Origin of the sequence: Kribbella sp. NPDC050281, assembly GCF_040655855.1 — a bacterium.
Taxonomy (GTDB): domain Bacteria; phylum Actinomycetota; class Actinomycetes; order Propionibacteriales; family Kribbellaceae; genus Kribbella.
This window is the reverse complement of sequence record NZ_JBFAKS010000008.1, coordinates 55,395-166,216: the sequence shown is the minus strand read 5'-3', so window position 1 is coordinate 166,216 and position 110,822 is coordinate 55,395. Positions and strand designations below refer to the sequence as shown.

The window sequence follows — 110,822 nt, the reverse complement described above, 5'->3', positions numbered from 1 at the left end:
CTGTGCTGGCCGCCCACCACGGCCGGGTGGTGCCGCGCGAACAGGTCGCCCTGTACGCGTGGCAGTCCGTCTTCGAAGCCTCGTCGCGCACGATGGACGTGCACGTGGCGAGCCTGCGCGCCAAGCTCGGCCGGCCCGAGCTCGTGCAGACCATCCGCGGCGTCGGCTACCGCCTGGGTTCGGACTGACCGTTGCGCCGTCGACTGCTGCAGTCCCTCGTTCCGATGGTCGTCGCACTGGCGATCGTCGCCGTCGTACCGCTGGCCAACTACATCGCCACGAGTACGTCGCGCACCCTCTTCCTGTCCCGCAGCAACGACGCGGACTGGTTCGCCGCGATGGCCGAGGCGCCGCTGCAGTCCGGGGACATCGCCAACCTGCGCGAGATGGCGGTCCGCTACCAGGAGCTCTACAACACCCCGGTGTTCGTCGTCGACGTGGACTCACGCGTCGTGGCGACCTCGGTGTCCGGCGTCGACGTGGACGAGCCTGACCTCGAGGCCGCCCTGCACAGCACCCTGGCCGGCCGCCTGCCACCCGAGCCGCCGGCCCTGTGGCCGTGGCGGTCCGGCGAGATGGTGGTGGCCCGTCCGGTCGTCAACAACGGCAGCGTGCTCGGCGCAGCCGTCCTGCGGGTCCCGACCGGGGAGGCCCGCGACCAGGTGCAGCGCGGTCTGCTGCTGCTCCTCGGCGGACTGCTGATCAGCATCGGCGCGATCATCATCGGCATCGTCCGGCCTATCACCCGCTGGGTGCTGCGGCCGCTGGGCGACCTGGACAACGCGACCCACCAGATCACCCGCGGCGCACTGGACACCCGGGTGTCCACCGACGGACGCGCACCCGAGCTGCGCCGCCTCGGCGACAGCTTCAACTCGATGGCGCTCAGCCTGCACCAGGCCCGCCAGCGTGAGCGGGAGTTCGTCGCCGACGCCTCGCACCAGCTCCGGACGCCGCTGACCTCGGCGCGGATCCACATCGAGGGCCTGTCCCGGCTGTCGCCGACCGCGCGGTTCGCGCTCAGCGACATCGACCGGCTCGGCCGGATCGTCCAGCGGCTGTCCCGGCTGGCCGGCTCGGACCGCCCCGGAGCCGATGCCGAGGGCAACGAAGAGCCGCTGGACCTGGCCCAGTCGGTGAAGGAGCGGCTGGTCGGCTGGAAGGCCGTGTACGCCGCCGACGACATGGAACTGATCATCGGCGAGATGGTGCCGGGCGGTGTGGGCCCGGAGCTCGAGGTCGACGACATCCTCGACGTACTGCTCGACAACGCCTCCAAGTACGGCGCTCCGCCGGTCGAGGTGTCGGTGACGCGGGACGGCACCGAAGTGGTGCTGTCGGTCCGCGACCACGGGCTCGGCCTCGGTTCGCGGGACCTGAAGAAGGTCGGCGAGCGGTTCTGGCGCAGTGCGCACCACCGGGAGATGCCGGGCACCGGCCTGGGGCTGGCGATCGTCCGCTCCGAAGCGGCCCGGGTCGGCGGCCGCGTCGTCGCCCGTCCGCCGATCGGCGGCGGTCTGGTGATCGAGGTCCGCGTCCCGCTGATCGACGACTACGACGCCTGAGAGGGCGCGCAGCAGGCGCCACCTGTCCGCGCGACCTCTACGCCGGACGTACGGCGTACGCCCTGCTCAGATGTGGTTCTCGCGGTACCAGCGCTCGGCGGCCGGGTGCAGCGGGATCGGCATCGTCGCGATCGCCGAGCGCGGATCGAGTGCGCCGGCCTCCGGATGTGCCGCCATCAGATCGTTCTGGCGGCGGAACAAGGTGTTCACCGTCCACCAGGCCCACGAGTCCGACAGGTTCGGCTTGGCCACGATGTAGTTCGGGATCGCCAGCGTCGGCACCGAGCTGGCCAGCTTGTACGCCGACGGCGGGATCGCGGACACCACGTAGCCGCCGAACTCCTTGAGCGCGATCGTCTGGGCGACGTTGCCGATGTCGAGCAGGCGGAAGCCGATCGAGTTCTGCAGCTTGCCGATCGGCTCGGTCGGCACGCCGCCGCTCCAGATCAGCGCGTCGATGCCGCCCCTCGCCTTGGGGTTGTTGGCCTTGGCCTCCAGCGCCTTGACCGAGTCCTCCAGGCTGAGGAACCGCTTCGTCACCTTCACACCGGCGGTGTTGAGGATCAGGTCGGCGACGATCCTGGTGCCGGACGTCTGCTGGCCGACACTGACCACCTTGCCCTCGAGGGCCGTCAGCTCCTGGCCCTTGAACGCCATCGGCACGACCACGTGCACGTAGTTGTCGTAGGCCCGGGCCAGCGCGCTGAACTTCAGCTTCCCGGAGGCGAACACCCCGGTCGCCTCGTACGCCGCCAGCGCGGTGTCCGACGTACAGAAACCGATGTCGGCCTTCTGGCTGGACACCTTGATCAGGTTGTCGACCGAGCCGCCGGTGACCAGTGGCTGCAGCGTGACGCCGGTGACCTCGCTGATCAACTTGGACAGGTCGATCCCGAACTGGTTGTAGACGCCGCCCTTGTTGCCGGTCGCGAAGATGCCCGGCCCGTCCGGTGCCGGCTCGTCGGAGCGGCCGCGGGAACATCCGGGCACTGCCATCGCGGCGACCGCCGCGGCCCCTAGACCGAGCAGGCTACGCCGGGTCATTCCGTCGGGTCTGAGGAGGCTGTTCCTGTCAGGGGTGAACAGGCGGGGGCGATCCATGCAGGACAACCTAGACAACATCCGGCTCTCCGGGTAGTTACGTACCCTGCCCGCAACCGAACCGCTACCCGCAGGTACTGCGATGAACTGCGTCTGGACGGGTACGGGGTGGGTGTGACAGCGTTGTCAGGCAGCGGTCGCGCGGATCGCGTGAGCAGCCCATTCAGACCTGGCCGGAGGATGATTTCGTGCACGACGACCGTCAACTCATCGAGGAGCGGCTCCAGCGCGCCCTGCGGGAGCGGATCCGCCCCGCGATCTACGGCGCCTCCGTCCCGCTGGACATCGAGGTGTGGCACGCCCCCGGTGAGCCGGTGTCCCCCGCCGAGGCACTCACCCAGACCTACGAGCCGGCCGCGATCGGTCTGCCATGGGGTGCGGCCTGGGGCACCGCGTGGTTCAAGTTCAGCGGCCAGGTCCCGGCCGAGTGGGCCGGCAGCGAGATCGAGGCCGTCATCGACCTCGGCTTCAGCGGCGGCCCCGGGTTCTCCGCGGAGGGCCTGGTCCACACCACGTCCGGCGTACCGCTGAAGGGCCTGCACCCGCGGCAGACCTACGCCCCGCTGTCGATCCTCGGCCCCGACGGTACGCCGGCGCACGCGGGCGACCGGATCGAGTTCTACGTCGAGGCGGCCGCGAACCCCGAGGTCCTCGGGTCGAACGCGTTCGCACCGACCGACGTCGGCGGCAAGCCCGAGCCGGGCGGTACGCCGATCTACCGGCTGGCCTGTGCCGACGTCGCCGTCTTCAACGCCGAGGTCTGGGACCTGATCCTCGACCTGGAGGCGCTGGACGGCCTGCAGCAGCAGCTGTCCGTGCAGGAGCCGCGCCGCCGGGAGATCCTGCGGGCGCTGAGCCGCGCGATGGACGCCTTGGACTACGAGAACGTCGCTGCCACCGCCGCGGACGCTCGCGCGCAGCTGACCGACGTACTGAGCCGGCCGGCCCACGCGAGCGCGCACCAGCTGTCCGCGGTCGGCCATGCGCACATCGACTCCGCCTGGCTGTGGCCGCTGCGGGAGACCCGCCGCAAGGTCGCGCGGACGGTGTCCAACGTCGCCACGCTGGCGCAGGAGTACCCGGAGCTCGTCTTCGCGTTCTCGCAGGCCCAGCAGCACGCGTGGGTGAAGGAGAACTACCCGGAGGTGTGGGAGCGGCTGAAGAAGGCAGTTGCCGACGGCACCATCGTTCCGGTCGGCGGTATGTGGGTCGAGTCCGACACCAATCTGCCCGGCAGCGAGGCGCTGGCCCGGCAGTTCGTGCACGGCAAGAAGTTCTTCCTGGACGAGTACGGGATCGACACCCAGGAGGTCTGGCTGCCGGACTCGTTCGGCTACACCGCGGCCCTGCCGCAGCTGGTGAAGCTGTCCGGGTCGAAGTGGTTCCTGACCCAGAAGATCTCCTGGAACAAGGAGAACCGGTTCCCGCACCACACCTTCTGGTGGGAGGGCCTCGACGGCACCCGGGTGTTCACCCACTTCCCGCCGATCGACACCTACAACTCCGACCTGTCCGGCCGGGAGCTCGCGCACGCCCAGCGCAACTTCGCCGAGAACGGCGCGGCGACGCGTTCGCTCGTCCCGTTCGGGTACGGCGACGGCGGTGGCGGCCCAACCCGTGAGTTCGTCGCGACCGCGCGCCGGGTGGCGAACCTGGAGTCCTCGCCGCGGGTGACGATCGAGTCCCCGACCGAGTTCTTCACCGCCGCCGAGGAGGAGTACCACGACCACGCGCCGGTCTGGTCCGGTGAGCTCTACCTGGAGATCCACCGGGCGACGTACACCTCGCAGGCCAAGACCAAGCAGGGCAACCGGCGCAGCGAGCACCTGCTCCGCGAGGCCGAGCTGTGGTCCGCCGCGGCCGTGGTCGCGGGCAAGCTGGACGCGTACCCGTACGAGGACCTGGACCGGATCTGGAAGGCCGTGCTGCTGAACCAGTTCCACGACATCCTGCCCGGCAGCTCGATCTCCTGGGTGCACCGCGAGGCCGAGGAGACGTACGCTCGGTTGGCGTCGGAGCTCGATGCGATCATCGCGAAGGCCCAGCAGGCGTTGGCCGGTTCGGGCGACTCCCAGATCGTCTTCAACGCCGCTCCGCACGGGCGCAACGGCATCGCCGGGCTCGGCGCTGGTGTCGCGGCCGGCGAAGGCCAGGCCGTGTCGGTGCAGGACGGCGTACTGGACAACGGGCTGATCCGGGTCACGATCGACGACCGCGGTCTGATCACCTCGCTGTACGACGTCGAGGCCGGCCGCGAGGTGATCGCGCCGGGTGCCGTGGGCAACCTTCTGCAGCTGCACGTGGACACCCCGAACAACTGGGACGCCTGGGACGTGGACTCGTTCTACAAGAACAACGTCCGCGACGTGACCGAGGTGGACAGTGTCGACTTCAGCACCGACTCCGGCGTCGCGACGGTCGTCGTGAAGCGCTCGTTCGGCCGCTCGACGGTCACCCAGACGCTGCGGCTGCGGCCCGGCACGAAGCGGGTCGACATCGAGACCACGATGGACTGGCACGAGGCGGAGAAGTTCCTCAAGGCGGCGTACCCGGTCGACGTGCACGCCGACCGGTCGGCGTCCGAGACGCAGTTCGGGCACATCTTCCGGCCGACCCACCAGAACACCTCGTGGGACGCGGCGAAGTTCGAGATCGCGGCGCACCGCTGGGTGCACGTCGGCGAGCCGGGGTACGGCGTTGCCGTCGTCAACGACTCGACGTACGGCCACGACATCAACCGGACCGCACGCGAGGACGGTGGCACGACCACCACGATCCGGACGTCGCTGATCCGCGCACCGCGGTTCCCCGACCCGCAGACCGACCAGGGCGTACACACCGTCAACCACGCGCTGGTGGTCGGTGCCGGGATCCCGGAGGCGATCGAGGAGGGCTACCGGATCAACCTGCCCGAGCGGGTCGTCACCGGTGCCGACGGCGCCGAGCCGATCGTTGCCGTTGACAACGGCAACGTGATCGTCGAGGCGCTCAAGCTGGCCGACGACCGCTCCGGCGACGTCGTCGTCCGCCTCTACGAGTCCTCCGGCGGCCGCTCCCGCGCCACCGTCACGCCGTCGTTCGGCGCGGCGTCGGTGACCGAGGTCGACCTGCTCGAACGCCACCTGGCCGACCGGAACCTGCAGGACAACGGAGTCACCTTCGAACTCCGCCCGTTCCAGATCCTCACCCTCCGCTTCACCCGCTCCTGACCCCCCACCCCGCGCCCGGCGCCGCAACAGCGGCGCCGGGCGCTTGTGGTCAGGAACTGGCGCTGGCGTACGACCGCAGACCGCGCCGCCACAGCAGCCGGACGAGCGTCAAGGCCACCACGGCGAGCCCGACACCGCCGCCGACCGGCCACCACCCGAGGTCCCCACCCAGCGCCTGGACCGGGAACGTCGAGGCGAACGCGACCGGGAACACGAAGGTCAGGAATCCACGCACCGGCACCGGGAAGAACACCAACGGATACCGCCCGGCCTCGACCAGGTTGAGGTAGATGCTCCCGATCGGGCCTACCGACTGCAGCCAGAAGGCCAGGAACGACATCGCCGACCAGACCGCCGTGAGCAGCACCAGGCCGCACCCAGCCAGCGCCAGAGCCTGAACGACCTCCAACGGGTCGGGCGTCGCCCCCGACTGCACCAGGCCGATCACCACCACCGCGAGCCCACTGACGACGTTGCTCAGCTCGGCCACGTTGATCCACCGCAGTGTCAGGTAGAACTGGCTCGACACCGGCCGCAGCAACACCACGTCGAGCTCACCCTCGGTCAGGTACGACGTCATCCGGTTCAGGTTGGGTGCGATGAACGCAGCCATCAGCCCGGTGACGATCTGGTACATCCCGGCCAGCGTGATCACCTCGGCCCGCGACCAGCCGTGCAGCTGGCCGGTGAACCCGAACAGCAGCAGGACCGGCACGATCCCGAGCCCGAACTGGACCAGTCCGACCAGCAGGGTGGTGACGAAATGCGCCCGGTAGTGCGTCTCCCGAACGACGGCCTGCGCGAGGAACCGACGCCACAGTCGCAGGTGGCGCCAGTGCCTGTGCAGCCGATTGCGATCCAGCGGCGCCCGGTCGCCGGCGTACGTCCGCAGCTCGCTCATGCGCCCACCGCCGAGTACGCCCGGATCCCGGCCGACCACACCAGCCGCGCGAGCACGCCGAAGCCCACCACATAGGCCAGCTGCACCCCCAGGCCGGCCAGCAGCTCCGATTGGCCCAGACCACCCGCGACGATCTCGACCGGGAACGACACCGTGTACCGGAACGGCTGGTAGTCGACGAACGTCCGGGACCAGTCCGGCATCAGCGCCAGCGGTACGACGGAGCCCGACAACACACTCGCGATGATCAACCGGGCCTGCGCCAGCGCCGCGACGTCGTCCATCCAGAACGCCAGCGACGCGATCAGGATGTCGATGGTGAACACCAGGACCGCCGCCAGTACGAGGCTGACCGCGAACACCACCCATCGACCAGGTCCGGCCGGGATCTTCATCGAGTCGCGGAAGATCCACCACAACCCACCGATCATCGGCACCAGCGCGAACGCCTTCAGGAACTTCTCCGACAGGTTGTTGCTCACGAAGCCCAGCAGCAGCGACGCCGGACGAACCATCCAGCGGGACAGTTTCCCGAGCCGGATGTCGTCCGCGAGGAACCCGGTCATCCACGACGAGGTCGCCATCGTGACGAAACTGAGCAGCACGAAGTACGTCGTGATGTACTGCTCGTCGATCGGGAGCCCGGCCCCGTTCGCGATCGCCGTCCGCCAGATCAGCAGCGAGATGACCGGAACGCAGATGTTGGCCGCCATGAAGATGACCCAGGCGCCGCGGTAGACGGACTGCTGGACGATCTCGGCCACGGTCATCCGGCGCAGCACCCGGGCGTTGCGGACGAAGGCGTTCATGACGCGTCCCCCGACGTACTGCGGCGGACGAAGAGGTCGCGCATGATGTCCTCGACATCGGCGTCCGCGACGTCGAGGTCGACCAGCGGACCGAGGCGGGTCAGCTGCTCGAGGACCTCGCCGGTCCGCTCGCGATCGACCTCGAGCTTCACCAGTTGCCCGGAGCTCTCGACCGCGCCGACCCCGTCGAGCGAGGTCAGCCGGTGGCCGTCGACGGTGGTCGCGTACGTCGCCTGGACGAGTTTGCGTGGCCGCGTGGTCCGGACGAGTTCGTCCAGGCCGCCGTCGTACTGCAGGCGGCCGTGGTCGATGATCATCACCCGCGAACACAGCGCCTCGATGTCGTCCATGTCGTGACTGGTGACGAGGATCGTCGTACCGCGCAGCTTGTTGACCTCGGCGAGGAAGGACCGGACCCGCGCCTTCGCGACGACGTCGAGGCCGATCGTCGGCTCGTCGAGGAACAGGATCTCCGGGCCGTGCAGCAGCGCCGCCATCAGCTCGAGCTTCATCCGCTCGCCGAGGGAGACCTTGCGGACCTGGATGTTCAGCAGGTCCTGCACGTCCAGGAGCTCCGCGAGTTCGGCCACGTTGTGCTCGAACTCGTCCTGGTCCAGGCCGTACATGTCCTTGTGCAGCAGGAGGCTTTCCATCGCCGGGATGTCCCACCAGAGCATGGACTTCTGGCCCATCACGAGCGCGATCCGGCGCAGGTAGTCGTGCTTGCGGTCCGACGGGGTGGAGCCGAGCACCTCGAGGTCGCCGGAGGTCGTGTAGAGCAGGCCGGAGAGCATCTTCAGCGTGGTGGTCTTGCCGGCACCGTTCGGGCCGAGCAGCCCGACCACCTCGCCACGGTCGATGCCGAAGCTGATCCGGTCGACCGCGAGCCGGGTCTCGTACTTGCGCCGGACCAGGCTGGTCAGTGCGCCGCCGAGCCCGGCGCGCTGCTGATGGAACGTATAGGTCTTGGTGAGATCCCGCGCCGCGATCACCCGCGGCTGCGTCGACGGGACGTCAGAAGAAGAATTCATGAAGGGAGCACCGCTTCCAGAGTCGGCTGAACACAGGACCGGGCAGCGTCACTGCGCTGAGCGCAGGAGCTGCCGTGACACCGTCGAACTGGATCGACCGGGGGGCCTCTCGGCTCCTCCCGGGTGCGCGATTCCCCAAGGCTGCGGCCCTGGTGGCTCCGACGGACGCTAAGTCAACTGACGTCCGTTATCTCGACGGGGTGCGGGCATCTCCGCTCAGGTCCTTCCGACGTGCGGCTACCGGATGTCACGGTAGAGACCGGGGAAAGCGGTGTCTACTGGTTTGCCGGGGCGCGGGCCCTGGTTCGTACGACGCCCGTCGTTCACCCGGCTGACGTAGCGTGAAGGTATGGCTTCGACACCCTTGCTCGGTGGCCGGACGCTCGACCGGCAGACGGCGCGCACGCTCCCGCCGGGTCCACGGTTGCCGACGTTGGCGCAGACCGTGTTGTTCGCCAGTCACCGCCGGACGTTCTTCCCCCGGATGCGGGCGAAGTACGGCGACGTGTTCACGATCCGCCTGGTCCCGTCCAGCCGGGTGTGCGTCGTCCTGAGCCGGCCCGACCACATTCGCGAGGTGTTCGGCAGTCCGCCGTCGGTGATGCACGCGGGCGAGGGCAACACGGTGCTCAAGCCGATCATGGGCGCGCACTCGCTGCTCCTGCTGGACGACGAGGACCACGTGCGGATGCGGCGGCAACTGATGCCGGCGTTCTCCGGTCAGGCCCTGCGCGGGTACGCCGGGATGGTGCACGAACTGGCCCGCGCCGACGTCGCGACCTGGCCGACCGGCAGGCCGTTCAAGGTGCATCAGCGGATGCGGAACCTGACGCTCGAGATCATCCTCCAGGTCATCTTCGGCGTGACCGACCGCGACCGCCTGAACCAGCTCCGGCCGCTGCTGGACAAGATCGTCTCGGTCTCGCCGGTGATCATGCTCGGTGGGTTCTACCCGGCTCTGCTCCGGGTGCGGCCGTGGCGGACCTACCTGACCGTGCAGCAGCAGGTGGACGACATCCTGTACGAGGAGATCGCCGAGCGCCGCGGGAACCTTGCCGGACGCAACGACGTACTGTCCCGGTTGCTTGCCGCCGGCACCTGGTCGGACGTGGAGCTGCGGGACCAGTTGGTCACGTTGCTGCTGGCCGGGCACGAGACGACCGCGACGGCGCTGGCCTGGACGTTCCACGAACTGGCCCGCAGCCGCGAGGACCTGGAGTTCGGTCAGCGGGCGGCGGACTCGGGTGCGGACGATGAGTTGGAGTCGATTCTCAAGGAGGCGATGCGGCTGCATCCGGTCGTGTACCAGGTCGGCCGGCGGCTGACCGAGACCGCGGACATCGCCGACTACCGGCTGCCCCGGGGTACGACGATCATGGCCGCCGTCGGGCTGGTGCATCGCGACGGTGAGCATTTCCCGATGCCGCAGGAGTTCCGGCCACAGCGGTTCCTGGACGACGACCCGCCGGCGCCGGGGACCTGGATGCCGTTCGGCGGTGGGGCGCGGCGGTGCATCGGAGCCGGCTTCTCCCTGATGGAAGGCACCGAGATCCTCCGCGCCGCCCTCGCCACCTACAACTTCACCGCCCCCCACCCCAAACCAGAACCAGCCCAACCCAAAAACGTCACCCTCGTCCCCAGCCGAGGAGCCGAGATCCAAGTCACCCCCCGCTGACCAGCACGCTCGCCAAGCCCCCTCAGGCGGTTTGGGGAGGATCCACCTCCCGAACCGGGCAACCCGCCTCCCCGAAGCAGTTCGGGGAAGCGACCACCGCGGACCGGCGAGACGGGCGGCGGAGAGGCGGCGGTGGGAGGCGGGGGTGGTCAGTCTTCGGGGTCGGTGACGTCGCCCAGGTCGACGTTCTGGTAGGAGGGGAGGTCCTCCTCGTCTTCGTCGTCGAGTTCGAAGTTCTCCTCGTCGTCGACGACGTGGACGGCGGCCTCCTCGGCGGAGGCGGCGGCGCCGTCGTAGCCGACGTCCTCGGCGACCAGTTCATCGTCGTCGTCACTGTGCGCGCCCTCGTCCGGCGCGACCAGGCGGCCGGACCGGACCACGCCGACCTCGGGTCCGCCGACGTCCTCGCCGTCCTCGGCGTACGGGTCGGAGTCCGGTTCCTCCTGGGCGATCCGCTGGTCCAGGGTCTCCCCCTGCAGCGCCTCGTCGGGCGTCGTACCGAATCCTTCACCGGCGGACCACTTCTCCGGCGGCGAGTAGCCCTCGTCGAGCAGGTCGTCCACGCCACGGTCGTTCAGGGTGTCCGTGGGTTGCAGCTGGTCCTCGTCGTCGACGCTGTAGCTGCCGTAGTCCTCACGGTTGTTCTCGGTCATGACCCAACCCTGACCTCCCAGGGCGGGGGAAGCAAGCTGGCGGGCAGTTGCCTGGACAATGGGGTCCGTGGATCCGGTCAGGCTGACGTTGGACCAGTTGCGGGAGCTGCGCGACGATATCGCGCCGCAGGCCGTCCGCCGCTCGCGTGCGTCGGTCCGGACCCGGGTGGACCGGTGGCGCAGCCGGGTCTTCTTCATCGCCCAGTGTGCGATCGCCGCCGGCGTGGCCTGGGCCCTCGCCCGGTACGTCCTCGGCCACAGACAACCGTTCTTCGCGCCGGTCGCGGCGATGGTCTGCCTCGGGTTCAGCTTCGGTCAGCGGCTGCGCCGGGTCGCCGAGGTGATGGTCGGCGTGGCGGTCGGGGTCGCGGTCGGGGACCTGTTCGTCCGCGTCTTCGGCACCGGGATCCCGCAGATCGTGTTCGTGATCGCGCTCGCGATGAGTGTCGCGGTCCTGCTCGGCGCCGGGACCCTGATGACCACACAGGCCGGGGTCCAGGCCGCGATCGTCACCACCCTCCTGCCGAACCCGGGCGCCGGCTTCAGCCGCTGGCTCGACGCGGTACTCGGCGGCCTGGTCGCGCTGGCCGCCGCCACCATCGCGCCGGCCACCGCGATCAGGCGTCCCCGGCAACAAGCCTCCGGGGTCCTGAACGAGTTGGCCGAGATCCTGATCGAGACCGCCGACGGCCTCCGCGCCCGGGACGAGGAGGCGGTCACCGACGCGCTCCGCCGGGCCCGCGCCAGCGAGTCTCAACTGGACGACCTCCGCAGCGCGGCCGACGAGGGCGTCGCCGTGGTCAGGCTGTCGCCGTTCGTCCGCCGGCACCGCGGCCGGGTCCAGGAGGTCGCCGACCTCGTCGTACCGCTGGACCGGGCGATCCGGAACATCCGCGTCCTGGTCCGTCGCTGCGCCGTCGCGGTGTGGCGTGACGAGGCGATGCCGGCCGAGTACCCGATGCTGCTCGAACGCCTCGCCGACGGCACCCGGCTGATCGCCGAGTCGCTGTTCGAGCCCGCCGCCGACGTCGCCGCACACCGCGTGCTGGGCGAGCTCGGCCGCCGTACGGCGCAGATGCCGCTGCCCACCGGCCTGTCGGCCGTCGTGGTGCTCGGGCAGATCCGATCGACCGTCGTCGACCTGCTCGAGCTGACCGGTACGTCGTACGACGAGGCCCGGCGACTGATCCCGCTCCGCCTCGACGGGCTGGATGAGAAGTAGGTCACACGAAGAAATCCGGGCGGATCGCCGTCATACCCGCCGACCGGGTGCGTCTCACTGGCATGACGATCCACCGACTGATGACCTCGATGGCCAACGAGCAGGTCCGCCGGCTCGAGGACCTGCTGGCCGTCGACACGACCCAGACCACCGACGACCGGAGCGACGCCGCCGCCGAGCAGTAACTGGCGCGAACCGGACGAACGGATCCAGGCGGCGCCGCCCGCACGGTCTTCCCCACCGAGGTAGACCGCGCGGAGAACGCACCAACGCAGAGGCGCCCCGTGCGAGGCGCCGCCGGATCCGTCCGGGTGCACCACCACAGAGGTGCACCCCAACCACCCGCCGGCTGTCCTGACGCCGCTTGCGCGAGGCTCAGGCCAGGCCGGCGGGTGGTTTTGTCTGTCTCAGCCGATTCCGGCCACCACCACCTCGGTGGTGACCGAGTTGGCGATGAAGCACTCCAGGTGGGCCCGGTGGTGGATCCGCTCGAGCGCTTCCGCGTCCGGCTCCGGACCGCCCCAGACGATCTTCGGGTTCAGCGTCACCTGGGTGATCGCCAGCCGGCCGGCCTCGTTCTTCGCCATCACGCCGACCGCGTGGTCGTCGTACGCGTCGACGACCAGCCGCTTGCGGGCCGCGATCGCCAGGAACGTCAGCATGTGGCAGGACGACAGCGCCGCCACGAACGCCTCCTCGGGATCGACCGGGCCCGGGTTGCCCAGGTACTGCGGGTTGGCCGACCCGGGCACGGTGATGCCGCCGTCGAAGCGCCACTCGTGGTCGCGGTCGTAGCTGTCGTAGGTGAACTCGTGCCCACCCCGGCTCCAACTGACATCGACCACGTGCTCCGACATGCTCAGGTCACCTTCCCTCGACATCTCCATGGCACCAGTTTGGTGCTGTCACAGGGTTGCATCGTACGGGATCGTCCCCCGGGAGATCAGCGACGAAGTCACTGTCGTAGCGGGCGGCCATCCCGACGACCGGGAAGTCGGTGGTGACCACCTGCGCGCCACTGGCCAGCGCGATACCGACCCGACTGGTGTCGTTGTCCCGGATCGTGGCCAGCGGCTCGTCCGATCGGGTGCGGATCAGGTAGCCCTTCGACACCAGCCGCTGGATCTCGGCCTGGTTGGCGCCGCGCGGGTCGTTCACCTGGGTGATCGCGGCATCCGGCTGGCCCTCGGGACCGCGGGTGAAGACCGCCCGGCCCTCCAGGTTCGGCTTACCCGCCAGGTACAGGTCACGAATCGCGCCGGGGCCGCCGTTGTCGAAGTAGAACAGCACCTGGCCACGGACCGCGTCGAGCTTCGGCCAGCCCTTGGTCAGCACCGACTGCTCCAGCGTGAGACCTGGCTTGCGTACGTCGTCCGCGGTGAGCAGCTTCTTCTCCGGGAAGACCGACCGGATCTCGCGGTCGACACCGTCGAGGGCAGCAGCGTCCCACGGCGGCGACTGCACACCACCGGCCGCGACCACGTTCGGGTCGGACTGCTTGAGCTCGAGGTTGATCGTGATCGGCACGTGGTCCGGGTGCTTGTCGGACCAGGACTTCACCTGCTGCAGACACAGCACGAAGGTGTCGCAGTTCGTGTTGTAGTCGAAGTCCGGGATGTGCATGATCTTGATGCCGGGCTTGGCCATCGCCGGGTCGGTCAGCGGCCCTTGCCCGGTCAGCTTCCGGATCAGCGGGTACGTGTAGAGACCGCCGTCCGGGTCCGGGAGCAGGTCGAGCTCGAGGGTCCGGATGTTCTGGTCCTCCAGCTGCGACGGGATCGACGCGTGCGAGTACCAGAGGTCGACCGAACCGGGGTTCTGCGCCTGCTGGACCTTCTGCTCGGCCGGGCTGAGCTCGCGGTGGTAGGAGTTGTGCGACCCCATCATCTGGATCTGGTTGAGCCGCAGCCCCGAGTCGTCGGCATGGCCGGCGGACTGCGGGGTCTGGTGGTTGCCGATCGCCGTACCGGCCAGGCCGGACGCGGCGATCGCGGCGGAGGCCAGGCCGGCGACGACCGTTCTGCTGATGCGCATGCGGAGACTTCCCCTCCTGTGGCGGGTCCTCAGAGTGTCGATCGGTGGAGATGACGCCGATCTGACGGCAATCTGTCACAGGAAGGTGGCAACGAAGGTCCCCTCGAAGATGGACAATGAGCAACATGGTGAGATCGGGGGCGTATCCGCTGCGCCGGACGCCGACGCAGGACCGGGCCAGCAGGCAGGTCGAGCGCATCCTGGACGCGGCGTGCGCCGAGGTCGTCGCGCGGGGGTACGACGCCGCGTCGACGAGCGGGATCGCGAAGCGGGCCGAGATCGCGGTCGGCAGCGTGTACCGGTATTTCCCGGACAAGCGGAGCCTGATCCAGGCGATCGAGCGGCGGAACCAGGCCCGCTACACCGAGGCGGTCCGGGAGCGGCTGGCAGCGGTGTCGACCTGGCGGCAGGCGGTGGACGTCACGCTGGACACGTTCCGCGAGATGCACCGCACCGATCCGGGCTTCCGCGCGGTCGCCCTGAGCGGGCTCGGCGATCCGGACCTGGAGATGCAGCCGGGCGAGTTCGACGACCAGCACGCGGGCGAGTTCGCCGAACTGCTGTCCGTCCGCTTCGGCGCCCGCGACACCCGGGACTTCCAGCTGGCGGTCACCCTGAGCATCACGATGGGCGAGTCACTGGCTCACCTGGCCGACCGGCTGCCGACGGACGAGGCGGAGTACGTCCTGGCTCAGGGCCGCCCGGTCCTCTACAACCTGCTCGCCCCACACCTGCCCTCCTGAACGGGAAAACCCCCGCTCGAGGCGAGGGAAGAAGGTCGGGGCGGGAACCAGGAGTCGTACGGCGACTCCTGGTTCTAGGGCAGTGGAACCGGGTCCGAAGACCGCGGCCCGAGCTGGGGCCAGTGGCTGACCCGGCCGGCGATGCGGGCCCGGCGCGGCGTCCGGACGTCGTAGCAGACGATGACCCGGTCGCCCTTGCTGTAAGGAATCCTGCCGCCCACCGGGAACCGGCGGTGGACCTCGAAGGGTCCCTCACCGCGGCGGGTGCAGTACTCGATGGTGACCTCGGTGTACTCCGTCGGTACACCGCCGTCCAACTGACCGCGGACCGGGCCACGAACCCGGATCACCTGACCGGCCGTCTTCTCTTCCGTACCTGAAGGGATCTCGTCCTGCCGGACACCGGCGAGCACATCCAGCACGATGCATGCCGTGATCAGCAGCACCAAGCCGAACCCACCGAGCACAACGATCGTCAACATGGCACTCACCCCCGACGCGTCGCCCGCGCGACGCGGTCGTCGTAGTCGAACTGCCTTGTGCGGCCCTTGCCGCACAATCGTGAGACGCCACCCGAACCCGGTCGGTTCCAGGTCAGGACATAACAATTTGCTGAGTCAGCTTTCGCCCATGCCGAACTGGTACTGCGCAGGCACCGGCCGGTCGGTTCCGAGTGCCTTCTCCGCGGCAAGCCAGTAGTCCGTCAGCGGGTTGGCCCCCTCCCGAACCGTGGCCAACCGGATGCCATCGGCCAGCAACTCGTGTGCCTTCTGCGGGTCGCCGGTGTCCAGCGCGTACCTGACCTGCAACAACCTGATCCGCGGATCATCCGGAGCGTCGTCGAGCATGCGGCCGGCCAGGGCCAGGTCGAGATCCAGGGCGAGCGCAACCGCCTCCGCAACCAACGGAACCAGGTCGGGCCGCAACCCGACCGCCCGCTCGTAGTACGACAACTCCCCGGTGACCAACCCGAGATTGCGCAACGCGAACGGGTTCTCGCCGGCCTGCGTCCAGGCCTCGATCGCACCGTCCCGATCACCGTCGTAATGCCGAGCGACGCCCCGGTGATACCAGACCAGCCAGTTGTCGTCCGCGTGCTCCAGCAACTCCCGCCAACTCACCAACGTCCCGTCCGGTACGTCGTCTGCCGCGGGCAACCGCCCTTCGAGCAAGGGCAACCACGCGCGCTCCCGCGAGGTCATCGTGTCGTCGGCGAACGGCGTACCGGCGGAAACCGGCCAGCCGGTCCGGGCAAGCTCGAGTGCGCCCCAGCCTGAACCGACCGCCAGGCGCTCGACGGGCGCCTCGTCCACGACCGTCAGCCAGCTCCGCTCCCGGTCGGCGAGCGCGTCGACCACTGGGCGCAGAACCGAGGCGGCCGCGGTGCGGGCTGTCCGCCAGTCGCCGGAGTGTGCGGCCGCGGGATCCATCGACAGCCGGCCGTAGGCCTCCAACCAGTGCCATGAGGTTGCTGCGGGCAACTTCAGGTGCTCCAGCTGGGTCCGTGCCAGCCCGGCCTGGATCTCGGCGTACCCGTGTCCCTCGAGGCCGGGCGCGAGCCACTCCTGCCACCGGCGGCCGCCGGCTCCCTCGCCCCAGACGAACAGCTTCCGCCCGCGCAGCCGATCCGTCGACGCCTGCACCAGCCCGTTGCCCTCAGCATCCACCGAGGCGATCCACGGCCGCTCGTCGGGCATCGGCTCGAAGAAGAAGTCGACCGCCCGCGGATGCTTCATCGGGTAGGTCAGGTCGATGCCGTCGAACTCGGGGACGCCGACGAGATCGAGCCGTCGGCCCGGCGCCGGTGCGGCGGCGTACCCGAACCGCCAAGCCTCATCGGCCGGCACCAGCACCCGCGTCTCCGGGGACTGCTCGACGGCGATGTTCGACCACCAGTACGCCGGTACTTCGCGATCGGAAGGGTTCTGCAGTCGGACTCCGACGTAGAGGAACTCCGAGTCGGCCGGCAGCCAGAAGTCGAGCTGGGTGACGAGGTTGCGGGTTCGTTCGAGCTCCCACAGCCGCAGGATCGGCGTACCGTCCGGGCCTTCGACGCGAGCGGCGTGCATCGAGGCGCAGGTGCCGGTCCAGTGGCCGGTGCTGCCGACGTTCCACTCGACTCCACCGGCGAACCAGGCGTTGCGCAGGGCGAGGTTCGCGGGCTGGAAGACGGGGTTGCGGTACAGCAACTCCTGACCGCTGGCCTTGTGGACGAGCGAGTAGAGCCGTCCGCCGAGACTGGGCAGGATGGTCGCGCGGACGTGGTCGTTCTCCAGCACCAGCGCGGGGAAGGTCGTGTCGACCAGGTCGCGGTCGTAGCTGTCCTGGTTCAGGCACGGCAGCGTGCTGTGCAGTCGCCCGTACTGGATGTTCTCGCGCAGGTCGGCCGGGACGTCGGCCAGGTTCTGGACCTGGTGCAGTTCCTGATGACTGCGCAACGGTGCGAGCGGGTTCTCCGCTCCGAGCGAGGCGGCGGGCAGGACGAGATCATGCGCGGAAAGGATCGTCACGACGCCAATCCTTGCAAGTCTGCGCAGGTCCGTCCATCGCCTTCGGTTGTCCGCTATACATGGACCACCGATCGGTGAGGGGACAGTGATGGACGCGGATGTGATCGTCGTCGGGGCGGGTCTGGCCGGGCTGGCCGCGACCGCCGAACTGGCCGACGCGGGCCGGAAGGTGCTGCTGCTGGACCAGGAGCCGGAGGCCTCACTCGGCGGCCAGGCGTTCTGGTCGTTCGGCGGCCTGCTGTTCGTCGACTCACCCGAACAACGCCGGATGGGGATCAAGGACTCACACGATCTCGCGCTGCAGGACTGGCTCGGCTCGGCCGGGTTCGACCGGCTGGACGACGAGGACCGGTGGGCCCGGCAATGGGCCGAGGCGTACGTCGACTTCGCCTCCGGCGAGAAGCGTCCGTGGCTGCATGCCCAGGGAGTGCGGTTCTTCCCGGTGGTCGGCTGGGCCGAGCGTGGCGGCTACAACGCGGACGGGCACGGGAACTCGGTGCCCCGCTTCCACATCACCTGGGGCACCGGGCCCGGTCTGGTCGCGCCGTTCGAGCGCCGGGTCCGCGAAGGCGCCGCCAAGGGCCTGGTGGAGATCCGGTTCCGGCATCGGGTGGACGAGTTGACCGTCACCGGCGGCGTGGTCGACGGAGTCGCGGGCAAGGTGCTCGAGCCGAGCGGCGTCGCGCGTGGGGTCGCCAGTTCGCGGGTCGAGGCCGGCGACTTCAGCCTGACCGCGCAGGCCGTGATCGTCACCTCCGGCGGGATCGGCGGCAACCACGACCTGGTCCGCTCGCAGTGGCCGAAGCGGATGGGCGAGCCGCCGAAGCGGATGATCAGCGGCGTCCCCGCGCATGTCGACGGCCGGATGCTCGCGATCACCGAGCAGGCGGGCGGCCGGTACGTGAACCGCGACCGGATGTGGCACTACACCGAAGGTATCCAGAACTGGGACCCGATCTGGCCGATGCACGGCATCCGGATCCTGCCCGGACCGTCGTCGCTGTGGTTCGACGCGACCGGCAAGCGACTGCCCGTGCCACTGTTCCCCGGGTTCGACACTCTCGGCACGCTCGAGCACATCATGCGGACCGGGTACGACTACACCTGGTTCGTGCTGACCCAGAAGATCATCGAGAAGGAGTTCGCGCTCTCCGGCCAGGAGCAGAACCCGGACCTGACCGGCAAGGACATCAAGGGCGTGCTCGGCCGGGCCCGCGGCGGCGCGACCGCACCGGTGCAGGCCTTCATGGACAAGGGCGCCGACTTCATCGTCCGGGGCAACCTGCCCGACCTGGTCCGCGGCATGAACGACCTGACCGGCGACAAGCTGATCGACCTCGACGACCTGGAACGCCAGATCGTCGCGCGCGATCGCGAGCTGGCCAACACGTTCACCAAGGACCTGCAGATCACCGCGCTGCGCGGCGCCCGGCACTATCGCGGCGACAAGCTGATCCGGGTCGCGTCGCCGCACCGGATCCTCGACCCGAAGGCCGGCCCGCTGATCGCCGTCCGGCTGAACGTCCTGACCCGCAAGTCCCTCGGCGGTCTGCAGACCGATCTGGACTCCCGCGTACTGCGCACCGACGGTACGCCGCTGCCCGGTGTCTACGCGGCCGGCGAGGTGGCCGGCTTCGGTGGCGGCGGCATCCACGGCTACCGATCGCTCGAGGGCACGTTCCTCGGCGGCTGCCTGTTCACCGGACGTACGGCGGGACGCGCGGCAGCCAAAGCGGTGTCGTAGGAGACCACCCGGGGGCGCACGGTTGTGTGCTCCGACCCTCTGTCTGGCGAAGGAGGCGACTTCTAGCGTGACGCCATGCGCCGCCTCGCCTTGTTCTCAGCCGTCCTGCTGCTCACCGGTGTGACCGTGCCGGCCAGCGCCCATCGTCCGGTCCGGGTTCCCGGTGCCCAGCACCAGGAAGTCGCCCGCCTCGCCGACCTGACCACCACCGGGACCGTGGCCTCGGGCCACACCAACCCGGCCGACTACGCGGGTCTCACGCACGCGGGTCTGCCGTCGCCGTCGGGCATTCCCGGGGTCCAGATCGACGGGTACTTCCCGGACAACTCGCGCACGAACACCAACCACGGCTGGAACCACGACTCGCAGTTCGTCGTGCGGCTGCCGGATCGGTGGAACGGCGGCCTGGTCGTCTCCGGGTCGCCCGGCGTACGAGCGCAGTACGCGAACGACAAGGCGATCTCGGACTACGTGCTCTCGCTGGGTTACGCGTTCGCGGCGACGGACAAGGGCAACACCGGCGCCGAGTTCTTCACCGACGGGGTGCGACCGGGCGACGCGATCGTCGAGTGGAACCTGCGGATGACGCAGCTGACCCGTGCCGCCCGGGCGACAGTCGGGCAGTACTACGACCGCGCGCCGCGCGAGGTGGTTGCCGCAGGCATCTCGAACGGCGGCTACCTGGTCCGCTGGCAGCTCGAGAACCATCCGGACCTCTACACCCGGGGCGTTGACCTCGAAGGAACGCTGTGGACCGCGAACGGGCCCAACCTGTTCACGTTCCTGCCGCCGGCGATCAGGGGCTACGAGCAACAATCTCCGGAGCTGATCACCGGCGCCGGCTTCGATCCGAAGTCCGATTTCCTCTGGGACTACCACTACACGGTCTACTGGAAGCTGACCCAGCGGATCTACGCCGCCGAGCTCGATCCGTCGTACACCGGCAGTGAGGCCGACTACGACTACGCGCGCCGACCCGAAGCACACAAGGCGATCCGGCGGATCGCGCTGACCGGCCGGATCGGCAAGCCACTGGTCACGATCCAGGGCACCTACGACAGCCTGCTCCCGATCACCCAGGACTCGGACGTGTACGCCGCGATGGCTCGGCGCACTGGACTGCACACGTACCTGCGGGTCGAGGCGGGCAACCACGTCGACGGTCTCGTCGACGCCCACCCCGACCAGCTGGTACCACTCGTGCCCTTGCTGCAGCAGGCGATCAGAACACCATCGTGAGCAGGTCGGCGAACAGTTCCTGTTCGTCGATCTCCAGCCCGCGGTTGGTGAACCAGGTCGCCATGTTGTGGCAGTCGCGCAGCAGGAAGTCCATGCCCTTCGGATTGCCGACGATGTCGATCACCTGGGGCAGGTCGATCATCACGATCCGGTCCCCCTGGGCGAGGACGTTGTACGGCGACAGGTCTCCGTGGGCCAACCCCGCCCTGGCCAACTCGCGCATCCCGTCGCGGACCTGCTCGAAGTACTGACCGAGCAAGTCCTTGGACGGCCGGACCTGGGCGAGCCGTGGCGCCGCCCCGCCTTCACCGTCGTCGATGAACTCCATCAGCAACTCGGTGCCGTCCACCTGCACCGGGTAGGGGACCGGCACGCCGGCCTTCCACAACTGACACAGCGCGCCCCACTCCGCGCCCGCCCATTGCCCGGCGGCGACGCTGCGACCGTGTGAGGTCTTCTTCGCCAGCGCGCGGGTGTCGCGGCTGTTGCGCGTACGGCGCCCTTCGACGTACGCCGTACTGCGGTGGAAGGACCGGTGTTCCTCGGTGCGGTACCGCTTCGCGGCGAGCAGCGAGGAACGGGCCGGGTTCGCGCCGATGGCTTCGACGGCCCGCTCGACCAGGAAGACGTCGGCTTCCTTGCCGGTTTTGAGGACGCCGAGCTCGGTATCGATCGCAGCCTGTTCCGTCACGACCCAGTCGGGTCGGGGTTGCGGGCCGCGAGAGCCGCGCTCGACGTCCAGCCAGGTGGACCAGCGCTGATCCGGGCCCAGTTGCTCGTCGACTTCGGTGAAGCGGAAGACGAACGCGTCGGCCGGATCAGGTTCGGACTCGTCGCCGGTGAGTTCGCCCCAGCGGGAGTCGAGGTCGGAAAGGTTATCGGTGAGATCTTGCTCGGTGGTGCGAAAGACGTCGGAAGACATCCGGTGTGCTCCTGAACTGTGAGGTGAGACTGACGCGGACATGCCGCAGCACAGTGATGGCCATCCGTCAGCCCTCCCTAGGTCCAGGCAGCGTTCGTCGCCGCACGGTTGCTCCAGGATGCACGCCCGCTCGGGGACGCGCAACGCATTTACCGCAACTGCGATCTGGCGGTCGGACGCAGCCGCAGTTCCTGGGCCGGCGCGGCCGAGCGGCAGACCAGCTCCGGCAGCACCTGCCGCTGCCAGACCGCCGAGGCCGCGAGCCGCCGGCGATGCTCGTCGTACACCGCGTCGTCGGGGAAGCGGGCGAACCAGGCCAGCACGATCTCGTCCCGCAACGGCAGCCCCGGAAAGTTGTTCTCGGCAACCAAAGTCTCGAACACGGCGAGCGGCTCCGCGCCGGTGGCGGTCAGGACCGGTACGACGTGATCGGTGAAGAACTCGACGAAGCCGTCAGCTGCCGCACCTCGGTGGTAGACGGCTCCGGCCACGACCGAGTCGGGGACGTCCGTCGTCCCTCGCGCTGAGCGGGGTGAGTCCCGCCGGGGATAGGTGGCGCCGAGCTGAACGGGAGTGAGCAGGAGCGCGTTGTCGGAGTCGATCATGGTCCGGTTCGCCGTGGCGGCGTGCTCGCGCCAGATCGGCCCGGAGTAGAAGGCGTTCAGCGCGTCGGCGCGGGCCGGCAGGTCGGGGAAACCGCGGATCCAGACGAACCGATCCGGCTCGTCGAGGTCGCGGAACTGGCCGACGATGTGCATCCCCGTCGCTTCCTGCCCCTCGACGAAATGGTCGTCAAAGACCTCGATCAAGGTGTCGCGCTCCCCTGGATGCAGCGTGTACTGCCGCAGGTCCACCACGGCGCAACAGTCGTTCATGGGTCCAGTCCAGCACTGAAACCTGACAGATGCTGTCAGGCTTCGGCGCTCGCCCGCACCGCCGCGTCGAGTCGCTCCGCACCGCGCACGATCTCGTCGGCGGACGCCGCACCCGCATAGCTGAGCCGAAGGTGCCGGGTCGGTCCGCCGGGCAGATAGAAGTTCCGGCCCGGGCTGACGGAGACACCCTGGCGAAGGGCTTCGGCGACGACCAGGTCGTCCCGCAAGCCGTCGGGCAGGGAGGTCCAGACGTGATACCCGCCGGGCCGGACCGCGTGAACCGTGAGGTGCGGACACCGATCCGCCAGGCTCTGCGTCAGCGTCTCCCGCCGATCCCGCAAGGCTGCGGCCAGCCGGCGCAGATGAGTCGCGTAGGAAGGCGAAGTCATCAACTCGAGCGCCGCCTCCTGCATCGGGCGAGGCACGAAGAAACTGTTGACCACATGACTGTCCCGCAGCCGTGCGTACGCCGGGCCACGCGCGGTCACGGCCGAGACCCGCAGGCTCGGTGACGTGGGTTTGGTCAACGACCGGATGTGGACGACGTGACCGTCCGGATCGTCCGCCGCCAGCGGTTGCGGCAGATCGGGAGCGTCGTCGTGCACCAACCGCCGGGTGAAGTCGTCCTCGATGACGAAGGCCCCAGCCGCTCGTACGGCGTCCATCAGCCGGGCCCGTCGCGCCGGCGCGAGAACGGCACCGGTCGGGTTCTGGAACAGCGGCTGGCACACCAGCACCCGCGCTCCACTGCTCGCGAACGCCTCCGCGAGCAGTTCCACCCGCAGACCATCCACATCGAGCGGCACCGGATCGCACCGCAGTCCCGCCGCCTCAGCGGCGGCCAGAGTCCCCGGGTACGTCGGTGATTCCACGAGTACTGCCTGACCCGGATCGGTCAGCGCCCTGAGCGCGGTCACCAACGCGGTCTGGCCGCCAGAACTGATCAGCACGTCATTGGCGCTGATCGGCCCCTCGCGTCCGCCGATGTCGGCGGCGAACCAGGCCCGGAGCTCAGGAATCCCCTCGGCGGGCGAGCGTGTCCAGGTGCCTGGCCGACGGCCCGCTCGTCCCATCGCATCGGCCAGTGCCTTGCTCGGCTGGAGCGATTCGTGCAAGTAGCCGACCGAAAGATCCACCACCCCGTCCGCCTGGGTCGACAGCATTCCCAGCATCGCCGTGGTCTTGAGACGCCGACGGTTCCCGAGCGCGCTGTCCTGCCAGGAGACATCCGCCTGAGCGACCCTCCGGCGCAGAGCACGGTCGCTGACGAAGACCCCGGATCCCGGACGCGGACTGACGAGCCCCTCGGCCATCAGCACGGTCACGGCCCGCGAGAGTGTGACCGGACTGATTCCCCAACGCCGGACCAAGGTGCGGCTGGACGGCAGCCGGCCGCCCGGGCCGGCAGCGGTGACCTCGGCCCGCAACCGCCCGACGACAACAGCCAGACTGCTATCGTTGTCCATGACGGCACACGATAGCGCTACTGTCCCGAGTCGAGAAGCGATACCGACCAGAGCCGGGACCATCGCAGCTCTCGTCGCCGTCGCGTCCTTCTCCTTGAGCTTCCCGGCCACCGTGTGGACGACCAGAGGCATGGGTCCGTGGACGGCGACCGGTGCTCGCGGCCTGCTGGCCGGGATCCTCGCCGCCGTACTGCTCGCCGCTCTCCGGGTCCGCCGACCGCAACGGAAGGACCTACCTGGTCTGCTGATCGTTGCCGGTGGTTGCGTCATCGGCTTTCCCTTGCTGACCACGCTGGCCTTGCAGACGTCGACCACCGCCCACTCCGCAGTCGTTGTCGGTCTTCTGCCGATCGCGACCGCCTCGGCATCGGCGCTGCTGACCAGGCGTCGGTTGCCCGCGACGTTCTGGCTTGCTGCGTGTGCTGGCGCGGCAGCCGTGGTGGTCTTCACACTCAGCCAGCATCACGGGTCCGTTTCAGTCGCAGACCTGTATCTGCTGGCCGCTCTGGTCGTCTGTGCGCTCGGCTATGCCGAAGGCGGTCGCCTCGCCGGGCATCTGCCCGGCTGGCACGTGATCGCCTGGGCCGTGGTACTTGCCTTACCAGTCAGCATTGCCATCACGCTGATCGCCGTACCGCGGGAACCGTTGCAGTTGTCGGCGTCGAGTCTGCTCGGACTTGCTTACATTGCTGGGATTTCGCAACTCGGCGGGTTCGTCGTCTGGTACCGCGGCATGGGCATCATCGGGGTCGCGAAGGCCAGTCAGTTGCAACTCGCCCAGCCGCTGCTGACGCTGGTGTGGTCGGTCCTGCTGATGAACGAGCATCTGCCGGTGACCGCGCCGATCACCGCGGTCGTCGTACTGCTGTGCATCGTCGCGACCCAGCGAGCCCGGACCTGAGGTGTTTCAAACACCTGTAACACCTCGCTACTTGAAACCAGCGGCTGAGTTTGATCTGGTGGAGTCAGTGGTTCAGCCCTGATGCCACCCGACCTGCACGATACGACGACACGACGAGGTCCCTCCCGTGACGATCGCAGCTGTCAGCGTTGAGGATTCCAAGCAGCGCGTAGCCGAAACCACCCATGAACTCCTGCTCGAAGCCCATGAGGTGCCGGATCCGCGGCACCAGGAGCTGCTTGACGCGGTGGTGATTCTGAACGCACCCGTCGCCCGCTCGATCGCCTCGCGCTACCGCAGCAAGGGCGTGGATCCCGACGATCTCGAACAGGTCGCCTACCTCGGCCTGGTGAAGGCCGCGAACGGCTACCGGCTGGACGCGTCCACAGCGTTCCTCTCGTACGCCGTACCGACGATCAGGGGCGAGTTGAAGCGCTACTTCCGCGACTGTGCCTGGACTGTCCGGCCGCCGCGCCGTGTGCAGGAGATGCAGGGCAGCATCGCGGCCGCCGAGCCTGAGCTGATCCAGCGACTCGGACACGTGCCCAGCGCCGAGGAGACCGCCGAGGCGCTCGGCACCGACCCGGCCGAGATCGCCGAGGCCAGTTCGGTCCGCGGCTGCTTCAGCACGCTGTCGCTGGACGCGCCGGGCACGGTCGACGGCACGATCAGCCTGCTCGATTCGGTCGCCGACGACGAGGACGGCTACGACCTGGTCGAGGACGTCCACACCCTCACGCCGGCCGTGGCGAACCTCGGCGACCGGGACAAGCGGATCCTCGAACTCCGGTTCCGCAACGGGCTGACCCAGGAGGAGATCGGCCACGAGCTGGGCGTCAGTCAGATGCAGGTGTCCCGGTTGCTCCGCGGCATCCTGGAGCGGCTGCGCGCCGAACTGGTCGTGCGCCCCGGCCCCACCACGGGGTAATTCCGGGTAGCGTCGCCGCCATGGACTTCGAGGAGGCGGCGGATGCTCTCTACGCGGCGCCGGCTGCCGATTTCATTGCTACTCGCAACGAGCTGGCCAAGCAGCTGAAGGCGGACGGCGACCAGCTCGGTTCGACCCGGCTGAAGGCGATGCGCAAGCCGACGGTCGCGGCCTGGGTGACGAACCTGATCGCCCGCAAGTTGCCGGACGAGCTCGACGACCTGCTCGCACTGGGCGACGAGTTCCGCGAGGCGACCGCCGATCTCGACGGCGACCGGCTGCGTGAGCTGACACCGCGACGCCATCAGTTGCTGGACAAGCTCGCCAAGGAGGCCATCCGGGTCGCCGGCGACGAGGGTCAGAAGGTGAGCGCCGACGTCGGGCAGAAGCTGCGCGAGACGCTCGATGCGGCGCTGGTGGATCCGGCCGCGGGCGACGCCGTACGCGAAGGCCGGTTGAGCAGCGCGCTACGGCACGTCGGCTTCGGCGTCGTCGACGAGGCCGGCGAACCGACCAACGTCACCCCGCTCACCGACGAACGCCGCCAGGCCGCCCGCGACCGGCGCAAGGCGCAACAGGCCGAGGCCGACGAGGAATCGGCCGCTGCCCGGAAGAAGCGCGAGACCGCGGAGCGCAAGGAGGAGGAACGCGAGGCCGCCGAGAAGGCGAAGGCCAAGAAGGCGTTCGAGGACGCCGTCACCGCGGCCCAGGAGGCCGAATCCACGGTCGAGGATCTCGACACCCAGCTCGACAACGCGCGCGAGGCTCTGGCCGACGCACAGGAGCTGGTACGACGGCTGGGCGGGGAGCTCGACGACGCCCGCCGGGCCGCCCGGGACGCGCAGAAGGAGAGCAGGGAGGCGCGCAAGCGGTACAACCGGCTCTGAACTGGGTACCGGCGGGGGCGGTACGAGAGGAGAGACGGATGGCGCGGTCGATCTGGAGCGGATTCATCACCTTCGGACTGGTCTCGGTTCCGGTCGGGCTGTACAGCGCCACCGACGAGCACCAGCTCGACTTCCACCAGTTCCAGAAGGGCACCTCGGACCGGATCCGCTACAAGCGGGTGAACGAGCGGACCGGCCGGGAGGTGGACTTCGACAAGATCGTCAAGGGTCACGACGTCGGCGGTGGCGAGTACGTCATCGTCGAGCCCGACGAGCTGGACGAGATCGCGCCGGGCAAGTCGCGGGCGCTGGAGATCTCCACCTTCGTCGATCTGGACGACATCGACCCGATCCACTTCCAGAAGAGCTACTACCTGGGTCCGAAGGACGGCGACAACGCGTCGTCGTACGCGCTGCTGCGGGACGCGCTGGCCAAGACGAACCGGGCCGGGATCGCGAAGTTCGTGATGCGTGGCAAGGAGTATCTGGCCACGATCCGGGCCAAGGGCAAGGTCCTGGTGCTGGAGACGATGTTCTTCGCCGACGAGATCCGCGATCCTGCCGACGAGCTGGACGACCTGCCGGGCAAGTCGTCGGCGGGCAAGCAACTGTCGATGGCGACCGACCTGATCGAGGCGATGAGTGGCGAGTGGAAACCGTCCGCCTACAAGGACACCTACACCGAGCGGGTGAAGGAACTGGTCGTGTCCAAGCACAAGGGCAAGGAGGTCGTGTTCGCCGAGGAGGAACCGCAGGCCACCAACCCGACCGACCTCGTCGCCGCGCTGCGCGCCAGTGTCGAGTCCGCGCGCAAGTCCCGCGGCACGAGGAAGTCCCCTGCGAAGAAGACCACCGCGAAGAAGAAGACCACGGCGAAGAAGGCGACGGCCAAGAGGTCCGCCAGGAGGTCCGCCAGGAGCAAGAAGGCGGCCTGACTCACAGGGCGGTCGGGCCGTCTCCCGGAGTGGGGAGCAGGTAGCTGCCCGGGTTGGCGGGCGCGCCGGCTTCCAGCCAACGGTGGAAGCCGTCGGGGTTGCGGCGTTCGAATTCGTCGAGGCAGATCCGGCGTACCTCGGCGACTGCCTGGCGGTCGCGTGGGCCGGCACCTTGGGCAAGCTGGGTCGCGGTCTCGGTCCAGACGCCGCACAACTCCTCGATGCTGAGCGGGCACTGCAGCGACGCGATCAGCGCCTCGTCCTCGAACCCCTGCCGCTCGGTCATCCGCTCGAGCTTCCGCCGCCGCCGCGACGTACGGTGCCGCCGCTCCGGCAGGACCAGGTCGAGCAGCACGAACAGCGTCGCCGCGACCAGCGCCACCGCGAACCCGACCGCACCCCAGGCCAGCAGACGCACCAACCCTGGCAAACACAGCACAGCAGCGGCCGCAGCGGCCGCGACCGTCACCGACGACTGGTACGGCGCTTCGTCCGACACGTGCCGGATCACCGCGGCCAGCGGCCAGACCAATGCGAACACAACCGTCAGCAGGATCACGGCCGCGAGTGGGCCCAGCAGCAGGACACCCGCGAGCACCCCTGCTGTCCCCACACCGAGTCCGGCCGCGATCGCCATCCGCCGCATCAACGCGGAATGACCCCTCACCAGAACTCACTCGTCGCCACAGAACACCTCACGTGTCACCCACCCCGTAACCACACTTCTACCCCGGAGAACGAACAGCCCCTCTGCACCGTTCCCCGCCCCGGGGCCGCGCAATCAGGCGGCGCTGGGCGAGCCGGCCGGCGTGACGGGATGGTCCAGCGGGTGAGCAATCTCGTCCGACGGCATCCGGCCGAAGTACACGACCAACAGTGACACCACTGCCGGGCCGACACCAGCGACGATGAACACCGCCGTCAATCCGAACACGGCACCCGCCGGTCCGGCCAACGCCATCGACAACGGCATCAGCAGGAGCGAGACGAAGAAGTCCAGGCTGGAGATGCGTCCGCGCAGACGGTCCGGGACCCGGCGCTGCAGCAACGTGCCCCAGATCACCATCGCGGCCGACCCGGTCGCTCCGACCACGGCCGCACCCGCTGCCATCACCCACAGCTCCCGGGCGAACCCGAGCAGCACGAACGGCAGCGAGCCGACGCCCCACATCAGCGTCATGACGGTCAGGTACCGCCGCGGCAGGCTCCGCGACGAGATCAGCAAGGCACCGGCCGCACCGCCGACGCCGAACGCCGCCAGCACGAGACCGAAGTCGCTCGGCCCACCGCCGAGCTGGTCGCGAATCGCGAACGGCAGCAGCACCTCCAGCGGCCCGAGGATCAGCAGCACGAACACCGTGCCGAACAGCAGCGACGCGAGCAGCCACCGGGTACGTCGTACGTAGGCCCATCCTTCGCGCAGGTCGCCGAAGATCGTCTGCGGCACCTCGTCCGCCGGCGCCTCGCCGGCAGTGGCCCGCACGCGCATCGCGAGGACGCAGCCGGCGGAGAAGAAGTAGGTCAGCGCCGTGATCAGGATCGCGATCCCGGGCGACATCGCGGCGATTGCGAGACCACCCAGCGCCGGCCCGGTCGCCTGCTGCGCCAGCGGCCGCAGCGTCCCTTCCAGTCCGTTCGCCGCGAGCAGCTCGTCGGCCGGCAACAGCTTCGGCACCAGCGCCGTGTACGCCGGGATCAGGAACGCCTCCCCGGCTCCGATCAGCACTGCCGCAGTCGCCAGATGCCAGACCTCCAGCAGCTCGGTCAACGCGAGCCCGGCGACGACCAGCAGGACCAGACCACGTACGCCGTCCGCCGCGACGATCACGCTGCGCTGCGACAACCGGTCCGCCGCGATACCCCCGAACAGCACGCAGACCACCAGCCCGATGCTGTACGCCGTCGTCACCACCGACAGCTGCACCGGTCCGCCGCCGAGCTCGATCACCTGCCAGGCCAGTGCGACCAGCCAGAGCCCGCTACCGAGCAGAGCGACCGCCAGCCCGGTCCACAGCAGCCGGTAATCCCGGTGCCGCAGCGGGCGCACGGCCTTCCAACGGATCGAGCCCACGACAATCCCCCTCTCGGCAACGTCCGGTCAGCATACACAGGAGAACAGTTCACGCGTCAACAGTTGTATTGCGCACTCATCGTCGTAGACTGCTGCCCATGCCGACGAAGCAGATGAGTGCCGTGCAACTCGAGTCCTGGCGGGCGCTGTACCGCGCGGACACGCTGCTCTACGCCCATCTCGACAACACGCTGCGCAGCCGGCTCAAGATGGGCTACTTCGAGCACGAGGTCCTGCGGGCCCTCGACCAGGCCGGCGGCCGGATGCGGATGGCCCCGCTGGCCAAGGAGCTGATGATCTCGCGCAGCGGCGCGACCCGGCTGATCGGCAAGCTCGAGGACAAGGACGGCTGGGTGGTCCGCCGGAACACGCCCGAGGATCGCCGGGCCACCTGGGCCGAGCTCACGCCGGCCGGGCGGGAGGCGCTCGCGGCTGCCCAACCCGTGGTCGAAGCTGTGGTCTCGACGTTCTTCGCCGATCATGTATCAGATGAGGACCTTCGACGCGCGAGTCGCATCATGGACGTCCTGGCCGACGCCAACCCGAACGACGACGGCTTCGACTGCGGACTCTGACCGCGCCCGCCCTGCCCCGGCCGACGCAGGATCCACCCGGTGACCGCCGTCGACGAGCGGTACGCCGAGCGCGTCCGCGCCCTCAAGCCCGTCCCGTGTGATTACACGGCCGACCAGCTGCGGAGCCTGTACGACGCTCAGCTCGGCAGCCGGCACGCGGACCTCGCAGCGCGCTGGATGCAGTCGCAGGGGCAGGGCTACTACACGATCGGATCCGCCGGCCACGAGGGGAACGCCGCGGTCGCCGCCGCACTCCGGCCCACCGATCCGGCGCTGCTGCACTATCGCTCCGGCGCGTTCTACCTCGCCCGCGCGGACCAGGCCGGCTCGAAGGAAGGGCTGCGTGACATCCTGCTCGGGGTCGCGGCCGCGACCAGTGAGCCGATCGCCGGCGGCCGGCACAAGGTGTTCGGCCGGCACGACCTGGCGATCATCCCCCAGACGTCGACGATCGCCTCGCACCTGCCGAGGGCGATGGGTGTCGCGTTCTCGCTGGCCCGGGCAGCGAAGCTCGGCGTACCGTCGCCGTGGCCGTCGGACGCGATCGTGGTGACCAGCTTCGGCGACGCGTCGGCGAACCACTCGACCGCGACGGGCGCGATCAACGCCGCGCTGCACGCGTCGTATCAGGGCCTGCCGATGCCGTTGCTGCTGGTCTGTGAGGACAACGGGATCGGGATCAGCGTGCGGACCCCGGACGGCTGGATCAGGCAGGCCTACGGATCGCGGCCCGGCCTGCGGTACTTCGATGCCGACGGCACCGATGTGGCCGCGGCGCTGACGATGGCGACCGAGGCGGCCACGTTCGTCCGGCGGAACCGGCGGCCTGCTTTCCTCCGGCTGCGGACCGTCCGGCTGCTCGGCCACGCCGGCTCCGACGTGGAAGCGGCGTACCGATCGCCCGCCGAGCTCGTGGCCGACGAGGAGCTGGACCCGCTGCTCGGTACGGCGAGGCTCCTGCTCGGCGCAGGGCTGGACGCGGACGACGTGATCGAGTTGTACGAGGACAAGCGGTCCGAGGTGATGCGGATCGCGGCCGAGGTGTCGGGCCTGCCGCAACTGTCGTCCGCCGAGGCCGTCGCCTCCCCGCTGCGGTTCCCCGACCCCGAGGCTGTCGCGGACTCGTTGCCTCGACCCAGTCGTACGACGGAACGGTTGACACTGAGCCAGTCGATCAACCGCGCGCTGGCCGACGTACTGGCGTCGTACCCGGAGGCGATGGTGTTCGGCGAGGACGTCGGCCGCAAGGGCGGCGTGTACGGCGTCACCCGCGGACTGCAGAAGTCGTTCGGACCGGCCCGGGTGTTCGACACACTGCTGGACGAACAGTCGATTCTCGGGCTCGGGCTCGGCGCCGGGGTCTCGGGGTTGCTGCCGCTCCCGGAGATCCAGTACCTGGCGTATCTGCACAATGCCGAGGACCAGTTGCGCGGCGAGGCGGCGTCGCTGAAGTTCTTCTCGCAGGAGCAGTACTCGAATCCGATGGTGCTGCGGATCGCGGGCTACGGCTACCAGAAAGGGTTCGGCGGCCACTTCCACAACGACGACGCGATCGCCGTACTGCGGGACATCCCGGGACTCGTGATCGCGTCACCCTCCCGGCCGGACGACGCGGCCGCGATGCTGCATGCCTGCGCCGCGGCGGCGCGATCGTGCGGCACGGTCAGCGTGTTCCTCGAGCCGATCGCGCTCTATCACCGGCGCGATCTGTACGACGACGGGGACGATCAGTGGCTGACGCCGTACCCGGACCAACCGGTGCCGATCGGGCGCGGCCGGACGTACGGCGACGGGACGGACCTGACCCTTGTCACCTTCGGCAACGGTCTGCCGATGAGTCTGCGGGTGGCCGCACGGGTGCCCGGAGTCCGGGTGCTCGACCTGCGGTGGCTGGCGCCACTGCCGATCGGGGATCTGTTGCGTGAGGCAACCGCCACCGGACGCGTGCTCGTGGTCGACGAGACCCGGCGGTCCGGCGGCGTGTCCGAAGGCGTCCTGGCCGCGCTGATCGACCACGGCTACGCTGGCCGGCTGGCCAGGGTGGCGTCGGAGGACTCGTTCGTCCCGCTCGGCGACGCGTCCCGTCAGGTGCTGCTCAGCGAGCGGACGATCGAGATCGCGGTCCGCGAACTGCTCAGGTGAACAGCCGCTGCCAGAGCGACTTCTTCGGCGGGGCTTCCGTAGACCTGGCGCCTGACGGCTTGGGCACCGGCTCGGGCCGATCCGCCTTCCACTGCGCCAGGACGGCCTCCTCGTCGACAGTGCCGACCGGAACGACCGGGCCGGTGGTGTCGCGAATGCTGACCAGGATCCGCTGGTTCAGATCCGCGAGATAGTCGCGCACTTCGGACTCACGGCGCATCCGGGCGACAGTCTCCTGGACCTTCTGCTTCTCCTTGCGCAGCAGCACCGCGGGTGGCAGCAGCGCTTCGGAGTCGATCTGTTTCCGGCGGATGAAGTCCTTCACCCACCAGTCCGGATCGTGCGGGTCGGCCAACTTGGTCAGCGGCTTGCCCTGACCCGCGAGGTTGTCGAACTCGCCCCGCTTCTGGGCCTGCTGGATCTGGATGTCGACCCAGTCCTGCTGCGACATGTTGGCTGGCTTGCGCTCGGTCATGCCCACACACCTCATCTGTCTCATCGACAGTTGCTTCCGGGCGTCAGCCTACCGGCTTGTGAATGCAATCACAAGACATACTGGAGAGGTGGACCTGACCGACGAAGAGATCGCGGCGATGACTCCGGCCGAACGGCGGGACCTGATCTTGCGGCTGGTACCGCACCAACCGGGCGGGATGCCGTCGCTGCGGACGATCGAGCGGATCCGCAAGTGGCGGACCGCGCTGATGCTGCTCTGCGCGCTCGCGCTGATCCCCTGGACCGTCTATCTGGCGATGACCCTGCCCAGTCACTACGTCGCCCGGAACTGGGTCGCCACCTGGGTCGGCTTCGACATCCTGCTGGTGGCGATGCTGGTGCTGACCGCACTGGCCGGGTGGAAGCGGAAACTGCTGGTCTTCCCGACCGCGTTCGCGACCGGCGTCCTGCTGATCTGCGACGCCTGGTTCGACACGATGACGAGCCACCGCGGCGCCGACCTCACCCAGGCGCTGCTGAGCGCCTTCCTGGTCGAGCTCCCGCTGGCCTTCATCCTGATCGCCGGCCCGCTCCGCCTGCTCCGGTACGTCGCGATCCGGCACGGCATGATCAGCCCGAAGTCGCACCTGTGGCGGATGCCGATCCCGATCCCGGATCTCTACCCGGGGAACGAAGTCCCACCACCCCCAACCCCCCACCCCTGACCGTCCCGTCTGATGGGCTGACCCAGCCGCCTGTGGGTGGCCTGACCTTCCCCGTCTCATGGGCTGACGCAGCCGCCTGTGGGTTGGCCAACCGCACGCCGCTGGCCAACCCACACGCGCATGGGTCAGCCCACCAGACCGCCAGCACACGCCCACCCCGCGCGCGCGCTCGTGGGGTGACCCAGCGGCCTGGGGGTTGGCCAACCGCACGCCACTGGCCAACCCACAGGCGCATGGGTCAGCCCACCAGACGGGGAGGCGTGGGTTGGCAGGGGGTGGGGTGGTGGGTGAGGGTGGGGGCAAACGTGCGCGAAGGGATGCTTCATGGCGACTGAGGTTGTGTCGGTGATCGGTGGCGAGCGAGTGGGAGAGGCGGTACGGCGTACGCCGTCGACCAACCCGGCTCGGCTGAGCGATGTGGTGGGGACGGTCGGCAGCGCGGGGCCTGAGGTTCTCGTCAAGGCCGCCGAGGCTGCCCGGGACGCCCAGGCCGCGTGGGCCGCGACACCGGCTCCGCAGCGAGGTCAGGTGATCGCGAACGTCGGCCGGCTGATGACCGCCAACAAGGAGCGGCTGGCCGCGCTCGTCACCCGCGAGATCGGCAAGCCGATCGCCGAGGCGCGCGGTGAGGTGCAGGAGATCATCGACACCTGCGACTTCTTCGTCGGCGAGGGCCGCCGGCTCTACGGTCAGACGGTCCCGTCGGAGATGCCGGACAAGCAGTTGTTCACGTTCCGACGGCCGGTCGGCACGGTCGTCGTGATCACGGCCGGCAACTTCCCGGTCGCCGTACCGTCCTGGTACATCGTGCCCGCGCTGCTGTGCGGGAACACGGTGGTCTGGAAGCCGGCGGAGTACTCGGCCGTGGTGTCCGACGCGTTCTACGAGATCTTCGCGCACTCCGGCGTACCGGCCGGGGTCTTCAACGTCGTGTACGCCGACGGGCCGGACACCTTCACCGGACTCGAGCAGGCGCTGCAGGCCGGGCTGGTGAACAAGGTCGGCTTCACCGGATCGAGCGCCGTCGGCAGCCGGATCGGTGAGTTGTGTGGCCGCCACCTGCAGACGCCGTGCCTGGAGCTCGGTGGCAAGAACCCGATGGTGATCACCGAGGACGCCGATCTCGACCTGGCCGTCGAGGGCGCGCTGTTCTCCGGCTTCGGTACGGCGGGTCAGCGGTGCACCTCGCTCGGTACGGTGATCGTCCACGAGTCGGTCCACGACGACTTCGTCGCCCGATTCAGTCGTGCCGTTGCGGACGCGGCGATGGGTGATCCGGCACAGGACGTGCTGTTCGGTCCGTTGCTGGACGAGAAGTTCGCCGCCGGGTTCGAGAAGTCGCTGGGCTGGATCGCGGCTCACCATCAGGTGATCGGCGCGACCGGCCGGGTCAGCGCGGACAACCCGAGGTCCGGATTCGTCGGGGATCCCGCGGCCGGGCTGTTCTACCACCCGGTGATCGTCGACGGCGTCCGTCCGGACGACGAGTTGTTCATGAACGAGACGTTCGGTCCGGTCGTCGGCATCACGACGTACTCGAGCCTCGACGATGCGATTGCCCTCGGCAACAAGTCCGGCTACGGGCTGTCCAGTTCGATCTACACCACCGACCCGAACAAGGCGTTCCGGTTCGCGCAGGGCATCTCGGCCGGCATGGTCAGCGTGAACAACTCGACGTCCGGCGCCGAGGCGCACCTGCCGTTCGGCGGCAACGGGAAGTCCGGCAACGGCTCCCGGCAGAGCGGCATCTGGGTGCTCGACCAGTTCACCCGGTGGCAGTCGCTGAACTGGGACTACTCGGGCAAGCTGCAGAAGGCGCAGATGGACACCGAGACGGTCGAGGCCGACCTCTCCTTCCAGCTGCCCTGATGGCCGCGGCCCTGCCGGACGCCGCCGACGTGGTGATCGTCGGCGGCGGCGTGATGGGTGCCAGCATCGCGTTCCATCTCGCCGAGGCCGGGGTGGAACGCGTGCTGCTGCTGGAGCGGAACCAGCTCGGCTCCGGTTCCACGTCGAAGGCGGCCGGCGGAGTCCGCGCCAACTTCTCGGACGAGCTCAACATCGCGCTGGGTGCTCGCAGCCTGGAGGCGTTCGCGCGGTTCGGCGAGCGGCCAGGGCAGGAGATCGACCTGCATCGCGTCGGCTATCTCTTCCTGCTGGAGACCGGCGATCAGCTCGAGCTGTTCCGCGAGAGCACCCGGCTGCAGAACGCGGCCGGTCAACCGACCCGGATGATCGACGTCGACGAAGCCGTCCGGCTCGCGCCGATCGTTGCCCCGGACGGTCTGGCCGGCGCCTGCTTCTCCCCGGCGGACGGGCACTGTACGCCGGAGTCCGTCGTACTCGGGTATGCGACGGCCGCCCGCCGGCTCGGCGCGACGCTCGTCACCGGTTGCGAGGTTCTCGGCATCGAGGCGGACGACAACTCCATCCGGGCGGTCCGCACCAGCCGTGGCGACGTCCGGACCCGCACGGTCATCTGCGCGGCAGGCGCATGGTCGGCGGAGCTCGCCGCACCGCTCGGGGTCGACCTGCCGGTCACCCCGCTGCGACGGCAGATCGTCGTGACCGAGGCGATCCCGGATCTGCCGCAGAGCATGCCGATGACGATCGACTTCAGCAGCACGTTCTACTTCCACCGCGAGGGACCCGGTCTGCTGGTCGGAATGTCCGACCCGGACGAGGAGCCCGGCTTCCGTCTGGACCGCACCGAGACCTGGTTGCCGCGGCTGACCGCCGCGATGGAACGCCGCGCCCCGTCACTGCTCGACGTCGGCCTGACCGGTGGCTGGGCCGGGCTCTATGAGGTGACACCGGATCACAACGCGCTGATCGGCGAGGCCGACGGCGTGTCCCGGTTCCTCTACGCCACCGGCTTCTCGGGTCACGGCTTCCTGCAGGGACCCGCGGTCGGCGAGATCATCCGCGACCTCTACCTGGGCCGCGAGCCGTTCGTCGACGTCAGCCCGCTGGACGCGCGCCGCTTCCGGTACGACGGCCGGCGCTCGGAGTGGAACGTGGTCTGATCAGGGCTCGTTGCGGGGATCGTCGGCCGGGTCGTCCGGCCAGTTGTCCGGATCGCACCACTCCGGATCCCAGCCGCGCTGGACGCAGTACTGCCGGAGGATCTCCTCGCGGCTCGGAGTGGTGGTGCTCGGCCGCGGCGGCCTCGTGGTCCTGGTCGTCCGGGTCGGCTTGGGATCCGGCTTGTCCTCCGCCTCCTCGGTGGTCCGGGTCCTGGTCGGCCGCTGGGTCGTCTTGGTGGTCGGCGGCACGGTCGTCTTCTGTACCGGCGGTGGCACCGAGGTCGGCTGCGTCGTCCGCGGGGGCACGACTGGGGTCTGGGTCGCCGAGGGGGTCGCCGAACGGTCGTCGACCACCGGCACAGCCTGCGAGTCGGAGTCGCCGCTGAACAGGCCGATCGCGGACAAGGCCCAGAAGTTGATCCCGAGGAACAGCACCGCGGCGCCGATCCCGGCGTACAGCACTCGGCGGGACGGACCGCCGTACCGGCCGACCGGACCGCGGACCGGGTTGCCCTTGCCGTCGATCCAGAATCGCCAACCTTCTGGAGGCGGTGGCCAGGACGGGTCGGGACGCCAGGTTTTCGGTGGGACCCAACTACGGCGGGGCGGCGACGGCCAGGTCGGAGGGACCACGAACCGCTTCAACGAATTCCTCCATCTCCGCCCGGACCACGTCAGGCTAGTGGATCGGCCGGTGGCGCCGACAGCCTGGTCGGGTCGGCTCTTCGTTCAGAATCCCCGCCCGCACAGTGGCCAACGACACAAACCCACCGCAGGCTACTTGCGGCTTGCGAACCGTCCGCGTGTCGCGCTGGATTTTTCGATCAACCCATGGCCGAGTCGCTGAGAAGTCAGGTCAGGCTTACCCACTTAGACCATTCGCTCCAGAGGAAGCAGAAGGCGGTGGCCGGTCAGAGCTGGAGCACGGACTCCAGCAGTCTGGTCAGGTCCTCACCGAACGGGCGATCCGCCTCGATCGGCGGTACGACGTCCGCCACCGCCTGATGGAGGTCACGGAGGCCGACCGGGATCGGGCGCTTCGACAAGGCGAAGGCTTGATGCACGGCAAGGAGCTCGCAGGCGGTGACTTCGCGGGTCAGCCGGACGGCTTCCGCGAGGGTGCCGACCGCCTCCCAGGAGAAGGTCTGCACGTCCTCCTGGCCGTTCGACGTCTCCGCCGTACTGATTGCTGAGGGCAACGTCAGGCGGCGGAGCAGGTGGGTGGTGGCGACCGCGCGTTTGTGGACGGCGACCATGCCGGCCTGTGGACCCGGCTCGTGCGCGAGCTGGGCCTGGAGTCCGGTGACGGCTGGGTCGAGCAGGCGGTGCAGTCGCGCCGCGGAGACCTCGGCCGCGTGCGCGAGGGCCGCGGTCAGGTGGTCGCAGTACGCCGTCAGGTCGATCCCGTGAAAGCCGGCCGTGCCGATGAATTCGCCATCGAGGTACGCCGGTGAGTCGGTGACGCCGGTGAACGCACGGTCGACGGCTTCATCCAACTGGCTGATTGACCGCCGGACGTGTGCGACAACTTGCCCTGCAACGCGGAATGACACCGGCGCTTGGAGCGCTCGGGGCTCGGGCTCCGGACCGGCCAGCTCGCGGAACCGCGCGAACTCGGCTGCCAGGACGTCATCACCCCGGCCCAGCGCCGGGTGGTACGGCGCACGGTTCGCCCCGATCACCGCAATCGCCCCGGCGCCGACTGCTGTCAGGTGGTCGGCGAGACGGTGTGCACGCTTGGCCTGCAGAGCAGCCCTCCCGGTCGCACCCGGCACGCCCGCAAGCAGGGAGATCCCCTCCTTGGGACCCACCTCGAACGAACCGAACGCGTGGGCCAGCGGAATGATCTCGCCGGCCGAACCCGCTCCTTCGGCAGGGATCTCGGGAACTCGTCCGCTGTTGATCATGGCAACCAACTGCTGGATCAGCTCGACCGAGACCCCGGCGTCACCGGTGAGGAACGTGCGCAGCCGGCCGATCAGAACGGCGCGGGCCTCGTCGGGCGGGAGCCAGGGAGGTCCGCCGACCGCCCGGCCGAGCAGCAGGTTGCGTTGATGCACGCGTTGCTCGTCCTCGGTGAGCCGGCGCCTGCTCAGGTTGCCCATCCCTGTGCTGACGCCGTACACGGCTTCGCCGGAGGCAAGTGCGGCGAGGAGGTCTGCACGGATCGCGGCCAGGCGATCGAGCAGCGGCTGCGCGATGGTGATCGGTTCGGGACTCGCGGGGTCGAGGTCCGACGGCTGGTTGATCAGCATGTCATCAGCATGTCAATGGAACCGGAGCATCGTGCCGACGTCAGCGGCCTCGGCCTTGCGCAGGATCAGGTGCGCGATCGCGACGTCCAGCAGGGACAGGCCGCGATGCCAGAAAAGGTTGCGCTCGGCATCGTTCTCGCGGCCCGGCTTCTGACCCGCGACGATCTGCCCGAGCTCGGCGTACAGGGTCTGCGGCGACAGCCGGCCGGTGTCCACGTGCCGGCGCAACGCTCCGAACCGGCCGGACTGGGCCTCGCGCCAGTCGTCGACGACGACCTTGTCCATCACGTCGAGCAGGTCGAGCTCGACCGCGCTGATCGTCCCGTACGGTACGACGAAAGCGCCGGGCTTCACGGCGGCCGTGCGGAGCAACGGTTCGGGCTCGGTCAGCCGGGTCGCCTCGACCAGGACGTCGGCGCCGTCGAACGCCTCCTCGGCCGTCGCCACCACCCGCACCGGCGTGGACAGCTCCGCGGACAGCTCGGCCGCGAACCTCTCCCGCGATTCCGGCCGCCGCGACGTCACCCGGATCTCGTCCAGCTCGAAGAGGTCGTCGAGCATCGTCACGTTCCACCACGCCGTCCCGCGGGCGCCGGCGTGGGCGAGAATCTTGCTGTCCCGCCGGGCCAGGTGGCGGGCGCCGACCGTGGTCATGGCGCCGGTCCGCGCCGCGGTGACCATCGTCGCGTCCAGGACCGCGAGCGGTACGCCGGTCGTCGGGTCGAACAGCGTCGCCATCGCCAGCTCGCTGGGCAGACCCTTCTGGTAGTTCGGGACGAAGTCACCGACCACCTTCACGCCGCTGATGCCGTGCTCGCCGAGGCCGTCCAGATGCCCGCGCAGGATGTTGAAGTGGCCGATCCCGCCGTTGTCGGGCATCAGGTGCACGCGCGGTTCGAAGCTGGTCCGGCCTTCGCCGTGTTCGCGGACCGCCTCCTCGACCGCGTCCACGATCTCCAGCCTGGTCAGCCCGAGCGAGTCGATCTCCGGACCACTCAGAAACCGCAACCAGATCCCGTCAGCCACCCGGCCTCCTTCGGTCGTTGTGATTCGATACTAAAGTTCCGGACCGCTGCGCTACGTTCGGGCCATGGAGTCGACCACACGGACACCGGACCGGACGGTGATCGGGCACTCGACCACCGACAAGGTGGTGCTGTTCGGTGGACTGCCCCTGATCGGACTGGTGCTCGGCTTCTTCCTGCCGCGGATCGCGGACTGGGCGGCGCGGCAGGACTGGGTGCCGTTCCAGGGGCCGCTGACGCTGATCTCGGGATGGGACGGCTGGTGGGTGATCGCGGTCTGCATCGTGATCGGCCTAGTGGCCGGCGTGATCCTGGCCGGGATGGCGCTCGAGGACACGCTGAAGGTCACCGTCACCAACCGGTCGGTGGAGTTCGCCAAGAACCAGAAGACGGTGACCGTGCCACGGGAACAGGTGGCGGTCGCGTTCCTGGACGGCAAGGAGCTCGTGCTGCAGGACTCGACCTCGCGCGAGCTGGCGCGGGAGAAGCACGATCAGCTGAAGTCCGACGCGCGGCAGATCCCGGCCGTCTTCCGCGCCCATGGGTATCCCTGGTCTGACGCGGGCGATCCGCACGCGGACCGGTTCCGTCGCTGGGTCGAGGACGAGCCCGACCTGCCGCCGGCGGTCAACGCCGTACTGAAGGTGCGGGCCAAGGGGTTCGACCAGGGCGACAAGGGCAAGGCGGATCTGCGCGAGCTGCGCGGCGAGGTGGCGAAGCTCGGCTACACGGTGAAGGACCGCGACAAGAAGCAGTACTGGCGGCCGGCCATGCCGCGGTGATTCAGCCGCGGTGATTCAGGCGCCGAGGAGGTGGATGACAGCGGCGGCGTACGCCTGCTCGGCGTCGTCCGCCCGGTGCACGCTGTCGGTCAACTCGACGGCGTACCCGTCGGGGACCGCCTCGAGCTTGCGGAAGTGCTCGCCCAGGAGAGCGCGCAACTGTTCCTCGCGCGGCAGCCAGACGACCTCACGCTGCTCGATGCTGTCCAGGGCCCACTCGGTGGTGCCGTTGAAGCCGATCACCTTGCTGCCCTGGTAGTCGTGCACCTCGACGGTCATGTCGCTCACCACGAACACGTCGTCGTCCATCTCCCGGTCCGGTACGACGAAACGATCCCCTGCCGCGGGTGCCCACAGCACCCCGGCCTTGCGCAGTCGCCCAGCCTGCTCAATCGTGATCACCCTTCTATCCTCCCCACGCCAGGCAAACCCCGCAGGTTCGCGCGAGCCGCGCGCCTGGCGCGGGTCAGCGGTTCAGGGCAGTACGGAGCTCGGTTGCACGGTGGGAAATGCGGTCCCGGCACTCGTTCGTCAGCGGCAGATCGAGCAACGCGGTCGCCTGCAGGTGGCTCAACCCGAACTCCTCCCGCAGCCGCTGGACGGCGATCACCCGGTCGGTGGAGGCGTGCAGTACGTCGGCCACCTCGTCGCGGCGCTCGAACGCGGCCAGTACGCCGTCGTAGATCTCCAACTGTGTGTACGCCGACCGATCCGGTTCGGGCACGATCGCCACGTCTTCCTTCTCACTGGCACGGATCACCTGCCGCCAGAGCGCGGGGACAGCGAGCCGGGCCCGGGTGTAGCGCCGGGGCATCGGCTGGGCAAAAGTCATGGTCATGGTCGGCTCCTGTTCGGGGTTGTCGGATCAGTCGGCCTAGCTGGGCCCGGCCACGCCGTACGGTTCGCGCGGCGGGCACTTCTTCCCAGGCGTTGTGAGCGCCTCGAAATGCCAGGGTTCGTTGTCGTAGCGGCGGCAGACGCCGTACCGCCAGCCGTTCTTGTTCAGCCAGGTCATGGCGGCCGCAGGGCCGATGTCCACGGCCTTGCCCTTCACATGAGCGGAGTACTTGGGCGGCAGCACCCAGTGCGTCGCAGCCTTGTACGAGCCGTACTTCTTGATCGCCTCGTTCAACAGCCGCTGCTGCTTGGAGGTACTGCGCCGGCCCGAGGTGATTCTGATCGTGACGCCGTCGGCCTTCGCGGCCGTCATCGCCTTCTTCAGCCGCGTCCGCAGCGTCAGCGACAGCCCGTTGATGCTCTCCTCGCCGTACTTCGGCATGGTCGTGGCCGACTTCTCCGGCTTCGCGGTCTTCGTGGGCGGCTTGACCGGGGTGGTCTCGTGAGTCGACGGCCGGGTAGGCGGTGGCGTCGGCGTCTCGGTGACCAGCGTGGTCGGCGGAGCGGAGTTCGCCGGAGCGTTCACGGTGGAGATGACCGGCTCCTTGTCCGCGGCCAGACCGAGCATCTCCCCCAGTTGCGCGTGCCACAGCACCAACGACCCGACCGCCAGCACCGCAACGCCTGCTCCCGTCACGGACAGCAACCGCAGCCGGTCCGAGCCGGTCCGGCGCGGTGGCATGTCGTTCGTCATGGGGTACAGCCTCTCGGATCAGGCGCGGTCGCCACATCGGCCCCAGGGACCGTCCTCACATCCCGGAAGTAGCCCCTGAGTATCAATTCGGACGCCGAGCCTCCTCCAAAAGTTGGAGAGGCTGCCCCTCCGGGCAGATGAAGCCTTGGCGAACACGAGCTGACTACGCTGGGCGACATGTGGAGTGTTTGGCGCCGGATGTCGCAGGTGCAGCAGGATGTGCTGCTCGCTGCGATCATCGGCGTGGTCTGGTTCGGGGTGCTGAACCTGATCAACGACAGCGGCCTGCGCCCGCAGAACCCGGCCGTGTCCGTCGTCACCGGCGTCTTCCTCGTCGCCACGGTCGCGTGCGTACGGCGGATTCCGCGGACGACGCTCGTGGTCGTCTCGGTGCTGTACCCGTTCCTGTACGCCGCGGTCGGCACCGGCCTGGCCGCGCAGGTCGGGATCAGGGTCTTCGGCCAGCCCGAGATCAGCGACGCCGCGCTGCAGTCCGAGATCCACCTGGTCCCGCTGCTCGTCGTCGGGTACCTGGCCGCGTCGAGCGGCGTACGGCGGTTCACCTGCCTGTTCTTCACAATGGGCAGCCTGGCCGGGCTGATGATCGGACTGCCGACCGTGGTCGCCATCGTGCTCGGGCATGCGAACCGGGACATCCTGAGGGGCGACCGCTACCAGAACCTGCCCACGGACCTGGCCAGCCTCTACAGCTACATCGACGTGTCGCTGTTCGTGTTCGCCGAGGCGCTGATCTGCGGCATGGTGCTGCTCGGCGCGGACGCGCAGCGACGGCGCAAGAATGTCGCCCTGCTGCAGCAGCGCAACGCCGAGCTGATCCGGCTGCGCGCGGTCGAGGCCGAGCGGGCCGCGGTCGCCGAGCGGACCCGGATCGCTCGCGACCTGCACGACGTCATCTCCCATCACGTCAGTGCGGTGGTGATCCGGGCCCAGGCGGCCGAACGAGTGGCCGACCAGCGACCCGAAGTACTGCGGGAGGCGATTCGCTGGATCATTGCCAGCGGCAAGGAAGCGCTGACCGCGATGCGGGAGACGGTCCGGGTACTCAACACAGCCTCACCGAACGCGGTCGGGGCGTCGCCGGACTCGGGTGGCGGGACCGCGCCCGTACCTGATCTGTCCGACGTCGCGCGGATGGGCGAGCGGCTGAAGGCGGTCGGCATCGACGTGTCGATGAGCCTGCCGCCGCGGCAGCGGCAGCTGACCTCGGCCACCGACCTGACCGCGGTCCGGATCATCCAGGAGGCGTTGACCAACGTCATGGTGCACGCGAAGGCGACCGCGGCCCGGGTCACCTGGCAGAGTGGACCGCAGGGCGAACTGCTGACCATCGACGACAACGGCAGCGGCGGACCACCGCCGGTGAACGTGCTGGAGTCCGCCCGGCGGAGCGAAAGCGGCCGCGGCAACGGACTGATCGGGATGCGGGAACGGGCCACAGCGGTCGGCGGCACACTGGCCGTCGCGGCCGGCCCACTGGGTGGATGGAGGGTGCAGGCATGGCTGCCGCCGCAGAACTGACCGGACCGGACACCAGTCCGATCCGGATCCTGGTTGTCGACGACCAGGGCGTGATCCGGATGGGCCTGGCGATGATCCTGGACCACGAACCAGATCTCACCACGGTCGCCCAGGCCGGCGACGGCGAAGAGGCGCTCCGGCTCGTCGACCAGTACGACCCGGACGTCGTACTCATGGACATCCGGATGCCGGTGATGGACGGACTCGTCGCCACCGAACGGATCACGACGGCCAACAAGGCGGCTGGTCGGTCGCGTCCTGCGGTCCTGGTGCTGACGACGTTCGACGACGAGGCGTATGTGCTGAGCGCGGTCCGGGCTGGGGCGTCCGGGTTCCTGTTGAAGGACACGGATCCGGATCTGTTGGTGTCGGCTGTGCGGGCGGTACATCGTGGGGACTCGCTGGTCGATCCGGCGTCGACCCGCGTGCTGCTCGAGCGGTGCATGGAGCTGGAGCGGCAGGTCGGGGGTGGTGCGGCGGAGCCCGCGCCGGCGCAACCGGATGGTCGGTGGACTGGGTCGCTTGGGCAGCTGAGCGAGCGGGAGCGGGAGATCCTGGTGTGGATGGCGCGCGGGCTGTCCAACCGCGACCTCGCCACGAAGCTGTTCGTCAGCGAGACCACGGTGAAGACCCACGTCAGCAGCGTCCTCTCCAAACTGGGCCTCTCCAGCCGGGTCCAGGCGGTCGTCGTCGCCTACGAAGCCGGGGTGGTCCGGCCGGGCGAGGCTGAAGTCCGCTGGGATTGATCCGATCGGCGGAAGGATGTTCTGTAGGTGCTGGGGGGTTGGCCTGTGTGCTTGGTGAAGAGCGCGGCGAAGGTCCCGGGATTCTTGTAGCCGACTGTGGTGGAGATGCTGGCGATGGTTCGGTCTGTGGTTTCCAGGAGGTGGCGGGCGCGGGAGACGCGCGACGCCTGGAGGTAGTCGAGGGGGCTCTGGTGGGTCTCGTCCGCGAAGCGCCTGAGCAGAGTGCGGGTGCTGACTCTGAAGGTGGCGGCCAGGGCTGTGAGGTCGTAACGGTCACCCAGGTTCTGGTCGAGGTGGCGCATGACTTCTCGCGAGAACTCGCTTCCGGCCCGCGGCAGTAGCCGGGTGTCGACGTACGGCGTCTGTGAGGACCGCGCATCGTCGACGAGCGCAAGTCTCGCGGTCGCCCTCGCCACGAAGGTACCGCTGTGTTCCCGGATCAGGCCGAGCGCGAAGTCGTACATGGCGCTGAACGACCCGGTCGTCGTCACCCCGCTGTCGGTGATGACCAACTCCTCGGCGCAGACATCGGCATCGGGGCAGCGGCGGGCCAGTTCGTCTGCGAAGACCCACGAGGTCGTCGCCCGGCGGCCGGTCAGCAGACCTGCCTCCGCAAGCAGGAACGCCCCGACACAGATCGAGACGACCGCGTTGCCGGTGGCAACATGTGAGCGGATCACGGCGAGTTCCGGGGCGAGCGGCGCGAGCGTCGTGTCCAGGAGAAGGCCCGGCGAGAGCTCGAACCCTGGTACGACGAGAACGTCGACGTCACGGACCGCGGAGACCGCCAGCCTCGCACCACCCGAGGCGGTGACCTGACGGCGCGGCGACATGATCGACACGTCGTAGCCGATCCCGTCAGACCCGCCGAGGTGGGTGGCCATGGTCAGCAGATCGGGTACGCCGTACACCTCGGACGCGAAGCATCGCGGATACGCCAGCACACCGACCCGCAGTACACCCATCTCCAGGCTCCTCACTGCTCGTGGCGAGATTACCTCCAACTATGGCGATCTGGCCGCTCGTCGGCCGACGGTTCCTGGCACCACGCTGTCGGCATGAGCACACGTGACGACGAGATCGCGGACTTCTCCCGCCAACTCATCGAGGTCGAGGGGGTGGTGAAGACGGTGTACGTCGCGGGGTCCGGGCCGGCCGTGGTCGTGATGCCGGAGATGCCCGGCATCAGCCCGGACGTACTTCGGTTGGCTCGGTGGGTTCGGGACGCCGGCTTCACCGTCTACGTCCCGTCGCTCTTCGGGGTCGACGGCGCCTATCCCACGGCCGACGGTGGTTCGGAGGTTGTTCGTCGCGCCTGCGTCAGTGCGGAGTTCCGCGCGTTCGCCGGGGGTGGGACGAGCCGGGTCACCGTCTGGCTGCGTGGGCTCGCCCGGCAGGCACATGGCGAGTGCGGCGGTCCCGGCGTTGGCGCGATCGGTCTGTGCTTCACCGGCAACTTCGCCCTCACCATGGCGCTCGAGCCGGCCGTGATCGCGCCGGTGGTCAACCACCCGTCCCTGCCGCTGGACGACCCGGCCGGGCTCGAGCTGAGCGACGAGGACGCGCGTGCGATCCGGGACCGCGTCGACCGGGATGGGCTGAGCGTTCTGGCGTACAGGTTCGACAATGACCGCTGGTGCACCGGCCAACGCTTCGCGGCGTACCGAGCACTCCTCGGCGACGCCTTCGACGGTCGCGTCCTTCCTGGCGGCTGCGCGAAGACCGACCCGCCGCCGTTCTTCCGCGAGGTCGTCGAGACACCCCACAGCGTGGTGACCGCTCATCTCGTCGACGAGGACGGACACCCGACCGTCGAGGCCAGAGACGAGATCCTCAGCTACCTGACCATCCGTTTGCTACCGGCCGACTGAATGCGGCGGGCTCACAGCGTCTCGGCGGCTGCCGAGTCGTGGATCCTCGCGCCGAAATCACGCAACACCCGAACCAAATCCACGACTCGATGATCGGTCGACCGGGCGGGGGAGTTCCTACGTGAACAGGTAGATGCCGAGTGCGGCGATGGCGATCACGATGAGGATGGCCAGTAGCTGGGCTCGGGCCGACGCTTGGCGGCGGTGGGGTAGGAAGTCTCCGGTCATGCTTCCAGGCTGCCGGGAGGAACCGCCCCACCCATCGGTCGTCGGGACGGTTCTGGCGCGACGTCAGTAGGCCCGGGGACGCAGCCAGCTCCTACCAGAGGATGAGATGGTTGCCGTAGGCCCCTGAATGACTACCGTGCGAAGTATTCGGCCTGGACTTTCTTGGGTACGACCATGGCCCAGGCATCCAGGATCAGTTCGCGGAGTTCGTCGTACTCGAGGGCGTCGAGGCGGACCTGGATCCAGCGGAAGCGCTCGTCGGACGGGCGCGGGCGGAAGAACTTGTCGGGTTCGGCGGCCAGCGCGGCCTCGCGTTCCTCGCGGGGGAACGCGATCCCGATCGTCTGTTCGTCCGGCGCGACCGCCAGGTAGACGATCTGCCCGACCCGGTACTTGATCGAGTCCCGCACCAGCACCTCGTAGCTGCGCGGCAGGTCCGCCGTCACCGCCCGGATGTCGTCCAGTCCCACCATGAGCCCTCCAGAAACCGCAGTCGTGAGAGCCGACGTTACCGAGGAAAGCTTTCACCGGGCTTTCAAGTTCTGAGCAGGTCCGGACGAGTAGGGTGACAACAAGGGGGTTAGGGAGACGTGATGACCGATCGGACCACGATCCTCGCCAGACTCGCCAGGCTGGCCGCGGCGAACGCGTCCCACGAGAACCTCGCCGTCCGGCTCTGCGAGGCGAGCCGGCTGATCCTCGGCGCGCAGGGCGCGTGGATCACAGTGCTCGACGGGACGTCGTCGCGGCTGCCGCTCAGTGCGACCGACCAGGTCGCGGCCGACCTCGAGGACATCCAGGACGTGATCGGCCAGGGCCCGAGCATCTCGGCGTACCAGGGCAACTCGGCTGTCACGATGACGTTGCATTCCGAATCCGACAGCCGTTGGCCGGAGTTCAGCCGGACGGCGTGGCAGCGGATCACGACGGTACTGCGGATCGACGCGTACCCGATGCGCCCGGCCACCGACACGTTCGGCGTACTGAACACGTACTTCACGACCGCCGAGCCGTTGGAGTCCGGCGATTCCGCGCAGTTCCTGGCCGACGCGGTCGGGGCCGCGCTGCTGCGGGACCCGGTGCCGAATGAGGACTCCGGCTTCGACCGGGGGATGTGGTCGGCCCGCTCACGACTGCACCAGGCGACGGGGATGGTGATCGCCCAGTTGCACATCCCGCCGGAGGATGCGCTCGCCATCCTGCGCGCACACGCGTACGCCCACGACACCACGCTGGCCGACATCGCCGAGCAGGTCGTCAACCGCCGGCTCGACTTCCGAGGGGATTCATGACCATTCACGAGAGCACTGGAACGGCACTGCCCGAACGTGCGGTCCGTGAACTGGTCGCGGCGGCCGCGACCCTGGTCACCGATCATGACGTGATCGGCACTCTGACGGCAGTACTGGCCGGCTGCGCCGACTGCGTCGATGCCACCGCGGCAGGCGTGCTGCTGTCGTCACCGGACGGTTCGCTGGAGTTCCTCGCGGCGACGAATCACCGGGCCGCGCATCTCGAGTTCTACCAGTCAGGACTCGACGAGGGACCGGCAGTGGACTGTGTGACGTCCGGGCGGCCGATCACCGGCGGGACGGTCGACCTGACGACCCGCTGGCCCAGGCTCGCCGACGCGTTCCGTACGGCGGGATTCCGCGGGGTCCACGCTGCACCGATGATCTGGCAGGGCGAGACGATGGGTGCGGTCAATCTGTTCTTCGCCGACGAGCCCCCGGCCGATGTCACGCCGGTCGCGCAGGCCTTCGCGGACATCGCGTGCGTCGTGATCCTGCAGGCCGGCCCTGCGGTGCCCGGGTCCGTGCAGGACCGCACCCAGGCCGCCCTCGACGAACGGACCGTGATCGAGCGGGCCAAGGGCGTGCTCGCCTACACCCACGACCTCTCAGTGGACGAGGCCTTCGAACGGCTTGTCAGCCTGGCCCGCGACCAGCACCGCCCACTCACCGCGGTTGCCGCGGGCATCGTCGATCAGGCAGTGAACGGTGGGACCTGATCTTTCGCCTCGCCAGTCGGAAGTTGCCGGGTCTGGATGAGGTGCTGCGCGACATCACGCAGCTTGGTGCGGTTGTCCTGGGAGTAGCGCTTCAGCACCTCGAACGCGCGATCGCCGTCCAGTCCGTACCGTTCCATCAGGATGCCCATCGCCTGACCGACCAGTTTCCGGGCGTCGATCGCCTGGGCCAGGTTCTCCTGACGCCGTGCCGTCGCCACTGCCACCGACGCATGCCGAGCGAGGATGTGCGTGACGGCAACATCGTCGGCACTGAACGCGTTCGGCAGCGCGGCGTACACACTGAGGATCCCCGCGCCCCGGCCACCGAGCAGCATCGGAACGTGGATCACGCTGCGCAGACCAAGTTCGCTGAGTACTTCGCTCAACTGCGGCCAGCGCGGATCGGTCATCACATCCGGGACGTGCAGCGGGCGACCCGCCGCTGCCGCAGCCAGCATCGGATCCTCGCCGGTCTCCAGCTGGCGCCGGTAGATCGTCTCGACGACCGGATCGGTCACCGCCGCGACCTCGAGGCGCCCACCCCGGTGGCTCAGGACAAGGCCGGCCGCGTCACCCCTGACCGCAAGCACGGCGGATCGGACGACGGACTCGACGGTCTCGTCGACATGTTCCGCGTCGTGGAGGGTCAACGCGAGTTGCGCGAACTCCACGGCCTGCGAGAACCCCGATGGGTCGTGCTGCACGGTCGCCTCCCCATGAATCGCGCCAACCCCCGTCGCGCCAGCGACGCCTCGATTATGCCTCGCTGTCCACCGTTCTCACTACGAATAGCCAGTCGGCGTACGGTGGTCTGATGCCTGCTGTGGTGAGTGGTGTCGAAGGGGCCGAGGTGGTGTTCCGCCTCGGCGATCCTTCGCATGCCTTCACCGGGGTGAAGCTGTGGCAAGAGCTCGGGCTGGCGGCCGAACTGCTCGAATTCAAACAGGTGGACCACGGCTGGGAGCTGCGGCTGCCCCGGCCGTCGGTGCGCCGGATGGAGTACCTGTTCGACATCGCCGACCTGGGGATGCGGACCGACCCGACCAACCCGCGCGTCGTCGGCGGGGCGTTCGGGGAGCACTCCTGGCTGCCACTGCCCGGGTACGTCGAGCCCGCGTGGATCACCGTCCCACCGATCGCGTCGGCGCTGACTCCGCTCAGTGTGGAAACCCCGGTCGGCGAGGTCGACGTTCACGTCTGGGCGCCGGAAGGCATCGCACCGACGTTCGAGCTGCCGCTGCTCTTGTCCCACGACGGTCCCGAGTTCGCCGCGTACGCCGGTCTGACCCACTACGCCGGCGCGATGGTCGCCGGGTCCTTGCTGCCGCCTTTCCGGCTCGCGCTGATCCGGCCGACCACCCGCAACCTCTGGTACGCCGCGAATCCGCAGTACGCCGAGGCCCTGACGCAATACGTGCTGCCCGCGATCGAGACGCAGTACCGCAGCCGGCGGCCCGTGCTGATGGGCGCGAGCCTGGGTGCGCTGGCCGCCTTGTTCGCGGAATGGCACCATCCGGGCACGTTCGACGGGCTTTTCCTGCAGTCTGGGTCGTTCTTCACCGCCGACACGGATCCGCAGGAGTCGCGGTTCGAGTTCTACGCCGAGGTCACCGGGTTCGTCGCGCAGGTGCTGACGGCAACCACGCCGCCCAGTACGCCGCTGATCGGGATGACCGCGGGGACGACGGAGGAGAACGTCCACAACAACCGGGTGATGGCCGCGAAGCTGGCCGAGCTCGGGCTGGAGGTGAGGTTCGACGAAACGCCGGACATGCACAACTTCACAGCATGGCGTGATGTGCTGGATCCTGAGCTGACAGAGCTACTGCAACGGTGCTGGGGTGGGGCAGATGGAGCGGGAGCAGGTCGAGTTGGAGGCGCCGGGGCTTGACCGGCGCGGCACCCTGATCCGGTACGGCCATTTCGGCCGCCCGGTGCTGGTGTTCCCGAGCGAGCAGGGCCGCGCCTGGGACTACGAGAACAACGGCATGGTCGACGCGGTCGCGGACCTGATCGAGGCCGGCCGGGTGAAGCTGTACTGCGTCGATTCCTTCGACCACGTCAGCTGGTCGGACCGCAGCATCCAGCTCGAGGACCGGGCCCGGCGGCACGGGTTCTACGAGTCCTGGATCCTGGAGCAGGTGGTCCCGGCGATCGGCGCGGACTCCCCCGGCACCGCCGACATCATCACCACCGGCTGCAGCCTGGGCGCGTTCCATGCGCTCAACTTCGCGTTCAAACGGGCCGATCTGTTCCCGATCGCGATCTGCCAGTCCGGCAACTACGACGCGGCCGGCTGGCACGCGTGGGGTGAGCGCGGCGAGGCGACCTACTTCAACAACCCGGCCGACTACCTGCCGAATCTGGACGGTGACCACCTGGAGTGGTTGCGCACCCGGATCTTCATCCTGCTCACGGTCGGTCAGGGCGACTGGGAGACGAACCCGACCGGGTCGTTGCCGTCCGCCCGCGCGACCGCCGCCGTACTGAAGGCCAAAGGCATCCCGCATGAGTTCGACCTGTGGGGGTACGACGTAGCCCACGACTGGCCTTGGTGGCGCAAGCAACTCGCCCACCACCTGCCCCGATTCTGTTAGGAGACCGATCCCCCTTCCCTTCTTCTTGCCTTCCTTTCCCGACACCGACCTGTAGGAGATTCAGTGGCTGATCGTTCACGGCATTTGATCGGGTTGTTGCTCGGGGCTGAAGAGGACTGGCCGCGGGCGTTCGAGGCGCTGCTGCAGCGGGTCGGGCCGGTCACCATCGACGGGACCGAGCACGAGTTCGGGTCCCGGCGGCTGACCATCGAGCCGTTCGACCTGAACGACCCGGTCCGGGTCGGGCTGGTCATCGACCGGCTCGCGTACTGGTACTACCACCCGCGCGAGTGGCTGAAGAAGGCCGCGCTGATGAACGGCACCTATCTGCTGAACTCGCCGTTCACGTTCCAGTCGATGGAGAAGCATTCGGCGTACTGCGCGATGCTCCGGCTCGGGCTGAAGATCCCGCGGACCGTGCTGGTGCCGTACAAGAACCCGGTCGACAACGTGCGCTGGGCGTACACGTCGGCGCAGTACAACAAGGCGTTCGACCTGGACGCCATCGCCGAGGACCTCGGCTATCCGCTGTACATGAAGCCGTTCGACGGCGGCGGCTGGCGGGGCGTGTCCCGGATCAACGACAAGGTCGACCTGCATCGCGCGTACGACCAGTCCGGCGAGATGCTGATGCACCTGCAGGCGACGATCGAGTACGACAAGTTCGCCCGGGCGCTGTCGATCGGCGCCGAGACGATGGTGATGGACTTCCGCCCCGACGAGCCGATGCACAACCGGTACGCCGTCTCGCACGACTTCCTCAGCCCGTCCGCCGGGCACGAGGCGGTGGCGATCAGCCGGATCGTGAACGCCTTCTTCGGCTGGGAGTTCAACTCCTGCGAGATGCTGGTGAAGGGCGACTCGGTCCACCCGATCGACTACGCCAACGCCTGCCCGGACGTGGCGGTCACCTCGCTGCACTACTACTTCCCGTGGGCGATCAGCGCGCTGGTCAAGTGGTCGGTGTTCTCCCTCGCGACCGGCCGGCGCAGCGCGATCGACCTGCAGACCGAGCGGTACTTCGCGATCGCGGACGACGAATCGCTCGACTACACCGCGAAAATCGAGGCCTATCTGGCCCTGGCCGACGAGCACTTCGAGACCACGAAGTACCACGAGTGGTGCGCCGAGCACCTCGCCGACTTCGACGCCCGCGTCCGCGACTGGGTCGCCGGCCCCGACTTCGACCGCCTCCTGACGTCGACCGTCGCCACCACCTACCCCGAGCACGAGCAGGACCAGTTCATGGCCCATTTCCGGGGCCTGACCAGCCTCTGGCTCTCCGACCAGGCCGGCTAAGCGGTCTGGTCGGCTTCGAGGGCGGCAAGGATCGCCTGGAGTGCGGTGACCCGGTGCGGCGGGATCGCGAAGGTGCCGCGCGTGGGGGTGTGCAGCCAGCCTTCGGCGGTCAGGTGGCGGAGGTGGTGGTAGATCTGACCGCTGGTGCCAAGACCGTCGACCTGACTCAGAGCGCTGACGGTCGCTCGGCCGCGCACGATCTCGCGCAGCAAGGTCAGCCGGACGGAATTGCCCAGCGCCGCGAGTGTCGGCGCGACATCTGACCAGTCACTCCATGCCCGGAGCTCGCTGAGCGCCCGGGTCGCTTCGGCCTGCCCGGCGGAGGTCCGCCGCCTGGCTCCACCCCGCCCGTCCGCTGCGGATTCCAGCGCGGCGATCCGCCGTTCCAGCTCCGCGAGCCGGTTATCCACAGCCATATCCACACTGTGGATAGTACGTAGGTACGTAGTTCTTGCAAAGCCTGCACGTGAGGTACGTCGCTTCCCGGTCGCGCTGAGCGCCTTACTCTGGGCGGGTGCGAGACAGCGACGTACCGGCGTGGTGGCGGCGGCTGGGGCTGGACGGGCTGGTCGATGTGCACGTCCACTTCCTGCCGGATCAGGTGATGAACGCGGTCTGGGCGTACTTCGACCAGGCGCCGCAGCACTACGGCACCGAGTGGCCGGTCACCTACCGGACCTCGGTCGAGGAGCGACTGAAAACCCTCGAAACGTTGGGGGTTCGGGCCTTCCCCGCGCTGGTGTATCCGCACAAGCCGGGCATGGCCGAGTGGCTCAACGCGTGGGCCCGGGACTTTGCCGCGGCGACGCCCGGATGTGCGCCGAGCGGGACCTTCTATCCCGAGCCGCGTGCCGCGGACTATGTGCGCGAGGCGCTCGAACGGGGGACGCGGATCTTCAAGGTCCACGTCCAGGTGGGTGATTACGATCCGCGCGAGGACGAACTGGACGACGTGTGGGGTCAGCTCGCGGAGGCCGGCGTACCGGTGGTTGTGCACTGTGGATCCGGCCCGATCCCCGGCCGGCATACGGGTCCCGGACCGTTCGGCGACGTACTGCGCAAGCACCCGCGCCTGACCGCGGTCATCGCCCACCTCGGCATGCCCGAGTACGCCGAGCACCTGGCCCTCACGTCGTACCCGAACGTCCACCTGGACACGACGATGGCTCTCACGCCCTTCACCGAGTCCCTCATGCCGTTCCCCAGGGAGCTCACGCCCCGCCTGGCCGACCTCCAGGACCGCATCGTCCTCGGCACAGACTTCCCCAACATCCCCTACGAGTACGCCGTCCAACTCTCCGCACTGGAGTCGCTGGATCTCGGCGACGACTGGCTACGCGCCGTCTGCTGGGACAACGGCACCCGCCTACTCAGCCTGTCTTGCTGAGCAGAACCAGTCGAGTGAGGCTCAGATCACTTTGTGGTGAGGCTCGGGCAGATACATAATGAGGTTATGCAGATACATAACCCCATTATGTATCGTGAGGGCTCCGGCATGGAGCTCCTCGTGGTGCTCGAACAGCTCGTGCAGCTCGTTCGCCCCGTCGGAGGCTTGAGCAGCGCCGCTTCGTCCACGCTGAGCCGCCTCGGGCGTGCGGGACCACAGCGAATGACGGAGCTGGCGCAAGCCCAACGCATCTCCCAACCCGGCATGACCCAACTGGTCACCCGGATGGAACGTGAGGGCCTGGTACGGCGTACGACGAGCACCAGCGATCGACGCGGCGTACTCGTGGAAGCGACCGAGGCCGGACTCGATCTCTGGGCACGCATGCGAGCCGAACGCGCCGACGTCCTGCAGGAGCTCCTCGACCGGCTCGACCCGCAGGACCAGACCACCATCTCCGCCGCCCTCCCCGTCCTCACTCAGCTCGTCGAATCGGCGTACGACGACGACCAGCCGACCACATCGGCAACCCCACGTTAGGAAGTGCCATCCATGGCTTCACCCCACGGGGCGACCCCCACCCCGTTCAAACAACCACGGGCGGTCTGGGCCGTCGCGTTCGCCTGCGTCATCTCGTTCATGGGCATCGGTCTGGTCGACCCGATCCTGCCCGCGTTGGCCTCCAGCCTGCAGGCCACCCCGAGCCAGGTGTCGCTGCTGTTCACCAGCTACCTGGTCGTGACCGCGGTCGCGATGCTCGTGGTCGGCTGGTTCTCCAGCCGCTTCGGCGCCAAGCGGACCCTGATCGTTGGACTGACCCTCATCGTGGTGTTCGCCGCACTGGCCGGTTCGTCCGGCTCGATCGGTGGCATCGTCGGCTTCCGGGCCGGCTGGGGCCTGGGCAACGCCCTGTTCATCTCCACCAGCCTCGCGGTCATCGTGGCCTCGGCCAGCGGCGGCTTCGCCGGCGCGATCATCCTGTACGAGACCGCGCTCGGCCTCGGGATCGCGGTCGGACCGCTGCTCGGCGGCGAGCTGGGCAGCATCAGTTGGCGTGGGCCGTTCTTCGGCGTAGCGGTGCTGATGGCCATCGCGCTGGTGGCCACCGCCATCTTCGTGCCATCGCTTCCGAAGCCCGACCACAAGACATCGCTCGCGGCGCCGCTCAAGGCACTTCGCCATCGGGGCCTGCTGACGATGGGACTGATGGCGCTGCTGTACAACTGGGGCTTCTTCACGATGCTCGGCTATGCGCCGTACCCGATGGAGCTCGACGCCCACCGGCTCGGCCTCGTGTTCACCGGCTGGGGACTGCTGGTCGCCGCGTTCTCGGTGTTCGTCGCCCCACGCCTGCAGGCGAGATTCGGTACGGCGCCGGTGCTGTACGTCAACCTGTTCGCGCTCGGCATCGTCATGGCCGCCATCGCAGCGGGCGTCCACACACCGACGGTGGTCATCGTCGCGGTCATCGTCAGTGGCGCGTTCATCGGTATCAACAACACGCTGACCACGCAGGCGGTCATGCTCGTCTCGCCGGTCGAGCGGCCAGTCGCCTCGTCGGCGTACGGCTTCGTCCGGTTCATCGGCGGCGGCCTGGCACCGTTCGCCGCCGGAAAGCTTGCCGACGCCACCAACCTCAGCGTCCCGTTCTATCTCGGCGGCCTTGCCTTCCTCCTCGCCATCGCCGTACTCGCCACCGGCCATCGGCTGGTCAGCGCGGCGGAGGAGAACCCGGCCGAGGGGTCCCCGGTGCTCCCGTCGCTGCAGCGGGTCGGAGACGCTCCTTCAGCGGAGCACCGGCCGGTCATCGTTGCCGTCGCCGCCACTGAGGACGCGGCCGCGGTCGTCGATGCTGCCGCCCTCCTCGCTCGCAACGCCGGCACGACGCTGGAGGTCGTCCACGTCCGCGAGACCGCTGTCGTCGAGGAAGTCGCCCTCGATGCCGAGGACGCCGAGCGGGCCCACGCGGCCGTCGTCGCTCACCTCGACCGGCTTGCCGCACACAACATCGCCGCGACCGGGCAGGTACTCACCAGCGTCGGCGACCATGCCGCCGCCGGCCGCGCACTGGCCCGCTATGCCACGGATGTCGGCGCCCGCGTCATCGCACTCGGCCGGTCGCCGCGCGGACCAGTCGCACAGTTCGGCGACGGCAGCATCACCTCCGCCGTGACCCACGCCGCAACCTGCACAGTGATCCTGCTGGAGCCCGACAAGGATCCGGACACACTGACGGCCTCCAGGCTGCGAGAGCTGAGAGACAGAGCCGCCTAAGCTTCAGCGCCGCTCCCGCGGCCGGGTGAGGACGTAGGCGGTGGGAGTGGCGCCGTTGTATCTGAGGAGACGTTGGCGGACCAGCTTGAGGCCCCTCTGGTGCTCGATCGCCTTGTGGAGCAGGCGTTTGTCCTCAGTGAGGAGTACGGCGCGACCGTCGGTGGTGAGGACTCGATCGATCTCGGACAGGGCGGCTGCGTAGAGGGTGCGGTTGGCGTGGTGGGTGCCGACCAGCTTGCCGAACGGGAGGTTGGTGATGATCCGATCGACGGTGCCGGCGGCGTACGGGAGGGCTTCTGCTGTCGCCTGTGCGAGGCCACCTAGCTGTTGTCGATTGTGGTCCGCGATCGCGAGTGCCCGCGGGTCGCGGTCCGTCCCGATGACGCGGCCGCTTGGTTGCCGGCGGAGTGCGGCGAGAAGGATGGTCCCCGTGCCGCAGAACGGGTCGACGATGCGTTGACCCGGCTGAAGTTTCGCCAAGCGCACAAGGACTTCCGCGACGAGCGGGGTGGTTGACCACGGCAACCGTTCCAACCGCCCGAAGCGCCGCATCCACGACAGCGGACCGATCTCCGCGATCGAGCCGTCTGCGGTTCGGGTGAGGTTGACGTCCCAACTGCCAGGCTGATTGATCCAGCCGAGCTCGCGCTCGATCGCGGTGATCACGGCGTACCTGACTCCCGGATCGTCGCAGCCGACTCGGAAGCCGATGGGGGTTGGCAGAGTTGCGAGTACGCCGTCCTGTCCCGACTGCGCGAGTGGGCGCAGGAAGTCGTCGTGGAGGGCGATCGCCACCGTGGAGTAGAGAGAACAAGCAGCGATCTCACTCAGCCGGCCGTCGACCATGCATTCGACGGAGTCGTTGGTCAGCTGATGGATCGAGTCGACCGACGGCAGCGAGCGAAGCTCCTCCATGAGGAGATCCGCGGCGCCATCGAGGGTGCGGAGTACGAGACGGTCGGTGACATGCTGATCGAGGCCGGGCGTGATGACGCGCCCCGGCGAGTAAGTGCCGGACATGCGGAAGCTCCTGAAGAGTCGCGATCGACAGAACAGTCGAAGCGCGGCGCACGCACATCACGGCAGCTCGAAGAGACGGCACGACAGAGAAGTCGATGCCGGAGTGCCACACCGTGGCGCGCGCCTTCAGAAACGCATCATCACCCAGGACTCTAAGCGACGCACGCGCTCCGATCATCTGCTTTTCAGTAGAATTCCGGAGTGGTCAACGGAGCGCGCATACACACGACCGAACAGTTGCTCAGCATCCTCGACCAGGTCGTGGCGGCGAGCGCCCGTGGAGATCGATCACAGTCGTCGGCGGCCGAGTTCTGGACCGAGATGCTGACAAGACCGGGCCACCCGCTCGCCACACAACTGCCGGACGAACCGCTGGTCGACTGGCACGAGCGCGGGTTGCTCGGGGACCTGGACGGTGCCCGAGTACTCGACATCGGCTGCGGCTCTGGTCGCAACAGCAGATGGTTCGCCCAGCAGGGCGCGACGGTCGAAGGCATCGACCTCGCCGCGCCGCTCCTCGAGTCCGTCCGGCCCGGCATGCCCGACACGGTGAACCTCACCGCGACGGACGTCCTACGAGATCCCCTGCCGGCCGGGCAGTACGACGTCGTGTACGACTCCGGCTGCTTTCACCACATCGCCCCACACCGGCGGATCACCTACCTCGACCGCGTGCTGCCGACTGTGCGCGAGGGCGGCCGGTTCGGCATCGTGACGTTCGCCGCCGAACGCATGGAGACTCCAGCCGACCTGGACATCGTGATGAGCGGAGACACGTACGGCGGCATGGCCTTCTCCCTGGACGACCTCCGAACCGTCTTCACCGCCCTCGAACCCCTCGAACTCCGCGCCGTGCACCCCGGCCGCAGTGGCACCTTCGGACCCGACTTCCTCAACGCGGCCCTCTTCAGCAACTCTCGAGGCGTACGGATCAACAGGTAGTACACCGACGGGACGGTGTACACACCAGGCTCTCGAAGCGTGGGTGCCCTACCCCACGACCCAACACCTCCTGTCCTTACGGACCACCTAAGGCCAGGAGGTCATGAACTCACCGGCCAGCGCGACATGCCAGACGTGGCCGTCCGGATCGGCGAAGGCGCCGTCGTAGCCCCAGTCCTGCTCGCCCGACGGCCGTACGATGTCCGCGCCGGCCCGCTCTGCACGCGCCAGCAGGTCGTCCACGTCGGCCCGCGTCGGCAGGCTGAGCGACACGGCGCACTCGCTCCGCCCAGCCGTGGCCTGCTTCCGTCCGCTGAGCACCCAGCCGAACCCAACCTTCGGGATCAGCATGACCCGGACGCGGTCGCCGAGCGTGAGGCGCAGCGGCTCGGGTACGCCGTCGCGGTCCAGATCGCCGGGCGTGGTGAATCCGAGACCGGACCGGTAGAACTCGTACGACCTCCGGCGGTTCGCGATCGGCAGGGCAATGGTCACGATCGTCGGCTCGACCTGCATGTGGAGTCTCCTTTTCCGCTTGTCCTTCACCAACCCGACGAACGAGGGTGCCCGAGACCGACACGGACCTTCGAACCAACACCTGGAAGACCCATTGCTGGGCGCATTCCAACGTTGTACTGTCGTGCCGACCCCTCAGAAACCACGTCACGGGAGTGCTCATGACTCAACCTCGTGCGGAGTACCCGCGCCCGCAGTTCGTTCGTCCGGAGTGGGTGAATCTGAACGGCGAGTGGCAGTTCGAGATCGACCGGTCGGACTCCGGTCTCGAGCGCGGGGTCCGGGAGCGAGAGCTCGCGCAGCGGATCACCGTGCCGTTCGCGCCGGAGACGAAGTTGTCCGGGATCGAGGACGTCGACTTCATGGAGGCCGTCTGGTACCGGACGACCGTCACGATCCCGGCCGACTGGTCCGGCAAGGACGCCGTACTGCACTTCCAGGCGGTGGACCACGACGCGACCGTCTGGGTGAACGACGTCGAGGTGGTCCGGCACCGCGGTGGGTTCACGCCGTTCAGCGCCAACCTCCGCCAGGTCGCCAAGCCCGGCGAGGAGGCAACCATCGTCGTCCGCGCGCGGGACAGCCGGTACGGCGCGCAGGCCCGCGGCAAGCAGTCGACGAAGTACTTCAACCACGGCTGCCACTACACCCGGACGACCGGGATCTGGCAGACCGTCTGGCTCGAGGCAGTGCCGACCGTGCACCTGGGCCGCCCCCGGATCACCCCCGACGTGGCCGGCTCCAGCTTCCACCTCGCCGTACCGGTGTCGGCGAACAAGCCGGGCTGGAAGGTCCGCGCGATCCTGAAGGACGCCGACGGCGAGATCACCAGGCAGGAGGTCCGCGCCGATCTCGACTTCGCGCCGCGGCTGACGCTGCAGGTCCCGGCGGATCGCGTCCGCCTCTGGGACACCACCGATCCGCACCTGTACGACGTCCGCCTCGAGCTGATCGATGCCGACGGCAACGTTGTGGACGGCGCGGACAGCTACGCCGGGCTGCGGTCGGTGTCGATCAACGGCCAGGCGATCCTGATCAACGGCAAGCATGTGTTCCAGCGGCTGGTACTGGACCAGGGGTACTGGCCCGAGAGCTTGATGACGGCGCCTTCTGACGAGGCGCTGGTTGCGGACATCGAGCTCGGCCTGGCGGCCGGGTTCAACGGCGCCCGGCTGCACCAGAAGGTGTTCGAGGAGCGGTTCCTGTACCACGCGGACCGGCTCGGCTACCTGGTCTGGGGCGAGTTCGGCGACTGGGGCGAGAACCTTGCCGACGGCACCCAGGAGGACAACCAGCAGCCGACGGCGTCGTACGTGGCGCAGTGGCTCGAGGCGGTCGAGCGCGACTACAGCCACCCGTCGATCATCGGCTGGTGCCCGCTGAACGAGACGCACCAGTTCCTGCACGACCGGATCACCCAGCTGGACGACGTCACCCGGGCGATGTTCCTGGCCACGAAGGCGGCCGACACGACCCGGCCGGTACTCGACGCGTCCGGGTACTCGCACCGCGTGCCCGAGACCGACGTCTGGGACTCGCACAACTACGAACAGGACCCGGCCGAGTTCGCCCGGCAAATGGCCGGCCTCGCGGACGGAGCGCCGTACGGGAACACGGGCGGGCACGAGCAACGGCCGATCTCCCAGCCGTACGCCGGTCAGCCGTACTTCTGCAGTGAGTTCGGCGGCATCTGGTGGAACCCGGAAGAGGCCGCGAAGTCGGCCGGTGACAACCGCATCGAGTCCTGGGGCTACGGCCAGCGGGTCGTCGACGAGGAGGCGTTCTACGCACGCTTCACCGGTCTGGTCGACGCGCTGCTCGACGACGCGCTGATGTTCGGCTACTGCTACACGCAGCTGACCGACGTGTTCCAGGAAGAGAACGGCATCTACCGCTTCGACCGCAGCAACAAGCTGGACGTGCCGCGGATCAAGACGGTGCAGACCCGCCCGGCGGCTTACGAGAAGGACTGAAGTCCGAGGCTTCCCACCGCGACCAGGGCCCACAGGATCGCTCCGAGCAGGAGCGGCCGGGGCCCTGCGTCGCGTAGTTCGCGCGGCCGCAGCGACAGGCCGATCGCAACCAGGGCCGAGGTGATGAGGCAGGTGCCGATCAGGCTGAGCGTCGGGAGCCACCCGTCCGGCACGAGCCCGGCCGAACGCAGGCCCGCCGCGGCGACGAAGCCGATCAGGAACATCGGCACGAGCCGGCGCCACGGAAGACGTGTCCGCGGGCGGTCCGGGTTCTCGCGATCGGCGGTCCGCGCGTCACGGCGGGACTTGAGCACGACCAGGGTCAGGACGATCGGGACGAGCATCAGCGAGCGGGTCAGCTTCACCACGAGGGCCTGGTCGCCGGCGTCGGCGCTGTAGGCGTAGCCGGCGGCGACTACCGATGAGGTGTCGTTGATCGCGGTACCCGCCCACAGGCCGAAGGCTTCCGGGCTGAGGCCCATGAGGTGGCCGAGGGGCGGGAAGGCGAGGACGGCGACCACGTTGAAGGTGAAGATCGTCGCAAGCGCGTAGGCGACTGATGATCGCTTGGCTCCGATGGCGGCGGTCGCCGCGGCGATCGCGGAGCCGCCGCAGATCGCCGTACCGACTCCGATCAGGGTCTGGGTGTCGCCGCGTACGCCGAGCAAGCGGCCGAAGAGCCACGCGCCGCCAAGCGCGATGGCCAGCGTGCCGAGCATGACGGGGAGTGAGGAGGCGCCGACACGTGCCACTTGCTGGAGGGACAGGCCGGTGCCGAGTACGACGATCGAGACCTGGAGCAGGTTCTTCGCTGCGAAGTCGTAGCCGGGGCGGCACCGCTCAGCCCGCAAGGTGGGAATTAACAGGCCGGAGAGAACCCCGAGCACGATGCCGAAGACTGGTCCGCCGACCACTGGTACGAGTCGCCCGAGCGGAACGGCGATGGCGGTGAGAAGCAGCACGACGACCAAGCCCGGCAACCGCGACACGGCGGAGCCGACGCGGCGGTGGGTGCGAGGTGGAACTGGGCCAAGGCGACCGCGGACGGGGTGCAGAAGACCGTCGAGGGCCCCCCTGAAGCGGGGGTGCGGGTCGTGGAGGGCCGCGCTGAGGCGGGGGTGCGGGCCGTGGAGGGCCGCCCTGAAGCGGGGGTGCAGGCCGTGGAGGGCCGCGGTGAGGCGGGAGTGCGGGCCGTGGAGGGCGGCGGTGAGGCGGGCGCGGCGTGAGACGGGGGTATCCGGGGTGTGCGGTGGCCTAATCTCGACCTGCACCATCGGACTGGTTCCTCCCCGCTGAAAATGTACGCACATTTAAGCTAGGAGATGACCGGACATTTGGCAAGCCCACTCCCGGGAGGCAGGATCCTGATGATCCAGCGCAGGCTCGACCGCACCGGCGGCCAGCCGCTGTGGAAGCAGCTGCAGCAGGACCTCGTGCGGCGGCTGCGGTCCGGGGAGTTCGACGACACGTTCCCCGGTGAGCTCGCGCTCGTCGAGGACTACCAGGTCAGCCGGCACACGGTCCGGCAGGCGCTCGGGAAGCTCCGCGCGGACGGCCTGATCGTGGCCGAACGCGGCCGTCAGCCCCGGGTCGCGACCACGCCGGAGATCCGCCAGCCGATGGGTGCGCTGTACAGCCTGTTCTCCTCGGTCGAGGCGTCCGGCCTGACCCAGCACAGCATCGTCCGCGCCCTCGACATCCGGGCCGACGGCGTGATCGCGAGCCGCCTCGACCTGGAGGCGTCGAGCCCACTGCTCTACCTGGAGCGACTCCGCTTCGCCGGCGACGAGCCGCTGGCGCTCGACCGCGTCTGGCTGCCTGCCTCCCTGGCCGAACCACTCCTCGACGCCGACTTCACCCACACCAGCCTCTACAACGAGCTGGCCACCCGCATCGGCGTACGGCTGGACCACGGCCGCGAGGACATCCGCGCCGTCGTACCCACCCCGGCCGAGCGCGCCGTACTCCGCTGCCCACCCGAGGCGGCCGCGTTCTCCATCAACCGCCAGGGCACGTCACAGAGCCGTCCGGTCGAATGGCGCCACACCCTCGTCCGCGGCGACCGCTTTGCCCTGTCCGCCGAGTTCTCCGAGAACCTCGGCTATCGCCTCACTCCGGCAGCGGTGCAGCACCAGGCCTGAACGGATCATCCGCCGGCAGCCAGGCGCCCTCCGGCCCAAGGTCGACGGCAACGTCGCGGCTCAACGCCTCGACCGCCGCCCTGACGGCCGGCCGGGTCTCGCCGCGCCGCCACACCAGCGCCCACGTCCAGATCGGCACCGGTTCGACGACCGGACGACGGACGAGACCACGGGGCAGCGGCGTCGCGTCCCGCTTCGGCGAACTGACCACCGGCCGGCCCAATCGACGTACCTGATCGAAGAACGCCGACCCGGTGATCCCATGGTCGTCGATGCGCACCACCTCCGCCCCGGTCGCGCGGGCGAACTCGACGGCATACAGGTTCCACGACGCCCACGTCGCGGTGTCGGCATCCACGAGTACGACGGTGTCCCGCGCGCGAACCGCGGTCTCGTCAGTACCCGGCGAGACCGCGAACAGCCAGTCCGCGCCGATCAACCGCCCGTCCAGCTCCTGCTCGGCGAGGTCGGTCGCGCGCACCCAGCAGATCGCCAGATCGATGCTGCCGTCGGCAACCCGCCCGGCCTGAGTGTGCGAAGGCATCACCCACGCGTCGACCTGCAACTGCGCGACCCCGGAGACTCGCTCGGCCAGATCGACCGGCCGCCAGCTGACGTACCCGAGTCGCACCGGTTCGGTCGTCGCGAACCCGGCCGCGGTGCGGCGAAGGTCGTCGGCCTGATCGAGCAAGGCCCGCGTCTGCGGCAGCAGCGTCTCGCCGAACGCGGTCAGCGCGACGGTACGGCGATCGCGCTCGAACAACCGGACCCCGAGATCACGCTCCAGCGCCTTGATCTGCTGGGACAGCGAGGGTCCGGCGATGTGCAACCGGGCCGCGGCGCGACCGAAGTTCAGCTCCTCGGCGACCGCGACGAAGTACCGCAACTGCCGCAGCTCCACCCGCTGATCGTAGTAGGCCGAGCCTCTCAGCAGGGAGGAAACCGGTCGTGGAAAACGACACATCGTTCGACAACGATCGAAGTACAACCTCCAGAAAGAGAGAACCATGAGTTCCCAGAAAGTCGCCGTCGTCACCGGTGCGTCCCAGGGCATCGGCGCGGCACTCGTCACGGCGTACCGCAAGCTCGGCTACGCCGTGGTCGCCAACTCCCGCACGATCACGCCCGCCGACGACCCGCTGGTGCTGACCGTGCCGGGCGACGTCGCCGAGGCCGGTGTCGGGACCCGGATCGTCGAGGCCGGGCTGGAGTCGTTCGGCCGGATCGACACTGTCGTCAACAACGCCGGCGTGTTCATCGCCAAGCCGTTCACCGAGTACACCGACGCCGACTACGACCACGTGGCCGGCGTGAACCTGCGCGGCTTCTTCGATCTGACCCGGCGAGCGATCGCCGCGATGGTCGAGCAGGGCGGCGGGCACATCGTCACCATCACCACCACCTTCGCCGACCACGCCTTCAGCACTGTGCCGTCCGCACTCGCGTCGCTGACCAAGGGCGGACTCAACTCGGTCACCAAGTCCCTGGCGACCGAGTACGCCGCTCGCGGCATCCGCGTCAACGCGGTCGCGCCGGGCGTCATCCGTACGCCGATGCACCCGGAGGAGACGCACGAGTTCCTGGCCGCCCTGCATCCGGTCGGCCGGCTCGGTGAGATCGACGAGATCGTCGACGCGGTCACGTACCTGGAGACCGCAGCCTTCGTCACCGGCGAGATCCTCCACGTCGACGGCGGCCAGCAGGCAGGCCACTGATTCCGATGAACGATCTCGACATCCTGCACAGCGTTCTCGACCAGTGGAAGGACGCCATCATCGAGCACGATCCGAAGCGGGTCGCGTCGTACTTCACCGAGGACGCGATCTTCCAGGGTCTGCACCCGTACGGCGTGGGCCGGGACGCCGTGGCCGAGTACTACGACTCACAACCGCTCGGGCTGTCGCCGTCGTACCGGATCCTCGAGCACCGGCGACTGGGCGAGGACCTGATCCTCGGGTACGCCGCCGTGGACTTCGCGTTCACCGACCGGCCGGCGCTGTCCGTCTACCTGAGCGTCGTCCTGCGGCGGACCGGCGAAACCTGGCTGATCGACCACTATCAGGTTTCCCGACTATAGTTGGTGAGGCCAACGTTGGCGCAACCAATGAAAGAGGGATCGGGATGACTGAGACGACCGACCGGTGGGAGATCCAGGATCTGTTCACGCGACTGGCGCGGGTCCTGGACGAAGGGACGCCGGAGGACATCGGGCAGGTGTACACGAAGGACGTGCTGGTGCGGTCTCCGCGTGCCGGCGAACTGCAGGGCATCGACGCGGTGATCGAGTTCCTGCGCGGTTCGGCGGTCGACGGCGAACTGGCCCAGCACTTCCACAGCGACATCCTCGTCAGCATCGACGGGGACCGGGCGGAGGTGTCGGCCAACCAGTTGACCTTCCTCTATCGCGAGGGCGAGGCGCCGCACCAGCAGGCTGGGCTGCGACTGAAGTACACGGCCGTCCGGACCGACGAGGGCTGGCGGTTCGCGGAGGCGAAGATCAGCCGGGCGTGGGTGCAGCAGGGCTGATACTGAGGTCATGACGGTCAAAGAGCTGCGGTTGGTCGTGACAGCGGACGACTACGACGAGGCGGTGGCGTTCTACCGGGACGTGCTCGGCCTGGCCGAACGCGAGTCGTACGAGTCGGAGGACGGCCGGGTGACGATCCTCGAGGTCGAGCGGGCGACGCTGGAGATCGCGGATCCGAACCAGGCCGACTTCATCGACCGGGTCGAGGTCGGCCGGCGGGTGGCCGGGAAGTACCGGGTCGCCTTCGAGGTCGACGATTCGGCGCAGACCACCAGGACGCTGGCCGCAGCGGGCGCCACGGTGATTGCGGAGCCGACCCGCACACCGTGGAACTCGCTGAACGCCCGGCTGGAGGCGCCGGGCGGACTGCAGCTGACCCTGTTCACCGAACTTGACCTCAAGTGAACTGGAAGTGTTGAGGTAGGCGTCATGTGGCAGATCGAAGAACTTGACCTGGACGCCTACCTCAACCGGATCGGGCATCCGAAGGTGGCGGCGTCGGCGGAGAGCCTCCGCAGCCTGCACCGTGCCCATGTGCTGGCGATCCCGTTCGAGAACATCGACGTGATCCTCGGCACGCACTCCGGCATCGGCCTGGACGCGATCCAGACCAAGCTCGTCGGCCGGCAACGCGGCGGCTATTGCTACGAACACGCTCTGCTGTTCGGCGCCGCCCTCGAGCGGCTCGGCTTCACGGTGGATCGCCGAGTAGCGCGCGTACAACCGCACAAGGCCGGACCGCGAACCCACGCACTCCTCAAGGTGGGTGTGGACGGGCAGGAATTCCTCGCCGATGTCGGGTTCGGCGCCGGTCAGCTCTATCCGACTCCACTGAAGGACGGCGTGGTCGTCGACCAGGGCGGTTGGGACCACCGCCTCACCCTCGACGGCGACGTGTGGACGCTGGCGAAGGAGACCGCGGACGGCTGGATCCCGCAGCACGCGTCGAACGACGAGCCGGTGCGTCCGATCGACTACCGGGTCTACCACCACTACGTCTCGACCCATCCGGACTCCCCGTTCACCGGACGGCCGGTGGTGATGCGCGTTGCCGAGGGCATCGTCCGTCGCCTGGTCGGTGACGACCTCACAACGGAGTACGCCGACGGCCGCACCACGCACCGCGCCGTACCGGCGGACGAACTTCCCGAAGTGCTGGCCGGCCTGGACGTCATCCTCAGCGACGAAGAAGTCGATCGGCTCCGGCTCGTCTAGGGGTCTCGGTGCGGAACGACTCACCGAGCTCGCCGGCGAGGCCGAAGTAGTGCCGGAAGTTGTAGATCAACGGCGACCACGCGCCCGGATCGACGTACGACGTCCCTGGTACGACGATCCGGTGGTCGGCGTGCACCCGGAGCACCTTGGCCTGGATGATCAGGAAGGTGCCGTAAGCATCGAACTGTACGTCGGCGGCGGTTGCCTCGAACTGCAACGGGCATTCGGCGACGCGGGGTGGGCCGACCAGCTCGGAGTCGACCGGAGTCAGGCCGGCCGCGGCGAACTTCTCGCGCTCGAAGCGGAACCGGGCACGCTTGTGCTCCGGCACCGGGTTGCGGCCGGTCAGACCGGCGATCCGTTCGACCGCCTGCCACTGGTCCGGCGACGGGAAGTTGATCACCAGTTCTGGCCGCTGCCGCAGGTTGCCGGCGGTCTGGCCGGAGGCGCCGACGCCGAGGACGACGACATCCCCGAGTGACCACGCCGAGGACATCGGGGCGAGGTTGAAGGTCTCGTCGTCGTTGACTGTGCTCAGCAGCGCGACCGGCGTACCGACGTACAGGATGGACGGTTCGATGGTCAGATGCGTCATGGGTCCGACGCTAGGCGGCGGTCAGTTAGGCCGGGACCGAACTGTCGGAGCGGCATGATGGAGGCATGAGCACGCAGACGGAAGGACAGGAGCTGGCTTCCTGGGCCCGGATGCTGGCCGACGCCACCCGGGCGACGGTCTGCCTCGCGTTGCTCGACGGGCGTGCCTGGACGGCAACCGAGCTGGCCCGGCTCGCGAAGGTCTCGCGGCCGACGATCAGTGAACATCTCAACCTGCTCGTCGACGGCGGCCTGCTGAGCGAGGTCCGGCAGGGCCGGCACCGGTACGTGAAGCTCGCCGGCCCGGATACGGCCGAGTTGATCGAGGGCCTCGCGGCGCTCGCGCCACGTCGTACCGAGGTCGCGAACAGCTTGTCCGCGGTCAGCAAACGGGACGCGTTCGCGCGGGCGCGGACCTGCTACGACCACCTGGCCGGCAAACTCGGGGTCGCGCTCGCGGATGCGATGACCGAGCGCGGGCTGCTCGACTGGTCGGACGGGATCACGCTGACGCCGGAAGGCTCTGCCTGGCTGGACGATCTCGGCATCGTGCTCGAAGGGCGCCACGGCCGGCCCGCCGTACGGTCGTGCCTCGACGTGACCGAGCGCCGGCCGCACATCGCCGGCGCGGTCGGTGCGGCCCTGTGCAGTCACGCACTGCACGAGGGCTGGGTCACCCACATCCCCGGCGGTCGGGCACTGAAGGTGACCGGATCGGTGCGTGAGTTCGGTCTCGGCGTCGGCGTGATCCGCGAACTACAGCCTTGAGAACAGTGTGAGAAACACGCGGCGGGGGAGGCGCCTGGCGCCGAAACCACTTAGCCTTCGGCCATGACTGAGTTCGAGCCCGACACCGACCTGGTGTCCCGCCTCCCGCTACCCAGCCATGTGGTCGTCCACGCGGACGACCAGTGGCGGCACGGCTGGTTGATCGGCCGTGAGCACGAGGAGACGGGATGGACCGGTCTGGTGCAGTACAAGGGCGACGACGGGACAGAGCGGACGGAACGCCTGCCGGCGGACCGGATCGCACTGCCGGAGTCGGACGGCCCAACCGAACGAGCGTCATAGCGCACCGCGTAGTCCGCGGAAGCGCTGAATTTCCGAGGAGGGGATAACAGCGCGAAGGCCCCCGGGGTGGTTCACCGGGGGCCTTCGTGCGTAACGCTGCCGGGGCGCCTAGCGGCGAAGAAAACCCCGCCCCAGGCCCTTCGGGCGGTTGACCTGGGACGGGATCCTCAGTGGCGTTACACACGGTGTATCGCTGGTGACGTGCTGAGTGTTACAGGAATCCGGCGAAATTCTTCCAGACAGCTCACGGTCCGGCGCTGCGGCGCCGGAACCGCCGCGACCCCGGTGCACGTCCCTGAACACCGGGGTCTCGATTCGGCGGCCTCTCGAGCGACCGTCGCTCGTGACTTTCAGGTGCCCCGTCACCGGAGGCTCATTCGTGCCGACAGTGATCAGAAGTGCACAGCGAGCAGAACCCGCCCGGTCTCCGAGCTGCGGATGTCCAGGGCCTGGATCTCGTCGCGCTGCAGTTTCGTGGTCGCGGCCGGTTTGACCGTCGTCCCCGGAGACGCGGTCCAGCTCGCGATCAGCTGGGCCTTCCCGGAGGAGTCGGTGACGTACAACTCGTAGCCCCGCGCCCGTTCGCTGGGCGTGGCCAATTCGTCGTACCGGCAGCTGATCTCGATCGTCGTACCCCAGCGTTCCGGCACCAGCCGCGCGTCGGCGGACAGCTTGCTGGCCACGGTCTGCGCGAGTACGACGTAGTCCCCCTGCGGCTCCTCGTGGGTGAGCGGGATCGCGACCACCGCGCCGATCACCGCGGCGACGACGGCGACTCCGGTCACCACCGCGCCGAGCCGAATGCGCTGCTTGCGGCGATCGCGCTGGACAGTGCGCACCAGGTCGGGCAGGAGATTCGGCGGCGCCTCGGTGATGGTCGCGAGCGCGCGGTCGTCCGAAAGCGCGGCCATCGCGCTGGGTACGCCGGCGAGCGAGGCGACCTCGGCCGAGCACTCGTCACAGGTGCGCAGATGTTCCTCGTACTCGCGCCGGTCCTTCGCCGACAACGATCCCAGCAGGTACGCCGCATCCCATTCGCGGTACGGATCACTCACTGGCTCGTCACCCCCCTCTCCTGCAACGCGAGCTTCAACGCCCGCAGTCCGTAGTGCAGCCGCGACTTCACGGTGCCCGACGGAATGTTCAGCTCCGCGGCGATGTCGGTGACGGTACGACGGCCGTAGTACGCGCGAACGATCACCTGCCGATGTTCCTCGGACAACTGTGCCAGCGACTCGGCCACCAACCAGGCGTCCAGTACGGCGTTCGCGTGGTCGGCGCTCGGGTTCTCCGGCAGGTCGTCGCTGGCCACCTCGCGGCTGACCCTGGCACTGCGCCGGTCGTCGATGACGAGATTGCGCGCGACCGTGAACAGCCAGGCCCGGGCCCCCGCTTCGTCCTCGGTCAGGATCTGCGGCCGGCGCCACGCCCGCAGCAGAGTCTCCTGGACGACGTCCTCGGCCAGCCGGTCGTCGCCGGTCAGTCGGACCACGAACCGCCACAACGCGGGAGCATGCACGTCGTGCAGCTCACGCAACAGCGCCGCGCGGTCATCGGCCATCGGCGCTCCTGCTCTGTCGTGCGGAGTGCTCATGATCCGGCTGCTCCGGTCACTCCGCCGCTGCTGCCAGCTTCTCGCGTACAGGTGTCGGTCGCCCCACCGACCACGTTCCATTGCCGAGGAATGCGATCAGCAGGAAGGCGAAACAGAACAGTGCCGCCTTCTCGCCACCATTCTGCACAGGCAGCAAAGCATCAACCTGGTGAACAGTGAAGTACGCGTAGGCCATCGATCCGGAACACAGCAACGCGGCGTACCGGGTGGCGGCTACCACTTCTGACTGATAACGCTCGAGCACCTTCATCAGGCCTCACTCTCGAGGGTGTTGGGGCGGGGTTTGGTGCTCTCTTCTCTACGATCGACGGCCGCGTTCGGTTCAACGGATCGTGACGAGAAGATCACACTGCGAATCGGTTGCGATTCCGCCTCACGCTTGGTAAGGGATGCCTTACTCCGAGGTGTGGAGTGCACGGAGGGCGCGGAGGAAGGCCTGGCGGTCGGCGGCCGGGAGTTTGGCCAGCAGCCGGTCCTCGCGAACCCGGATGCCCTTGCGGACAGAGCGTCGTACCCGGCGGCCCTTGGCGGTGATCGACAACAGCCGGACCCGGCGGTCGTCGGGGTCCGGCGTCCGCTCGATCAGGCCGGCATCCTGCAGTTCGTCGAGAGTGCCGATGATGCGGGACTTGTCGGCGCCGATCGCCTCCGCCAGCGCGGACTGCGTGCGCACCGGGGTCTCGTCCAGGGCGACGAGCACGGAGTAGCCCCACATCGAGACGTCGTGCTCGGCGAGCACCGGCATCTCCTCCGCGATGAGCGTCCGCACCAACGGATACAGCATCGCGGCGAGATCGGGGCGCTCGTCCGCAGCGGTCACGCTGCCGAAGATAGCACTGGCGCAATCATATGCTTGCGCATATGATGTGCGAATGCCTACTGTTGATTACGTATCCCTTGACGCCGCGGCGGTCCGGGCCAGCATCGACCTCGCCACGCGGATCACCGATGCCGACCTGTCCAAGCCGACGCCCTGCCGGGCCTGGACTCTGTACGGCCTGCTCGCCCACATGGCGACGCAGCACTACGGCTTCGCCGCCGCCTCCCGGGGCGAGAGCGGCGAAGCACTGTGGAAGCTTCGCGACCTGGGCGACGAGCCGGCCAAGGCCTACATCGTGTCGGCCGAGCACGTGCTGGCCGCGTTCGCGGAGGAGGGCGTGACCGAGCGGACGTTCCCGCTGACCGAGTTCGGGGCAGACTTCCCCGGCCACCAGGCGATCAGCTTCCACTTCATCGACTACGTCGTGCACTCCTGGGACGTCGCCGCAACCCTCGGCACCACCGTCACCTTCACCCCAGAGGTCCTGTCGGCCGCGCAGACCGTCGCCAACGTCGTACCCACCGGCGAAATCCGCCTGGCCCCCGGCACGCCCTTCTCCCCCGCGCTGCCGTGGAACGGCGACAACCCGCTGGACCAGATCGTCGCCCACCTCGGCCGCAACCCCTCCTGGCCCCACTGATCTCACCGGTTCCAACCTGCTGCGCTGGAGGACCCGCCGTGTCACGATCGGGCCATGGACCTGCTGTTGAACCGCGGAGAGACCCTCCCGATCAAGGGCCGGAACGTCACCGTCACCCCGGCCGACGTCGAGTGGCTACCCCGGATGCGCTCCTACCTCATCGGGGTAGCCACTACCGGCGGCACGGCAACCTACGGCTCCATGAAGACCGACCTCGGCATCCCGCACGCCATCAACGGGCTGGGGCGCCTCCTCGACCTGCTCTCCGAGGACTGCCTCCGCCGCGACGAGCCCTCGCTGGCCAGCCTGGTGGTCAGCAGCACCACCGGCGAAGTCGGTCTCAGCTTCTCCGGCGACGCACCTTCGGAGCGGACCCTCGTCTACAAGCACTGGCGTGGACCCCGATTCTCCTGGAAACCTATTGATAGTCGATAGGATTCGGGTGATACTCGATGAGTTCCTGTCGGGTGTCGGGAGGTCTTGATGAAGTACGTCGTTGCTGTCGTGACGGTCGCGCTCGGCGCTGCCGGTGTCATCTACGGAGCATCGGACGACTCGCCGGGACTGCAGCTGATCGGAGTCCTGCTGATCATGGGCGCGATCGCGGCGAGCATTCTCAGCGCCCGCCGCGATCACAACCAGACGACCTAGACGTCTTCGCTAGTCCTCGCAGCCGACGCCGTCGTCGTCGCTGTCGAGGCCGTAGATGTCGCTGCCGATCACGCGGACCGGGCCGGCGACGTACTCCGGACCGTTGCCGCTGCCACCCGAACAGTCGACGTCACTGGCGATCGGGACGCAGCCGCTGTAGTTCGGGTCGCAGCCGGACGACTCCGGCTGCTCGACCTTGGTACCGACCGCGGTCACCTGCGAGCGCGGCTCCTTCGACACCTGATCCCGCAGCAGGTCCTTGTCTGTCTGGACACCGTTCAGGTAGGTGAGCTGGTAGGTCAGCTTGCGGGTCCCGTTCACACCCGTGGTCCGGATAGTCTTCTCGCCCTTCGGCATCGACGAATCCGTGACCGTCTTCTTCTTGAACGGGATGGTGCGGAACTCGACGACGGTCTTCTTGGTCGTCGTCGGTGCCTTCGTGGTGGTCGGCGGCTTCGGCGCTGTTGGTGTTGGTGTCGGCGTGGCCGTGGTCTCCGGTGCTGGTGTCGCCTCGGTGCTCACGACCACAGTTGGTTGGGCGACCTCCGTCGTACTCGGGGCCGGTCCACAACCAGTGGCGAGTACGCCGATAGCCAGCACGCTGCCGGCTGCCAGCGCAGCACGATACAAATGCACGATTCCCCCCAACCCGCCGTCGGTTCCCCCCGCGGCGGGATTGTCAGCGCCCGGACTTCCCGGGCGAAGACTGATCCATACCACTGCGATGGATCGCGCCGCGAGGGGCAGCGGCCGAACCGACTCGGTTTTGTGACGTGACCGTCCGGTAGCGGGTTCAGGCCCGGGTGCCGGTGAGGATGTGGGTGCCGATCGGGCTGATCGTGTGGCGGACCGCGTTGCCGGCCCGGCGGGTGGTGACGAGGCCCGTGCGATGCAGGACGCGTGCGTGTTCGCTGGCCGATGCCAGTGAGATGCCGGCGCGTGCGGCCAGTTCGCTGGTGGAGCATGCGCCTACCGAGATGCTTCGCAGTACGGCGGCCCGCGTACGACCGAGGAGGTCGGCCAGGGCACGTTCCGGATCGGCGGGTTGCCCGGTCGGCTCGGACCAGGCCGGGTCGTGCGTCACCGGGTAGACGAGGACCGGCGGCAGGTCCGGATCAGCAGGCATGATCGGATGCCGCCAGCAGAAGAACGACGGGACCAGTCGCAGGCCGCGGCCGCGCAGGTACAGATCCCGGTTGATGTGGCGCATGTCGACGTGCAGCACCGGCGGACCCCACTGCATCGCGGGATGCAGCGTCTTCGCCAGCTTCTCGAAGCCGCCTGTCGTCACGGTGTCGCTGTGCAGCTTCACGTCGCGCGCGATCGTCGGCGACATCGACGGCAACTGCGGCGCGATCTTGGTGCGGTGGAAGTGCTTCAGGCCTTCGCACACCTTCTTGAGTACGCCGGGATCCCCGGCCGCAAGGCGTCGCGTCCAGCCCGGCAAGCGAACCTCGCCCGACAACCGCCGTACCTCCTGCTCCAACTGGTGTTGCGGCGTTGCCGCCACAGCGGCCAGCCCGGCGTCGAGACCGTTCACCGACGCGGCCGGAGTGAGGAAGTCCGGCGAATACCCGATCGGTGGTGCGAGTACGAGCAGCTCACGCTCGAGCTCGGTGAGCTTCGCCCTGGCCCGCTGCCGCCACGCCCCGAAGACCGACGGTTCGTCCTCGGTCTGCAGCATGTGCATGCCGAGCAGCACTTCCCACAATGGATCGGGCGTGCGGCCGATCGTCGTACGCGCCAGGTCGGCGCAGCCGAAGTGGATCCGGAAACCCATCGTCTTCCTCCCCCGAGGAAGCGAGCACGCCAGTCGACACCCCCAGCGCGACCGCTCTGACTACTGTGCAATACACAGCGTAATCGGCCCGGGGGTCACCCTTCAGGTAACCGGCTCGGGGGTCACCCTTCAGGTAACCGGCTCGGGGGTCACCCTTCAGGTAACCGGCGCGCCGACGCCCGTCATCGCCGCGAACAGGACGCCGGCGAGCAGCCCGACGACTCCCAGCACGATCAACGGCCCGGCGGTGATCGGCGGCTCCGGCACCCGCTGCCGGAACACGGCGAACAACCGTTCCTCCGCGGGCCGTACCTCGCGCAGCAGCTCGGCGGACGGGTGCTCCTTGGCGCTGAAGTCGTCGAGCGTCTGCAATGCCGCCTGCGCCGCGATCACCGCGGCCCGGACCACAGCCACGATCACGACTCCGGACGCCACGGTCAGCACACCGATCACCGCCGCGGTCGTCTGCGCCATACCGCCCTCGGTGTCGGACCACGCGGTCCGCAAGGCCACGAACGACCACCAACCGAAGAACCCCAACACCCCAGAGGCCAGCCCGGTCCCCCAGACCACCCCGGTCAGCGGATTCTGCATCTTCACGGCCGTCGCGAACGCCCGTACGTCAGTGGCCAGGTCCCCCGCGTCCCGGACCAGCCCTTCGTGCGCCGCCAACGCGTCCGCCCGTGCCTTCAGCTTCACCGAGATCACGATCCGGTCCGCCAGCCCGAGCGTGCTCGCCTCGCTGACAATCCCCTTCCAGGCGTTCACCACTTCCGCATGCAACCCGGCGATCGCCGCCCGCTCCACAACCCCCATCGAGTCCCCCTGACCCCAGCGCACGCCCCCACGCACGCCCTTCCCCTAGGCCGAGAGTACGCCCACCACCCTCACCCGAACAGTCACCAGCCGTAACCACCTCAGCCCCCACCGAGCAACCACCTGGACAAACCTGACACACTGTTCCCCTCACCCCTCGTGAGAGGGCCTCTAGCTCAACTGGCAGAGCAGCGGACTTTTAATCCGCGGGTTGTGGGTTCGAGTCCCACGGGGCCTACCAAGAGTTGCTCCCTCGGTGAGCCGGTTCGCGGCGGTAGGCCGGGAAGTCGGAGTTGTGGAGGGCGTGTCGGGAACGAACCGACGACCGGCTCATTACGAGTGCTCGCGAAGGGTATCCATCGCGGCGTCCGAACGAGGGCTGACAGGCGCCGCCTCATAGGGGCTCAGCCCGGCCGGGTGCCCGCGAGTGTCGGCTGGTCGATGCGAGGTAGCTCTGTTGTCACGCCACGCACCGCGCGCACACGCTCGGTCGGCAGTGAGTTGACGAGTCCACGCAGATCGGCAGCGATCGGAGCATCATGGGCCGGCCGTTGGGCCTATCGATCGGTTGAGAGGCCGTGTGAGTGATGCCTTGCGGACTCTCCTGTGCGCCATCGGTGGGCGGTGCGTCATGATGCGGAGGAGGTCGTCCATGACGGGGCGTGAAGATCGGACCGAGGCGGATGGAGGTTGGCGATGGCGCTGAGGATCATCTGCATATGCGGCTACGTCATCCAGGGCGCGGACGACGACGAACTGTGGGACAACGCCCAAGACCACATGGGCGTGTTGCATCCCGAGTTGGTTGACCAGGTCACCCGCGAGGACATCCTCGCGCAGGCAGAGGTGCTTTAGCGGTCGGCGCTGTGGAGCAGCAGCCGTCGGTGGACGGCCCGGAGGTCGGGGCTCGGAGCGATCCCAAGTTCCTCTCGGAGCAGGACTCGGAGCCGCTCGTAGACGCGGAGTGCCTCGGCGAGGTTGCCGCGTCGTTCGAGCGCTTCCATGAGGATGCGGTGTCCGGTCTCGCGGTACGGGGCCAGTTCGGTCAGCAGCCGGGCTCGTTCCTCGGCCTGCGCGAGGCCGGGACCGCCGAGGCCGAGGCCGGCGGCGGCAAAGCACTCCAGTCCACGAAGTCGGACCTCCGCCAGCCGGCGTCGCCAGTCCTCGATCCACGGCGCCTCCAGTCCGGCGAGGAATGGCCTGGTGCCGACGTGGTAGGCGATGCCGGCCGGGCCCCATGCCTGCGCCCAGCGCCCTTCGGCGATGCTGGACTCCGCGCGGTGGGCGCCCTCCATGGCCGCCTCGACGTCGACGAAGGTGGCCTGTGGCAACAGCAGCTCGATGCTGCTCCGCCCCCCGAGTTGGGTGGCGCCGAGGCTGTGTCGCAGCTTGGACAGCAGCACACTTAGCGCGTTGGCCGCTGCCGGGGAAGTGTCGTCTCCCCAGCCGACCATGATCAGCTCATCACGTGGCACCGCCCGGCCACGATTCAGGACCAGGTAGGCGAACAGGGACCGGCCCCGACCGCCGGGCAGCGTGTCCTCGATACGGGTGCCGTCGATGTCGACGACGAAGCGACCGCACAGCTGGATCCTTGCCCTGGTCCATTCGCTGACGAGGCGCTGTGGGGTCGATCGTCCGGTGCCCATCGGTAACGCCCAGCATACGGAAAGGTTGGGGAAAGGTTCGGGCAAGCAGTGGCTGTCACGATCGCCTGATCAGCGAGCGTCAGCATCGAAGGGGAAGTCATGTCATCGACAAACATCCAGATCCATCGCGCTGGTCACGCGGCCTTCAACGAGCGGGACTTCGAGGCGATGACCAAGGAATACGCCGACCACATCGCGTGGACCGACCACGCGCAGGGCCGCACGTTCCGGACCCCGCAGGAATTCAAGGACGACTTCCTGCCCGGCTGGGTCCGGGCCTCGTCCGACATCCGGATCACCGATCCTCGCTACCTCGACGCCGGTCAGGCGGCGGTGAGCATGTTCACCGTCGCCGGAACCCACGACGGGCCGCTGGGACCGTTCCCCGCTACCGGCAAACAGTTCGTGTTGGCGCTCTGCGAGCTCTGGCACTTCGACGAGACCGGCCAGGTAATCGGTGGTGACCTCTACTACGACCAGGTCTCGCTGCTCGCGCAGTTGGGCTTGATGCCGCAATAATCGGCAGACCGGTAGTCCGCGCGCCCGCATCGCGACAGGGGCATGCCGTAGTTCACTGGAGTGAGACATACCTGCGTTCATTCATCGTTCACGTCGCGTTTCCGGGAGCCGAGGGTGGCGGCTGAGTTCGTGGTCGACGAGGCGGCCGGGCCGTCATGCGTCGAAGTGCTGACCGACGCGTTGCCGGTGCGCGTCGACGTTCACCACACCGAGCGCAGATTCTGGTTCGACACGCATGACTGGCGGTTGTTCCGCGCTGGACTGCTGCTCGAGCAGCACGTGCAGAAACGCGAGTCGTGGCTCGTGCTGAGCGACCTCGAAGGGCAGCGGATCTCCCGACAGCAGACCGGCCGTACTGCGGTCACCGCGCACGCCCTTCCGGCCGGTGTGACGCGAGACCGCGTCCTCGAACAGATCGGTGTGCGGGCGCTGCTGCCGCGCGTAGTCGCGAGCGGTCCTGTTCAGGTGCTCTCGGTGCTCGACCCCGAGGAGAAGACCGTCGCCCGGATCGTCGTCGAAGGTCCCACAACCCTCCGGGACGGCACGCCCGTCGGCGTGCGGGCCAGGATCGAGTCTCTCCGCGGCTACGACAAGGACGCGGCCAAGGTGTGCCGGACGCTGGACGCCATACCCGGGTTCGGACCGGCCAAGGAGCCGCTCTTTGAGTCGGTCCTCCGGGCGGCCGGTCTCCATCCGCGCAGCTTCAGGTCGAAGCCGGACCTGGAGTTCACCTCGCGGATCCCGGCCACCCACGCGTTCGCCGGCACGCTCACGCAACTACGAGAGATCGTCCTCGACAACGTCGAGGGCACGCTTCGCCAATTGGACACCGAGTTCCTCCACGATCTGCGTGTCACGGTGCGCCGTACCCGAGCCGTGCTGAAGTTCGCCTACGGAACGATTGACGAGGACATCCGGGCGAGGTACGCCGTCGAGCTCAAGTGGCTCGCCGCTCAGACCTCGTTGAGCCGTGATCTCGACGTGTACCTGCTCGGCTTCGAAGACCTGGTCAGCCACGTCAACGCATCCGGCGAGCTCGAGCCGTTCCGCGACCAGCTCACGCGGCACCGCAAAACGGCGCACGCCGTACTCAACCGCGCACTGCGGTCCGAACGATTCGCCGCGCTGCTCGACGGATGGCAGCACGAACTGGCGGTCCCCGGGCCGGTCGAGCGCCCGGTGATCGAGGTCGCCGACGAGCTGCTGAGCCGCGCCTGGAAGCGCGTCGCGAAACGCGGCGACGCCATCACCGACGCCTCACCGGCAGAAGCCGTGCACGACCTGCGTAAGCGCTGCAAGGAGCTGCGCTACCTGCTCGAGTTCTTCGGCAGCTTGTACGGCGCCGACGCCCGAAGCGAGGCCGTGAGTGAGCTCAAGCTCCTGCAGGACATCCTCGGCGAGTTCCAGGACGCCGAGGCCCAACGCATCAGCGTCCACCAGTACGCCGTCGAACTCGCCAAGCCCGGCACGCCCCCGGCGACGCTGATGGCGATGGGTCGCCTCGAACACCACCTGCAGCTTCGGCAGGACGCCGCTCGTGCCGAGGTGGCGGACCGCTGGCACCGGTTCAACCGGAAACACAACCAGCGTCTCTACGCGAGGATGGTGACCAGCCGATGAGGATCGTCGCGTCCTACAGCATCAAGGGCGGTGTCGGGAAGACGACCGCGGCGGCGAACGTGGCCTGGCTGGCCGCCGAGAGCGGACACCGGGTCCTGTTGTGGGACCTGGATCCGCAGGGCGGCGCGACGTACCTGTTCCGGATCCGGCCGAAGGTCAAGGGCGGCGGCGAGGCGCTCGTCTCCGGCAAGCGTGACCTCCGCGACGCCGTCAAAGCGAGTGACTTCGACAACCTCGACCTGTTGCCGTCCGACTTCTCCTACCGCAACCTCGACCTGCTGCTGGACGCGCAGAAGAAGCCGACCCGCCGCCTCGGCCGGCTCCTCGACAGCATGGCCGACGAGTACGACGTCGTCGTACTCGATTGTGCGCCAAGCGTGTCGCTCGTGTCCGAGGGCATCGTGCGCGCCGCGGACCTGGTCCTCGCTCCGCTGGTGCCCGCTCCCCTGTCGGTGCGCACGCTCGACCAGCTGCGGTCGTTCATCGCCGATGCCAAGGGGCCCGCGCCGGACCTGCTCGCTTTCCTGTCCATGGTCGACCGCCGTCGCCGGCTGCACCGCGACCTGTCCGAGCAACTCCCGAAGGAACACCAAGACATCGCGGGCACCGCGATCCCGATGGCCTCGATCGTCGAGCAGATGGGCGTACGCCGCGCCCCGGTCGTGGCCTGGGCCCGCACGTCCCCGGCGTCGGTCGCCTACCGCAGCCTGTGGGACGAAGCCCGGCTACATGCGAAGGTATGAGCCCCCGTTGAAGTCGAGCACGGCCCACGCCGCGAACCCGGCCTCTGGAGAGCCGGCCGGCTGCATTGCGGCTATGCCTCGTGTGGTATGTCAGGGACAGGTCTTGCGGTAGGGCCGGGCGCCGAAGTTCTCGTGCCATTCTTCGACGGTCAGGTCGCGGCCGGCTGTTCGGCAGGCGTAGTCGATGGCGTGCTCGAGGCGGGTGTCCCAGGTGTAGATCGCGTCGTCGTAGGACGCGATAACTACGGTGTGGCCGTCGGGCCGGAAGTCCGCGGTGACGATTGTCCGGTTCGGGACAACGACGGAGCCAAGTGGAGCGCCGGTGGAGCCGTCGTACAGGTTTCACCGTGCCATCACCAGGCGCCACCAGGCGGGAACCGTCGGCCGAGAACGCGAGACTGTTCGCGCCCCCGTTTGACCTTCACGGGCCGTCCTGGCGCTGCGCCGGGCGCGGTGTCGAGCACGAGTACCTCGCCCTGCGCACTCGTGACCGCGATATGTCGTCCGTCCGGGGAGAGTGCCACGACCTCGGGGTCGGCTAGTGCCGCCAGGTTCCTGCGGCCGGCAGTTCGGCCGCCTCGGCCATATCGGCGATCGCCTGAATGTCCTCGCGGCGGGTCACGTCGACGCTCGCGTGCCGGAACCCAGCGGCCGCGAACTCCTCGATGTACTCGCTGGCCCGCAGCGCTCCGGAGACGCCGCCAGTCCAGGGCCGGACAACGCCCAACCTTCTGATCCGAAGAGACTTGCATGTCGTAGAAGGCAGCCAACTGCAGCGTACTTCAGTGCCTTTGACTGCGGTCGCCGTAGACAATGAGTCCCGACAATCTTGAGTTGTCCGCCTTTACTCAGCAGAATCAACAGAAGACGCTGGCTGAGCACGGTCACCGATGAGAAGCCTGGCGCTGTGAATCCGCAGGTCACGGGTAGGTTTGCCAGTTGATGACAAACGATGAGCGCATTCATGCCAGAGTCCGCGGGTTGTGGGTTCGAGTCCCACGGGGCCTACCAACCCAAGGTCAGAGCACACATGACCGCGGTGGCTATCCTTGGCCCACCACTCTTGAAGAGGCCCCGGACCGGTCGTACTGCATCCATGTGTCCGATCCCGCGCGATAGGGATGCAGCGCACGTAGCCTGCAGGAACGCCTTCATCTGTGATCAGCCAACAGATCCGCGACACTCGTCCGCCAACTGATTCGCGACAGGCCGAAGCTTGGCGATCACCTGGGACGCCGGCCAACGCACGCACACGTCGATGTGCGGGATGCCTGTTTGGCGCGGCTGTCCTGTTGCCCGGTGCAAGAAAGTCGCCATGTCACGGGATCGGGCGACTGACGGGCGGCAGCTCGTTGAGGTCGGCGAGTACTCCGCCCAGGTTTCGGTCATGATTGCGGCGACTCAGCTTGGTTCTGCCTACCCAGAGCGGCGCAAGCGCCAGATCGTCGACGAATGGGTCGAGTTCTTCAGATCGGGGCCTACTCCAATCCGGTCGCTCCGCTTCACGACTCGGACACCTAAGCGGCCCTTCGACGCCTTGGTCCGATCAGCACCAGTTGACTTCGCTCCAAGTCAAGTGGGGCGACTACGACGACCTTTCCGTTCTCAGCAGCACACCTTGCGCCTCGCCGGGGCCTCCAAGGTCCGAAACCTAGCTCATCTTGCAGATCTCCAACGCGTGGAAACCCTTGAGGTCGACGGCCTACAGGGTCTCGTCGATGCCAGTCCTGTCGGGGAAATGCGAGCAGTCAAAGACTTGGAACTCGGTGGAGCCTGGATGACTCCACGGAACGTCCGCCTTCAGTCGGTCGCCTTCCTCGCCCAGATACCCCAACTCGAACGTCTTCTACTCCACACCCTGATCGTCGACGACCTGGACTACACGCCGCTCCTGTCACTTTCGAACCTCAAGAAGGTGCGCGTCATGGCAGCCCGAGGGATGACACCGACGCACGACGAACTGATGCACCGCCTGCCCTGGGACGGCTGACAAACGCTCGAACATGCCGCAGATAGTAGGGCGCGGTCATGCCGATGAGAGTTCATTGGCTGGTCGACCTCAGGGTGGGCATAGTTAGCGCGTGCCCAACCTTGACTTCTACGCCGTCGACGAGGACCACACAGCGGTGCTCGATGCCGTCTTCAGGCTCGACTTCCGAGTATTCGAGGCGTACTCCGACGAATGTATGGAGCTGAGGGAGTTCGCAGGACCTGGTGAAGTCCTGATGTCACGGCAGCGCACGGCTTCGCATCTCATGCTGTTGGCTGAGGACTCTGGTCCGGCACCGGTGATCGATCGAATCGAGCTGCGTCCTCACCTTGGCGCCCCTGCGTCCTTCCGATTCTCGTGCCGGGGGTGGGGCCTGATCCAGCTCCTGCTCGAGGGCCTCGTCAGGGATGGCCAGCTTGGCCGCTGCCACACGAACCACAACACCCAGAAGCGGGCAGAGAAGTGGGCGGATGTGTACCCGGAACTCGGGATTCCCGACGACTGGGATTGGGCGGCGGTAACCCGGGCTTCAGGCCGGTTGAATCGCGCCATTCGATCGATGGCGGTGGACAAGGTGGGGTCGCATCCAGTCCTCCCACAGGCGGCGGACGCCATCGGTTGCCTCCGCCTGGTTTACGAGTACGGCAGCACGCTCCGAGCCGACTCTCTTCCAGACATCGCTAGGTGACGTCTCAGAACGACCGGACCTGCCGCGATCCGCGCGCTGATGTGAGCGTGCGTCGCCCGAGACCCATCTACTGCGGCGTTCGTGTCGTGGTGTCCCGCCACAGAAGGTCGGCCAGCTTGCGACACGCCAGGTCTTCCTGCAGCGCGGTCGCGGGCGATGAGTCAGGGCGGGCCTTCCGGTTGGCGTTCGTTGGTCGGGGGGCGGTGGCTGGGGTGGGTCGGTGTACGTCGGGGACTGATGGGACCTGGCTGTTCGCTATGTTTGACCGGCTTGCTGGTTCTCGTACTGCGGAATCGGCGGGACGAGTCCCTCTTGGTTCGAAGGGATCGACCACCCGAATGGCCGAGGGGGGCTGGATGTTGTGCGGGCAATACTCCTGAGCGGCGCGTTGGCGACGGTTTGCTCGCTGCTGGGGACCCGAATAGCTATCGGATGGTTCGCCCGTCGCGGCTTCGGCCAGCCGATCAGGCACGACGGACCGAGGACACATCACGTCAAGCGGGGTACGCCGACCATGGGCGGCCTCGTGATCCTGCTGAGTGCCACCGCGGCATATTTGGCGGCAACGATCTTGACCGGCCGGTGGCCGAGTGCCAGCGCTTGGCTCCTGATGTTGCTGTTCCTCGGCTGCGGGGTAGTGGGGTTCCTCGACGACTTCATCAAGGTCTTTACCCAGGACAACCGGGGTCTGAGTAGTCGGGCCAAGATGGCGGGTCAGACGCTGGTCGCGCTCGTCTTCGGGGTCCTGGCCACGCAGTTCTTCGCCGATGAGCGCGGTGTCAGGCCGGCGTCGCAGTACATCTCCACCACTCATGACTGGGGGATCAAGCTGCCCCTGATCGTGGTCCTGCTCTTGATCTGGTTCCTCGTCACCGCGACCTCGAACGGCGCCAACCTCACTGATGGCGCCGACGGGCTGCTCGCCGGCGCCTCGGCGTTGATCTTCGGCGCGTACACCATCGTGAATGTCTGGCAGAACAACCAGTTGTGCGGCTCCTCGCGGCCCACTGTGGTGGAGTCACAGTGCTACCAGGTGCGTGACCCTCTCGACCTCGCGATGTTCGCGGCCGCGATCGCTGCAGCTTGTGTCGGCTTCCTCTGGTGGAACGCCAAGCCCGCACGGATCATCATGGGCGATGTCGGCTCCCTCGCCATCGGTGGCGCCTTGGCCGGGCTGGCAATCATGTCTCGAACCGAGCTCCTGATGGCCGTCATCGCCGGACTGTTCGTGCTCGAGACCATGTCCGTGCTGCTGCAGATGATCTCCTTCAAGCTGACCAAGCGACTCACGGGCACGGGGCGTCGCATCTTCCGAATCGCTCCCATTCACCATCACTTCGAACACCTGGGATGGGACGAGGTCACCGTGGTGATCCGCTTCTGGGTCGTGGCCGGGATCTTCGTCGCGACCGGGCTCGGGATCTTCTATGCCTCTTGGCTGCCGTGAGCCCAAGAACAACTGAGTAAGGCTGCGCACCCTGACTATTGGGGCGGGGAGAGCCAGCGTTGGTAGGACTTGGATTCGTCGAGATCGGGGTCCGTATCACCGGGCAGGGGGTGGCTGAACACGAGCCGGGCGGTGGCCTCGAGTGTGCTTGGGAGCAGATCGGCGGGACCGCTGGCCTCGAACCCCAGGGTCCACCAGTCCTCGCCGATGGTGCGGACCTCGGTGAGTTCCACGTCGCACTGCGGCTCCTGGTGGAGCATCGCGGCGCGCGCGACGATCTGTCCTCCGGCCAGTGAGAAACGGCTGATGCGTCGCCGTTTGCCTACCGGCCGCCAGCCGGCCTGGCGGTCGCTGTTCTGGCCGGCCCGGCTGAACGGAAAGGACCACTTCTGCCAGGACTCCAGGCGTCCGCGGGCGCAGTCGGCGACCTCCAGGATTCCCGGGCTCCCGTGGTACTTCTTGACCTCCAGTGCCATGCCGCCGCGGACCTTCACCGAAAGGCCGGGCAACTGCGGTTCCAATAGGTAGCTGTCCTCGCGTGACTCTGTCTCGATCGGGAACCGCCCGAACCATTCGGTCACAGCGGTCTCCAGCCGGCCCGGGAAGATCCAGCGCACCTCCAGGCTGCGCTCTGCCTCGCCGGGCCGGCCCTCACGCGGTTCAGCCGTCATCGACACACGCTCCTGCCCCTGGCCGGATGCGAAGCTGCCTACTCCGAGGTGGTGGTCATCGGCAGGGCGTCGCCTTCGGCGGCGTCACGCTCGTCCTTGTCGGGCAGTCCGCGCACCGCTCCGATGATCGCCACAGCGATGGCGGCCCCGATCAATGGGCCCGCGATATAGACCCACCAGCCCGTGTAGTCGTTGCCGACGATGTCGGGTCCGAGAGTACGGGCCGGGTTCATCGACGCGCCGCTGATCGGGCTGGCGAACAAACCGAGCAGGGCGACTGTCGAGCCGACCGCGATCGCCGCGTTGTGGCCGATGCTGCGGCCGCCCGTCGCGGTGTTGAGGATGACGCTGGCCAAGATCGCGGTCAGGACGAGTTCCATCACCATCGACTTCCACTCCCCGCCGGAAGTCTTGATCGGGTAGTTCCCGCCCGCACTGGCGTTGACGAACATAAACTGCAGGAACAGCGCGGCGCAGATGGACCCGGCCATCTGGACCACCCAGTACGGAAGCACCCATTTGGTTGGAAAGACTCCCCGGGCGGCAAAGGCGAAAGTCACCGCGGGATTGATGTGGAGTCCTGACAGCGGGCCCCAGGCGTAGATCATCGCCATGACCACCGCCCCGGGCGCGATCACCGCCGCGGTTCTGCTGATCGGCTCGTTGCCGACGTACTGGTTGATCACCCCTGATCCGGCCGCGACCGTCACCAGGACGAAGGTGCCCAGGAACTCGATGATCAGCCGGATCCACAGCGGCCGTTGCCGCAGCGTGTCTTCCTCGAATCGGATGAAGTACCGGCGCCCGAGTGCCGACGCCCTGTGCTCAGCATCGGGATCGATGGCGGGTTCTGCCATGGCGCAACTCTTTCCTTCTCGGCCGTCCGGACTGGATCGCCCGGGGTTCGGCTGTCAGATGTCGGTGGTCGCTTGGGCTCGGCCGTCTTCGACGGCGCTCTGGAACGCGGTGTAGTCGCGTTCGTTCTGGTCGGCGTAGGTTTCGGCGAAGTCGGCGATCGCCTGGTCGAAGGCGTCCGATCCGCCGAGGTAGGCGGCCAGGGCGACGCGGTCGCCGGAGCGAGCATGAGCGCGGGCCAGGGTCCGGCCGCAGACGCGGGCATAGACGGCCATGCCCGAGGGGGCACTCTGCTCGATCGGGACGGAGAACTTCCAGTCCTTGAGTTGGCGGACGTAGTAGTCGCGGTCGACTCCGTCCGGGCTCGGCATGTGGGTCCAGCCGAGGAAGATGTCGCTTTCGGCCTGCATCAGGTGCTGTCCAGCGACCACGCGCTCGCCCTGGTTGGTGTACTTGCTGCGCCCGCAGTACTCCGCCAGAACCGATGGCTGTGCCTCCTTGGCCTGGAGGAAAACCGGCTCGACTCCGTCCCCGCTGTCCATCAGCACGATCCAGGCGCGAGTACCGACGCTGCCCACGCCGACGACCTTGCGAGCCGCCTGGACCAGCGTGAACTGTTCGAGCATGTGCCGCCGGTCGGACTGCAGGGTACGCCGGTACTTGCCCAGTACCGCGCGGATCTCCTCATACACCGCACTGGCCTGCACGTCGGGGAAGACTTCCTCGACGGGAACGACCATCGGGGGGTCACTGATGATTTGCCGACGGCCCTCGACCACACTGGTCAACTTGCGCAGCGCCTGGGTGCTGTCGCGGGTGTGCGCCTTGGCCAGCATCTTCTCCGTGGCCTTGAACCCCTTGGCCTTCATCTGGGACCGGAATTGCCAGATGGCCTCTTCGATGTCCAGGTGTGCGTACCACACCTCCAGGAATGTCTGCTTCGCGAACCCTCGCATCGCCTTTCGGTACGCCGTCACCGCCGCGAGGACGATCTTGCGGCGGTGCTTGCCCCGGAACCCGTTGTCCCGTCCCGCCACTGCCAGGCTCGCCGCCAGCCGTTTGACGTCCCATTCGAACGGGCCGGGCAGGGTCTCGTCGAAGTCGTTGACGTCGAAGACCAACTCCCGCTCCGGAGAGGCGTACGCGCCGAAATTGGACAGATGTGCATCTCCGCACAACTGCACCTGCAGCCCCGACGTAGGCGTCGTGGCCAGGTCGGCCGCCATCGGCAATGCAGCCCCGCGGTAGAACGTGAACGCCGACACCAGCATCCGCCCGTGCCGGATCGGCACCAGCTCCGGCACCCGCGACTTCGACTGCTCCAGCAACAGCCCCACCGGATCCCGCGGCTGGTCGGCCTGGAACTCCGCCTGCGACTCCCGCGGAGTGACCCTCCGGGCGTCCTTCCCCAGAGCGACCCGGTCCGCATGGCTGAGCTGCCCGTGTGTCCCAGCCCGCTTCGAATCTCTACGGAACGCCCGCGTGGCAGGGCTCGCCGATCTGCCGCCCCCAGTCGTCACAGCCATAGCTCCCCTTCCGCCCACGCCGTCGAGAAGTGCCGAACCAGCTCGAACGGGCCGTGGAGTTCTTGGACCAACAAGAGCGACGGGCACGCAGCGTGCCCGGAGGACTGGGGAGCGTGGGGGTCGTTCCCTGGACCACGCTCCTACCCTGAAGCCGAGAGGGGACGCGCGGCATCACCCCTGCTGGGTGACGAGTGGCCGAACTCCGCCGCTGCCGCGACCACTGCGGGAACATCAAAGGCCGGCTCGACCAGGGCCCGGTGAACGATCCGGCAGCGACGTCCGGAAATGGATCGCAAAGTCGGCCGCGAGGCGGGGCGCGGAGGAATCACCCTCGTGGGAGGAGGCGGCGCGGCTGTTTGCCTGTCAGCGTCCTACCGTGGCCGATCAATCCTTGAGGGTGCCGATCGCCGCTGGGAAGCGCGCGTGGATCGCGATGCTGGTGACCGGCGTGCTGGTCTGGATGCTGGCGGCCGGCGTGACAGCGCTCACCGGGGACGCGATCCTGATTCCGACCCTGTTCCTGATCGGAAGCTTTCTGGTGCCGGTCACGGTCGTGACCTTCGCGCTGGCTCGTCTGGACGACTGTCGCCTGACCACCAACGTGGTCCTCAAGGGGTTCCTCGCGGCCGGGACGATCGGGGTCGTCGTGTCCGCCGTGACGGAGATCTACCTGCTGCCGACCGGGGCCGGCCCGGTGGGGAACGCGCTCGGCTTCTTCGGTGTCGGCGCGATCGAGGAAGTCTCCAAGGGTGCCGTGCTGGTGGCCGTCGCTTGGCGGGTCCCCCAACGCACGGTGCACGGTGGAATGGTCCTGGGGGCCACGGTCGGTGCCGGCTTCGCCGCCTTCGAGAGCACGGGGTACGCCTTCTGGGCCTACATCCAGCACACCAATGACCACCCCGAGCTGACCATTCTGCAAACCGAGGTGTCGCGAGCCATGCTCGCGCCCTTCGGCCACCTGACCTGGACCGCGCTGCTCGGCGGTGCCCTCTTCGCCGCTGCCGCGCCACCCAAGGGCGGGTTCCGTGTCACTCGGCGAGTGATCTGGACGTTCCTGGGTGTCTCGGCGCTCCACGGAGCGTGGGACGCGTCGTACGGCTGGGGAATCTGGATCACCCAGGGACTCACCGGCAACGGATGGATCGCCGATTGGCCGGACGGCACCTACTGGGAGGGTTCCCCGACCCAACGAGAGCAGTGGGTCTTCCAGGGGACGTACGACGGCACCCTCGCCGTCGTCGCCCTCCTCGGTGTCGTCTGGGTCATCCTCAGCTGGCGCCACGCACGACATGCCGCGACCAGCGCACCCGGGGCAGGCCCGCCGATCAACGCGCCAGACCGCCAACCGTGAGCGCCCCGCTCAGAAAGTGGCGATGGGGTTGACCGGGCTGCCGGACGTGGCGGAGAAGCGGACTGGTGCGACTGCGAGCTGGAAGTCCCACTGGCCGAGCTCAGCGGCCGTCGTCGCGCATTCCTCCAGGTCGCAGTTGTCGAGCATCCACAGGCCCATCGCGACGAGGCTCACGGCGTGCACCGGCATCAACACGTCGTCGTACCCCGACGGCTGAACGTCCTGAGGGGTGTCAGCGCCGATCAGCGCGACCCCCCGTTCATGCAGCCACGGCAGGCAGGACGCGTGCCAGCCGGCCTGCGCGAAACCGCCGGCCGCACCGGCCTCATGCCGACCGCGGCCATAGCCGGTCCGCAGGAGTACGGCGTCGCCGGATCGCACCCGCACACCCTGGCGACGCTCGGCCTCCTCGAGATCGTCGGGAAACACACCCTCACCCGGTTCCAGCCACGGCACATCGCGGACCCCCGCAATGTCCAGCAGGACACCCCGCGTGATGATCCCGTTCGCCGCCGCCGTGACGGCCGCCCACGCCGATCCTGTCGCGGCGTCGACCAGCGAGTGCGACCGCCCGTTGTACATCGTGCCGTCCCAGAAGATGTGGCACGGCGAGTCCAGGTGGGTGATCGTGTTGCCGTGGAACATGATGCCGAGCCGCTCGTTCGAGAAGCCCCAGCGCCGGTCGTTGCGGAAGTGCGCCGGCATGTGCTCGGCGCCCGGCATGTCGGCGGCGCATGGGCACGCCGTCGTCGACCGCTCCATTTCTTCCGGTACGGCGACCTCCCATCCGCACGACACGCTCCTGCCGTGGCGCACGGCCCGCGCCGCCGCCAGCCGGACGTCGTCGGTGATGAGGTTCAGAGTGCCGAGCTCGTCGTCGTCGCCCCACCGTCCCCAGTTCGACAGCGTGTCGAAGTACCCGAGTACGTCGTCTTGTGTGGGCATCGGTCGCCCTGCCGTCATCCCAGCATCGACCCCTCCGGTCACGCGGTTCGAGGCACCAAGGCCCGCTGAACTGGCATGACCCTACATCGCGGCCGGGGTGACGGCGGTCCTGGTTCTGCTCGCTGCAGCGCGGTTCGCGACGACCGCGATTGTGGTGCCGGTGGCCGCGAAGAGCGCACCGAGCGCGACCCAGCCCGCTGTGCCGTGGTCGATGGCGGTTGTGGTGACGACTGCCGGGCCGAGCATCAGGGCGAGCGCGAGGCCAGTCTGGCTGAGTCCCTGGTAGGCGCCGGCGCGGGCCGGGTCGGCGAGCTCGAACGCCATACCCCAACTGCCGGCTTCGCCGCGCGTCTCGCCTGCGGAGGAGGCGAGCGCGCCGAGCAAGAGGACTCCGGTCGCTGCAGCGGCACCGAGATGACCTGCGACGGCGAAGAGCAAGCAGGCGATGAGCAGGAGCAGGCCTGCTCGGCGCGCCGATCGTCCGGCCGTGCGCAGGTCCTGCGTGCCGCGGGACGCGCGGACCTGGAAGAGCGCTACATAAGCGGTGTTGACCACGAGGAGCGCCGATACCACGACGGTCGGAGCCTCGGTGTGATCCGCCACCCACAGCGGTATGCCAACCGACGTGAGCCCGAAGTGGATTGCGAGTAGGGCGTTGAGAGCGGTCGAGACGACGTACGTCCGATCTCTGAGAGGCGAAGGTCCCCGTGGCGCCTCAGGGCCGGCGGAGGCGTCCATGCGCTCCGCGAGCCCGGATACTCTGCGGCGCAGGCCGGCCAGTGGGACCGTGCCGAGGATGGTGATGGCGCCGACCACTACCACAGTCAGGCGGTACGCCGTTGCCGTGTCGGCGACCAGGGCCAGTCCCGCAAGCAGGGTGCCGATACCGATACCGACGTTCATCACCACGCGCAGCCGGGCGCGGACGGCAACCCGCTCCGGGCCGACGAACCATCGGGCGAGCAGCGTCATCTGGGCGGTGCTCTGCAGGCCGCGAGAGCCAGAGACGCAGGCCGCGACGAGCACGAAGGTGCCGACGTCGCGGGCCAGGGCGTAGCCCAGCAGCGCGACGCCGTTCGCGGCGAGGGCCCACTGCTGCAGCCGATCGGCGCCACACCGGTCACTCAGCCACCCACCGGCGTACGACGCCAGGACGCCGACTCCGCCGGCGACGGCCAGGCCGAGCCCGACGGTCGCCGCAGACAGTCCTACCCCGCGGGTGAAGTACAGCGCGCTGACCGCGAAGAACATCCCACGGGACAGGGACAACGCGGCCACAGCGGAGGCGAGCGCGCGTTCGACGGGATCGCGGAGGAGTGCAGGCACGTGTCAGTTGTCGCATCCGTTGCTCGGCGACACCATCGATGTAGCGTATTGCTTCATGATCCAATACGAGCTCGTCGGCAACGACCTCGGCGAGGTGCGCTTCGCGATCTCGCCGCTGAACGAGCTGGTCCTGTCGCTGCGGACGCTGCGCGATCCGGGCCGGTTCCCGCTGCAGCTGCCCTGGCTGCGGGCCACCGAGGCGGCGCGCGCCGGGCTCGACCTGGAGCTGCTCCGCGCCTTGACGAACGAATCGCTGTGGACGCCGGACTTCCTCACCCCGCGGCCGTACACCCCGCTCGGCAGGATCGACGACGAGTTCGCGGCCCTGACCGGCACACCGGGCGGCGTCGTACGGGCGGATCTGGCGGAGGTCCACCCGGCCGCGCTGCCCCCGGTACTTCGAGGCCGGCCCGACAGGGTACTCAGCCGTGTCCTGGCTGCGCTTCGGGACTACTGGGAGGCATGTTTCGAGCCGCACTGGCAACGGATGCGAACCGTGCTCGAGGCCGACGTCGTCCACCGCGGCCGGGTCACAGCGCAATCCGGCCTCGCAGTGATGTTCGCCGACCTCGACCGGCATGTTCGCCTTGAGGACAGCGTTGTGTACGTGCGCCTGCGCAGCGACCTGTCGTACCGCACCTCCACCGCCGGCCGCGGCCTCACGCTCGCCCCCTCGCTGTTCAGCAGGCGCGCGACGGCGCCCATCTCCCCCGACGAGCCACCGCACATCATGTACCCGGCACGCGGCCTCGCAACGCTCTGGGAGACCGAGACGAACACGCCGGCCACTGCCCTGGTGGGCCTGATCGGCCGCGTCCGCGCCCGGCTGATGGGACTCCTCGAGACGCCGACGTCGTCGACCGAGCTCGCTGTGCGCCTGGACGTCACGCCGACCGCGGTCAACCAGCATCTGCGTGCACTGCGCGCGGCCGGTCTCCTCATCTCCGCACGGCACGGCCGCTCGGTCCTCTACCGACGCTCAGACCTCGGCGACCGCCTGGTCCGCGGCGCCTAACCCTCAATCCACTGCTGTGAACCGAGGGCGACGCTCGGTCGGGGCGCCAGTGGTCCGGGATTGTCCTACGGTAGGACGACGCCGAAGGGATGATGCATGGCCGATGAGATCGACAGCCCACGTCTGCAGAAACTTGATCCGGCCGGAACTGACGAGTTCTGGGCCGAAGTCACCGAGCAGGGTGCGCCACTGGTGGAGCCCGTGCTGGATGACGACCACGATGTCTGGCTGACTTTTCTCTACCGGTCGAGCGAACCCATCGCCAGCGCCTCGGTGTTCGGCGGCCCAGCAGGATGGGACGCACCGGACAACCAGATGCACCACCTGGACGGCACCGACGTCTGGTATCTCACCTGCCGGGTCCGCGCCGATCTGCGCTGCACCTACCGTCTGGCCGTCGATGACGTGGACAGTGCCGCGGCCAAGGCGGAGGACTGGCAGGAACGTACGGCGCACTGGTTCACCGATCCGCTCAACCCGGCGACATTCGTCTATCCCGAGGACGAATTCCTCGGCGCTGACGAGACCGTGGTGTCGTTGATCGAGTTACCGGCCGCGCCCGCGCAGCCGTGGCTCGCTCCGCGGTCCGACGGCAACCCAGGCGAGCTCGTCCAGCAGCTGCACCGTAGCGAGATCCTCGGCAACGAGCGTCGCATCTGGGTCTACACCCCGCCCGGTTATCGACCGGACGACGAGCCGTATCCGCTGCTCGTGCTGTTCGACGGCGACGTCGTACGCGGCCCGATCCCCTTCCCCACGATCCTGGACAACCTCATCGACGACCGCCGCATCCCGCCGATGGTGGCCGTCCTCGTCGACAGCCTGAGCCAGGAAGTCCGCAACCGCGAACTCCCCTGCGGCGGACCCTTCCTGGAGTACCTGACCGACGAACTGCTGCCCTGGGTCCGCGAGCGGTACCGGATCACGACCGATCCGGCGCGGACGATCGTGGCGGGTCAGAGCCATGGCGGTCAGGCCGCCGCCTTCGCGGGGCTCAATCGCCCGGACATGTTCGGCACCGTGATCTCGCAGTCGGGATCGTTCTGGTGGAGCCCGGACGACGACCACGAACACGAGTGGCTGACCCGCCAGTACGCCGAGGCCGAACGACAGCCCGTGCGGTTCTATCTCGAGGTCGGCCTGCAAGAACGCGGCTCGACCCCCGACGACGGTCCGTCCATGGTGGTCGCGAACCGCCACTTCCGAACCATCCTGCGCAGCAAGGGCTACGACGTGATGTACACGGAGTACAACGGCGGCCATGACTACGTCTGCTGGCGCGGCTCGCTCGCCGACGCACTCACCACCGTTACTGCCCCACCGCAGCCGACGCCAGCCGCGCCGGCCGCGGATCAGTTGCCGGCGTAGCTGATCGAGACGGCGGTCGAGCTGCTGCTGATCTTGCCGCTGTCGACCTTCTTGCCGTTGACCACCAGTACGACGCTGAGGCCGTCGGAGCCCTTCGTCTTGTGCAGGTTGACGGTGTAGGAGCCGTTCGAGGCCTTGACCTGGAACGTGGCGGATCCACAGCCCTTCTTGCTCGTCGCGCCGACCCGGCCCGCCCAGCAGGTCTTCTTCGACGCCGTGATCCGGACGGTGGCGCCCGACTGCGTGGTGGTCTTCCCCTTGCCCTTGCCCTTGGCGCTCCCGCTGCTGCTGCCGCCGGCGCCGGTGCCGGTGCCGGGCGTGGTCTTGATCGGTTCGCAGCCGGTCAGCACCAGCGGGACCACAAGGGCGACCGCGAGGGCGGTCCATCGGCGGGCAGACATCGGGGGCCTCCGGTCATCCGGTCTTGACGGTCAGTTGTGGCTTCAGGCTGGTCGGCTTCAGCTCCTTGCGAACCAGCGCTTCGATATCGGCCAGCCCGCTGCTGTTCTTCGTCACCGCGAGGCGTGCTGCCTTGCTGCCGGTCGACAGCTGAGCCTCGAGTTCTCGCGCCATCTCCTCGAGCTGTTGCCGGCCGTGGCGCGAGAACGCGCGATGCTTGCTGGTGACAACGACGATCTGCACTGCGACGGCCGAGGTCGTGCAGCCGGAACAGGCCGCGTTGACCGCGAAGGCACTGTTTCGAGCGGTGACTGCCGTACCGGGCCGGACCACGACGACCTGCACGGACACGCTGCTCGCTCGGCAGTTGCTGCAACTCGACCAGGCGTTCGCGACGTTGTCCGCCGTACGCTTCTTTGCCTTGTTCACGTAGATGACCTGCACTGCCGAAGCGTTGGCACTGCACGAGTCGCAGGTGACCGATGCGGTGGCCACGGCATCAGCCTGGGCTCGCTTGCCTCGGGCACGTTCGAACATGGCGGTCCGGTCGGTGTCCGAGCTGCCTGGCGTTGCGGGGTTGGCGGACGCGACCAGGTCGAAGTCCTGGCCGCTCCGGAACGTGAGGACGCTCGCGGTGCCGGTCGCGCCCAGGACGAGGGACGCGATCATCGTGATCGTTGTGAGTCGCCGGCTGATGGTCATGAGGCTCCTTCGCCTGTGAGGGACGGATCAACCACCGAGACGGGACTCCAGCGGTTCGTGGTGAAGCCGCCGGCGACCAGTTCGGCCAGTTCCAGGTAGGCATCGCGGGTCGCGGAGCGCAAGTCGTCGAGGTCGACCGCTGCTCCGCTGTCCAGCGCCGGGTCCCACGGGATGCGGACCGTGCCGGCGCAGCGACTGTTGAAGTGGTTCTCGATCTCGTCGAGCTGGAGCCAGCGCGGCTTGCCTCTGGTCGTGTTGATCACGGCGACCGCGGACGACACCAGATCGGCGTGTCCGTGCTGGTCCAGCCAGTCCAGCGTCCCGGCCGCGACCCGCGCGCCGTCGAGTGCCGGTGGCATCACGACGACGATCTGGTCGGCCTCACGCAGGATGCCCTGAATGGCGCCGTCCAGGATGCCGGTGCCGGTATCGACCAGGATCAGGTTGTAGTGCTGGGTGAGCAGGTCGAGCACAGTGCGGTAGTCCCGGTCGCCGAGCGCCTGGCTGATGGTCGGGTCGTCGTCGGACGCGATCACCTCGAGCCGGCTCGGTGCCTGCGAGGTGTACTCGCGCAGATCGGCGTACTTCGTGATCAGATCGCGCTCGCCGAGAAGGTTGGTCACCGTGGCCGGGGACTCCCGGCGGACCCGATAGATGAGCGAGCCGGCGTCAGGGTTCGCGTCCAGCGCGACCACTCGGTCGCCGCGGTGCATCGCGAGCGTATGACCGAGCATCAGAGTGGTCGTGGTCTTCCCGGCGCCGCCCTTACGGCTCAAGGTGACCACTCTGCGCGGGCCTCGCACGGCCGCACGGACTCGGTCGATCCGCTCCAGTTCGCGCTGCTCGGCGAGGCTGGGGCCGACGTTGATCCGGCCACTCGAGACGAAGTACAGGCCGTGCCGCCATCCGTTCCGAGGCGGCGTCACCCGCCGGCGGAGCATCTTGTCCTCGGTGAACAGGGCAGCACCGGTCGCCCCGCTGATGTGGTCCATCGGTTCCTCCTCGGCCGGCGACGGCGGGGTCTGCCGGTTTCGAACCGCGCGTACGAGGTGGAGCAAAGATCGGACGAGTACGACGCTCAGCCCGACGATCGGGAGAGCGATCGCCACCAGGGACAGCATCGCGAGCGCCGCTGCGCCGATCTGCCCTGCCGCGACGAGTGTTCGTACGCCGGCCCACAACTCACTCGAGCGATCCCAGAACCCGGCGAGGTAGCCAGGGGCGTTCCACGTCAGGAGTCCCAGACCGATGAGCAGCGCGGGGACGGTGACCAGCACCCAGGTCGTGACCACGATCCGGGTACGGAAACGCAGCGTCGCCACACCGGGATCGTTCCGGCGGCCAGGCAGAAGGCTCCGCAGAATGGGCCGGACGTGCCCGAAGAGATTCGGTACGCCGGCCAGGTCGCCGAGAATGTAGTAACCGTCGAACCGGACCACCGGCAGCAGCTGCTGGATGATCTCCAGGTGGGACAGCGCGATCACCGCGAGCAGGGGAGACCATCCGGTCCACAGGTACATCCCGGCCGCGACCACGATGTAGACCGAGTTGAAGTAGACGCCACCCAGATCGGTCCGCAGCCGGCCGGCCCGGTTGAGCCGGTAGGCGCTGGTCACGTTCGTGTAGAAGGCAGGGATCCAGAGATAGAGGCCGACGCCGATCTGTCCGGGCTTGGCACCGCCGTACCGACAGCCGGCCGCATGACCGAACTCATGGAAGACCGTTGCCATGAGCAGCAAAATCAGGACGGCCAGCACCCCGGCCGGATCGACCAGGGAAGCGAAGACGTCCGAGGCGGAGAGGGTGGTCAGCACCCAGATGTCGAAGGCGATCGCGGCCGCCAGGACCGCCACGATCACGGGCCGGTGGAACAGCGGTGCGAAGATCCGTGCGATCGTGCGGACGGCACGGGCCGGCAGCAGCACGCCGCGCAGGCTCAACGCGAGCAGGGGATCCGCCTTCTCCTGTCCCACCGGAGCGCCGTTCCAGAGGGCGACCAATCCGGACGGACCGAGCTTGTCGTTGATCAGGCGGACCAGGTCGTCGGGATCGAGACGGTGACCGTACGCGCGGCTCACCCGGTCGGCCAGCAGATCGGTCGACGAGCGCCCGTCGGCGTTCTCCACGATCAGGTAGAGCAGCTTGGTCAGCAGGACCATCTGCCGGTCGGCCCGTTCGGCCAGATAGCGCTCTTCCCGGAACCCGGACCCCTCGTACCGTCCGAGCAGGCGTACGCCGCCCACCCGGCTCGGCCTGGGTCCGCCGCGCACCGGGACCGCGCGGAGGTGGTCTTCTGTCGTTGTCACGATGCGGTCGTCCCCCCAGTGCGGGGGGCGCAGGCCCCCCGCCAGTTCCGTGCGCCGATGGTGCTAACGCTGGAACGCAGCCAGGTGCTGCAGTGCGGCGGCCGTGGCGGTCGAGCCGATCGTCCCCGCATTCACCGCGATCGCCAGGTTGACGGCCGTGATGTTGGTGATGTTGATCAGTGCCAGTGCCTCGCGCGTGGGCAGCAGCTCGGCCGACTGGCCGGCCACGTCCGTACCCGAGATCCTGCCGAGATCCGTCATCGAAACCCCCTCGTTCCTGCGGCGTGCGAGCGGCGCACTCGGTGATCACCGCCCGCACACCCGATTCGGCCGGCCTAGTGCTGGTTGACCACAATCGTCTGAATGGCCGCGGCCTTCGCCACCGACCAGTACGACGCCGCGTTCAGCGCGACCGCCGTGTTGGACGCGTAGATGTTGGCGTAGTTGAAACCACCCAACGCCTCCCGCTCCGGCAGTACCTGGATCTCCTCCAGGTCGAGTTCGACCGCCGTCAGTTTCTCGTTCATGAGTCACCCCCTCCGCCGTGTTCGGTGCTCAGGGCCAGTGGATGCCTGGCAGCATGCTCAGGGTGTTGTCACAGCGTTGTCCCGGCGTTGTCACAGCGTTGTCAGGAAGACGGTGGTCGACGTAACGGCCTACTTCGGGGATCGTTGGGCTCATCGTGAGTCTCCCGGTGGCCCGAGCCCGCACGACACCAGGCAGCCGGTCGGATGACTCCCGGGGGAGTGGATCATGACCGATCACGCGCAGTCCGAGCCCGTGCCCGACGCGGCGGCACTGGTCATCCGGGTCTGGCGGGAGCCGGCCGACGAGGCCGGAATCAAGGCGCGCATCACCCAGCGGCCCGATCTGGGCGCCGACGCCCAGACGACCGCGGTGGTGACCTCACCGGAGGCTGTCTACCGCGAGGTCCGCGCCTGGCTCGAAGAGTTCGTCGGCCGAACGGGCGGCCAGTCTTGACATCCGGCCATTCCTGTCCCATGTTTCAGGGAGTGCGTGGCAGTTGGTGGTTCAGCCGTCACGCACAGCGGGGACATTCGCGAGCAACACAGCCGGGGGGCAGGCTCGACTGACACGCGCCGTCGCACCCCGAAGGGGAGGCCGTGCGGTGCGGACGTTGTTAGAGAGTGATCTTCGACTTCAGTTGCTCGGCGACTGGCTCCTGACCGTCGCCGACGAGCCGGCCGAGACGGTGGAACCTATCGATCTGCCGGCCGGTCCGCAGCACCTCATCGCGCTCCTGGCCCTCAACGGCCGCTGCGCACGGACCCAGACGGCCGCGACGCTGTGGCCGGACTGCACCGACATGGTCGCGGCCGCCCGTCTGCGCGCGGTCCTGTGGCGGCTGCGGCACCGGCATGCCGGCGTACCTCCGGTGCTCGAGATCGGCGACTCGTCGCTGTCTCTGGCGGTCGACGTCGTCGTGGACGTCGACCGTTTCCTCGACGGCGCCGAGTTGCTGATCCGCGACGACCCCGACCGCGGCACCGACGAGGCCGAAGACGCCGCTCTCGTCGTACTGCACTCCTCGGAACTGCTCCCTGGGTGGTACGACGACTGGGTGCTGGCCGCCCGCGAACGACTGCAGTACCTGCGGCTGGGCGCGCTCGACGCCCTCGCGAACCGGCGCCGACGGCAACGGCGTACCCACGAGGCCCTCCAGGCCGCGCGGGCCGCGATCAGCATCGAGCCGCTGCACGAGAGCGCGCACCGCACCATCGTCGAGATCCACCTGGACAACGGCGATCTTGTTGAGGCCATCAACCATTACCAACGATTCCGGGACATGCTCGACCGTGAACTGGGCCTCCCGCCGAGCGACCTGTTCCGCGAGGTCGTGAGCCCCTACCTGGCCGTTGCCTCCCGCAAGGTGGCCCGAACCCGCTGATCCCGGTCGGCCCTTCAGGTCAGGCCGGTTGCGGCGGCGATCAGGTCGATCTGGTGGAGGTCGGGATTGGCGGGGAACAGGATCAGCTCTTCGCAGCCTGCGGCGGCGAAGCCGGTGACGGCGTCGGCGACTGCTTGCCGGGTGGTGAGGGCGTTGGCGATGATCCGCTCGGCGTACGGACCGGCGAAGCTGTAGTAGTCGCCGAGGTAGCGCCGTGCGTGCTCCTCGGCGTCGTCGCCGAGGCTCACGTAGCCGATGGCGACCAGGCGCGGCTCGCCTTCACGTCCCGCCTCGCGCCAGGCACCCCTGGCTGTGTCAGCTGCCGCCGCGAAGGCGTCCGGACCGCCGGCGCCGAGGATCCAGCCGGCGCCGTACTGCGTCATCCGGCGGAAGGCGGCGGGAGAGCCGCCACCGATGAGCAGCGGCGGACCGCCTGGTTGTGCCGGGGCCGGCCCGATTGCACCGGCGTACCCCCGCGGCTCAGCGGCCCACACCGCCCGCATCTCCGCGAGTTGCGCGTCGAACGCCCTTCCACGCTTGTCGTACGGCGATGCAGTGGCCTCGAAGTCGTCAGGCCGTGCTCCGACCGCGATGCCGACCGTCAACCGGCCGTCGGAGAGGCGGTCCACGGTGGCCAGTTGCTTGGCCAGCAAGGCGCCGTTGCCCCGGAACGGGCCGATCATGACGGCCGTCGTCAGATCGATCCGGCTGGTCACCGCCGCCGCGGCGGCCAGCGCCGGGATTGCGTCCAGATTGCCGTACACCAGCCGGTCGAGCGTCCCCAGGGTGGAGAACCCGGCCTGCTCGGCAGCCTGCGCCCAATCCAGGATCAGCCGAGCGCGAATACCCGGAATCGTGGACGGCAGACCGATACCAATATCCATGAGAGCTCCCTCGTTCGAATGGTCGGGGCATTAACCAGACTGCACTGTCGTCTTGACTCTGTCGTGGGTGGCGAGGAGGGTCGAAACGGGGGTGGGGATTCCAATGGATATCCGACGAATTCGCAAAATGGTGGCCGTTCTGGGTTCAGGGCTACTTCTTTCGACGACGGTCGTGTCGGCGGCACAGTCCGATACCGCGACATCGCCGTACCACATCGACTTCACGCCTTGCCCGGGATCGGCTGTGGTCCGGTGCGGCACGCTGCGAGTACCTGCGGACTGGTCGGCTCCTAAGGGTCCGAAGATCACTGTGGCGGTGGCTCGCCGTCCCGCGGACGATCCTGCGCACCGGATCGGCACGCTGTTCTACAACCCCGGTGGCCCGGGCGACGGCGCGGTCGACAACGTCGTTGCCGCCGAGACCTTCTTCTCGGCGACGCTGCGGGCTCGCTTCGACATCGTCGGCGTCGATCCGAGAGGCGTCGGTGGAAGTACGCCGATCCGCTGCGGCGTCCCGGCGCTGACCCCTGACTACGCGTTCTTCCCGCGCACGCAGGGCGAGTTCGACGCGATGGTCGCGCACAATCGCGCGCTCGCGCAGAGCTGCCTGCAGCAGACCGGACCACTGTTCGTGCACGCGGACACCGTGAGCGTCGCCCGCGATCACGAGGCGGTGCGCATCGCGCTCGGCGTCTCGAAGGTGAACTGGCTGGGGCTGTCCTACGGTACGCAGGTCGGAGCGCAGTACGCCCAGTTGTTCCCGAAGCGCACGCGAGCGATGGTCCTGGACGCTGCTCTCGACCACAGCAGCCCGGACGTGCAGCTGATTGCCGATGCGGCCAAGACCGTGGAGGAGGCGTTCGAACGGTTCGCTGACTGGTGTGACACCGCCGCCGACTGCGTCCTGCGGGGTCAAGACGTCCGTGCGGTCTACGACAACCTCGTCCGGAGCGCGGACCTGAATCCGATCCCGGTCGAAGGAGCCCTGCGCCCCGTCACCGGCGACGACATCCGGATGAACACTCCCGGCTGGCTCGCCGCGAAGACACCCAACGTACTCGCGGGCGAGCTGTCCTGGCCCGTCTTCTCGGAGCTCCTCAGGCGAGCCGTCGCCGGGGACGCGCAGTTCTTCGCCTTCCCGCCACCTGCGGGACCGACCGACTTCCTCTTCACCCGGATAGCGAATCACTGCGGTGACTACGTGTCCGACATCCACACCTTCGCCGAGATGCAGCAGCGCATCGAGATGGGCCGGCAGTTGGCGCCGCACCTGCAGGGCGCCTCGGAGTTCTGGTCGGGCGGCCTGTGCATCGGCTACCCCTTCAAGGTCGCCAATCCGGAGCGCAGCCTGAACGTGAAGGGCGTGCCCACCCTCATCGTCCACGCAACGCACGACCCGTCCGTCTCCTACCAGTGGGCGTTCGGCCTGGCCGCCCAGATCCAGGGCAGCAGCGTCCTGTCTCGCCTCGGTGACGGCCACACCTCCTACTACACCTCCGACTGCGCCCGCGCCGCGACGGACCAGTTCCTCCTCACCAAACAGTCCACAGCAGCCCCCGTCTGCACCACCTAGGGGTTGAGCCGGAGGGCCTGAGAGTGACGACTCCGGTGCGGTCGGTGCGGCCGCGGCTGGGGTGTGGCGGGAACAGTGGCGAGGCCGCTCATCCGTCCTGGATGACGCGCAAACCTGACGCGCGCACCAGTGTGGGGTGGAGCCAATGGATTCCTCCTGACAGTGCTCATGGACCGCTACCCGAGCCGGCTTTGCGGCTGTGGGCGGGTGCTCAGGAGAGGAGAGGGAGAGTGAAACATGGCAATCGGGCCAGTACAGCTCATCGTGCTGGGGTTCCAGCACCCAGACTTCCATGGTGAGGTCATCGCCGAACTCGAACGGCTCCGGGCGAGCGACACCGTCCGCGTGATCGACTCGCTGGCGGTCTACAAGACCGCGGACGGCGACATCGAGGCCGAGCATCTCAGCAACCTGTCCGAGCAGGAAGCGATCGAGCTGGGCAGCAAGATCGGGGCGCTCATCGGCCTGGGCTTCGAGGGCGAAGAGGGCATGGAGGCCGGCGCCGAAGCCGGCGCGGAAGCGGTTGCCGAGCAGGGCGGTATGGGCGTATTCAGCGAGGAGGACGCCTGGGATGTGCTCGAGGACATCCCGAACGACTCCGCCGCGGCGCTCATCCTGCTGGAGCACCACTGGGCCGTGCCGCTCCGCGACGCCATCGCCCGGGCCGGAGGCTTCCGCATCGGCGACGGTTTCATCAGCCCACTGGACCTCGTCGAGATCGGGCTGGTATCGGCTGAGGAAGCCAAGGAACTGCACGAGATGGAAACTGCGGGCGCCGCCGGCTGACCGGGCGGCCGTCGTTCGCCATCGCACAGGGAGGAGGAGAACCCGATGCTTGGATCACGCAGGGTCGCGCGCCGTACCGGGCGCCGCACAGCGCGGCGTGTGTCCCGCCGCAGGTAGCGGCTCACAGCGAACCAGCGGGGATCGCTCACGCGCGCCCGGGCGGCACCCGCTTGCCATGGTTCGTGCCCCGAAATCACGTCTGACTCCGTTTACCGGTATTCGGTAGCTGAAGAGTGGACGCCGGCCGATGCCCGAACGAGCGGCATCGCCGGCGGCCGACTCTTCGAAAGTGTGGGCTTTCCGCCTATTTCTTGATCTCGTAGCGCAGAAGCGCCACGCCGTTGTCGAACGCGGTGGCCTCGACCAGCCTCAGGTCCTGACGATCCTCGAAAACACGCGTTCCCTTGCCGCGTGACGTCGGACAGACCAGCATCCGGATTTCGTCGACGACGCCGGTCTCCAGCAAGGACTGCATGAGCCGCAGGCTCCCCCACAGCCAGATGTCCTTGCCGCTCTGCTCTTTGAGCTCCCCGATGGTGGCGACGGGGTCGCGCGTCACGGCCGCGGCGGGAAAGTCGCCCCAGGGGGCGTCATCCAGCTTCGACGAGACGACGAACTTGGTGAGGTTGTTGAGCTTCTCGCCGTACAAGCCCTGCTCCTCGGCGTACGGCCAGTAGTCCTTGGACTGGGCGTACGTGTTCGCCCCGAGAATCATCGTGTCGACCGAGTCGATGAAGCCCATCAGGCTGTTCCTGAAGGGGTCGTCGGTGATCCCGTCGTCGAACGGTTCCCCCGACACGAAGCTGAGGCCACCGTCTTCCTCCGCGGCGATGTTGTCGACGGTCACCCACTGCTGGACTATGAGTTTTCGCATGACTGTCCTTCCGTCCCGTGCGATGCTGCGGTCACGCTGACCGCATTTACCTCTGAGACGGAGCCGGCCCGCCGGTCTCGACATCCCAGCCACATCTTTCGTTCACGCACCCGTTCGCAGTGAGGAGCTTGCGTGCACTGAAGAGTCATCGCTGTTGCCCGGTCATCCGGCCTGGAGGATGTGACGGTGCGCTCGCCGGGGCCACACTCAAGGCGCGCGTCCAGCGAGGCCGCCTTGTTTTGGGGGTACGGATGTTCTTCACCCTTCCCAGCGCGCTGCTCGCTCTCATCCTGTTCCTGATCGTGCTGGGATCATGCGCCATCGGTGTGCTCGTAGGGCGACGGTTGCGCGGTCACGAGACCTGGCGAGAGCCGATCGGAGTCACACAGGCGGCACTGCTCGGGTTCGTCGCGCTCATCCTCGCCTTCGGACTGACGATGGCGGTAAGCCGCTACGAGACCCGGCGGGTCGAACTGGTCACCGAGACGAACGCGATCGGCACCACCTACCTGCGGGCACAGACCTTGTCAGAGCCCGTCCGCAGCCAATCACTGGAACTGCTCAAGCGCTACACCGACCTGGAGATCCGCCTGTCGACCGCCCGGCCGGGCTCTGCCGAGGCCCGACGCGTCGTCGCCGACGGCGGGGCCATCCAGCGTCAACTGTGGGCACTGGCCGACGACGCGCTGCGAGACGCCCCCGTCGCGAGCGCCCCACGCCTGTACGTCGACAGCCTGAACTCGATGATCGACAGCCAAACCTCACGCGTCGCAGCACTCGGCAACCGCGTCCCCACCTCGGTCCTGATACTCGAGGTCGTCGGCGCATCAGTAGCACTCGGACTACTCGGCCTCTACCTCACCGTGCTCGGCCGTGGCCTGCTACCCATCATGCTCGCCGCCGTCTTCGTCTCGCTCCTGCTGCTGGTTTCCTTCGACCTCGACCGACCCACCCGCGGCATCATCACCGTCCCCTACACACCACTGACAGAACTACGAGCCTCGATGGACCTGCCGCCGGCGGCCGGGGGCGGTTAGGAGCGTGTCGCCGTTGGCTGGATCAGTCGAGGCAGAATTCGTTGCCTTCGGGGTCGGTCATGGTGATGGTGCCGAGGGCCAGTGGTGGCTGGGGGTCGAAGCGGCGTACTCGGTGGGCTCCCAGGGCGACCAGGCGGGTGCATTCGGACTCCAGGGCTGCCATCCGTTCGTCGCCCTCGAGACCGGGGGCCGCGCGGACGTCGAGGTGGACGCGATTCTTGGCGACCTTGTCCTCGGGCACCTGCTGGAAGAACAACCGTGGACCGTCACCATCCGGGTCTTCGAGGGCCGAACGCGTGTTGCGCTGATCCACCGGTACGCCGACGCGCTCGAGGAACTCGTCCCACGCCGCCAGCGGGTCGGCTCCGTCGGGCAGTTCGACACCGGGCGGGCCGGGGTGAACGTAACCCAGCACGTCGCGCCAGAAGAACGACAGCGCCCGCGGATCGTGGGCGTCGAAGGTGACCTGGAATTCGCGGCTCATCGGCCTGCTCCTTCTGTCGCGGTTCTCATCTCCCCACTCTGACGCACCTGACGGACAGTTGCCGTCCGCGCGAGATGGATGGTCAGGTCGGCGGCGATCTCGACCGTCTCTGGCAGGACCTGCAGGATGTGGCGAAAGGCCTGCTCCCGGACTGCGGCCGGCAATTCCAGGTACGCCGAGATCGTCGACAGGAGGCCGACGTAGTCGCGCGCACTCATCGTCCAGCGTCGCTCGATCACCAGCTGCTGAACGTCGGTGAACCACTCGGACCGTTGGAGCTCCGTACCCGGCCACTGCATGGCATGCTCCGGCGGCGTTCCATCGGGAGACGGGATGTCGTCGCTGTCCAAGAACGGCGCCCGAGCCGCGCGAACCGCCTCCTCCACCGCCGGATCAGCCAGCCCGACCGGTCCACCGAACGACGCGAAGACGCCACCCGGCTCCAAAAGCGCGGCCATCCGCGACCACCGGCCCTCCGGGTTCGTCCAGTGCAGCGCCGCGGCCGCATAGACCAACTCGTAGCGCTCGCCTGGTCGCAGGTCCTCGAATGCGGCTCGCAGTGGCGTGACGTTCGCCGGCACATGCTTACGCAACTCGGCGAGCATGGCATTGTCGGGCTCGGTCGCGGTGACCGCGACCCCTCGTTCGGCGAACAGGCGGGTTGCTTTGCCGGTCCCAGCACCAATCTCGAGGGCAGTCCGGACCGGCTGACCGGCGTACGTCATCACCTGGTCGAAAAGCTCGGCGGGATATCCCGGCCGGAACCGTTCGTACGCTTCCGCCATTGCTCCGAAGCTCAACGCGCGACCAGACATGCCGAGCATCCTGGCACGAGCGTCCTGACAATTCATGATCATTTCGCTCACCTGGCGCCGCGGACCGATGAGACGACTTCGAGGATCGCTTGTGTCGTGCTGGCGGCGTACTGTTCGTCCGCGACCAGTGCCTCGTGGGTAGCACCATCGATGACGCGGTGCACGCTTTTGGTCGACAAGGTGGCCAGGTGGTCCTGTGCTGCTAACCAGGCGGCATCGGATCCGGTACCGGCGGTCAGGACGACCAAGGGCTTGCGAGCAAAGTCACGCAGAGATGCTGCCTGCCGCACCGAGGCAGCCGCCTGCACGTACTCGTCGATCGTGCTGCGAAGAGTGCCTTCGGTCGCGCCGCTGGCGCGTACCTCGTCCCGGGAACGCGGCGGAAGGCTGCCGAAGGAACCCTGGCCGTACAAGCGGGCAAGACCAACTCGAGCCGAGACCGAGACCAGTGCGGAGACACGACCCATCACGTTCCCGGACGATGCTGCCCGAGGTTTCGCCGCCGTCGCGGGTGCGGTGGAGTCGACCAGCACCATTCCGGAGACGTCAGCGGGGTAGCGAGCAGCGAAGGTGAGCACGTACAGGCCGCCGAACGAATGGCCCGCCAGCACGTAGGGACCTGGGACGTGTCCACGCTGAAGCAACGTGTGCAGGTCGGTCGCTACCTGCAAGCCGTCCTGGGGCGCGTCAGCAGGCTCGCTCCACCCACGGCCCGCACGGTCGTAGACGCAGACCCGCGTATCACGTGCGACCGCCGGCGCGATCCACCCGAGATTCGAAGACATCTCGCCACCGCCCGCTTCGAGCACGACCGTGGGAGTGCCCGAGCCGGTGCAGCTCAGGTGCAGGCTGTGTCCGCCCACGTCGATCAACTGACCGGGGATCGGGTACGCCGTGGCATCCGTGGCTTCCCGCAGCGTCTCGTAGCCGCCGCCGATCGAGGCAAGAGCCAGCATCGCGATCACGGGGTAGAGCAGCCAGCGTCTGGTCGGGCTACGAAGCTGTCGACGGATGCGAACGATCATCCAGACCGCCAACGCCAACAGCGCGGGAGGCCAGATCCAGCGAAGTACGTCGTACGCCGCGGAGCCGAACGTGACGAGGACGAGACCACCCAGTCCCATGAACAGTGCGGGAGCCGCGGCCCAGCGTTGTGGCTGATCGGTGAAGCGCACCGACAGCACGGCCAATGCGGCCCAGCCGAGTGCGAATCCGCACAGGACTGCGCCGGTGACCTCGCTTTGCTCCGACGCGACGAATGGCGCAGCGACGAGGAGTAGGGCAGCGAGGAGTCCGCCGGCCAACGAGCCGGCCACGATCCGACCAATGCTTGCCCTTCGCCTGCGAGGGCCGGTGGACTGTGACGCCGGGTGATGCGGGTGGTGGGTCTGTGTAGTCATGATGTCGGGCTCCTGAGTGAGGTTCGGTGGTGTCTCCACCGTCCTCGTCAGGCCAGGGCCTCGCGCCGGCCAAATGACCGGGTTCGATCAACTCAGCCCGAGTTGAGCAAGCTCTCCGCGCGAGCTGACCCCCACTTTGGCGAAGACGTTCCGCAGGTGGAACGCCACTGTGCGTGGGGAGACCCAACACTGGGCGGCGACGTCCTTGTTCGACAGTCCCGAGCTGACCAGTTGGGCGATCTTCGTCTCCATCGGTGTGAGCCGCAGCAGTGTGGATGGATCACGCTTGCGAGCGGTCTCCCCCGACGCCCGCAGCTCCTGCGCGGCGCGGGCGGCCAGCGGCTGCGCGCCCAGGTCGGTGAAGGTTTCCAACGCGGACCGCAGGTGGTTGCGTGCGTCGACGCGACGATTGGTGCGACGCAGGAACTCGCCGTACAGCAGGTGTGTTCTGGCCTGGTCGTAGGGCCGGACCGCATGCCGGTAGTGGCCCAGGGCTTGCTCGTAAAGCTCTGCCGCCGGTACGGCGTCCGCGCAGAGCGCCCGCCCGAGGTCCACAGCGGCCTGTGCCCAGAGACGGTGTGTCGCGGTGGCGAACGGCGCGAGTTCGTCCACCCATGCCCGTGCGAGCACAGGATCGCCAGCTCGCGCCGCCGCTCCGACGCGGTCCACCGCGGCCATCCGCTGGAGCACCGGTAGACGCATCGCGCCCAACTGGTGCAGTGCCGCGGCAGAGTCTCCCTCGGCAGTGGCCCTGGTGCCCTTGGCCCAACGCATGAGGTCGTGCACGGGGTCGGTAAGGATCCCCAACGAGTGCGCCGCGACCACTGCGTCGAGTTGTGCGAGGTGGTGGTCGTAGTCCTCAGTGCCGGCCAACGCAGCGAGCAGGGTCAGCCACGCCAGCGGTGCGGCAGTCAGCGTAGGTTGGCCGACACCGCGCGCCAAGGTGAGTGCTTCGTCGACAGAGCTGCGCAGCGCAGCCCATTGGCCGGCGAGGAGTTGGGCGAACGCGAGCCGTTCCAGCCCGTAGATCACCGCCATGCCCGCACCGCTTTCGCGAGCGCTGGACACCATGGTTGCGTAGAAGAAATGCGCTGCCTCGTCGTCGCCGAGGCTGAGGGCGGTGTTGCCGAGGTTGCCCAGTACGTCGAGGTCTTCGATCTGGCGCCCAGCCTGCGCGGCCCGATCGAGGTTAGCCGCCGCCCCCGACCAATCACCGGCAGCCGAGGCGCTGAGGGCGCCAAGGAGTAGTTGCAGGCACCGAGTGCGCGGCAGGTCAGCCGACGTTTCGGTCAGCAAGCGGGTTTCGGTGCCGTCGGCAAGGGTTGCCCCGCTGTCCCCGCCGTACGCGCGCGTAAGTGCGGCGGCGACCGCCATCTCCAAGGCCCTGCTCGGGTCCAGGTCCACGGCGGCGCGCGCTGCCTGGACAAAGATGCGATGCGCATCGCTCGCAGAACCCATATTGACCTCGATGCGCGCTCGCAGCCGATCGATGTCGGCTCGCAGCAAACCGTCGCCAGCGAACTGCCGGGCCGAGGCAGACAGCGCCCGGGCACGAACCGCCTGTCCGGAGGCCCACGCATTGCGGGCGGCCGCGAACAAGCGCGTCGCGTGCGCCGACCCGTCGACCGTCAACGCGGCAGCTCGCTCGAACGCGGCAGCAGCCGCGACGTACCCGCCACGCTGCTCAGCGCGGCTCCCGACCTCGTACAGAGCCTCGGCCAGCGCTTCGTCAGGCCCTTCGGCCGCCGCGGCAGCATGCCAGGTCGCTCGGTCGGGGTCATCGTTGCGCAGCGCATCCGACAGTGCCAGGTGCGCACGGCGGCACGCGAAGCTGGTGGCCGCCTGGTACACCGCGGAGCGAATCAGCGGGTGCCGCACGGCAACGGCGTCACCGCTGACTGTCAGCAGACCGGCCACCTCGGCGTCCTCCCACGCGTCGATCTGCGCACCCAGACGGCTCGCCGCTGCCCGCACGGTGTCAGCCCGGCCGGTGTCGTCTGCTGCCGCCACCAACAGCAGAGTCTGTACGTCGTTGCTCAGGCGGCGGCACCGGTCGAGGAAGGCGCGCTCCAGGCCCGCGGTCAGCGTCACTCGCCGCGGCATCGGCGCGGCGCCGTACAACTGGGCCGGACTCAGAGTCGTTGGCAGCTCCAACAACGCGAGCGGGTTCCCGCCGCTGTCGCGAACCAGCCGATCGGCGACCTCGTCTGGCAGAATGTCCTGCCTGCGCTGGTCCAGCAGTTGACGGGCTGCGCCCTCCTCGAGACCACCGAGCTCGAGCACGGACAGGCCCTGCGGACTGAAATCCGCGTCGCCGGCGGTGTGGCGGGCAGCGAACACCATCACGACCGGGTCAGCGTCCAGCTGACGGGCCGCGAACAACATCGCGTCCGCCGACGCGGAATCGAGCCACTGCGCGTCGTCGATCACGCACAGGAGAGTGCCACCCTCGGCTGCGTCGGTCAGGACTGACAGAGTCGCCATCCCGACCAGGAACGGTTCGACCGACGACCCGTCTTCAAGCCCGAACGCCATCCGCAACGCACGTGCCTGAGGAACCGGTAGCCGCTCGTAATCGACCACAGGACGCAGCAATCGGTGCAACGCGGCGAACGGCATCGGCGACTCGGATTCCACACCGGTGGTACGCAGCACCCGTAGCGTGTCAGTATCCGGAACCGCCCGCTGCGCCAAGACGAGATCCTGCATCAGGGCGGACTTGCCGACCCCCGGCTCCCCCAACACAACCAGGACCCCTGCGCGTCCCGCCCGCGCCCGCTCCACGAGCGTTGCAAGCTCGGCTCGCTCCCGCTCGCGGCCGTACAGCACCTGCTCACGGTACTACCGCGTCTGAACAGCCAGCGGCTCCCTCAGGCGCCGGCCTCGATCGTGTTGAGGTCGCGGACGGCGTAGCGGTGGTGTTCCCATTCCTCTTGGAGGATTACGTGCAGGCAGGAGAGGACGGTCTCGGGGTATTCGGGGGCGTGCGGGTTCTTGCGCGCTTCCGCCAGCGAGTCCGGTGTCACCGCGGCCACGAAGTCGCGCACCATCGCGACGTGGCCCGCTCGGACCTCGAGGACCTCGGAGTACGTCGGTTCGGTCGTAGTGAGGGCCGACGTGTCCTCGCCATCGTTCTTGGTGGCGGTGTCCATCTGACCGATGGGGTGGAACGGCTGTTCGAGCTCGAGGATCGCCCGGCCGAGCCACACGTCGGTGGCGTGGACCAGGTGGCGGAGCGTCTGGGCGAAGGACCACTCGCCGTCCACCGCCTCGTCGACCGTGCCGGCCGGCATCGCCGCGGCGCGGTCGAGGGTGGCTGCCCAGGTGCGCTCGAGTGCGGCCCAGGCCTCGCGCAGACCGTCCGGATCCTCGGCACGCCGGAGCTCGCGGCCGGGGAAGCGACGGTCGAGCTCGGCCTCGACGTACGGGATCACGTCGACACCGTTGACGCGGAAGAAGCTCTCACCGTCGGCGAGCCACGGCGCGTCGATGTCCGCCTTCCCCACGTCCACACCGCGCATCACGACACCGGCCAGGTCAGACTCCACGAACCGCGCGCCGTGCAGATCCGCCCCGACGAACTTCGCGCCCCTCAGGTCGTCGGACTGGGTGAAGGTTGCCATGAGGTCTCCTCGTCGAGCGCCTGCTGCCGGTGGCGAGAGGTTAGCCGTTGAGCCGGGCAATGGCGAGAATGCGGACATGGATCTGCATCTGCATTTGGGCGGAGGGGGCGGATTGGCCGAGCAGATCTATGCGCAGTTGCACGAACGGATCAGGACCGACGCCTTGCCGGCGGGGACTGTGTTGCCGTCGTCGCGGGACCTCGCGGAGCGGTTGTCGGTGTCGCGGGCGACGGTGGTTGCGGCGTACGAGCGGCTCGCCGCGCATGGCTTGATCCGCTCGCGGGCCGGGATCGGAACGTTCGTCACCGGGGAACGTGTCCCAGCCACACCTGCGCCACCCGCGTCTCCGCTGCGGCCACGGGCGCTCTGGAGCGCCGAGCAGTTCGCCGTACCGGATCTCACCGTGGATGCCGAGTTCGACTTCGCGCCTGGTATCCCCGGGCGGAGCCAGTTCCCGTTCGCGCGGTGGCGAGCGTTGATCAATGATCAGCTGCGCACTCGGACCGACGTGAACTACGCCGACCCGGCGGGCTCGGCCCGGCTGCGTGATGCGCTCGCGCGACATCTGGTCGTCAGCCGCGGTGTCCGGATCGCACCGGAGCAACTGGTCATCACGACAGGTGCGCAGCAGGCGTTCGACATCGCCGCGCGCATCCTGCTCGAGCCAGGCGACACGGTGGCCATCGAGGATCCCGGCTACCTGCCGGCGTACCGCGGATTCCTCGCGCATGGAGCGCGTGTCGTCGGGGTGCCCGTCGACAGCGAGGGGCTGGTTGTCGATCGGCTCCCGGCCGAGACACGGTTGGTGTACGTGACGCCGTCGCACCAGTTTCCGCTCGGCATGCCGCTGTCCGAGGCACGCCGTACTGCGCTGCTCGCATGGGCTGCCGAGCATGATGCGGCGATCGTCGAGGACGACTACGACTCGGAGTTCCGCTTCACCGGACGTCCGCTCACTCCCCTGCAGGCAACCGACGCGGAGGGTCGCGTCCTGTACGTCGGTTCCTTCTCCAAGACTCTGTTGCCGGCACTCCGGGTCGGGTTCCTCGGCGTACCGGGCACGCTGGGTGAAGCCGCCCGCCGCGCGAAGTTCGTCGCCGACTACGGCACCGCCGGTCACGTGCAGGCGGCGCTCGCAGCCTTCATCGAGGAGGGCGACCTGGCCCACTACATCCGGCGGATGCGGCGCTCGTACGAACGACTTCACGACCTGCTGACCGGAACTCTGCGCGAGGACTTCGCCGATGTCCTCGAGCCGATCGAGTCCAGCGGCGGGACGCACATGGCCGCGTTGCTGACCTCCGGACAACCGAGTGACACCGTGCTCGCCGCCCGCGCCCTCACCGCGGGAGTGAACCTCGGGACGATCTCGCGCTGGGGCATCGATCGTCCCGGACCGAACGGTTTCGTCTTCGGGTACGGCGCTGTCCCGGCCGACCGGATCCCGGAGGCGCTGGCCGCGCTGCGCCGCGTTATCTGATCGAGATTGGACTGGCGCAGAACAGCTCGAATCGGCCCCGCCACCGGACCGGCACCGTTCCTAGGCTGCCGCGGACATCCATCACAGGAGGCCTGATGAGATCCCTGCGCATCGCCGCTATCGCCATCGCCTGTGCCGGCGTCATCGCCGGCACATCCCTGGCCAACGCGTCACCCCGTTGCGAGCAGGTCGAGGCGACGATCTACGACAAGGTCGTCGACGTGGGTTGCCCGCCGCCGACCCAGGTGTGCGTGGCCGGCTTCGTCCGCGGAAAGCACGGCTTCGACGGGACGACCGTGTTCATCCTCGGCTCCCGCGGCGAGCCGCCGGCGACGGCACCCGACCAGCGTCCGGTCACCGGCGCGCTCACCTACACCTTCGAGGACGGGGCGACGCTCACCGCACTCGAGACGAGCATCGGAAACGTCAACACAACCACCGGCTCCGGTCACGCCGGCGGCACCCAGCAGTTCACCGGCGGCACCGGCCGCTACGAAGGCGCGACCGGCTACGCCTACCTCGGCCAGCACTGGGAGGTGGACCACTTCGTCACCCAGATCAAGGGCGAGGTCTGCCGCTCGAAGCGA

The 110,822-nt window shown here is 68.3% G+C and carries 117 protein-coding genes and 1 tRNA gene (2 of these 118 cut by a window edge); 62 read left to right on the top strand and 56 right to left on the bottom strand.

Going from position 1 to position 110,822, the window contains the following annotated elements:
- Both AB0I34_RS11525 and AB0I34_RS11520 read left to right on the top strand, forming a co-directional pair.
- Positions 1-188: the final stretch of a response regulator transcription factor gene (locus tag AB0I34_RS11525; protein ID WP_012918592.1), read on the top strand. It extends 478 nt beyond the left edge of the window; the window shows 188 of its 666 coding nt (coding positions 479-666); the start codon falls outside the window, past its left edge; its stop codon occupies positions 186-188.
- Positions 189-224: 36 nt separating this feature from the next.
- On the top strand, positions 225-1,565 hold the full coding sequence (locus tag AB0I34_RS11520) for a HAMP domain-containing sensor histidine kinase (protein ID WP_360443313.1): 1,341 nt from the start codon (positions 225-227) through the stop codon (positions 1,563-1,565).
- A gap of 66 nt (positions 1,566-1,631) precedes the next feature.
- On the opposite strand, the gene AB0I34_RS11515 is transcribed toward AB0I34_RS11520, so the two are convergent.
- Positions 1,632-2,609, bottom strand: a complete 978-nt coding sequence (locus AB0I34_RS11515; RefSeq protein WP_360443310.1) for a TAXI family TRAP transporter solute-binding subunit — start codon at positions 2,607-2,609, stop codon at positions 1,632-1,634.
- A gap of 245 nt (positions 2,610-2,854) precedes the next feature.
- Between AB0I34_RS11515 and AB0I34_RS11510 the strand changes: the two genes are divergently transcribed.
- The gene (locus tag AB0I34_RS11510) at positions 2,855-5,875 is read left to right on the top strand and encodes a glycoside hydrolase family 38 C-terminal domain-containing protein (protein ID WP_360443307.1); all 3,021 of its coding nucleotides are present in this window, start codon (positions 2,855-2,857) and stop codon (positions 5,873-5,875) included.
- 49 nt (positions 5,876-5,924) lie between these two features.
- Here the strand turns inward: AB0I34_RS11510 and AB0I34_RS11505 are convergent, their stop codons facing one another.
- The 3 genes from AB0I34_RS11505 to AB0I34_RS11495 are packed head-to-tail and all read right to left on the bottom strand — an operon-like array spanning position 5,925 to position 8,616.
- Positions 5,925-6,776, bottom strand: coding sequence for an ABC-2 family transporter protein (locus AB0I34_RS11505; protein ID WP_360443304.1), 852 nt, complete (start codon positions 6,774-6,776; stop codon positions 5,925-5,927).
- On the bottom strand, positions 6,773-7,585 hold the full coding sequence (locus AB0I34_RS11500) for an ABC-2 family transporter protein (protein ID WP_360443301.1): 813 nt from the start codon (positions 7,583-7,585) through the stop codon (positions 6,773-6,775). The genes AB0I34_RS11505 and AB0I34_RS11500 overlap by 4 nt, the downstream gene beginning before the upstream one ends.
- Positions 7,582-8,616, bottom strand: a complete 1,035-nt coding sequence (locus AB0I34_RS11495; RefSeq protein WP_360443298.1) for an ATP-binding cassette domain-containing protein — start codon at positions 8,614-8,616, stop codon at positions 7,582-7,584. Before AB0I34_RS11495 ends, AB0I34_RS11500 begins: the two co-directional genes overlap by 4 nt.
- Positions 8,617-8,965: 349 nt before the next feature.
- On the opposite strand from AB0I34_RS11495, the gene AB0I34_RS11490 reads away from it, so the two are divergent.
- Positions 8,966-10,291, top strand: coding sequence for a cytochrome P450 (locus AB0I34_RS11490; RefSeq protein ID WP_360443295.1), 1,326 nt, complete (start codon positions 8,966-8,968; stop codon positions 10,289-10,291).
- Between the two features lie 149 nt (positions 10,292-10,440).
- On the opposite strand, the gene AB0I34_RS11485 is transcribed toward AB0I34_RS11490, so the two are convergent.
- Positions 10,441-10,944, bottom strand: a complete 504-nt coding sequence (locus AB0I34_RS11485; RefSeq protein WP_360443292.1) for a DUF5709 domain-containing protein — start codon at positions 10,942-10,944, stop codon at positions 10,441-10,443.
- A 67-nt stretch (positions 10,945-11,011) separates the two neighbouring features.
- Between AB0I34_RS11485 and AB0I34_RS11480 the strand changes: the two genes are divergently transcribed.
- Together AB0I34_RS11480 and AB0I34_RS11475 are read left to right on the top strand one after the other, a co-directional pair.
- On the top strand, positions 11,012-12,166 hold the full coding sequence (locus AB0I34_RS11480) for an FUSC family protein (protein WP_360443289.1): 1,155 nt from the start codon (positions 11,012-11,014) through the stop codon (positions 12,164-12,166).
- A 62-nt stretch (positions 12,167-12,228) separates the two neighbouring features.
- Entirely contained in the window at positions 12,229-12,351 is a 123-nt protein-coding gene (locus AB0I34_RS11475; protein ID WP_272949120.1) for a hypothetical protein, read from the top strand.
- Between the two features lie 222 nt (positions 12,352-12,573).
- Here the strand turns inward: AB0I34_RS11475 and AB0I34_RS11470 are convergent, their stop codons facing one another.
- The gene (locus tag AB0I34_RS11470; RefSeq protein ID WP_360443285.1) at positions 12,574-13,023 is read right to left on the bottom strand and encodes an OsmC family protein; all 450 of its coding nucleotides are present in this window, start codon (positions 13,021-13,023) and stop codon (positions 12,574-12,576) included.
- Positions 13,024-13,030: 7 nt separating this feature from the next.
- Positions 13,031-14,200, bottom strand: a complete 1,170-nt coding sequence (locus AB0I34_RS11465; protein WP_360443282.1) for a phosphatidylinositol-specific phospholipase C1-like protein — start codon at positions 14,198-14,200, stop codon at positions 13,031-13,033.
- 125 nt (positions 14,201-14,325) lie between these two features.
- On the opposite strand from AB0I34_RS11465, the gene AB0I34_RS11460 reads away from it, so the two are divergent.
- Positions 14,326-14,943 (top strand): TetR/AcrR family transcriptional regulator, encoded by a 618-nt coding sequence (locus AB0I34_RS11460; protein ID WP_360443279.1) that lies wholly within the window; start codon positions 14,326-14,328, stop codon positions 14,941-14,943.
- 74 nt (positions 14,944-15,017) lie between these two features.
- Here AB0I34_RS11460 and AB0I34_RS11455 read toward each other — a convergent pair whose 3' ends face one another.
- Positions 15,018-15,425, bottom strand: a complete 408-nt coding sequence (locus AB0I34_RS11455) for a DUF3592 domain-containing protein (protein ID WP_360443276.1) — start codon at positions 15,423-15,425, stop codon at positions 15,018-15,020.
- Positions 15,426-15,560: 135 nt separating this feature from the next.
- The gene (locus AB0I34_RS11450; RefSeq protein WP_360443273.1) at positions 15,561-17,453 is read right to left on the bottom strand and encodes a DUF5107 domain-containing protein; all 1,893 of its coding nucleotides are present in this window, start codon (positions 17,451-17,453) and stop codon (positions 15,561-15,563) included.
- 88 nt (positions 17,454-17,541) lie between these two features.
- On the opposite strand from AB0I34_RS11450, the gene AB0I34_RS11445 reads away from it, so the two are divergent.
- A complete protein-coding gene (locus AB0I34_RS11445) occupies positions 17,542-19,197 on the top strand; it encodes an FAD-binding dehydrogenase (RefSeq protein WP_360443270.1) in 1,656 nt (551 codons plus the stop codon).
- A 75-nt stretch (positions 19,198-19,272) separates the two neighbouring features.
- Positions 19,273-20,436 carry a tannase/feruloyl esterase family alpha/beta hydrolase gene (locus AB0I34_RS11440; RefSeq protein WP_360443267.1) on the top strand — a complete coding sequence of 388 codons (1,164 nt, stop codon included), beginning with the start codon at positions 19,273-19,275 and terminating at the stop codon, positions 20,434-20,436.
- On the opposite strand, the gene AB0I34_RS11435 is transcribed toward AB0I34_RS11440, so the two are convergent.
- From AB0I34_RS11435 to AB0I34_RS11425, 3 genes are all read right to left on the bottom strand, one after another.
- On the bottom strand, positions 20,420-21,358 hold the full coding sequence (locus tag AB0I34_RS11435) for an RIO1 family regulatory kinase/ATPase (protein WP_360443264.1): 939 nt from the start codon (positions 21,356-21,358) through the stop codon (positions 20,420-20,422). The genes AB0I34_RS11440 and AB0I34_RS11435 overlap by 17 nt on opposite strands.
- A gap of 149 nt (positions 21,359-21,507) precedes the next feature.
- Positions 21,508-22,233: an NIPSNAP family protein gene (locus AB0I34_RS11430; protein ID WP_360443261.1), complete on the bottom strand. Its 726-nt coding sequence runs from the start codon at positions 22,231-22,233 to the stop codon at positions 21,508-21,510.
- A gap of 35 nt (positions 22,234-22,268) precedes the next feature.
- The gene (locus tag AB0I34_RS11425) at positions 22,269-23,699 is read right to left on the bottom strand and encodes a PLP-dependent aminotransferase family protein (RefSeq protein ID WP_360443258.1); all 1,431 of its coding nucleotides are present in this window, start codon (positions 23,697-23,699) and stop codon (positions 22,269-22,271) included.
- Here AB0I34_RS11425 and AB0I34_RS11420 point away from each other — a divergent pair.
- The 4 genes from AB0I34_RS11420 (at position 23,698) to AB0I34_RS11405 (ending at position 27,350) form a co-directional block, all read left to right on the top strand.
- The gene (locus AB0I34_RS11420; protein ID WP_360443255.1) at positions 23,698-24,600 is read left to right on the top strand and encodes a DMT family transporter; all 903 of its coding nucleotides are present in this window, start codon (positions 23,698-23,700) and stop codon (positions 24,598-24,600) included. The two genes, AB0I34_RS11425 and AB0I34_RS11420, sit on opposite strands and share 2 nt — an antisense overlap.
- 127 nt (positions 24,601-24,727) lie before the next feature.
- Positions 24,728-25,528, top strand: coding sequence for a sigma-70 family RNA polymerase sigma factor (locus AB0I34_RS11415; protein WP_360443252.1), 801 nt, complete (start codon positions 24,728-24,730; stop codon positions 25,526-25,528).
- Between the two features lie 20 nt (positions 25,529-25,548).
- Entirely contained in the window at positions 25,549-26,415 is an 867-nt protein-coding gene (locus AB0I34_RS11410; RefSeq protein ID WP_360443249.1) for a hypothetical protein, read from the top strand.
- Positions 26,416-26,453: 38 nt separating this feature from the next.
- Positions 26,454-27,350, top strand: coding sequence for a Ku protein (locus AB0I34_RS11405; protein ID WP_360443247.1), 897 nt, complete (start codon positions 26,454-26,456; stop codon positions 27,348-27,350).
- Position 27,351: 1 nt separating this feature from the next.
- On the opposite strand, the gene AB0I34_RS11400 is transcribed toward AB0I34_RS11405, so the two are convergent.
- A complete protein-coding gene (locus AB0I34_RS11400) occupies positions 27,352-28,017 on the bottom strand; it encodes a hypothetical protein (protein ID WP_360443244.1) in 666 nt (221 codons plus the stop codon).
- Between the two features lie 114 nt (positions 28,018-28,131).
- Positions 28,132-29,421, bottom strand: coding sequence for an MFS transporter (locus AB0I34_RS11395; protein WP_360443241.1), 1,290 nt, complete (start codon positions 29,419-29,421; stop codon positions 28,132-28,134).
- Positions 29,422-29,519: 98 nt separating this feature from the next.
- On the opposite strand from AB0I34_RS11395, the gene AB0I34_RS11390 reads away from it, so the two are divergent.
- Together AB0I34_RS11390 and AB0I34_RS11385 are read left to right on the top strand one after the other, a co-directional pair.
- A complete protein-coding gene (locus tag AB0I34_RS11390; RefSeq protein ID WP_360443238.1) occupies positions 29,520-29,996 on the top strand; it encodes a MarR family transcriptional regulator in 477 nt (158 codons plus the stop codon).
- Positions 29,997-30,035: 39 nt separating this feature from the next.
- Entirely contained in the window at positions 30,036-32,138 is a 2,103-nt protein-coding gene (locus AB0I34_RS11385; RefSeq protein ID WP_360443235.1) for a thiamine pyrophosphate-dependent enzyme, read from the top strand.
- Here the strand turns inward: AB0I34_RS11385 and AB0I34_RS11380 are convergent.
- Positions 32,131-32,613: a DUF1992 domain-containing protein gene (locus AB0I34_RS11380; RefSeq protein WP_360443232.1), complete on the bottom strand. Its 483-nt coding sequence runs from the start codon at positions 32,611-32,613 to the stop codon at positions 32,131-32,133. The two genes, AB0I34_RS11385 and AB0I34_RS11380, sit on opposite strands and share 8 nt — an antisense overlap.
- An 88-nt stretch (positions 32,614-32,701) precedes the next feature.
- Between AB0I34_RS11380 and AB0I34_RS11375 the strand changes: the two genes are divergently transcribed.
- The 3 genes from AB0I34_RS11375 to AB0I34_RS11365 all read left to right on the top strand — a co-directional run bounded on the left by AB0I34_RS11375 (position 32,702) and on the right by AB0I34_RS11365 (position 36,324).
- Positions 32,702-33,298: a hypothetical protein gene (locus AB0I34_RS11375; RefSeq protein ID WP_360443229.1), complete on the top strand. Its 597-nt coding sequence runs from the start codon at positions 32,702-32,704 to the stop codon at positions 33,296-33,298.
- 324 nt (positions 33,299-33,622) lie between these two features.
- Positions 33,623-35,167: an aldehyde dehydrogenase family protein gene (locus tag AB0I34_RS11370; protein ID WP_360443226.1), complete on the top strand. Its 1,545-nt coding sequence runs from the start codon at positions 33,623-33,625 to the stop codon at positions 35,165-35,167.
- Positions 35,167-36,324 carry an FAD-binding oxidoreductase gene (locus tag AB0I34_RS11365; RefSeq protein WP_360443223.1) on the top strand — a complete coding sequence of 386 codons (1,158 nt, stop codon included), beginning with the start codon at positions 35,167-35,169 and terminating at the stop codon, positions 36,322-36,324. Before AB0I34_RS11370 ends, AB0I34_RS11365 begins: the two co-directional genes overlap by 1 nt.
- Here the strand turns inward: AB0I34_RS11365 and AB0I34_RS11360 are convergent, their stop codons facing one another.
- From AB0I34_RS11360 to AB0I34_RS11350, 3 genes are all read right to left on the bottom strand, one after another.
- Positions 36,325-36,969 carry a hypothetical protein gene (locus AB0I34_RS11360; RefSeq protein ID WP_360443220.1) on the bottom strand — a complete coding sequence of 215 codons (645 nt, stop codon included), beginning with the start codon at positions 36,967-36,969 and terminating at the stop codon, positions 36,325-36,327.
- A gap of 266 nt (positions 36,970-37,235) precedes the next feature.
- Positions 37,236-38,579, bottom strand: a complete 1,344-nt coding sequence (locus AB0I34_RS11355; RefSeq protein ID WP_360443217.1) for an aromatic amino acid lyase — start codon at positions 38,577-38,579, stop codon at positions 37,236-37,238.
- Positions 38,580-38,591: 12 nt separating this feature from the next.
- On the bottom strand, positions 38,592-39,605 hold the full coding sequence (locus AB0I34_RS11350; RefSeq protein WP_360443214.1) for an ornithine cyclodeaminase family protein: 1,014 nt from the start codon (positions 39,603-39,605) through the stop codon (positions 38,592-38,594).
- Positions 39,606-39,669: 64 nt separating this feature from the next.
- On the opposite strand from AB0I34_RS11350, the gene AB0I34_RS11345 reads away from it, so the two are divergent.
- Positions 39,670-40,386 (top strand): hypothetical protein, encoded by a 717-nt coding sequence (locus AB0I34_RS11345; RefSeq protein WP_360443211.1) that lies wholly within the window; start codon positions 39,670-39,672, stop codon positions 40,384-40,386.
- 15 nt (positions 40,387-40,401) lie between these two features.
- Here AB0I34_RS11345 and AB0I34_RS11340 read toward each other — a convergent pair whose 3' ends face one another.
- The 3 genes from AB0I34_RS11340 to AB0I34_RS11330 form a co-directional block, all read right to left on the bottom strand.
- Positions 40,402-40,788 carry a pilus assembly protein CpaE gene (locus AB0I34_RS11340; RefSeq protein WP_360443208.1) on the bottom strand — a complete coding sequence of 129 codons (387 nt, stop codon included), beginning with the start codon at positions 40,786-40,788 and terminating at the stop codon, positions 40,402-40,404.
- A 64-nt stretch (positions 40,789-40,852) separates the two neighbouring features.
- Positions 40,853-41,224: a hypothetical protein gene (locus AB0I34_RS11335; protein WP_360443206.1), complete on the bottom strand. Its 372-nt coding sequence runs from the start codon at positions 41,222-41,224 to the stop codon at positions 40,853-40,855.
- Between the two features lie 36 nt (positions 41,225-41,260).
- Positions 41,261-41,977, bottom strand: coding sequence for a M15 family metallopeptidase (locus AB0I34_RS11330; RefSeq protein ID WP_360443203.1), 717 nt, complete (start codon positions 41,975-41,977; stop codon positions 41,261-41,263).
- A 177-nt stretch (positions 41,978-42,154) separates the two neighbouring features.
- Here AB0I34_RS11330 and AB0I34_RS11325 point away from each other — a divergent pair, with 177 nt between their 5' ends.
- Entirely contained in the window at positions 42,155-43,516 is a 1,362-nt protein-coding gene (locus AB0I34_RS11325; protein WP_360443200.1) for a histidine kinase, read from the top strand.
- On the top strand, positions 43,495-44,262 hold the full coding sequence (locus AB0I34_RS11320; RefSeq protein WP_360443197.1) for a response regulator transcription factor: 768 nt from the start codon (positions 43,495-43,497) through the stop codon (positions 44,260-44,262). Before AB0I34_RS11325 ends, AB0I34_RS11320 begins: the two co-directional genes overlap by 22 nt.
- Here the strand turns inward: AB0I34_RS11320 and AB0I34_RS11315 are convergent.
- Positions 44,211-45,227: a helix-turn-helix domain-containing protein gene (locus AB0I34_RS11315; protein ID WP_360443194.1), complete on the bottom strand. Its 1,017-nt coding sequence runs from the start codon at positions 45,225-45,227 to the stop codon at positions 44,211-44,213. The two genes, AB0I34_RS11320 and AB0I34_RS11315, sit on opposite strands and share 52 nt — an antisense overlap.
- 93 nt (positions 45,228-45,320) lie before the next feature.
- Here AB0I34_RS11315 and AB0I34_RS11310 point away from each other — a divergent pair, with 93 nt between their 5' ends.
- Positions 45,321-46,133: a dienelactone hydrolase family protein gene (locus tag AB0I34_RS11310; RefSeq protein WP_360443191.1), complete on the top strand. Its 813-nt coding sequence runs from the start codon at positions 45,321-45,323 to the stop codon at positions 46,131-46,133.
- A gap of 359 nt (positions 46,134-46,492) precedes the next feature.
- Here AB0I34_RS11310 and AB0I34_RS11305 read toward each other — a convergent pair whose 3' ends face one another.
- Entirely contained in the window at positions 46,493-46,834 is a 342-nt protein-coding gene (locus tag AB0I34_RS11305; RefSeq protein WP_360443188.1) for an MmcQ/YjbR family DNA-binding protein, read from the bottom strand.
- Positions 46,835-46,954: 120 nt separating this feature from the next.
- Here AB0I34_RS11305 and AB0I34_RS11300 point away from each other — a divergent pair, with 120 nt between their 5' ends.
- Both AB0I34_RS11300 and AB0I34_RS11295 read left to right on the top strand, forming a co-directional pair.
- The gene (locus tag AB0I34_RS11300) at positions 46,955-47,653 is read left to right on the top strand and encodes an ANTAR domain-containing protein (RefSeq protein WP_360443185.1); all 699 of its coding nucleotides are present in this window, start codon (positions 46,955-46,957) and stop codon (positions 47,651-47,653) included.
- Positions 47,650-48,372, top strand: a complete 723-nt coding sequence (locus AB0I34_RS11295; RefSeq protein ID WP_360443182.1) for a GAF and ANTAR domain-containing protein — start codon at positions 47,650-47,652, stop codon at positions 48,370-48,372. Before AB0I34_RS11300 ends, AB0I34_RS11295 begins: the two co-directional genes overlap by 4 nt.
- Here AB0I34_RS11295 and AB0I34_RS11290 read toward each other — a convergent pair.
- On the bottom strand, positions 48,348-49,076 hold the full coding sequence (locus AB0I34_RS11290; RefSeq protein ID WP_360443179.1) for a GAF and ANTAR domain-containing protein: 729 nt from the start codon (positions 49,074-49,076) through the stop codon (positions 48,348-48,350). The genes AB0I34_RS11295 and AB0I34_RS11290 overlap by 25 nt on opposite strands.
- A 110-nt stretch (positions 49,077-49,186) precedes the next feature.
- Between AB0I34_RS11290 and AB0I34_RS11285 the strand changes: the two genes are divergently transcribed.
- From AB0I34_RS11285 to AB0I34_RS11275, 3 genes are all read left to right on the top strand, one after another.
- On the top strand, positions 49,187-50,263 hold the full coding sequence (locus AB0I34_RS11285; protein WP_360443176.1) for an alpha/beta hydrolase-fold protein: 1,077 nt from the start codon (positions 49,187-49,189) through the stop codon (positions 50,261-50,263).
- Complete coding sequence (locus AB0I34_RS11280; RefSeq protein ID WP_360443174.1) at positions 50,223-50,969, top strand: alpha/beta hydrolase-fold protein; 747 nt, start codon at positions 50,223-50,225, stop codon at positions 50,967-50,969. The genes AB0I34_RS11285 and AB0I34_RS11280 overlap by 41 nt, the downstream gene beginning before the upstream one ends.
- A 63-nt stretch (positions 50,970-51,032) precedes the next feature.
- Positions 51,033-52,268 (top strand): hypothetical protein, encoded by a 1,236-nt coding sequence (locus tag AB0I34_RS11275; RefSeq protein WP_360443171.1) that lies wholly within the window; start codon positions 51,033-51,035, stop codon positions 52,266-52,268.
- Here AB0I34_RS11275 and AB0I34_RS11270 read toward each other — a convergent pair.
- Entirely contained in the window at positions 52,265-52,684 is a 420-nt protein-coding gene (locus AB0I34_RS11270) for an ArsR family transcriptional regulator (RefSeq protein ID WP_360443168.1), read from the bottom strand. The two genes, AB0I34_RS11275 and AB0I34_RS11270, sit on opposite strands and share 4 nt — an antisense overlap.
- 98 nt (positions 52,685-52,782) lie before the next feature.
- On the opposite strand from AB0I34_RS11270, the gene AB0I34_RS11265 reads away from it, so the two are divergent.
- The 3 genes from AB0I34_RS11265 to AB0I34_RS11255 all read left to right on the top strand — a co-directional run bounded on the left by AB0I34_RS11265 (position 52,783) and on the right by AB0I34_RS11255 (position 55,929).
- Complete coding sequence (locus AB0I34_RS11265) at positions 52,783-53,655, top strand: amidohydrolase family protein (protein WP_360443165.1); 873 nt, start codon at positions 52,783-52,785, stop codon at positions 53,653-53,655.
- Between the two features lie 66 nt (positions 53,656-53,721).
- The gene (locus AB0I34_RS11260) at positions 53,722-54,195 is read left to right on the top strand and encodes a MarR family transcriptional regulator (RefSeq protein ID WP_360443162.1); all 474 of its coding nucleotides are present in this window, start codon (positions 53,722-53,724) and stop codon (positions 54,193-54,195) included.
- A 12-nt stretch (positions 54,196-54,207) separates the two neighbouring features.
- Positions 54,208-55,929 (top strand): MFS transporter, encoded by a 1,722-nt coding sequence (locus AB0I34_RS11255; protein ID WP_360443159.1) that lies wholly within the window; start codon positions 54,208-54,210, stop codon positions 55,927-55,929.
- 3 nt (positions 55,930-55,932) lie between these two features.
- On the opposite strand, the gene AB0I34_RS11250 is transcribed toward AB0I34_RS11255, so the two are convergent.
- The gene (locus AB0I34_RS11250; RefSeq protein WP_360443156.1) at positions 55,933-56,949 is read right to left on the bottom strand and encodes a methyltransferase domain-containing protein; all 1,017 of its coding nucleotides are present in this window, start codon (positions 56,947-56,949) and stop codon (positions 55,933-55,935) included.
- Between the two features lie 201 nt (positions 56,950-57,150).
- Between AB0I34_RS11250 and AB0I34_RS11245 the strand changes: the two genes are divergently transcribed.
- Positions 57,151-57,891 carry a class I SAM-dependent methyltransferase gene (locus AB0I34_RS11245; protein ID WP_360443153.1) on the top strand — a complete coding sequence of 247 codons (741 nt, stop codon included), beginning with the start codon at positions 57,151-57,153 and terminating at the stop codon, positions 57,889-57,891.
- An 87-nt stretch (positions 57,892-57,978) separates the two neighbouring features.
- Here the strand turns inward: AB0I34_RS11245 and AB0I34_RS11240 are convergent, their stop codons facing one another.
- Positions 57,979-58,407 (bottom strand): VOC family protein, encoded by a 429-nt coding sequence (locus AB0I34_RS11240; RefSeq protein ID WP_360443150.1) that lies wholly within the window; start codon positions 58,405-58,407, stop codon positions 57,979-57,981.
- A 161-nt stretch (positions 58,408-58,568) separates the two neighbouring features.
- On the opposite strand from AB0I34_RS11240, the gene AB0I34_RS11235 reads away from it, so the two are divergent.
- A complete protein-coding gene (locus AB0I34_RS11235) occupies positions 58,569-60,380 on the top strand; it encodes a sugar-binding domain-containing protein (RefSeq protein WP_360443147.1) in 1,812 nt (603 codons plus the stop codon).
- Here the strand turns inward: AB0I34_RS11235 and AB0I34_RS11230 are convergent.
- Positions 60,365-61,369 (bottom strand): putative sulfate exporter family transporter, encoded by a 1,005-nt coding sequence (locus AB0I34_RS11230; RefSeq protein WP_360443144.1) that lies wholly within the window; start codon positions 61,367-61,369, stop codon positions 60,365-60,367. The genes AB0I34_RS11235 and AB0I34_RS11230 overlap by 16 nt on opposite strands.
- A gap of 18 nt (positions 61,370-61,387) precedes the next feature.
- Between AB0I34_RS11230 and AB0I34_RS11225 the strand changes: the two genes are divergently transcribed.
- Both AB0I34_RS11225 and AB0I34_RS11220 read left to right on the top strand, forming a co-directional pair.
- A complete protein-coding gene (locus AB0I34_RS11225) occupies positions 61,388-61,606 on the top strand; it encodes a hypothetical protein (RefSeq protein WP_360443141.1) in 219 nt (72 codons plus the stop codon).
- A gap of 141 nt (positions 61,607-61,747) precedes the next feature.
- Complete coding sequence (locus AB0I34_RS11220) at positions 61,748-62,521, top strand: GntR family transcriptional regulator (RefSeq protein WP_360443138.1); 774 nt, start codon at positions 61,748-61,750, stop codon at positions 62,519-62,521.
- On the opposite strand, the gene AB0I34_RS11215 is transcribed toward AB0I34_RS11220, so the two are convergent.
- Entirely contained in the window at positions 62,490-63,422 is a 933-nt protein-coding gene (locus AB0I34_RS11215; RefSeq protein WP_360443135.1) for a LysR family transcriptional regulator, read from the bottom strand. The genes AB0I34_RS11220 and AB0I34_RS11215 overlap by 32 nt on opposite strands.
- A 106-nt stretch (positions 63,423-63,528) precedes the next feature.
- Here AB0I34_RS11215 and AB0I34_RS11210 point away from each other — a divergent pair, with 106 nt between their 5' ends.
- From AB0I34_RS11210 to AB0I34_RS11190, 5 genes are read left to right on the top strand one after another with little or no spacing between them, the layout of a single operon-like run.
- Positions 63,529-64,236 (top strand): SDR family oxidoreductase, encoded by a 708-nt coding sequence (locus AB0I34_RS11210; protein WP_360443132.1) that lies wholly within the window; start codon positions 63,529-63,531, stop codon positions 64,234-64,236.
- A gap of 5 nt (positions 64,237-64,241) precedes the next feature.
- Entirely contained in the window at positions 64,242-64,598 is a 357-nt protein-coding gene (locus AB0I34_RS11205) for a nuclear transport factor 2 family protein (RefSeq protein WP_360443129.1), read from the top strand.
- Between the two features lie 44 nt (positions 64,599-64,642).
- Entirely contained in the window at positions 64,643-65,047 is a 405-nt protein-coding gene (locus tag AB0I34_RS11200; protein WP_360443126.1) for a nuclear transport factor 2 family protein, read from the top strand.
- A 10-nt stretch (positions 65,048-65,057) separates the two neighbouring features.
- The gene (locus AB0I34_RS11195) at positions 65,058-65,453 is read left to right on the top strand and encodes a VOC family protein (RefSeq protein ID WP_360443123.1); all 396 of its coding nucleotides are present in this window, start codon (positions 65,058-65,060) and stop codon (positions 65,451-65,453) included.
- A 24-nt stretch (positions 65,454-65,477) separates the two neighbouring features.
- Complete coding sequence (locus AB0I34_RS11190; RefSeq protein WP_360443120.1) at positions 65,478-66,263, top strand: arylamine N-acetyltransferase; 786 nt, start codon at positions 65,478-65,480, stop codon at positions 66,261-66,263.
- On the opposite strand, the gene AB0I34_RS11185 is transcribed toward AB0I34_RS11190, so the two are convergent.
- On the bottom strand, positions 66,226-66,858 hold the full coding sequence (locus tag AB0I34_RS11185; protein WP_360443117.1) for a flavin reductase family protein: 633 nt from the start codon (positions 66,856-66,858) through the stop codon (positions 66,226-66,228). The genes AB0I34_RS11190 and AB0I34_RS11185 overlap by 38 nt on opposite strands.
- 65 nt (positions 66,859-66,923) lie before the next feature.
- Between AB0I34_RS11185 and AB0I34_RS11180 the strand changes: the two genes are divergently transcribed.
- Entirely contained in the window at positions 66,924-67,625 is a 702-nt protein-coding gene (locus AB0I34_RS11180; protein WP_360443114.1) for a helix-turn-helix domain-containing protein, read from the top strand.
- Between the two features lie 63 nt (positions 67,626-67,688).
- On the top strand, positions 67,689-67,928 hold the full coding sequence (locus AB0I34_RS11175) for a hypothetical protein (RefSeq protein ID WP_131518293.1): 240 nt from the start codon (positions 67,689-67,691) through the stop codon (positions 67,926-67,928).
- 392 nt (positions 67,929-68,320) lie between these two features.
- Here the strand turns inward: AB0I34_RS11175 and AB0I34_RS11170 are convergent, their stop codons facing one another.
- The 4 genes from AB0I34_RS11170 to AB0I34_RS11155 all read right to left on the bottom strand — a co-directional run bounded on the left by AB0I34_RS11170 (position 68,321) and on the right by AB0I34_RS11155 (position 70,363).
- Positions 68,321-68,983, bottom strand: a complete 663-nt coding sequence (locus AB0I34_RS11170; RefSeq protein WP_360443111.1) for a zf-HC2 domain-containing protein — start codon at positions 68,981-68,983, stop codon at positions 68,321-68,323.
- Entirely contained in the window at positions 68,980-69,489 is a 510-nt protein-coding gene (locus AB0I34_RS11165) for a sigma-70 family RNA polymerase sigma factor (RefSeq protein ID WP_131353244.1), read from the bottom strand. Before AB0I34_RS11165 ends, AB0I34_RS11170 begins: the two co-directional genes overlap by 4 nt.
- Before the next feature lie 49 nt (positions 69,490-69,538).
- Positions 69,539-69,793 carry a DoxX family protein gene (locus AB0I34_RS11160; RefSeq protein ID WP_360443108.1) on the bottom strand — a complete coding sequence of 85 codons (255 nt, stop codon included), beginning with the start codon at positions 69,791-69,793 and terminating at the stop codon, positions 69,539-69,541.
- Between the two features lie 144 nt (positions 69,794-69,937).
- Positions 69,938-70,363 carry a MarR family transcriptional regulator gene (locus AB0I34_RS11155; protein WP_360443105.1) on the bottom strand — a complete coding sequence of 142 codons (426 nt, stop codon included), beginning with the start codon at positions 70,361-70,363 and terminating at the stop codon, positions 69,938-69,940.
- A 52-nt stretch (positions 70,364-70,415) separates the two neighbouring features.
- Between AB0I34_RS11155 and AB0I34_RS11150 the strand changes: the two genes are divergently transcribed.
- The 3 genes from AB0I34_RS11150 to AB0I34_RS11140 are packed head-to-tail and all read left to right on the top strand — an operon-like array spanning position 70,416 to position 71,654.
- Positions 70,416-71,003 carry a TIGR03086 family metal-binding protein gene (locus AB0I34_RS11150; protein WP_360443102.1) on the top strand — a complete coding sequence of 196 codons (588 nt, stop codon included), beginning with the start codon at positions 70,416-70,418 and terminating at the stop codon, positions 71,001-71,003.
- A gap of 54 nt (positions 71,004-71,057) precedes the next feature.
- Positions 71,058-71,438 carry a hypothetical protein gene (locus AB0I34_RS11145; RefSeq protein WP_360443099.1) on the top strand — a complete coding sequence of 127 codons (381 nt, stop codon included), beginning with the start codon at positions 71,058-71,060 and terminating at the stop codon, positions 71,436-71,438.
- Between the two features lie 48 nt (positions 71,439-71,486).
- A complete protein-coding gene (locus AB0I34_RS11140) occupies positions 71,487-71,654 on the top strand; it encodes a hypothetical protein (protein WP_360443096.1) in 168 nt (55 codons plus the stop codon).
- Between the two features lie 9 nt (positions 71,655-71,663).
- On the opposite strand, the gene AB0I34_RS11135 is transcribed toward AB0I34_RS11140, so the two are convergent.
- The 3 genes from AB0I34_RS11135 to AB0I34_RS11125 all read right to left on the bottom strand — a co-directional run bounded on the left by AB0I34_RS11135 (position 71,664) and on the right by AB0I34_RS11125 (position 74,250).
- Positions 71,664-72,290, bottom strand: coding sequence for a G5 domain-containing protein (locus AB0I34_RS11135; protein ID WP_360443093.1), 627 nt, complete (start codon positions 72,288-72,290; stop codon positions 71,664-71,666).
- A 157-nt stretch (positions 72,291-72,447) separates the two neighbouring features.
- The gene (locus AB0I34_RS11130) at positions 72,448-73,434 is read right to left on the bottom strand and encodes a winged helix-turn-helix domain-containing protein (protein ID WP_360443090.1); all 987 of its coding nucleotides are present in this window, start codon (positions 73,432-73,434) and stop codon (positions 72,448-72,450) included.
- Between the two features lie 156 nt (positions 73,435-73,590).
- Positions 73,591-74,250, bottom strand: coding sequence for a hypothetical protein (locus AB0I34_RS11125; protein WP_360443087.1), 660 nt, complete (start codon positions 74,248-74,250; stop codon positions 73,591-73,593).
- A 165-nt stretch (positions 74,251-74,415) separates the two neighbouring features.
- Between AB0I34_RS11125 and AB0I34_RS11120 the strand changes: the two genes are divergently transcribed.
- Positions 74,416-74,491 (top strand) — tRNA-Lys (locus AB0I34_RS11120).
- Between the two features lie 455 nt (positions 74,492-74,946).
- The gene (locus AB0I34_RS11115) at positions 74,947-75,105 is read left to right on the top strand and encodes a hypothetical protein (RefSeq protein WP_360443084.1); all 159 of its coding nucleotides are present in this window, start codon (positions 74,947-74,949) and stop codon (positions 75,103-75,105) included.
- On the opposite strand, the gene AB0I34_RS11110 is transcribed toward AB0I34_RS11115, so the two are convergent.
- Complete coding sequence (locus AB0I34_RS11110) at positions 75,102-75,899, bottom strand: BTAD domain-containing putative transcriptional regulator (protein WP_360443081.1); 798 nt, start codon at positions 75,897-75,899, stop codon at positions 75,102-75,104. The two genes, AB0I34_RS11115 and AB0I34_RS11110, sit on opposite strands and share 4 nt — an antisense overlap.
- 99 nt (positions 75,900-75,998) lie before the next feature.
- Here AB0I34_RS11110 and AB0I34_RS11105 point away from each other — a divergent pair, with 99 nt between their 5' ends.
- The 3 genes from AB0I34_RS11105 to AB0I34_RS11095 all read left to right on the top strand — a co-directional run bounded on the left by AB0I34_RS11105 (position 75,999) and on the right by AB0I34_RS11095 (position 78,781).
- The gene (locus AB0I34_RS11105; protein ID WP_360443078.1) at positions 75,999-76,418 is read left to right on the top strand and encodes an ester cyclase; all 420 of its coding nucleotides are present in this window, start codon (positions 75,999-76,001) and stop codon (positions 76,416-76,418) included.
- A gap of 114 nt (positions 76,419-76,532) precedes the next feature.
- On the top strand, positions 76,533-78,038 hold the full coding sequence (locus AB0I34_RS11100; protein WP_360443075.1) for a CHAD domain-containing protein: 1,506 nt from the start codon (positions 76,533-76,535) through the stop codon (positions 78,036-78,038).
- On the top strand, positions 78,035-78,781 hold the full coding sequence (locus tag AB0I34_RS11095) for an AAA family ATPase (RefSeq protein WP_360443072.1): 747 nt from the start codon (positions 78,035-78,037) through the stop codon (positions 78,779-78,781). The genes AB0I34_RS11100 and AB0I34_RS11095 overlap by 4 nt, the downstream gene beginning before the upstream one ends.
- Before the next feature lie 538 nt (positions 78,782-79,319).
- Here AB0I34_RS11095 and AB0I34_RS11090 read toward each other — a convergent pair.
- On the bottom strand, positions 79,320-79,508 hold the full coding sequence (locus AB0I34_RS11090) for a hypothetical protein (protein WP_360443069.1): 189 nt from the start codon (positions 79,506-79,508) through the stop codon (positions 79,320-79,322).
- Positions 79,509-80,558: 1,050 nt separating this feature from the next.
- On the opposite strand from AB0I34_RS11090, the gene AB0I34_RS11085 reads away from it, so the two are divergent.
- From AB0I34_RS11085 to mraY, 3 genes are all read left to right on the top strand, one after another.
- Entirely contained in the window at positions 80,559-80,771 is a 213-nt protein-coding gene (locus AB0I34_RS11085) for a hypothetical protein (protein ID WP_360443066.1), read from the top strand.
- A 91-nt stretch (positions 80,772-80,862) separates the two neighbouring features.
- Positions 80,863-81,459 (top strand): hypothetical protein, encoded by a 597-nt coding sequence (locus AB0I34_RS11080; RefSeq protein WP_360443063.1) that lies wholly within the window; start codon positions 80,863-80,865, stop codon positions 81,457-81,459.
- 361 nt (positions 81,460-81,820) lie between these two features.
- Positions 81,821-82,906 carry a phospho-N-acetylmuramoyl-pentapeptide-transferase gene (gene mraY / locus AB0I34_RS11075; RefSeq protein WP_360443060.1) on the top strand — a complete coding sequence of 362 codons (1,086 nt, stop codon included), beginning with the start codon at positions 81,821-81,823 and terminating at the stop codon, positions 82,904-82,906.
- 35 nt (positions 82,907-82,941) lie between these two features.
- Here the strand turns inward: mraY and AB0I34_RS11070 are convergent, their stop codons facing one another.
- Genes AB0I34_RS11070 through AB0I34_RS11060 form a run of 3 tightly spaced genes read right to left on the bottom strand, consistent with a single transcriptional unit; the run spans position 82,942 to position 85,958 of the window.
- Complete coding sequence (locus tag AB0I34_RS11070) at positions 82,942-83,577, bottom strand: hypothetical protein (protein WP_360443057.1); 636 nt, start codon at positions 83,575-83,577, stop codon at positions 82,942-82,944.
- A gap of 38 nt (positions 83,578-83,615) precedes the next feature.
- Positions 83,616-84,434, bottom strand: coding sequence for an aquaporin (locus tag AB0I34_RS11065; protein WP_360443054.1), 819 nt, complete (start codon positions 84,432-84,434; stop codon positions 83,616-83,618).
- A 54-nt stretch (positions 84,435-84,488) separates the two neighbouring features.
- On the bottom strand, positions 84,489-85,958 hold the full coding sequence (locus tag AB0I34_RS11060; RefSeq protein ID WP_360443051.1) for a DUF2252 domain-containing protein: 1,470 nt from the start codon (positions 85,956-85,958) through the stop codon (positions 84,489-84,491).
- A gap of 376 nt (positions 85,959-86,334) precedes the next feature.
- On the opposite strand from AB0I34_RS11060, the gene AB0I34_RS11055 reads away from it, so the two are divergent.
- Positions 86,335-87,309, top strand: a complete 975-nt coding sequence (locus AB0I34_RS11055) for a PrsW family glutamic-type intramembrane protease (protein WP_360443048.1) — start codon at positions 86,335-86,337, stop codon at positions 87,307-87,309.
- 9 nt (positions 87,310-87,318) lie between these two features.
- Here AB0I34_RS11055 and AB0I34_RS11050 read toward each other — a convergent pair whose 3' ends face one another.
- Together AB0I34_RS11050 and AB0I34_RS11045 are read right to left on the bottom strand one after the other, a co-directional pair.
- The gene (locus AB0I34_RS11050; protein WP_360443045.1) at positions 87,319-88,254 is read right to left on the bottom strand and encodes a cyclase family protein; all 936 of its coding nucleotides are present in this window, start codon (positions 88,252-88,254) and stop codon (positions 87,319-87,321) included.
- 81 nt (positions 88,255-88,335) lie between these two features.
- The gene (locus AB0I34_RS11045; protein ID WP_360443042.1) at positions 88,336-89,580 is read right to left on the bottom strand and encodes an MFS transporter; all 1,245 of its coding nucleotides are present in this window, start codon (positions 89,578-89,580) and stop codon (positions 88,336-88,338) included.
- Positions 89,581-89,635: 55 nt separating this feature from the next.
- On the opposite strand from AB0I34_RS11045, the gene AB0I34_RS11040 reads away from it, so the two are divergent.
- On the top strand, positions 89,636-90,595 hold the full coding sequence (locus AB0I34_RS11040; RefSeq protein WP_360443040.1) for a DUF5937 family protein: 960 nt from the start codon (positions 89,636-89,638) through the stop codon (positions 90,593-90,595).
- Between the two features lie 96 nt (positions 90,596-90,691).
- Complete coding sequence (gene fes / locus AB0I34_RS11035; RefSeq protein ID WP_360443037.1) at positions 90,692-91,963, top strand: enterochelin esterase; 1,272 nt, start codon at positions 90,692-90,694, stop codon at positions 91,961-91,963.
- Here the strand turns inward: fes and AB0I34_RS11030 are convergent.
- The 5 genes from AB0I34_RS11030 to AB0I34_RS11010 all read right to left on the bottom strand — a co-directional run bounded on the left by AB0I34_RS11030 (position 91,948) and on the right by AB0I34_RS11010 (position 95,897).
- Positions 91,948-92,364: a hypothetical protein gene (locus tag AB0I34_RS11030; protein ID WP_360443034.1), complete on the bottom strand. Its 417-nt coding sequence runs from the start codon at positions 92,362-92,364 to the stop codon at positions 91,948-91,950. The two genes, fes and AB0I34_RS11030, sit on opposite strands and share 16 nt — an antisense overlap.
- Before the next feature lie 13 nt (positions 92,365-92,377).
- Positions 92,378-93,064: a hypothetical protein gene (locus AB0I34_RS11025; protein WP_360443031.1), complete on the bottom strand. Its 687-nt coding sequence runs from the start codon at positions 93,062-93,064 to the stop codon at positions 92,378-92,380.
- Positions 93,061-95,370, bottom strand: coding sequence for a MinD/ParA family protein (locus AB0I34_RS11020; protein ID WP_360443028.1), 2,310 nt, complete (start codon positions 95,368-95,370; stop codon positions 93,061-93,063). The genes AB0I34_RS11025 and AB0I34_RS11020 overlap by 4 nt, the downstream gene beginning before the upstream one ends.
- A gap of 63 nt (positions 95,371-95,433) precedes the next feature.
- Complete coding sequence (locus AB0I34_RS11015) at positions 95,434-95,631, bottom strand: hypothetical protein (RefSeq protein WP_360443025.1); 198 nt, start codon at positions 95,629-95,631, stop codon at positions 95,434-95,436.
- A 74-nt stretch (positions 95,632-95,705) separates the two neighbouring features.
- Complete coding sequence (locus AB0I34_RS11010; RefSeq protein WP_360443022.1) at positions 95,706-95,897, bottom strand: hypothetical protein; 192 nt, start codon at positions 95,895-95,897, stop codon at positions 95,706-95,708.
- Positions 95,898-96,123: 226 nt separating this feature from the next.
- Here AB0I34_RS11010 and AB0I34_RS11005 point away from each other — a divergent pair, with 226 nt between their 5' ends.
- On the top strand, positions 96,124-96,351 hold the full coding sequence (locus AB0I34_RS11005; protein ID WP_360443019.1) for a hypothetical protein: 228 nt from the start codon (positions 96,124-96,126) through the stop codon (positions 96,349-96,351).
- A 148-nt stretch (positions 96,352-96,499) separates the two neighbouring features.
- A complete protein-coding gene (locus tag AB0I34_RS11000; protein ID WP_360443016.1) occupies positions 96,500-97,279 on the top strand; it encodes a bacterial transcriptional activator domain-containing protein in 780 nt (259 codons plus the stop codon).
- Between the two features lie 14 nt (positions 97,280-97,293).
- Here the strand turns inward: AB0I34_RS11000 and AB0I34_RS10995 are convergent, their stop codons facing one another.
- Complete coding sequence (locus AB0I34_RS10995; RefSeq protein ID WP_360443013.1) at positions 97,294-98,163, bottom strand: LLM class flavin-dependent oxidoreductase; 870 nt, start codon at positions 98,161-98,163, stop codon at positions 97,294-97,296.
- Between the two features lie 316 nt (positions 98,164-98,479).
- Here AB0I34_RS10995 and AB0I34_RS10990 point away from each other — a divergent pair, with 316 nt between their 5' ends.
- Both AB0I34_RS10990 and AB0I34_RS10985 read left to right on the top strand, forming a co-directional pair.
- A complete protein-coding gene (locus AB0I34_RS10990) occupies positions 98,480-99,736 on the top strand; it encodes an alpha/beta fold hydrolase (protein WP_360443010.1) in 1,257 nt (418 codons plus the stop codon).
- Between the two features lie 237 nt (positions 99,737-99,973).
- Positions 99,974-100,522, top strand: coding sequence for a hypothetical protein (locus AB0I34_RS10985; RefSeq protein WP_360443007.1), 549 nt, complete (start codon positions 99,974-99,976; stop codon positions 100,520-100,522).
- 304 nt (positions 100,523-100,826) lie between these two features.
- Here the strand turns inward: AB0I34_RS10985 and AB0I34_RS10980 are convergent, their stop codons facing one another.
- Positions 100,827-101,396, bottom strand: a complete 570-nt coding sequence (locus tag AB0I34_RS10980; RefSeq protein ID WP_360443004.1) for a dihydrofolate reductase family protein — start codon at positions 101,394-101,396, stop codon at positions 100,827-100,829.
- 251 nt (positions 101,397-101,647) lie between these two features.
- Here AB0I34_RS10980 and AB0I34_RS10975 point away from each other — a divergent pair, with 251 nt between their 5' ends.
- Positions 101,648-102,433, top strand: coding sequence for a hypothetical protein (locus AB0I34_RS10975; protein WP_360443001.1), 786 nt, complete (start codon positions 101,648-101,650; stop codon positions 102,431-102,433).
- A gap of 22 nt (positions 102,434-102,455) precedes the next feature.
- Here AB0I34_RS10975 and AB0I34_RS10970 read toward each other — a convergent pair whose 3' ends face one another.
- The 5 genes from AB0I34_RS10970 to AB0I34_RS10950 all read right to left on the bottom strand — a co-directional run bounded on the left by AB0I34_RS10970 (position 102,456) and on the right by AB0I34_RS10950 (position 108,755).
- The gene (locus AB0I34_RS10970) at positions 102,456-102,917 is read right to left on the bottom strand and encodes a VOC family protein (RefSeq protein ID WP_360442998.1); all 462 of its coding nucleotides are present in this window, start codon (positions 102,915-102,917) and stop codon (positions 102,456-102,458) included.
- A complete protein-coding gene (locus AB0I34_RS10965) occupies positions 102,914-103,702 on the bottom strand; it encodes a class I SAM-dependent methyltransferase (RefSeq protein ID WP_360442995.1) in 789 nt (262 codons plus the stop codon). The genes AB0I34_RS10970 and AB0I34_RS10965 overlap by 4 nt, the downstream gene beginning before the upstream one ends.
- 77 nt (positions 103,703-103,779) lie before the next feature.
- Entirely contained in the window at positions 103,780-105,048 is a 1,269-nt protein-coding gene (locus AB0I34_RS10960; protein ID WP_360442992.1) for an alpha/beta hydrolase, read from the bottom strand.
- Between the two features lie 171 nt (positions 105,049-105,219).
- The gene (locus AB0I34_RS10955) at positions 105,220-107,961 is read right to left on the bottom strand and encodes an AAA family ATPase (protein ID WP_360442989.1); all 2,742 of its coding nucleotides are present in this window, start codon (positions 107,959-107,961) and stop codon (positions 105,220-105,222) included.
- 41 nt (positions 107,962-108,002) lie between these two features.
- The gene (locus AB0I34_RS10950; protein ID WP_360442986.1) at positions 108,003-108,755 is read right to left on the bottom strand and encodes a DinB family protein; all 753 of its coding nucleotides are present in this window, start codon (positions 108,753-108,755) and stop codon (positions 108,003-108,005) included.
- Positions 108,756-108,831: 76 nt separating this feature from the next.
- Here AB0I34_RS10950 and AB0I34_RS10945 point away from each other — a divergent pair, with 76 nt between their 5' ends.
- Both AB0I34_RS10945 and AB0I34_RS10940 read left to right on the top strand, forming a co-directional pair.
- Complete coding sequence (locus AB0I34_RS10945; RefSeq protein ID WP_360442983.1) at positions 108,832-110,235, top strand: PLP-dependent aminotransferase family protein; 1,404 nt, start codon at positions 108,832-108,834, stop codon at positions 110,233-110,235.
- Positions 110,236-110,330: 95 nt separating this feature from the next.
- On the top strand, positions 110,331-110,822 hold the 5' portion of the coding sequence (locus AB0I34_RS10940) for a hypothetical protein (RefSeq protein WP_360442980.1). It continues 3 nt past the right edge of the window; only the first 492 of its 495 coding nucleotides appear in the window; it begins with the start codon at positions 110,331-110,333; its stop codon lies beyond the right edge, outside the window.

Bases quoted from the DNA above. Each gene is read 5' to 3' on its own strand.
- AB0I34_RS11240 (WP_360443150.1), bottom strand. From the start codon at position 58,407: ATGCAGGTCGAGCCGACGATCGTGACCATTGCCCTGCCGATCGCGAAC.
- AB0I34_RS11405 (WP_360443247.1), top strand. From the start codon at position 26,454: ATGGCGCGGTCGATCTGGAGCGGATTCATCACCTTCGGACTGGTCTCG.
- AB0I34_RS11485 (WP_360443292.1), bottom strand. From the start codon at position 10,944: ATGACCGAGAACAACCGTGAGGACTACGGCAGCTACAGCGTCGACGAC.
- AB0I34_RS11260 (WP_360443162.1), top strand. From the start codon at position 53,722: ATGCAGATACATAACCCCATTATGTATCGTGAGGGCTCCGGCATGGAG.
- AB0I34_RS11435 (WP_360443264.1), bottom strand. From the start codon at position 21,358: ATGTCTTCCGACGTCTTTCGCACCACCGAGCAAGATCTCACCGATAAC.
- AB0I34_RS11160 (WP_360443108.1), bottom strand. From the start codon at position 69,793: ATGAAGGTGCTCGAGCGTTATCAGTCAGAAGTGGTAGCCGCCACCCGG.
- AB0I34_RS11440 (WP_360443267.1), top strand. From the start codon at position 19,273: ATGCGCCGCCTCGCCTTGTTCTCAGCCGTCCTGCTGCTCACCGGTGTG.
- AB0I34_RS11425 (WP_360443258.1), bottom strand. From the start codon at position 23,699: ATGGACAACGATAGCAGTCTGGCTGTTGTCGTCGGGCGGTTGCGGGCC.
- AB0I34_RS11305 (WP_360443188.1), bottom strand. From the start codon at position 46,834: ATGGTGGGACTGGACGACATCCGGGCGGTGACGGCGGACCTGCCGCGC.
- AB0I34_RS11195 (WP_360443123.1), top strand. From the start codon at position 65,058: ATGACGGTCAAAGAGCTGCGGTTGGTCGTGACAGCGGACGACTACGAC.
- AB0I34_RS11185 (WP_360443117.1), bottom strand. From the start codon at position 66,858: ATGACGCATCTGACCATCGAACCGTCCATCCTGTACGTCGGTACGCCG.
- AB0I34_RS11325 (WP_360443200.1), top strand. From the start codon at position 42,155: ATGTGGAGTGTTTGGCGCCGGATGTCGCAGGTGCAGCAGGATGTGCTG.
- AB0I34_RS11355 (WP_360443217.1), bottom strand. From the start codon at position 38,579: ATGCTGATCAACCAGCCGTCGGACCTCGACCCCGCGAGTCCCGAACCG.
- AB0I34_RS11515 (WP_360443310.1), bottom strand. From the start codon at position 2,609: ATGACCCGGCGTAGCCTGCTCGGTCTAGGGGCCGCGGCGGTCGCCGCG.
- AB0I34_RS10945 (WP_360442983.1), top strand. From the start codon at position 108,832: ATGGATCTGCATCTGCATTTGGGCGGAGGGGGCGGATTGGCCGAGCAG.
- AB0I34_RS10965 (WP_360442995.1), bottom strand. From the start codon at position 103,702: ATGGCGGAAGCGTACGAACGGTTCCGGCCGGGATATCCCGCCGAGCTT.
- AB0I34_RS11250 (WP_360443156.1), bottom strand. From the start codon at position 56,949: ATGTCCGGCACTTACTCGCCGGGGCGCGTCATCACGCCCGGCCTCGAT.
- AB0I34_RS11310 (WP_360443191.1), top strand. From the start codon at position 45,321: ATGAGCACACGTGACGACGAGATCGCGGACTTCTCCCGCCAACTCATC.
- AB0I34_RS11005 (WP_360443019.1), top strand. From the start codon at position 96,124: ATGACCGATCACGCGCAGTCCGAGCCCGTGCCCGACGCGGCGGCACTG.
- AB0I34_RS11285 (WP_360443176.1), top strand. From the start codon at position 49,187: ATGCCTGCTGTGGTGAGTGGTGTCGAAGGGGCCGAGGTGGTGTTCCGC.
- AB0I34_RS11295 (WP_360443182.1), top strand. From the start codon at position 47,650: ATGACCATTCACGAGAGCACTGGAACGGCACTGCCCGAACGTGCGGTC.
- AB0I34_RS11190 (WP_360443120.1), top strand. From the start codon at position 65,478: ATGTGGCAGATCGAAGAACTTGACCTGGACGCCTACCTCAACCGGATC.
- AB0I34_RS11270 (WP_360443168.1), bottom strand. From the start codon at position 52,684: ATGGCTGTGGATAACCGGCTCGCGGAGCTGGAACGGCGGATCGCCGCG.
- AB0I34_RS11430 (WP_360443261.1), bottom strand. From the start codon at position 22,233: ATGAACGACTGTTGCGCCGTGGTGGACCTGCGGCAGTACACGCTGCAT.
- AB0I34_RS11125 (WP_360443087.1), bottom strand. From the start codon at position 74,250: ATGGGGGTTGTGGAGCGGGCGGCGATCGCCGGGTTGCATGCGGAAGTG.
- AB0I34_RS11165 (WP_131353244.1), bottom strand. From the start codon at position 69,489: ATGGCCGATGACCGCGCGGCGCTGTTGCGTGAGCTGCACGACGTGCAT.
- AB0I34_RS11235 (WP_360443147.1), top strand. From the start codon at position 58,569: ATGACTCAACCTCGTGCGGAGTACCCGCGCCCGCAGTTCGTTCGTCCG.
- AB0I34_RS11465 (WP_360443282.1), bottom strand. From the start codon at position 14,200: ATGCGCATCAGCAGAACGGTCGTCGCCGGCCTGGCCTCCGCCGCGATC.
- AB0I34_RS11015 (WP_360443025.1), bottom strand. From the start codon at position 95,631: ATGACGGATCTCGGCAGGATCTCGGGTACGGACGTGGCCGGCCAGTCG.
- AB0I34_RS11145 (WP_360443099.1), top strand. From the start codon at position 71,058: ATGGACCTGCTGTTGAACCGCGGAGAGACCCTCCCGATCAAGGGCCGG.
- AB0I34_RS11065 (WP_360443054.1), bottom strand. From the start codon at position 84,434: ATGGCAGAACCCGCCATCGATCCCGATGCTGAGCACAGGGCGTCGGCA.
- AB0I34_RS11060 (WP_360443051.1), bottom strand. From the start codon at position 85,958: ATGGCTGTGACGACTGGGGGCGGCAGATCGGCGAGCCCTGCCACGCGG.
- AB0I34_RS11380 (WP_360443232.1), bottom strand. From the start codon at position 32,613: ATGACCGAGCGCAAGCCAGCCAACATGTCGCAGCAGGACTGGGTCGAC.
- AB0I34_RS11455 (WP_360443276.1), bottom strand. From the start codon at position 15,425: ATGTTGACGATCGTTGTGCTCGGTGGGTTCGGCTTGGTGCTGCTGATC.
- AB0I34_RS11070 (WP_360443057.1), bottom strand. From the start codon at position 83,577: ATGACGGCTGAACCGCGTGAGGGCCGGCCCGGCGAGGCAGAGCGCAGC.
- AB0I34_RS11040 (WP_360443040.1), top strand. From the start codon at position 89,636: ATGATCCAATACGAGCTCGTCGGCAACGACCTCGGCGAGGTGCGCTTC.
- AB0I34_RS11175 (WP_131518293.1), top strand. From the start codon at position 67,689: ATGACTGAGTTCGAGCCCGACACCGACCTGGTGTCCCGCCTCCCGCTA.
- AB0I34_RS11490 (WP_360443295.1), top strand. From the start codon at position 8,966: ATGGCTTCGACACCCTTGCTCGGTGGCCGGACGCTCGACCGGCAGACG.
- AB0I34_RS11445 (WP_360443270.1), top strand. From the start codon at position 17,542: ATGGACGCGGATGTGATCGTCGTCGGGGCGGGTCTGGCCGGGCTGGCC.
- AB0I34_RS11320 (WP_360443197.1), top strand. From the start codon at position 43,495: ATGGCTGCCGCCGCAGAACTGACCGGACCGGACACCAGTCCGATCCGG.
- AB0I34_RS10985 (WP_360443007.1), top strand. From the start codon at position 99,974: ATGGCAATCGGGCCAGTACAGCTCATCGTGCTGGGGTTCCAGCACCCA.
- AB0I34_RS11300 (WP_360443185.1), top strand. From the start codon at position 46,955: ATGACCGATCGGACCACGATCCTCGCCAGACTCGCCAGGCTGGCCGCG.
- AB0I34_RS11330 (WP_360443203.1), bottom strand. From the start codon at position 41,977: ATGACGAACGACATGCCACCGCGCCGGACCGGCTCGGACCGGCTGCGG.
- AB0I34_RS11495 (WP_360443298.1), bottom strand. From the start codon at position 8,616: ATGAATTCTTCTTCTGACGTCCCGTCGACGCAGCCGCGGGTGATCGCG.
- AB0I34_RS11315 (WP_360443194.1), bottom strand. From the start codon at position 45,227: ATGGGTGTACTGCGGGTCGGTGTGCTGGCGTATCCGCGATGCTTCGCG.
- AB0I34_RS11470 (WP_360443285.1), bottom strand. From the start codon at position 13,023: ATGTCGGAGCACGTGGTCGATGTCAGTTGGAGCCGGGGTGGGCACGAG.
- AB0I34_RS10970 (WP_360442998.1), bottom strand. From the start codon at position 102,917: ATGAGCCGCGAATTCCAGGTCACCTTCGACGCCCACGATCCGCGGGCG.
- AB0I34_RS11475 (WP_272949120.1), top strand. From the start codon at position 12,229: ATGACGATCCACCGACTGATGACCTCGATGGCCAACGAGCAGGTCCGC.
- AB0I34_RS10950 (WP_360442986.1), bottom strand. From the start codon at position 108,755: ATGGCAACCTTCACCCAGTCCGACGACCTGAGGGGCGCGAAGTTCGTC.
- AB0I34_RS11505 (WP_360443304.1), bottom strand. From the start codon at position 6,776: ATGAGCGAGCTGCGGACGTACGCCGGCGACCGGGCGCCGCTGGATCGC.
- AB0I34_RS11210 (WP_360443132.1), top strand. From the start codon at position 63,529: ATGAGTTCCCAGAAAGTCGCCGTCGTCACCGGTGCGTCCCAGGGCATC.
- AB0I34_RS11335 (WP_360443206.1), bottom strand. From the start codon at position 41,224: ATGACCATGACTTTTGCCCAGCCGATGCCCCGGCGCTACACCCGGGCC.
- AB0I34_RS11115 (WP_360443084.1), top strand. From the start codon at position 74,947: ATGGCGCTGAGGATCATCTGCATATGCGGCTACGTCATCCAGGGCGCG.
- AB0I34_RS11105 (WP_360443078.1), top strand. From the start codon at position 75,999: ATGTCATCGACAAACATCCAGATCCATCGCGCTGGTCACGCGGCCTTC.
- AB0I34_RS11050 (WP_360443045.1), bottom strand. From the start codon at position 88,254: ATGCCCACACAAGACGACGTACTCGGGTACTTCGACACGCTGTCGAAC.
- AB0I34_RS10980 (WP_360443004.1), bottom strand. From the start codon at position 101,396: ATGCGAAAACTCATAGTCCAGCAGTGGGTGACCGTCGACAACATCGCC.
- AB0I34_RS11205 (WP_360443129.1), top strand. From the start codon at position 64,242: ATGAACGATCTCGACATCCTGCACAGCGTTCTCGACCAGTGGAAGGAC.
- AB0I34_RS11460 (WP_360443279.1), top strand. From the start codon at position 14,326: ATGGTGAGATCGGGGGCGTATCCGCTGCGCCGGACGCCGACGCAGGAC.
- AB0I34_RS11010 (WP_360443022.1), bottom strand. From the start codon at position 95,897: ATGAACGAGAAACTGACGGCGGTCGAACTCGACCTGGAGGAGATCCAG.
- AB0I34_RS11085 (WP_360443066.1), top strand. From the start codon at position 80,559: ATGACTCCACGGAACGTCCGCCTTCAGTCGGTCGCCTTCCTCGCCCAG.
- AB0I34_RS11370 (WP_360443226.1), top strand. From the start codon at position 33,623: ATGGCGACTGAGGTTGTGTCGGTGATCGGTGGCGAGCGAGTGGGAGAG.
- AB0I34_RS11255 (WP_360443159.1), top strand. From the start codon at position 54,208: ATGGCTTCACCCCACGGGGCGACCCCCACCCCGTTCAAACAACCACGG.
- AB0I34_RS11280 (WP_360443174.1), top strand. From the start codon at position 50,223: ATGGAGCGGGAGCAGGTCGAGTTGGAGGCGCCGGGGCTTGACCGGCGC.
- AB0I34_RS11420 (WP_360443255.1), top strand. From the start codon at position 23,698: ATGACGGCACACGATAGCGCTACTGTCCCGAGTCGAGAAGCGATACCG.
- AB0I34_RS11390 (WP_360443238.1), top strand. From the start codon at position 29,520: ATGCCGACGAAGCAGATGAGTGCCGTGCAACTCGAGTCCTGGCGGGCG.
- AB0I34_RS11365 (WP_360443223.1), top strand. From the start codon at position 35,167: ATGGCCGCGGCCCTGCCGGACGCCGCCGACGTGGTGATCGTCGGCGGC.
- AB0I34_RS11150 (WP_360443102.1), top strand. From the start codon at position 70,416: ATGCCTACTGTTGATTACGTATCCCTTGACGCCGCGGCGGTCCGGGCC.
- AB0I34_RS11500 (WP_360443301.1), bottom strand. From the start codon at position 7,585: ATGAACGCCTTCGTCCGCAACGCCCGGGTGCTGCGCCGGATGACCGTG.
- AB0I34_RS11410 (WP_360443249.1), top strand. From the start codon at position 25,549: ATGGACTTCGAGGAGGCGGCGGATGCTCTCTACGCGGCGCCGGCTGCC.
- AB0I34_RS11345 (WP_360443211.1), top strand. From the start codon at position 39,670: ATGGAGTCGACCACACGGACACCGGACCGGACGGTGATCGGGCACTCG.
- AB0I34_RS11220 (WP_360443138.1), top strand. From the start codon at position 61,748: ATGATCCAGCGCAGGCTCGACCGCACCGGCGGCCAGCCGCTGTGGAAG.
- AB0I34_RS11130 (WP_360443090.1), bottom strand. From the start codon at position 73,434: ATGGGTTTCCGGATCCACTTCGGCTGCGCCGACCTGGCGCGTACGACG.
- AB0I34_RS11520 (WP_360443313.1), top strand. From the start codon at position 225: ATGGTCGTCGCACTGGCGATCGTCGCCGTCGTACCGCTGGCCAACTAC.
- AB0I34_RS11140 (WP_360443096.1), top strand. From the start codon at position 71,487: ATGAAGTACGTCGTTGCTGTCGTGACGGTCGCGCTCGGCGCTGCCGGT.
- AB0I34_RS11110 (WP_360443081.1), bottom strand. From the start codon at position 75,899: ATGGGCACCGGACGATCGACCCCACAGCGCCTCGTCAGCGAATGGACC.
- AB0I34_RS10975 (WP_360443001.1), top strand. From the start codon at position 101,648: ATGTTCTTCACCCTTCCCAGCGCGCTGCTCGCTCTCATCCTGTTCCTG.
- AB0I34_RS11180 (WP_360443114.1), top strand. From the start codon at position 66,924: ATGAGCACGCAGACGGAAGGACAGGAGCTGGCTTCCTGGGCCCGGATG.
- AB0I34_RS10995 (WP_360443013.1), bottom strand. From the start codon at position 98,163: ATGGATATTGGTATCGGTCTGCCGTCCACGATTCCGGGTATTCGCGCT.
- AB0I34_RS11200 (WP_360443126.1), top strand. From the start codon at position 64,643: ATGACTGAGACGACCGACCGGTGGGAGATCCAGGATCTGTTCACGCGA.
- AB0I34_RS11030 (WP_360443034.1), bottom strand. From the start codon at position 92,364: ATGTCTGCCCGCCGATGGACCGCCCTCGCGGTCGCCCTTGTGGTCCCG.
- fes (WP_360443037.1), top strand. From the start codon at position 90,692: ATGGCCGATGAGATCGACAGCCCACGTCTGCAGAAACTTGATCCGGCC.
- AB0I34_RS11025 (WP_360443031.1), bottom strand. From the start codon at position 93,064: ATGACCATCAGCCGGCGACTCACAACGATCACGATGATCGCGTCCCTC.
- AB0I34_RS11095 (WP_360443072.1), top strand. From the start codon at position 78,035: ATGAGGATCGTCGCGTCCTACAGCATCAAGGGCGGTGTCGGGAAGACG.